The organism is Epibacterium ulvae, from assembly GCF_900102795.1.
GTDB classification, from domain to species: domain Bacteria; phylum Pseudomonadota; class Alphaproteobacteria; order Rhodobacterales; family Rhodobacteraceae; genus Epibacterium; species Epibacterium ulvae.
On the sequence record NZ_FMWG01000005.1, the window covers coordinates 171748 to 287090 of the forward strand.

Sequence of the window (115343 nt, forward strand, 5' to 3'; positions counted from 1 at the left end):
GACACGCAAGCGCGCGGATCTGGATCTGGGGTTTTCTGCCAATTCCTGATCGTCAGGACCAACGGCCTTGCGCGTCACAAGATCAAATTGCGAAGGAACCTCTTCGATCTCAGGGGCATAGCGATTGGCACGGCCCGTTTTATTGGCACGATGCTGAAAGAACCGCTTGACCATACGGTCTTCGATGGAGTGGAACGTCACAACCGCCAACAGACCACCAGGCTTCAGTGCCCGCTCAGCGGCCAAAAGCCCCTCAAACAGCTCTTCGTATTCCGCATTCACAGCGATACGGAGCGCTTGAAAACTGCGCGTCGCAGGATGAGATTGACCCGGTTTGGAGCGGGGCAGACAACCTTCGATAATCTGCGCAAGCCGGAGCGTTGTGGTGATTGGTTCTTCGGTGCGCGCCTTCACAATTGCCTTTGCGATACGGCGGCTTGCGCGTTCTTCTCCGAAAGTGAAAAGAATATCTGCAAGCTGAACCTCATCAAGTGTTGCAACAAGATCTGCGGCTGATGGCCCGGATTGCGACATTCGCATATCCAAAGGGCCTTCTTTCATGAAAGAAAAGCCACGCTCTGCCAGGTCAAGCTGCATCGAGGACACACCAAGATCCAGCACAACACCGTCCAAGTCACTGGCGTATTCATCCATGCGCGAGAACACACCCGCCTGCAGGATCAGACGCTCCCCGTATTCTCCCACCCAAGGAGCGGCGAGTTCAAATGCAAGAGGGTCACGATCCACACCCACCACCTGCGCAGCACCAGCTTCCAGCAAACCGCGTGTATATCCCCCTGCCCCAAATGTGCCATCCAACCAATGACCGGCCACGGGAGAGACCGCCTTTAACAGCGGACGCAAGAGAACTGGAATATGGGGCGCTTCTGCACCAGTTGTGGTCATGACTTAGGCGCCTCCGACGCCATCAAGGAATTCCATCGGGTCAAAGTCATCGGGCAGTTCTTCCATCCACTTCTCGGATTGAGCAAGCTCTTCTTCCTCATAAGTTTCAGGCTTCCAGATCTGGAACGTATCACCCGCGGCAATAAAGAACGCTTCTTTCTCGAGATCGATCTTGCTGCGCAATTTGGCCGGCAACACAAGGCGGCCTGTTTCATCAACGCTGGTCGGAAAGGACTGACCGTGGAACATCCGCTGTAACATTTTACGCTGTACAGATCCACGCGGCAACGCGTCGATCTTATCGTCCACCTCGTTGATGGCATCCATCGTATAGCATTCAAGGAACTTACGGCGCTGATCGCCATAGACAATTACAAGTTCAGGATTGCCACCCGGGTCACAGCTGGGATCAGAGGCTTCAAGCACACGACGAAAGGAGGCCGGAATTGATACCCGCCCCTTGGCATCCACCTTGTGGTGGCTTTCACCTCTGAACCTGCGACCCAAACGACCGCTCCCTCTTCGCGTCCCTCGCGAAATCGACCCCCCGAAAGTAAAAGGGGCGGGTTGATCTGCTGCCACTGATCAACCCGCCTCCAACTTCCCGCTGAGCGGGTGTCCGACTGCGCGCGCCATCTGGGGGGATGTCTGCTCGCTCGCGCGCCGGATCTCTTGGTCGATGAAAGCGAAGGCCTGTATGAAACCTGCTTCTTTATTTTTTGGTCGGGGTCGTTGTAGCGCCCCAGCTCTCCGTCTCATCTGATGTGAAAGGGATACTATGGGAATTGATGGGCTTGCAATAGTTTTCTTGAGATGCAGAGGGGATTTTATGGTCTCCGCCATATCGATTCTGTCGAATAACTACCGGTGATTCAGGAAAACCACCATATATAGAAAAATACACACCTCACAACACCACATAATGGCATTTTGGATTCGATGAGAAATTTCCCATCTTTTCCCGCGATTCTTCGGTATGACGATTCAAAGAATAGAGTGTTCACTCTCTGTTCTTTGAATCTCATAGTTCTTTCCCAAAGCGCCTCGCCTGCAAGTGATTCGTTTTGGGTTTTTCACCAAATTTTCCCTTAAATTCCCACAGCGCCCATGATTTCCCATGAGTTGCGCCAGAAAATCCCAAAACGGCCCACCACAAGGGCGAGCCGTTAAAATTCACAACCTTCAAATCAGATGAAAGGGCAGCCCCAGCCCGTTAGGCCATACCACCCTCAACCAGGCCTCTGGCAATCTGCGCATAGGCCTGCGCCATTGCTCCTTCACCTGCCGCTATGGGAGTTCCGCTGTCACCAGCCAGACGGGTCTCCAGATCGATTGGCAAAGACCCCAACAAAGGAACGCCGAGCTTTTCCGCTTCTGCTGCGACACCACCATGCCCAAAGATGTGATGCTCGCTGCCGCAGCTGGGACAGGTAAAGAAGGACATGTTTTCGATAAGGCCCAAAACCGGGGTTTTAAGGGATTTAAACATATCCAGTGCTTTGCGCGCGTCCAACAGCGCAACATCCTGCGGCGTGCTGACAACAATTGCGCCGCTCAACTCTGATTTTGTGCAAAGCGTCAACTGCACATCCCCAGTTCCGGGGGGCAGATCAACCAGCAGAACGTCAAGCTCTCCCCAATTCACCTGACCAATCATCTGCTGCAAGGCCCCCATCAACATAGGGCCACGCCAGACCACGGCTTTATCTTCTTCGACCATAAAGCCGATCGACATCAATGTGACACCATGGGAATGTAGGGGTTCAATGATCTTGCCGTCGGGGCTCGCCGGACGCCCACTGGCCCCCATCATGCGCGGCTGACTTGGACCGTAGATATCTGCATCCAACAAACCAACCTTCCGGCCTTCTTTTGCCAAAGCAACCGCGAGATTGGAGCTTACCGTGGATTTGCCAACGCCCCCCTTGCCAGAGCCGATCGCCAGAATGCGCTTTACACCGCTTGGCTTCATCGGGGCGGCCTGAGGTTTGGGATGCCCTCCCACCTTGAGCGATGGCGGCGGCTTTGAAGCAGACTCATTATGCGCTGTCAGCGCGACATTGACGCTGGTCACCCCCGGCAGCTGCGCAATGCGTTCTTGTGCAGCGAGTCGTAAAGGTTCCATCTGTCGAGCCACTTCAGGGGTCGGTGCTTCGATGACAAAACTCACACGTCCGTCTTCCACACGCAAAGCGCGGATTAAATCATTGGAAATCAGCGAGCCCTGCCCCGGAAAAGGCAAATCGGCCAATGCTGCGCGAATCTTATCTTGAATATTGTCCACACTGCTCTCCTACGTTTCCGCATGTATATTGCGCAGACCTACAAGACCCAAGGCGCGAGTTTCAATTTGCTGTCACAAATGTCCCATTTTCTGCACATAAATTAAGCAAATCCCTATGCCAACAAGCGACTTAAGAATTTACACGCCTTATCAGCACACCACACCCATGCAAGAGTCGCATAGCGGATTTGCCAAAAGGCCGGATTGTGCGCCTGCAGCAAATGCTTATTCTGATTTACAAGAAATAAACGATTTGAAGCGATGTTAGAAGATAAGACCTGATGGCAAACGTAGCGCATATCTCTGTAGAAGCTCCTAAGCTTGGCCTTCGCAAGCTTTTCGTTGAGCTCCAGAAGCGCTTCAAAACCCATCATGTTTATCGGGCGACCCATAACGCCCTTCGAGAGCTGAGCGATCGTGAATTGGCGGATTTAGGCCTAAACCGATCAATGGTTAAACGCGCTGCACTTGAAGCAGCTTATGGAAGAAATATTTGAGACAGAGCAGGTTCCACCTCCTCCCTTTAGGAACCTGATCTTAAGCGGCAGCATCCTCCTCCTCCCTGATGCTGTCGCACCTAATACGGCCACATGGCCAGACATACACCGGGGCTTCCTCCTCCCTATGCCTTGGTGTCAATAAGAACGGTGGCGCTCTCCTCCTCCCTAGCGCCGCCGTTTTTTTATTCAGTGCTTTCCTGCACACACACAAACCTGCTTCCATAATAAAAAACGAGAGCGGCTAAGCGCTCCCGTTCATAGATCCCTGATTATATTCCCCTTTAAAAGGGCACATCATCGCTGGCTGACCCATCCGATTTTACGAACCGTGCCACGACCTTTTTTAGGCCTGCCTTCTCAAAATCCACTTCCAGCTTATCGCCTTCGATTCCGACAATCGCGCCGTATCCGAATTTCTGGTGGAACACGCGCTCTCCCAATGTGTAGACCGAAACAGCCTGCATATCGATGATGCTACTCTTGCTCTCTTTCGGCTGGCCCATGCCGCGTTGGCCTGCGCGGGCCTGCATACGCTTCCATCCTGGAGAATTGTAACCGTCCGCCTGTGCAACCCGATCATCAATGGTGGACCGGACAGGCGCAGCGGCTGCACCATATCCACCGCCATACAAACCCGGCGGCGTCAAGACTTCCACGTGTTCTTCTGGCAGCTCATCCACGAAGCGTGATGGCAATTGCGACTGCCATTGCCCAAAGACGCGGCGATTGCCCGCAAAGGAAATTGTACAGATACGTTCCGCCCGCGTGATCCCCACATAAGCGAGGCGGCGCTCCTCTTCCAAACCTTTGAGGCCACTTTCGTCCATTGACCGCTGTGAGGGGAACAGACCGTCCTCCCACCCCGGTAAAAACACAGCAGGAAATTCCAATCCCTTAGCCGCGTGAAGCGTCATAATCGACACTTTCTGTTCGCTGTCTTGCTTGTCGTTGTCCATGACAAGGCTAACATGTTCCAAAAACCCTTGCAGGTTTTCGAAATTCTCCAACGCCTTCACCAATTCCTTGAGGTTTTCAAGGCGGCCCGGCGCTTCGGGGGTTTTATCATTCTGCCACATGGTCGTGTAGCCGCTCTCATCAAGCACCAGTTCGGCAAGCTCCATATGAGAGACATCTTCATCGCCCACCAAGCGCCCCCAACGCTGCAGGTTTTCCACAAGCAAGCGCAGCTGGCCACCGCCCTTGCCCTTAATGCGACCTTCTTCAACGGCAAGACGTGCCCCCTCCACCAAGGGAACGCCACGTTCGCGGGCAAGCGCCTGAATGGTTTGCTGCGCCTTGTCTCCAAGTCCACGTTTGGGAGTGTTCACAATACGTTCAAAAGCCAGATCATCATCCGGGCTTACGACCATACGGAAGTAGGCCATCGCATCACGGATTTCCAAACGCTCGTAAAAGCGCGGCCCGCCAATCACGCGATAGGGCAAGCCAATAGTCAAAAAGCGGTCTTCGAATGCGCGCATCTGGTGGGAGGCCCGCACAAGGATTGCCATATCGTTTAGATTGACTGGCTCCAGATGACGCGTGCCACGCTGCAATGCCTCGATCTCTTCCCCCGTCCAGCGGGCTTCTTCGTCGCCATCCCAATGACCAATCAGGCGCACCTTTTCACCACCTTCAGATGCCGTCCAAAGCTCTTTACCCAAACGATCGGAATTGCCACGGATCACATTAGACGCCGCTGCCAGAATATGTTCGGTTGAGCGATAATTCTGTTCCAGACGGACGACCATTGCGCCGGGGAAATCCGCTTCAAACCGCAGGATATTTCCAACTTCGGCCCCACGCCATCCATAGATCGATTGGTCATCATCGCCCACGCAGCAGATATTTTGATGGCCGCCCGCCAAGAGGCGTAGCCAGAGGTATTGAGCGACGTTGGTATCTTGGTATTCGTCCACCATGATATAGCGGAACCAGCGTTGATATTGCTGCAAGATATCTGCATGTGTTTTGAAGATCGTTACCATATGCAGCAGCAGATCGCCAAAGTCGACCGCGTTCAGTTCTAGCAGGCGTTGCTGATACATCGTATAAAATTCAATGCCGCGATTGTTATAAGCTGCGGCCTCACCGGCGGACAAACGATCAGGTGTCAGGGCGCGGTTTTTCCAATCATCGATGATCCCAGCCAGCATACGCGCGGGCCAGCGCTTGTCGTCAATACCTTCTGCCTTGATCAATTGCTTCAAAAGGCGAATCTGATCATCTGTATCCAGAATTGTAAAATTCGATTTGAGACCAACAAGTTCAGCATGACGGCGCAGCAGTTTTACGCAGACCGAATGGAAGGTGCCAAGCCACGGCATGCCTTCAATAGAATGCCCCAGCAATCCACCGACGCGTTCTTTCATTTCGCGCGCTGCTTTATTCGTAAACGTCACTGCCAGCACTTCATTTGAACGTGCGCGTCCCGTGGTCAAAAGATGCGCAATACGCGCTGTAAGCGCTTTCGTCTTGCCTGTGCCGGCGCCTGCCAGCATCAGGACAGGCCCATCCAGACATTCAACGGCCTCCCGCTGTGCCGGATTCAATCCGTCCAAATAGGGCATTGGGCGTGCAGCCATTGCACGCGAAGACAGGGAAGCGCCTTCAAAGGCATCAAATTCATCGGTCATGCTCATGGGTATAGGTTACGAGAGTTTACGCGCAAGGGAAAGAGTTTGTTCACCCTTTGTATTGCAAAGAAAGCTCTAAGAACGGGCAGAGACAGCCCCGCGTTATCGATATTGAAAACTTGCCAAACGTCTCTTTCTTCTGGATCACTAGTATTATGGATTTACATTCAGCCTATCCCGCAATTTCAGATCTCAGAGCGCGCGCACGCCGCCGCATTCCCAAATTTGTCTGGGAGTATCTGGACAGCGCCACCGGCAACGAAGCCACAAAAGCACGCAATCGCACCGCGCTGGATCGCATCGGGTTCTCGCCCTCGATTTTGCATGGCCCTTTGACCTTTAACCTGCAAAAAGAATTTCTTGGGCAAACTTATCCGTTACCTATTGGCATCGCACCTGTTGGCATGTCCGGTCTGATCTGGCCAGGTGCCGAGCAAAGCCTCGCCCAGTTTGCAGCCCAAGAAAACCTGCCCTATTGTCTTTCAACTGTCGCAGCGCAATCCCCCGAGGATTTGGCACCCGATATTGGTGAACAGGCGTGGTTTCAGCTCTATCCGCCGAAAGACCCCGACATTCGAAAAGACCTGCTCGCCCGCGCGCGCATGGCAGGGTTTAAGACGCTTGTGCTTACCGTCGATGTGCCTGTCGCCTCGCGCCGGGAACGTCAGCTGCGCTCTGGACTGACGCAACCGCCCCGATTGACCCCGCGCCTTTTGACGCAAATCGCCCAGCGCCCAGTCTGGGCCCTTGGCATGGCGCGTATTGGACTGCCAAAGATGCGCACACTTGCAAAATACACTGAAGGCCCGATGACCGCACGATCCTCCACTGCACATATCGGGTATCTGCTGCGCACCTCTCCCGATTGGGACTATGTCAAATGGCTGCGTGATCATTGGCGCGGCCCCCTTGTGGTGAAAGGCGTATCACGCGGCAAGGATGCGCAACGTCTGGAACACCTGGGTGTTGACGCACTTTGGGTGTCAAATCATGCAGGACGGCAGTTTGATGCAGGGCCCGCAACTATAGATGCCCTCCCTGAAGTCCGCGCTGCCTGTGATTTGCCACTCATCTTTGACAGCGGAGTTGAAGGTGGTCTCGACATTTTGCGGGCGCTGTCACGCGGCGCAGACTTTATTATGTTGGGACGTGCCTTTCATTATGCCCTCGCCGCACTAGGGCACGCAGGGCCAGCGCATCTCATCGACATCTTAAAACAGGATCTCTGCGCAAATATGGGGCAATTGGGGGTGGAAAACCTTACAGACACAGCGTTATTGAAACCGATCATGCTCGACACTTGAATGACGCCACTTCAAAACTGCTCCAGACGCTGTGTAGATCCCACAATAGAGGCGAGCAAGCCGTGCGTCATTCTACCCTATAGGTAAAGGACCATCTGAACACTTCAAAGTGATTCGGGGCCACGTTTCCGATACTTGCGCCGCAGTGCAGCAATAGTTGCAAAATCTTTCGCAGCGATCTCGCAACAATGTTTCGATACACTTCTCCCAATTTTGGTACAAATCCCTTTTTTCTAGACTGATACCGTTATCAGCCCCCTATTGATCACAATTTCATCTGTACCCTGAGCACCCTTGTCCCTAACACTTCCGCCCAAACTATTTGAACCGGGGGAAGAAATGACCGATTTCAAAAAGATCCTAATCGCAAATCGCGGTGAGATCGCCATTCGCATCATGCGGGCAGCTAACGAGATGGGTAAAACCACGGTGGCAGTCTACGCGGAAGAGGACAAGCTGGGCTTGCATCGCTTCAAAGCGGATGAAGCATATCGTATCGGCGAAGGCCTTGGACCCGTTGCCGCCTATCTTTCAATCGATGAAATTATTCGCGTCGCCAAAGAATGCGGTGCGGATGCCATTCATCCCGGTTATGGCCTGCTTTCTGAAAACCCCGACTTTGTGGATGCCTGCGCCCGCAATGGTATCACGTTCATCGGTCCCAAAGCGGAAACGATGCGCGCCTTGGGCGACAAGGCTTCTGCCCGTAAAGTTGCGGTTGCGGCTGGCGTGCCGGTTATCCCGGCCACCGAGGTTCTGGGCGACGACATGGACGCCATTCGCACCGAAGCCAAAGAGATTGGCTATCCTTTGATGCTCAAAGCATCTTGGGGTGGTGGCGGACGTGGTATGCGCCCCATTCACGGCGAAGACGAGCTGGAAGAAAAGGTTCTTGAAGGACGCCGTGAAGCTGAAGCCGCGTTTGGCAATGGCGAAGGGTATCTGGAAAAGATGATCACCCGCGCGCGTCACGTTGAGGTTCAGATCCTTGGCGACAAAAACGGTGAAATCTATCACCTGTTTGAACGCGATTGTTCTGTTCAGCGCCGGAACCAAAAAGTTGTCGAACGTGCACCAGCACCTTATTTGACCGAAGAACAACGCGCAGAAATCTGTGATCTGGGCCGCAAAATCTGTGCTCATGTGAACTATGAATGCGCGGGCACCGTTGAATTCCTGATGGATATGAACACCGAAAAGTTCTATTTCATCGAGGTGAACCCACGCGTGCAGGTGGAACATACCGTCACCGAAGAAGTAACCGGCATTGATATTGTGCAGGCGCAAATCCTGATCGCCGAAGGCAAATCCATTGCTGAAGCGACTGGAAAGGCCTCTCAGGACGATATTTTCCTGAATGGTCATGCCCTTCAGACCCGCGTGACCACAGAAGACCCGCTAAACAACTTCATCCCTGATTATGGTCGTATCACAGCCTATCGCGCCGCAACCGGCATGGGTATTCGTCTGGATGGCGGCACAGCCTATGCAGGTGGTGTGATCACGCGCTACTATGACAGCTTGCTGACCAAGGTAACCGCCAAAGCGCAAACCCCTGAAAAAGCCATCGCCCGTATGGACCGCGCGCTGCGCGAATTCCGGGTGCGCGGTGTTAGCACCAACATTGCTTTTGTTGAAAACCTGCTTAAGCATCCAACTTTCTTGTCGAATGAATACACCACCAAATTCATCGACGAGACGCCTGAGCTGTTCAATTTCAAATCGCGTCGCGACCGTGGCACCAAGGTTTTGAACTATATCGCGGACATCACGGTCAACGGGCATCCCGAAACCGAAGGCCGCGCAAAACTTGGCGCGGACATCAAAGCACCGCGTGCACCCAAACTGGACGCAGGCAACACGCCTTATGGCACACGCAATCTGCTGGAGCAGAAAGGTGCGCAGGCTGTAGCGGATTGGATGAAAGCCCAGCGCCAGCTGCTGCTTACCGATACAACCATGCGTGATGGCCACCAGTCTTTGCTGGCGACCCGCATGCGTTCGATCGACATGATCAAAGTGGCACCTGCATATGCACAGAACCTCAGCCAGCTGTTCTCGGTTGAATGTTGGGGCGGTGCCACCTTCGATGTGGCGTACCGGTTCTTGCAAGAATGCCCCTGGCAGCGCTTGCGCAACCTGCGCGAAGCCATGCCAAATGTTATGACACAGATGCTGCTGCGCGCGTCTAACGGTGTCGGGTATACCAACTACCCTGACAATGTAGTTCAAGCCTTTGTGGCACAAGCGGCGAAAACCGGCGTGGATGTGTTCCGTGTGTTTGACAGCCTCAACTGGGTTGAAAACATGCGCGTAGCCATGGACGCAGTGGTTGAAAGCGGTAAAGTCTGCGAAGGCACCATCTGCTACACTGGCGATTTACTTGATCCTGAGCGATCCAAATACGACCTGAAGTATTATGTGGGCATGGCCAAAGAACTGGAAGCCGCTGGCGCCCATGTTCTGGGTCTCAAAGATATGGCTGGCCTGCTGAAACCAGCTTCGGCACGTATTCTTGTGAAGGCGCTGAAAGAAGAAACCGGCCTGCCTATTCATTTCCACACACATGACACCTCTGGCATTGCGGGGGCGACCATTCTTGCAGCGGCAGATGCAGGGGTAGATGCAGTGGATGCGGCAATGGACGCATTTTCTGGCGGCACATCGCAGCCTTGCCTTGGCTCCATCGTGGAAGGCTTGCGCAATACTGATCGCGACACGGGTCTGGACATTGGCAAGATTCGCGAAATCTCGGGCTATTGGGAGCAAGTGCGTGCGCAGTATGCAGCCTTTGAAAGCGGCCTTGCCGCGCCAGCATCGGAAGTTTACCTGCACGAAATGCCAGGTGGCCAGTTCACCAATCTGAAAGCACAGGCACGCAGCCTTGGTCTGGAAGAAAAATGGTCAGACGTTGCGCAGACTTATGCGGATGTGAACCAGATGTTTGGTGACATCGTCAAAGTGACCCCTTCCTCCAAAGTTGTGGGTGACATGGCTCTGATGATGGTATCACAAGGCTTGAGCCGTGAAGAGGTTGAAGACGCCGACACGGATGTAGCCTTCCCGGATTCGGTTGTTGATATGATGCGTGGCAACTTGGGCCAGCCTCCCGGAGGTTTTCCAGATGCGCTGGTGAAAAAGGTGCTAAAAGGCGAAGCCCCAAACACGGAGCGTCCTGGCGCCCATTTGGAAGCTGTCGATCTAGAACAGGTCCGCGCTGAACTGTCCAAGGAGCTGGAAGGCTTTAAGGTCGATGATGAAGACCTGAACGGGTATCTGATGTATCCAAAGGTATTCCTTGATTACATGGGACGTCACCGCCAATATGGCCCAGTGCGGACCCTGCCGACCAAAACGTTCTTCTATGGCATGCAGCCCGGTGAACAGATTGCCGCGGAAATCGATCCCGGTAAGAAACTGGAAATCCGCTTGCAGGCAGTCGGTGAGACCAATGAAGATGGCGACGTCAAAGTCTTCTTTGAACTTAACGGTCAGCCCCGCGTTATTCGTGTGGCCAACCGCAAGGTTAAAGCGACAACTGCGAAACGTCCCAAGGCTGAAGTTGGCAATGCAAACCACATCGGCGCACCAATGCCGGGTGTCGTGGCAACCGTGGCTGTAACCGCTGGACAGCATGTGAAAGAAGGCGATCTTCTTCTCACGATTGAAGCCATGAAAATGGAAACGGGGATCCATGCAGAGCGAGACGCGACTGTGAAAGCAGTACATGTCAGCGCGGGCGGCCAGATCGATGCCAAGGATCTTTTGATCGAGCTTGAGTGATCAACACACGTCCCCAATAAAACAAAGGCCGTGCAGAATGCTGCGCGGCCTTTTCTGTTTGACATTTGTTCACTACAGTTTGCGAAACCTAGTAGCGCAGGATCTACCACATGCTTTCTATCACCTCGTTTTACGCCGGATTGACCGCTCTATTGTTTGTTGTGCTTTCAATCAAAGTCATCAAACTGCGTGGTCGTGCCAAGGTCTATATGGGCAACGGCCAGCCCGGCGAGCACGAGCCCCTTGAACGCAGCGTACGTGTCCAAGGCAATTGCGCTGAATATGCCCCTTTGGGGCTCATTCTTCTGGCCCTGGTCGAACTGCAACCCACCCCCGGTTTTGTTGTTCACATACTTGGCGCACTGCTGTTTCTAGGTCGTATCGCACATGCCGTAGGAATGGGCAGTACGCCCCAGATTGCTCAACTGCGCGTTGGGGGGATGGTGATGACATTTTTGATGATATCGCTATGTGGTCTTGGGTTAATTGCGCATGCGGTGTTGTGAGCATTCAACACAAGCGGCCAGTGCGACCTAGCAAACCGCAGAGAGCATTTATCTGAAACACCAAGATAAAGTCAGCAGAAACAATCAACATCTTACGAAAAGAAAATCACATCTTTTCTGTATTTCGGGCTTGCGGGTGTCACCTGCTTCGCCTAAAAGCGCTCTCACTGAATGGTAGCGCGGGCGTAGCTCAGGGGTAGAGCATAACCTTGCCAAGGTTAGGGTCGGGCGTTCGAATCGCCTCGCCCGCTCCATTTGGAAACAACAAGCCGTCCTTAGGGGCGGCTTTTGTGTTTATAAGGGTAAGCGTCAAGCCTTGATTGGAATCGCAAGGCTCTGTAGGAACAGAGGGCGAACAGGAAAGACCCCAAATGGCGAGGCAGGATGCTCACTTCGGTTGAACTTTGTGCAGGCGCTGGCGGTCAGGCATTAGGTCTGGAACGTGCGGGGTTTGAACACACCGCCCTTGTCGATATCGATAAGCATTGCTGTGCCACCCTGCGCCACAATCGCCCGAATTGGAACGTTCTGGAAGAAGACGTTCGCGATTTCAAAGAGGTTGCGGAGAGCTATAAAGGGGTTGATCTCCTTGCAGGCGGCCTCCCCTGCCCGCCCTTTTCGGTGGCAGGCAAACAGCTGGGCGAAAAAGACGAGCGCAATCTGTTTGATGATGCACTGCAAATCGTGGATGCAACACGCCCTCGCGCTGTCATGATCGAAAACGTGCGCGGATTTCTGGATGCGGTTTTTCTGGACTATCGCGAAAAGCTGAAAAAGCAGCTGTCAAAGCTTGGATATGAAACGGACTGGCGGCTGCTCAACGCGTCTGATTTTGGGGTGCCTCAACTGCGCCCACGGGTTGTTATCATCGCATTGCGCAAAGAATTCACCGGGCAATTTGCTTGGCCTGATCCGCTGCCTCATAATCCACAGACTGTTGGTGAAACGCTTATTGATCTGATGAAAGAGCGCGGATGGAAAGGTGCAGAAGCCTGGAAGGAACAAGCCAGCGAAATCGCTCCGACGATCGTAGGGGGATCCAAGAAACACGGTGGGCCTGACCTTGGGCCAACACGGGCACGTCGCGCTTGGGCCGCGCTTGGCGTTGAAGGGCGCACGATTGCCTATGAAGCCCCTGATCCTTTTCACGAAGGCATGCCGCGCCTGACCGTGCCCATGGTCGCACGCATTCAAGGCTTTCCGGATGAGTGGCATTTTACCGGTGCCAAAACCAATGCTTATCGGCAGGTTGGAAATGCATTTCCGCCCCCCGTGGCTGCAGCTGTCGCGCGACAATTGCGCGCAGCAATTGCCAAACCCAACCTGCATGCCGTGACCGCGTGAAGCAAAATATTCCCTTTAGTCTGATTGCCCCTGGCCACGTGGATTTTGATCTTCTGGCGCAAATTGGTTCGGATTTAACAGCGCGCGCCGGTGGCACAATAGGGCTGGAAGACACCTTCCCCGTGATGCTGCGCCAGTGCATTGATGATGTCATCATGACTCCCAAAACCGGTCGCCGCAGCTACGAAGAATTGGAAAAAACCGAAAAGACCTATATTGGCACGCGGGTTGAAATCGAGCTGATCGCGCTATTAGGCCTGCCAAGAGCAGGTCATCTGGACACCCAAGTCTGCGGCGTGGACGTTGATATCAAAAACACAATGGGCAGCAATTGGATGATCCCAACCGAAGCCGTGGATAAACCCTGCATCCTTGTGGCCGCAGATGAAGCGCGGGCACGCTGCTATCTTGGTATCGTCGTTGCCCGCCCCGACTATTTAAGCGCGGGGCAGAACAAGGATGCAAAACGTTCGATTTCTGCCGAAGGGTTTGCCCATATTCACTGGTTGCTTTGCGATCACCCCTATCCTGCAAATTTTTGGCGCACACAGCCGGAGATCACTGTTACAAAGATTTTCTCGGGAAAATCGGGCAATGCGCGTATGGCAGAGCTGTTCCGCTGCGTGCAAGGACAGATCATCGAGCGGGATGTGGTCGAGGCCGTCGCGCAACAGAAAGACTTTATGCGACGCATTCGTTCTGACAAAGGCAGAGGCACCCGCGATATTCTGGAGCGCGAAGGCATTGTGCTGCTATCCGGGCAATATGACGGCCAACTTATCCGCGCTCTGAATTTACCGCCCTGCCCCCAAAGCGCCTTTATTTCTTTTGCGCCAAACACACCGCAGCTGATACGGCTTGCACGGCAGGCTGGCTTTCCTGATCTGCCAGACCTTATGCAAGCCACATCAATGATTTAAATCGAAAAATAACTTTGCGATCCTGGTATTTTTCTATTGCAGGCCTTTCAGGCTTGGCCTAAAAGCGCCCTCACCGAATGGTAGCGCGGGCGTAGCTCAGGGGTAGAGCATAACCTTGCCAAGGTTAGGGTCGGGCGTTCGAATCGCCTCGCCCGCTCCATTTGGTAAACCTTGAAGGCTGAAAAACTCTCTAAAAATTCATCTTCGTTCGACATCACTTTAATGATATGTCGTGACTTGGTGCGCCGTTCAAACCCGGACCTACTGGCTTTCATTGCTGAAAGATCCATCTTACATATTGCGCGCCCCTGATGAGATAAATTTTACAGAATTACAGCTAGCGCACCGCACTTTTTGCTTGCAGGCGTGAAGACCTTCGCCTAAAAGCGCCCTCACCGAATGGTAGCGCGGGCGTAGCTCAGGGGTAGAGCATAACCTTGCCAAGGTTAGGGTCGGGCGTTCGAATCGCCTCGCCCGCTCCATTTGGAAACAACAAGCCGTTCTTAGGGGCGGCTTTTGTGTCTCTGGGCAAATGCACTAAGATCCAGACGGACCCTATTGCAATTTGCGCCTCTCAAAGCCCCTTGCGACCTCTCTTCAAAGCTTGCACGCTCCTGATAAACAAATGAAGGAGTTTCTGATGGCCCCTGTGGTTTACCCTACCACCAACCTGACAGCGACAGAGCAACTGGTTTTTGAACGTGGTGAAGGAATCTATATCTTTGACAACAAGGGAAAACGCTACATCGAAGGGCTCGCCGGGCTTTGGTGTACGTCGCTAGGATATAGCAATCAGGAGGTGATTGATGCAATTACAGAGCAGTTAAACACCCTTCCCTTTTCCCATACCTTTGGCGGTAAAACACATCAGCCGATCATGGATCTGGCCGAAAAAATACGTGAGATCGTACCAGTGGAAGATGCCTATGTGTTTTTCGGGAACTCAGGCTCTGATGCAAATGACAGTCATTACAAAATGCTGCGCTATTATTTCAACGCCATCGGGAAACCTGAAAAACGCAAGATCATCACGCGCGAACGAGGCTATCACGGCGTCACAGTGGCGGCAGGGTCTTTAACCTCTCTGCCTGCAAATCTGGCCCATTTTGATGCCCCGCTTGAGGCGTTGAGTATTCTTCGCACAGCTTCTCCGCATTACTATACAGGGCGTCGGGGAAACGAGACTGAGGAACAGTTTGTCGATCGCATATTGGAAGAATTAGAGACGCAAATTCAGCAGGAAGGCCCTGAAACAATCGCTGCGATGATCATCGAACCGATTACAGGGGCGTCAGGTGTTATTGTTCCACCAAATGGCTATTACGAAAAGCTGCAAGCAATCCTGCGCAAACATGACATCCTGATCTGGGCAGATGAGGTGATTTGTGGCTTTGGACGGACCGGCAATGATTTCGGCTGCACCACGATGGGTATTCAGCCAGATCTGATGACATTCGCCAAACAGTTGAGCTCTGCTTACTTTCCAATTTCGGCAGCAGTCATTCCCGGCTGGATGTATGAAGCGATGATAGAGCCTTCAAACCAGGTGGGCGTATTTGGCCACGGGTTCACCTATTCTGGCCACCCTGCAGCCTGTGCTGCAGCTTTGAAGACGCTCGAAATCTATGAACGTGACAATATGTTTGCTCATGCTGCAGAGGTTGGTGCACACCTGCAGCAAAGGCTGCGTGAGACCTTTGAAAGTCATCCACTGGTCGGGGAAGTGCGCGGGCGCGGTTTGATTGCCGCTCTTGAACTTGTGTCGAACAAAACCACAGGTGCAAGCTTTGACAAAGGCATTGCAGGCGCAACCGCGCAGCGTGCATGTGAAAAGCATGGCGTTATCTTGCGCGCCGTCGCTGGGAATGCGCTCGCCTTTTGTCCGCCACTGATCATAACAACCAAGCAGGTGGACGATATGGTTGCAGCGGTCTCTGTCGCCCTAGACGAAACCTATGGCATCTTAAGAGAACAAAATCTGATTCATATTGGCTAAAATCACAAACACGCGAGAGCGGGTATTGGTATTGTTTTTTGCTACTTCACGTTTTCATCAGTAAAAAATTATCCTCTTGCGCCTAAAATATGATCCGTAACGAGTGCGATGTTCGAACTAACCAGCCGAGCGCCTGGGTTGTCCAGTGTGCTCGGTTTGGCGATATGTTCGCACCCGATGTTCGCTCTGGATCATACGAATGAGGAACTCTGCGACGAAGGGTTGAGCCACCCCCTGCAAAACGCCTATAAGCGCAGCGCAGGACAGGAAGGATCTGAGGCCCATGCGAACAGCGACCATCACACGTGCGACAGCTGAGACAGATATCACCGTCGAAATTAATCTCGATGGCAGCGGCACATATGACATAAAGACCGGTGTCGGTTTTTTTGATCACATGTTGGATCAACTGGCACGCCACTCTCTGATTGATATGAAAATCCGTGCAAAAGGCGATTATCACATTGATGATCACCACACCGTCGAAGACACTGGCATCGCCCTTGGTCAGGCACTTGCGCAGGCTCTGGGTGACAAAAAAGGCATCAATCGTTACGGCGAATGCCACCTGCCCATGGATGATGCACAGGTGCGCTGTGCACTGGATCTGTCTGCCCGTCCGTTTCTTGTCTGGTCACTGGATCTGCCCACACAAAAAATCGGCACTTTTGATACTGAACTGGTGCGTGAGTTCTTTCAGGCCTTTGCAACACATGGCGGCATTACCCTGCACATCGATCAGCTGCACGGATTTAACAGCCATCACATTGTTGAAGCCGCATTCAAAGCCGTCGCGCGCGCGCTGCGCGTGGCTGTAGAAACAGACCCACGCAAAGCCGATGCGATCCCATCTACCAAAGGTGCACTGTAATGCTGACCGCCATCATTGACTACGAAAGCGGCAATCTGCACTCCGCTGAAAAAGCCTTCCAAAGGATGGCGCGTGAAGTTGATGCAGGTGAGGTTGTGGTCACATCTGATGCAGATGTGGTGGCCAAGGCAGATAGGCTGGTCTTGCCCGGCGACGGGGCCTTTCCGGCCTGTGCTGCGGAGTTGCGCGGCCACAAGGGTATTTATGACGCGCTGGTCGAAGCTGTCGAAGTCAAAGGGCGCCCTTTTCTTGGCATTTGCGTTGGTATGCAACTGATGGCCAGTAAAGGCCTAGAATACACTGAAACCGCAGGGTTGGATTGGATCGAAGGGGATGTGGTCAAGATCGCGCCTAAAGATCCCAGCCTCAAGGTGCCGCATATGGGCTGGAATGATCTTGTGATCACCTCAGATCACCCAGTCTTTGACGGCGTTACATCAGGCGATCACTGCTACTTCGTGCATTCTTACCATTTTCGAGTTGCAAAACCGGACGAACGGCTTGCCCATGTGGATTATGCAGGTGATGTCACTGCAATCATCGGTCGCGATACGATGCTGGGCATGCAATTCCACCCGGAAAAAAGTCAGGACGTTGGCCTGCGCATGCTGGGCAACTTCCTAAAATGGGCCCCTTGATCAGACAAAGCCAATATACATCAGGCCTTGCGTTTAGGCCTGATATCCGTGCTGAACTCCGCGCAGTTTGACAGGCGATACCCTAAAAATTTTCGAAACGCACGGGCAAACGGCTCTGGGAAACCATAGGCAAAGCGACCAGAAACTGCTTCTACGCGGGCACCTGTTTCTAAATCTTGTTGTGCAAAACCCAATGGCTATCGCCTGAGATAGCCCATTGGAGTTTCACCAACTGTCGACATAAAAGCCTCGCCCAACGGGTTGACCACAGATTGCGCGCCAAATTCCTGTGTCACAACTTCGGCCTGCATCAGATTGAGCAAAGCCTCCTCATCTGAGCCTGAAGAGATATCGTAGGAAATGCGGTAAGGAAACGCTCTTCACCGCGGAATTGTGAAGGATTTTCAGAACCAGCTTCTGGACAGATCGTTGACAATCCGGCACATCCAACAAACTGCGTTTGTGCCGGAATTTCAACTTGTTTGTACGCTTAGAAAAATTTGATCATGTCGAAGGCCAGCACCGCTATTGCAGTCTGGGCCTCAGCCAGACCCTGTTTGGGGAATGGTGTGTCGAACGCAGCAACGGCCCCTTAGGTGAAACCGGGGGCAGTATCAGACGATGGTATTTCACATCATATGGCGAAGCCTTGATGTTGTTGGAAAACAGTCGCGATCGACAATTGCGGCGTGGCTTTGTCCCCATTCCTGTACAACTTGGCCTGTTCTAATCCCACGTAGACCACCAAAACCGTTGTATTAGATCGCCAAGCGGTGCAAAAGGCCAACGACAGTTTCACGACAGGACCAAGACGATGATCCTCTACCCAGCGATTGACCTAAAAGATGGACAGGCCGTGCGCCTTTTGCACGGCGATATGGACAAAACAACTGTCTTTAATGACAATCCTGCCGCGCAAGCGCTGGAGTTTGTTGAGGCCGGATGTGACTGGTTGCATCTTGTCGATCTCAACGGTGCCTTTGCCGGAGAGCCGGTCAATGCAGCGCCAGTCGAAGAAATCCTTGCCCAGTGTAAAGTCCCTGCCCAACTGGGGGGCGGCATCCGCGATATGAGCACAATCGAACGTTGGCTGGACAAAGGCCTCGCACGTGTCATTCTGGGCACTGTAGCGGTTGAAAATCCTGATCTCGTTAAAGACGCCGCACGCAACTTTCCCGGCAAAGTTGCTGTAGGGATTGATGCCCGCAACGGTAAAGTCGCCACCAAAGGCTGGGCAGAAGAAACAGATGTCTTGGTCACAGACCTCGCCAAATCCTTCGAAGATGCAGGTGTCGCAGCGATTATCTATACCGATATTTTGCGCGATGGGGCTATGAAAGGGCCAAATGTGCAAGCAACGGCAGATCTCGCCCGTGCGGTCTCTATTCCGGTGATCGCCTCTGGTGGCGTCTCGTCGCTGGCAGATTTGGAAGCGCTCAAATCCTGTGGAGCTCCTTTGAATGGTGCGATCTCAGGGCGGGCACTTTATGATGGCGCGATTGATCTGAAAGAGGCCCTTGAAGTTCTGAAAACCTAAAATAGGTTCCAAAGTCCTCAGTGGCTGTTGCAAACTGGGGTGTGCCAAACACTGAATAAAGTAGTCGCCTTTTGCGTCCTTACGGTCATTTGATCAAAAGGCGACTGTAAAAGAAGTTGTATGCTATATAACTTTAATAGTCCCATTTTTGATATTCTGCATCGCGAGATTTCATCATCTCGTAGAGCCAGACCATGCGATCAAGATACCAACTCTTCCCTAAATAGGCCAAAGCTACACCTAAGACGGCGCCCCAGATAGAATAATAAATGATGGCCCAAGTCGCTATCATCACCCCAGTAAACGAGATGGTGTTCAGGATCTTATATAGGGGAGTATCATGGATAACTGGGATTTCGACGATATCCCGGTTGAGGTAAACTCGTTCCCCCAAGACAGCCTTGGATGCCCAGTTTTTTGTTGATTTTGGCCGGTTAAATACGATCGGATTCAAAAACACCCACAGCAAGGCTGCGCCTGCCGGGATCAAACACCACCAACCGATCCAAAGACGGCTCCAGAACGCAAAGACAATGAGCGGCAGCACAGAATACCGCGTCCACACACTCCACGGGTTCGCGTGTTTCATCCAATTGTCGTCTGTTAAATTAAATACGCGGGCGATACGTCGTTCTAATGTCATAGATGCAAGCCAATCATTTATCGGCTTTCAGATAAGTTTAGCTTTGACGTAAAACAAGGCTGAGCCAGAACTGGAATCGACCAACGGCCTCTTGTGGCCTGTCGATCACATGCCGTTAAGTTCTTAGGCGCACACAACATTAGCCCATCTAAAGTGAAGCGCACCTAAGAACTGGACTGGCTCTGTTCCAAAGCGAGACATCTTAATTGTTGCGTTCAAAATGTCGGCTTGCATCTTATAGCAAAGATAGCCTGTTAGGGGGGCCTGCAGTTCGGGCCACACCCCATATTTTCTATCGGCCGTCTTACTCAGCAGCAGCAGCTGTCAGCTTGCCCAATGCGCCTGTCATTTTAGCGACAAATGGTGCATCTGCAGCGATATCCAGACCGCTGAACATCTCAGCTGGATCTTCATAGGTCAACCAAACCTGCCCATCGTCATCTTTGTAAGCGAGCACTTTCAAAGGCAGAAACAGGCCTGCACGTAGGTCAGATTGCATCGCGGGTGTGCCCAGCTTGGGGTTTCCAAACACCAAAAGCTGTGAATCGTTGAGCTCTAGATCAACCTTTGCCGCTCCACCTGCGTGATCTACGCGCGCAAAAACGGTTGCGCCAGCTTTAGCCAAAGCCGCTTCAAGGGCATCAAGCGAGGCTGAAACAGATTTCTGGCTGGGAACTTTGATCAGTTCGGCGGCGGCGGGGATTGCACTGGTCAAGGCAATAACTCCTGCTAATAGTAGTGACTTCATTTTAACTCCTCTAAAATAAGAATTCTGTGGTCAATTCACATAAGACCAAACCGGCTGGCCAATCACTTTTTCGACATACCTATTTTATTCGATAGCCACAAAGACCCTATGCGACATTTTGCCCATCTGTGCGACAACCCGGCACGGAGCCGTCCTACCGCAAATTATGTTTAACTGAGAGCATTCAAGCAGAGGAGTTTTACGATGTCCCAGTTTTATAAAACACATTTGCCTTCTCAAGCAGGTGTATTTCAAATCCATCAATCCAACGACTTTTTAGACTGTTACGCGTGTCAGTCTGATCTATCTCTTATCAAGGCTGCGTCGCTGGCTATGCATGTACCAGCGTGGACGCAATCTCTTTTGCAGTTACGTAACATGCTTGTTGCGCCATTGGGCCTGAAGAATACTCAAGATTTCGCGGAGCAACAGTCAGAGGCCTCGTCATCTCTACAATTCCCCATCACATACCAGACTGAAACAGAATTGCAGTATGGCTATGATGATCGCCATCTCAACTTCCGCATTACAGTTTTAAAGGAGGAAGGTCAGATTTTCCTATCCACCTGGGTACACACACATAATTTTTTTGGGAAAGCTTACCTCGCAACGATCATGCCTTTTCATACGGCAATCATGCGCGCAGCTATCCGCCGTGTCGCAAAAGGCGAATAGGACTTTTCTCATCCGTTGTTTCGCGCCATAACAGCGCCATGTTAAAGACCCGTATCATACCCTGCCTTGACGTTGCTGATGGCCGCGTGGTCAAGGGCGTAAACTTCGTTGGCCTGCGCGACGCAGGCGATCCAGTTGAATCCGCCAAAGCTTATGATGCTGCTGGCGCGGATGAAATTTGTTTCCTCGACATCCACGCAACGCATGAAAACCGCGGCACAATGTTCGATATGGTTCGCCGAACCGCAGAACAGTGTTTCGTGCCCCTGACAGTGGGCGGCGGTGTTCGCAGCAAAGAAGATGTACGTGCTTTGTTACTTGCAGGGGCTGACAAGGTTTCGTTCAATTCTGCAGCTGTGGCAAACCCCGATGTGATTGCTGAAAGCGCAGATCAATTCGGCAGCCAATGCATTATCTGTGCGATTGACGCAAAAACCGTTTCTCCCGGCAAATGGGAAATCTTCACCCATGGCGGCCGAAAGGGGACCGGCATCGACGCGGTGGAGTTTGCCAAAACTGTGGTGGCAAAAGGTGCCGGGGAAATTCTGCTGACATCAATGGATCGCGACGGCACAAAATCAGGATTTAACCTGCCACTGACACGCGCAATTTCAGATGCCGTTGATGTGCCCGTTATCGCATCTGGTGGCGTGGGCAATCTGGATCATTTAGTCGAAGGTGTGACCGAAGGCCGTGCAAATGCTGTTTTGGCTGCGTCCATTTTCCACTTTGGCGAATATACAATTCAAGAAGCCAAAGAGCATATGATCGCCAAAGGCATCCCGATGCGTCTTACCTAAAGGACAACCAGCTATGAGTGTATTAGACGAATTGACCCGCACAATCGCTGAACGCGCATCAGCTGACCCGTCCAGCAGCTGGACCGCAAAACTGTTGTCCAAAGGTCCAGAAAAATGCGCGGAGAAGTTTGGCGAAGAAGCTGTAGAAGCCATCATTGAAGCGGTCAAAGGCAACCGCGAAGGCGTGATTTCTGAAAGTGCTGACGTGATGTTCCACCTGCTCGTCATGCTTCAATCACAAGGGATTGCGTTTGAAGACGTGCTCAACGAGCTTGCGCAACGTCAAGGGATCAGCGGCATCGACGAAAAAGCCGCGCGCCCTGCAAGCTAACCTTTGATTTCAGGCAGAGTTTTCTCGCCGTATAGCCGTGGGAATTCGATCTTGGGGCAGCGGTCCTGTATCACCCGCATGCCTTGTGCTTCTGCCAGATCCGCAGCCTCCGCATTGAAAATGCCAAGCTGCATCCAAACGGTTTGCAAACCTGGAAGAGCTTCAATTGCGTCTTCAACAACTGAAAGCACGTGATCACTGCGGCGAAAGATATCAATCATGTCAACGGTATGCTGGATGTCAGACAGGTGAGCGACAACGGGTTCGCCAAACATCATCCGACCCGGATGCCCGGGGTTAACTCCGATAATCTTATAGCCACGTGCGCGTAGATAAGCGCCGACATAATGGCTTGGCCGTTCTGGTTTGGGAGATGCGCCGATCACAGCGATCGTGCGTGTCTCTTTGAATATGTCATCAAGAATTTTATCAACTGAGCTCATAATTGCATCTCTGATTGCGCGGTGCATTTGCGACTACAGTTTAAAGAAAAAAGCGCCCAGTCAATGCTGGGCGCGAAGTGCGGAACGAGGGACAGTGAAGAGATCTGCAAGGTTCCGTTTTGCAGTCTCTATATATAATCTGATGTCTTAAGCGGAATTTTAAAGAGGGACTCGCACTTTTGTTACCAAGGTGTGAAACCTTTATAGGATAGGCAATTAGGGGCGAATAACCTCGGGCCAATTGTCATCGGCAAGTTCTTGTAGCGCAGTGCGGTTTTTAAGCCAGAGATCTTTCACCGCAGGACTAAACAGCAAATACAATTGTCCATCAACAATCTCCCAGTGCTGTGGGTTGCCGTCCATCAAATTGCCCTGTGACATCGCATAAGCACAATAGCCACCGTATTTGGGCGCGAAAGCGCGTGGGTTTGCTTCAAACATTTGCTGGTTTTCAGCCGATGAAAAGCGCCAAACCACGCCTTTCCACATAACAGTATATGCATCCTGCCCAAGAAGCGGCGCATCTTCATAAAAGAACGAAACTGGGTCGAAACCCGAAATAGCGACACCTTGCTGAACTGAATAGACAGGCATTTCATCTGCCTGCGCCCAAACAGGTGCACCCATAGTCGACGTCGCGAGTCCGAGGCAAAAAGCAATTATGGAGTTACGCATAACACGGCGTCCCTAGTTCAATCGGATGAGGTGTCTAGCTTGCGCGATTTTTGCTACGTTTCAATACGGTTAACGCACATGTGATGCCTTTGTGACAGCTGTATTAGTCGAAAATATCTTCGATGACATCGATCGCTTCTTTGAAGAGAGAAGACAGCACAGATTTACGTTTTTTCTTTTTAACCTTCTTCATTGCTTTCTTGCTTTTGCCGACCTCCCTTTTCACGCCACCTTCAAGATGGGAGACTGGAGTTTTCTGCATCTTTACAGGACGCGACGGCTGTGCTGCAAAAGGCGCACCGCAGTTAGAACACCGCAATGCCGCCACTGTGCCTTTAGACGGACTGTAGGCCGTCTGTGCACTGCAATAACAGCAGGTCAGGATCTTTGTGTGTTTGAGTGCGATACGCCTATCCTCCGGATGAATTTAACGTGCTATAGAAGCATATAGAGCAATTGCTGCTGCATTTGAGACGTTGAGCGATCCAAACCCGCCAGCTGCATCTATTTTAACCAGTTGATCCACAGTTTCTTTGGTTTTTTGACGCAAGCCGGGGCCTTCAGCACCCAGGACCAAAGCCACGGGACGATCTTTGCGTGTCTCCAGGGCCTGTTCAATCGTCGCTTCCGCCTCGCCATCAAGGCCAAGCACAATGAACCCCATTTGTTGAAGCTCGACAATTGTATCTGCAAGATTGCGCACGCGCAGATAGGGTTGCCGTTCCAAAGCGCCACTTGCCGTTTTGGCGAGAGCACCTGTTTCCGGGGCGGAATTATGACGTGTGCCAATCACCGCACTGGCTCCCAGTACTTCCGCCGACCGCAAAATAGCCCCCACGTTATGCGGATCAGTTACACGATCCAACAGCAGCACACGCGGCACCTCTCGACCGATGCAGTTTTCCGCCAGTCCACCCCAATTTAGTGGCTTAACCTCAAGCGCAGCCCCCTGATGCACGGAGTTAGGATCAAGAGGTGCATTGAATTTTCTCGGATCAACAACCTCAGGCGCGATCCCAGCTTCAGCTATCGCATCAGCCAGCTTGTTCTCGGCATTCAAAGTCACAATCAACCGCAGCTTTGTACGTGCTGGATTCATGAGAGCATCGCGCACAGCATGCAAACCAAAAAGCCATACAGTTTCGGCATTTGCGACCTTTTTGGCCTGTTCTTTTTCGACGACCCATTTGGGTTTTTTGGACATTTCCTGCTCCAGACAAAAGTTTTTGGCCCAATTGCAAAATTCTGGTGATTTTGCTGTTGACGCCAATTCATGTCGCTAGTAATCACGCCTCCACGTTAGGTGCAACACTCACCTGACAGTGGGCGACAGGCCGCAAGGTGTGGCAGGGGACTGTAACTCCCTCGCGGAGACGCACGCCTGGTTCGATTCCAGGGTCGCCCACCATCTTTACATTTTTAAAATTTTAAAAAGTAAAGATGGTGGATTTATACAGATTTTATCCACAACCTAAAAACTCACAGAAGATGCGATAAATTATTGTTTTATAAATAAAATTTATAAAGCTACATTATTCTATGTGTGTTTTTGATTTTTTTACCCACGCGACAAGCTCAGAGATTTCATGGGGTGCTGCTTCTGCCTCACCGCCTGCAAATTCTTGAAAAGCATCAAAATTTAGTCGATTCACCCCAGAAATAACGGGAATATCCAACGCAAGTGCCTCGGCAATGACCTCGCGCATACCGCGCCCATCTGCTTCATGTTTTCCAAACTTGTTAACCAAAAGCACATCCGGCGTAGTCTTTGCTATCAGACTATTTTGCACGTGTGCCACGGCCTGCTCCAAGGCTTCTGGATTTAACCGACACCCGCGAGATTGCCGCCCCAAGGACTGAGAAATCCGAATAGTCTGCCCATCTGGAAGAACCCTGACATCCATATCACACAGCTCAGTATCACCGCACTCGATATTGGTCTGAACGATACCAGCGGTTCGAAGGCCCGCATCAGCCAATGCCTCTGCCAGCGCGCTCAGCAAACGGTCCGTCGCACCACGTTCAGATGTCATGATATAGGCTAAATTCATCTTGATCTCGACCTTCTGCACAGGCGGCACTTGCGCCATCGCTTACACATAAGATTGAAGAGATGGGGGCGCAATACAACGCCCCCAATTACCTTTTCTCAAAGGCCAAGCGCCCTGCGACGCCCTTCAGCAAAGCCCTGCACAATACGATCTGCGCCAAAAGCGAGAATTGCCATCGCAGCACCAGCAGATAGGCCCAAGCCCACATCTGCCTGATTGAGCGCAAGATAGATCGACTGCCCCAACCCAGTGGTGCCGATCAAAGCAGCAATCACCAGCATCGCAAACGCATATAAGATGGTCTGATTTAGCCCGAGCAAGATCGTTGGTGCCGCATAAGGCGCGCGGATATGGAACAGCATTTGCCATTTCGTCGCTCCAGATGCGATTGCGCCTTCGATCATCTCATCCGGGGTTTCTACCAACCCTTGCCGTGTATAGCGGATCATCGGGACGATCGCATATGCGATGATAGCTAAAAAGGCAGAGAATTCTCCGATCTGAAACACCATAAGAATAGGAATCAGAAAGACGAAAAGCGGGATCGTCTGCAACATGTCACAAATTGGGCGCACCACTTTCCAGACCATCGGAAATACAGCGCTTAGCAAACCAATCAGGCCTCCAATCAGCGCACATGCAAAGACCGAAACACCGGACAGATAGAGTGACAAAAGCGCGCGCTCCCAGAGGCCCGCAAGCAGAATGCTAGCCAACAGGGCCACGATGAGAATAGCAAGTTTTCTGCCTCCTGCTGACCATGCGAGGCCTCCAGCCGCGACCAAAGCAAAGGGCCATGGCAGCTGTGACACCCCTGTTTCAAGAATCCCAAACAGAATCAAAACAACCAAGCCAGCCAGCACGCGTCCAGAAGCCATCAACCCAACAGCCAGAAGCGCGGCAAGGCCAAAAAGCCCGAGGCTCATTTGTGGCGTCCACATGAACCCCCAGGTGAATGGTAACACCGCTTGATCCAAGCCGATCCGCAAAGGCAGCAGCACATAGAACAAGGCGTTGTTCTTGAATGAGGTCAACCATTCTGCATTTGCTGTTGTGAAAGCTGTTAGCCCCGCGTCCACCTGTTTTGTGACAGGTTCCAGCATTGCATAGTCGGCTGTGTTGCCCAGTTTCCCCAAGGTCGCAACACCAATCACGGCCCCCAAAACCACCAAGCCCCATGAAATTCGACGATCAAACTGTGGCTTGCGCTCCTGCGCGAGCATTCCGCTCATACGGTCGATTAGGATTGCGAAAATCACAATCACCATGCCAGCCATGAGGCTTTGGCCAAACCAGCCTTTGCGCATCGTCAACAGAACTTCCCAGCCAATGTCGTTGAAGCCCCCGATTACGGCTGCGATAATCACCATCGACAAAGCCGCCATAAGACATTGGTTCACCCCAACCATGATCTGCGTCATGGCTGCAGGAAGCTCTACCTGAAACAACTGCTGGCGGCGTGTTCCACCTGCCATGATGGCGGCCTCTTTGATTTCCGGTTCTATGCGTTGAAGGCCAAGCAAAACATTGCGCGCCATGGGAGGCGCTGCATAGATCGCTGATGCAACAAGCCCGACGACAGGACCAAATCCGAACAGCACAAGAAGTGGCGTCAAATAGGCAAAGGTTGGCACGGTCTGCATAACATCGAGCACCATTTGAACCGGCTCACGCAGACGTGGGATTTCATTGGCCAAAATCCCGATCCCTGCGCCGATTAAAAGCGCGAGAGGCACTGAAACCGCCACAAGTGCAAGGGTGTTCATCCCCTGCTCCCAATAACCGGAGACCAACACGAGGGCCATGCCGATAGCCGCCATCAGCAACATCGGCCAGCCCCCCGTCCGCCAGCCAAGCGCCAACACAATCCCAAGGAGCAAGGGCCAGGGGGCCGCATTCAAACCAATCTTGGCCCAATCCATCGGATAGGACATAAAATCAGAAAACAGCCGGGCAAAAGGTTTCACCACTGCAAGGAAACCGCCGACCACACTGCCAACCCAATCGGTCAGGGGCAGCACCCATGTGGCCGGATAGGTGCTCAGCCAGGGAGCTGCCCCTTCCAGCAAAAGGCACAACGCGCCGACGATCACCGCCAGCGCTGCCGCTTTTGTTCCTGTTGTCATCGATGCAATCATGAATGCTCCACCTGCAGGGCTGCAGCCAATTCAGCAGGATTGACCACGCCGACAACAGCGCCATCTTCACCATGCACGGGAACAGGTTCATAAAGCGACATACAGCGGGCCAAGGCTTCATCAATCGTCATATCCGTGCGCAAGCCGGGATCGTCGGCCCCATACACCAAACCCGGTCCGGTCTGCATCATGCTGTGCAGTTTGGCATGTTGCCCCTTGGCAACGTCTTTTGAGAATTCGCGCACATAGTCATCAACGGGATTTAGCACGATTTCAGATGGTGTGCCGATCTGCACAACCTTGCCATCCCGCATAATTGCAATCCGGTCAGCCAGTTTCAGGGCTTCATTGATGTCATGTGTAATAAACACAATGGTCGTTTTCAGCTTTTCCTGAATTTGTAAAAATTCATCCTGAAGCTGTCGGCGGATCAAAGGATCAAGGGCTGAAAAGGGTTCATCCAAGAACCAGACAGAGCAATCTGCCACCAGAGAGCGCGCAATACCAACACGCTGACGCTGACCACCAGAGAGCTCACGCGGGAAATAGTCTTCGCGCCCTTTCAGGCCCACCAGCTCAATCACTTCACGCGCTTTTGCAAGGCGCTCTGATTTACGCATGCCCTGTACACGCAGAGGATAAGCCACGTTATCAACCACAGTCATATGTGGGAACAGGCCGAAATGCTGGAACACCATCCCCAGCTTATTGCGGCGTAACTCGATAAGGCGCTTTTCACTGGCCGAGACAATGTTTTCGTCATCAATCAGGATCTTACCATGCGTGGCATGAAGAAGATGAGAAATACAGCGGATCAGCGTTGATTTGCCAGAGCCAGACAGGCCCATAATGACAAACAGCTCACCCTCTTTGACTTGAAAATTTGCGTCCTGCACAGCTGGAATATGGCCAGAGGCGCGCAGGGCAGCTGCAGCTTCGTCCGCTGTTTCATGTTGATCCAGCGCCGCTTTTAAAGCTTGGTCTGGATCGGGGCCAAAAACCTGCCAGACATTCTGGCAGGTAATTGCATTCTTTTTTTCAGAACTCACGTGACAGGCTCACTTGGTCGCCGCATCAACAACTGGGCGCCATTTGGCTTCGTTCTCAGCCATCCATGCTGCCACAACCTCTTCGACCTTTCCGCCATCCACATCAACAGCGCCCATCATTGGCTGTTGGTCTTCAACTGCCAATGTGTAGTTGGTCAAAATTTCCGCCGCTGCAGGCCAGGTTTCCGCAAGACCAGACCAGCCTGCTTTAAAAATACGGGATGGTGAGAAATCACAATCATTTACCGCATTGGGATTTGGCCCCCAGGATGCATCGTTAAAGCAGGCATCTTCGCCCGCTGGGAGGTCCACGAATTGAACGTCATACGCAGACATTGCCCAATGCGGTTGCCAAAATGTGACCAGCAGAGGCGTTTTGCGCTCAGAGGCTGCTTTCAGTTCAACAATCAAAGCCGCTTCTGAACCCGCAGGAACGGCCTTAAACGGCAATTCCAATCCCGTCATGCGATCCGCACCCGGCGTGCCCCAATCAGCGGGGTAGTCAACCAAACGACCTGCAGGCAGGGTTTCGGCGGTCGCAAACAGCGGCGCGCAAGCTTTCAACGCTTCCCACGCTGGCAAACCGGGGCACAGCTCTGCCACATGCGCAGGATAGGCGATGCCTTCCTTGGCATCCAGCTCAAGCCCGCCCAGTTCAACGACAGTGCCTTCTGAGACCTTTTTGGCGTATTCATCAGAAACGTTTGAAGACCAAATCTCTAGCGTTGCATGGATGTCACCATCTGCAAGGGGCTGAAACTGGTTCATCATGCCAGCAGCAACAAATTCGACTTGATATCCAGCCTCTTTGAGCATGTTGGCTGCGATATGCGTCGTGATATGCTGGCCAGTCCATTCATTCACCGCAAGTTTGATCGGCTTATCGACAGCGCCCAGATCAGCAGCAGCTGCGACACTGGCAAAAGAAAGCGCGCCCATTGTGGCGGCAAGGGTCTTAAGCATCATCATAAAATTCCCCGTTTATATGTTACACGGACTACACGCAGTCCGGTAAATTGTTCTGTGGCAAGCCTGCGACAGATTGATGGCTCCTTATCGGGCATAAAACGACGCTTTGTCGAGGAATTGCGGCGCTTTCGTTAGAAAAATAAAATATTTCTTAAATGGTGAGACAATTTCTTATGTTGCCGTATCAAAAATTGCTCAATAATTCAGGCGCAAAATATCATACGCTGTTTGCACCCAGATCATCCGCTCAAATTTTCTCTGCGACCATAAAAACCGGATCATAAGTAAGCGGCAGTCCAGATTGACAGGCAAATCGTGTTTTATAAGTCTGGTCAAATGTCGCCAGCTTGCGACGGCTCCATGGGGCCTGGGCGCGACCATTCACACCGGTGTCGCGCAGATGGCGTAAAATATCACGCGTCGTTGGAAAATAGAGATCGTGCGGCGACTGCTCTATCCTTCGCATAACCATAGAAGCGGGTAGCACATGCTTTAACTGATCTGCGTTTGTATAGCTGGGTGCAAAAGATTTTGAGCCAAGTGCACGCAGCTGCGTAAATTGCTGTTCACCAAATGTGGACAACACCAACAGCCCCCCCGGTGCGAGGTGATCTGCCAAATGATTTAGCAAGCCGGGAATATCCTCAACCCATTGCAGAGTCGAACCTGAGAGAATTAAGTCCAAGTCCTTGGGTATCAACACCGTCTCTACAGGGCCTGCCTGAAACTGAAGATTCACCTGTGTCTCAGAAACTTTGGCCCGCACTATAGTTTCCGCATCTGCCACAAGATCATTCAACCACATGTTTGTGACACGGTATTGCGCCAAAAACGCCTCGGTAAGATGGCCGGTTCCACAGCCAAATTCAAAGACGCGCGGAAACAGGCGCGGCGCGCCAACGACTTGTGTGAGGCAATCTATCAATTGCGCCGCGCCTGCAGCCTGCGCGCGTGCAGCACCGTGGTAAGTCGCAAGACCGCGACGAAAGCTGTTTTCAACACGGGTCTGAAAAGGGGTTTGTTCCGTCACCTCCACAGCCCATCCCAGCGATCAAAGGAGGCAAAGGGCACATGAGGTGCAGCAACAAAAGCCTGAGGCTGCCCATCCCACGCCCGTTCCAAATTTGCCCTTGGAAAGATCTTGTCGTTGCTGGCAATCCAGATACGATCAAATCCCGGATCTGGCGCAGCCCCGCGCGCCGCAACCGCATCAAGTTCTGCACGGCGGGTCTCTAGGTCAATGGATGTGCGCGCTTGTCGCGCTCCAAAGCTATTAGACAAAAACGCCTGATAGCTTTCCACGCTCAACCCATCCCTTGTGGCTTTAAAAATGCGCGGTGGAATGCCTTTGCGTAAACTTACAGGATCCAAGCTACCGCACAGCGCAATTTGACGGGTGAACTTATGCGCATCTTGCCCCTTTTCAGCCCACCAATGGCCATATGCGGCGACGCCGAAAGACCATGCAATCAGCGTTGTCTCACGATAGTGAGACAAGTCGGGTAGGTTCAGATTTACTGTGCGATAGTCATCCACAAACAGAACATCATGGGTCACAGGCATAGCAGCAAGAACGCCATCTCCAACGGCCCAGCCGCCAAAAAATACGATAAGATCTGATGACAAACCTTGCGTTAACCACCGCATCTGCACCGGTCAAAGCTCCTGTGCGAGAAGGAGCATGCCGGCAGTTATCTGGCTCAGCTCATCCTCAGATGTGATATAAGGCGGCATCGTGTAAATATTTTTACCAAAAGGACGTAAAAACACGCCCAGATCGCGCGTCCGCGCGTGAGCAGCATCCGCAGACACCTGATGCGTCATCTCAATCACGCCAATTGCCCCTAAAACACGCACGTCAGCCACATTTGCAAAGTTGCGAGCAGGTGCTAACTCCTGCTCCATTTGCTTGGAAAGCGCCTGTACACGCGCTGCCCAGTCCTGTCCCGTTAAAAGATCCAGTGCGGCCTTGGCTGCCACACAGGCCAGAGGGTTGGCCATATAAGTCGGCCCATGCATGAAGATACCGGGAGTGCCACCGCCGATCCCCTCTGCAACGCGATCATTGGTCAGTGTCGTCGCAAAAGAGATATGCCCCCCCGTCAACCCTTTGCCGAGACAAATAATATCAGGCTCAATTGTGGTCAGGTCTGTTGCAAAAAGCGCGCCGGTTCGCCCAAAGCCTGTCGCGATCTCATCAAAGATCAACAAGATACCAAGTTCATCACAGAGGTGACGCACCTGATTTAGATATTCGGGATGATAGAAATACATTCCACCCGTTCCCTGCACCACGGGTTCCAGAATGAAAGCAGCTATTTTATCGCGCCCCGCCTCTAAGACCTCACGCAGCTCTGCCAAGCCATTTTCGCTGGAGACATCACTCCAGTCTTGCCCATAGCGGATCGGTGGGCGCGACACGAAATGCTGCACACTCAGCGCGCCCTGAAAAAGATGGTGCATTCCGGTGTCGGGGTCACACACGCTCATGGCTTTCCAGGTGTCGCCATGATAGCCTGAACGGATCGTCGCAAATTCACTGCGACCTGCAAAACCCATTGCATGCTGATATTGCACCGCCATCTTCATCGCGACCTCAACAGAGACCGAGCCAGAATCGCAGTAAAAGATACGTGTCAGACTTTCAGGGGTGATTTCCAGCAACTTTCGACCAAGATCAATGGCGGGATCATGGGTCAGCCCGCCAAACATCACATGCGGAAGCCGGTCCAGCTGCTCATGGATAGCAGCCGTAATTTCAGCGTTCCGATGTCCATGCATCATGCACCACCAAGATGACATGCCGTCAATCAGACGTGTGTCGTCATCCAGCGTGATATGAACACCTTCTGCCTCCTTGACGACAAAGGTCGGTCCCGGTTTTGTGACGTTGGTATAAGGATGCCAGAGATGTTTCTGATCAAATTCTAGCGGGCTCAGCTCGTTGGTCATGCCATCGCCTTTTGAATGGTCTCTAGGTCGATGTGTGCTTTAAAGGCTGCACCCAAGACCTCAGGCGTTAGCGGATCAAGACGCGGCAAACAGCCAAGGTGAGCGACATTGCCAAAGGCGCAAATTGTCTCTTCGACCTGAGGTTCAGACGTACCAATAAAAGCCACGCCCACAACACGGCAGCCTGCTTCTGCAAGAGCTTTGAGAGACAACAGACTATGGTTGATCGTGCCAAGCTCGGTCCGGGCGCAGAGCACGATCGGCGCGCCCCAGGCTGCAAAAAGATCCAGATAAAGTGTCTTTCGATTGAGCGGCACCATAAGGCCGCCTGCCCCTTCAACAATCAATGGGCCGTCGACACTGGGCAACTGCAGGTGCTTGCAATCTATTTCAACGCCTTCGGCCTCGGCCGACAGATGAGGAGAGGCGGGCAACGTCAATCTATATGCCTCTTTCAAGACAGGTTGCCCTGTAAGGCGGGTGATACAGGTGCTGTCCGTTTCATCTGCGAGACCGGATTGAACAGGCTTCCAATAACTGGCCCCCAGCGCCAGTGTCAGCCCAGCAGAAAAGACAGTTTTGCCAATGTCTGTATCAGTCCCAGCTACAACAAGAGCGGTCATGTTCGCTGCTCCATCTCATAAGCCAGGTCGGTAAACATCTGTGTTATCACATCTTGTGAGACGTTGGGCGTTATAGACAACCGCAAACGCGCGGTTCCTCTTGGCACGGTTGGCGGCCGTATGGGACGTATATCGTACCCGCGCTCTTGCATCTTAGCAGCGACGGCAAGTGCTGATTTGTCTTCGCCAAGGACTACCGGCAAGATTTGGGTCTCATAGGATTTTAACCCACAAAGCCGCGCGGCTTCGGTCTGTGCATGCTGTACCGTTTCATACGCGCGGCGTTGCAAACCGGGGGTGTCCTTTAGCAACCGGAGTACGGCCCGCACTAAGGCTGCATTCAGAGGCGAAGGGGCTGTCGCGTAAATAAAGGCACGCGCCTTGTTCACCAGCATATCGATCAAAAGGCGATGACCACAGATAAGTGCCCCTGAAACGCCGAGCGCTTTGCCACAGGTATGCAGACTCAACACATGGGACTGAGCTGCAATCTGATGTGCTACTCCACGTCCATTGGGGCCAAACACGCCCGTGGCATGAGCTTCATCGATAATAAGGCAGGCCTCATGATGAAGCGCTAAAGCATTCAAATGACCAAGAGGTGCTATGTCTCCATCCATAGAGTAGACCGCCTCGACTGCAATCCAGATCTGACCAGTTCCACCCTCGGCTCGCCATTGCGCGATCTGAGCCGCAGCATCATTCGCATCATTATGGGCAAAGCTGCGCACATCCGCGCGCCCCAAGCGCATCCCATCATGCGTACTGGCGTGGATCAGTGCGTCATACAGCACCAGATCCCCTTGCAACGGCAGGGTTGAAAACAGAGCAAGGTTTGCATTGAAACCACCGCCCATAAACAATGCCGCATCAGTCCCAAAGAACGCAGCAGCTTCATTTTCGAGCGCGACATGTTCATCTGCATTACCGCGCAACAACCGAGAGCCGCCCGCACCAACTGGCACGCCGCGCGCAATTGCTGAGGCTGCCGCCTCGCGCAATGCATCACTTTCGGCAAGACCCAGATAGTCATTTGACGCAAAATCATAGCCAGCGCGTGGCATTAGACTGCGGTATCGGCCCCGCGTGTGCAAAGCCGATAGTATTTTATCCTGCCGCGCAAAGAGTTCTGTCATTAGCGACTGCCGTCACAACCCACGGCCATGGCCTGAATGCCCAGGCGATCAAACAGGGCCTGATCGCTGTCTTCTTCTGGATTGTCAGCTGTTAACAGCGTATCTCCAACAAAGATCGAATTTGCCCCCGCAAAGAAACACATCGCCTGCAACTCATCTGTCATATCCGTGCGACCTGCCGACAAACGCACATGAGATTTGGGCATGAGAATCCGGGCAAGCGCAATCGTGCGGACGAATTCGATCGGGTCCAGCTTTGCAACGTCCGCAAGCGGTGTATCGGGGATCGGGATCAGCATGTTTACCGGCACGGAGTCTGGATGCGCCTCAAGTGTTGCAAGCGCCAGCAGCATATCGATGCGGTCCATCTGCTGCTCACCCATACCGACGATCCCGCCTGCACAGACTTTGATCCCCGCTTCGCGCACACGATTTAGCGTGTCGATACGATCCGCAAAGGTCCGCGTGGTGATGATTTCTTTATAATAACGTTCTGAGGTATCGATGTTGTGGTTGTAATAGTCCAACCCTGCGTCCCGCAACCGGAACACCTGATCCTCTTCCAGCATGCCCAATGTCATGCAGGTTTCCATACCCAATTCTTTAACGCCATGGATCATCGCTTCAAGTGCGTCCATGTCGCGCTCTTTAGGCGAGCGCCAAGCAGCCCCCATGCAATAGCGGGTTGCGCCACCTGCCTTGGCCTTGCGCGCCTCCGCGATAACGCGTTCCACCTCAATCAATTTGGCTGCCGAGAGCTTTGCTCCATTGCGCGCGGACTGAGAACAATACGCACAGTCTTCTGGGCACCCCCCTGTCTTGATAGACAAGAGTTTTGATTTTTGAACCTGATTGGGGTCAAAGTGCTGCCGGTGCACTGATTGCGCCTGAAAGAGAAGATCCATGAAGGGCTGGTTGTACAACGCGTCGGCTTCTTCGCGTGTCCAGTCGGTGCGGATGGGGGCTGCGTCCAGCATGCGATCTCCTGCGGTTATTTTATCTATAAAAAAGGCGCACCTCTACGGCGCGACGGGACGTGTTATAGATAAATCCTCATCTTCCACGCAAGACATTAAACAAAATCCACGCAGATAATTCATCACTTCAATTTACTTATTGACTCTCCCCCACCTAAAGATGTGATAGGATATCGCAAATACCCTGCCCTCCCGGCCTTCTTCAGACGGCCGCTTTGAAAAAAGGACGCGTTCGAATGATTTTATGCTCTGGGGAAGCTTTGATCGATATGCTGCCGGGACAGACTGCTGACGGCGCACTGGCACATGTGCCCCATTGCGGCGGAGCCGTTTTCAACACAGCCATAGGGCTTGGGCGCCTAGGCGCACCAGTCAGCTTCTTTTCAGCTATCTCAACGGATGGTTTTGGAGATATGCTACGGCAAGCACTGGAAGCCTCAGACGTGGATACATCTCTTGTGGTGCGCCCGGATCGGCTGACGACGCTGGCTATGGTCCATCTTAAGGATGGGCATGCAAATTATAGCTTTTACGATGAAAACAGCGCTGGCGCGATGCTGACTTCAGAAGATCTGCCCCCACTCCTGCCACATTTAGATGCATTGTTTTTCGGGGGCATTAGCTTGTGCAACGCGCCCGCTGCAGACAGCTACCTAGCGTTCGCAGAACGGGTCAAAGGGCAGGCACCAATTATGATCGACCCGAATGTGCGCCCCGGCTTTGCAAAAGACGAAACGGCCTATCGCAATCGTCTCACACGGTTTTTAGGCGTCGCGCAAATCGTCAAGCTTTCGGACGAAGATTTGAACTGGTTCGTGCCCGGCAACATCCCTCTAGAGGATAAAGCAAATCGTATTTTAGAACATGGTCCCAGCCTATTGCTGCTGACCAAAGGCAGCGAGGGTGCGGTCGCTTTTCAAAGGAACGGAGACACCATTCCTGTCGCGGCGCAAAAGGCTGATGTCATTGACACAGTTGGTGCAGGCGACACGTTCAATTCAGGCTTTCTGACTGCTCTATATGAACGCAGCCTGATCCCATCCGCCGCCAAAGGTGCGCTATCAGGCACGGATATGACAGACTGCCTTTCGTTTGCAGCACAAGTTGCTGCAATCACAGTGTCACGCAAAGGAGCAAATCCGCCCTGGCGCTCCGAATTGCCAAACTAATCTTCCTCAGTTCCTCTCACACTAGGTTGTAACATCGTATGAAACGTTCTCAAATCAATGAAATCCTGCACGAAGGTCATGCCTTCATGAAGCAATTTGGGGTCATCCTCCCCCCCTTTTCAAGCTGGAGCCCCGAGCAAATGCGCGGAGACGAAGCCAAACTGATCCGCGACCGCGGTCTGGGATGGGACATAACCGACTATGGCCAAGGCAAATTTGACGAATTGGGCCTCTTTCTCTTTACCACACGCAACGGCGCCGTCGAAGATCTGAGCACAGGGCGCGGTATGCTTTACGCGGAAAAGATCATGATCACCCGTGAAAACCAACTGTCGCCCATGCACCGTCATAACCTCAAAGCTGAGGACATCATCAACCGTGGCGGCGGCGATCTGATCATTGAATTGTTTGCCCCAGATGCGAAGGGCAATATTGATCGCAGTTCAGATGTAACAGTCCCCTCTGATGGCATACTGCGTACCTTGCCCGCAGGTGGCAAACTCTGCCTCAAACCCGGCGAAAGCGTTACGCTGATGCCTGGGATCTGGCATGCCTTCTGGGCCGAAAAAGGCGATTGTCTGATTGGAGAGGTCTCAACCGTAAATGATGATCGCACCGACAATGTGTTTGAAATGAAAATTGGACGTTTCGCGAAGGTCGAAGAAGACGTAGCGCCCGACCATTTGCTCGTGTCTGACTACTAATTACTTGTATGTAAAATAAAAAGCCCGGCTGATTTCAGCCGGGCTTTTTTGTATTCACATTGCCTTAGGCAAGTAGCAAATCGTCTTCATCTGCGTCGTCAGGTGTTTCTTCTTCTGGAAGCTCCACCAATGGCACGCCGGCGATGTATTCCACATCGTATTGGCCTGCTTTATCGTTATCACCACCTTCAGGGATGTATTTAAGGTCATCCACAGCCCCCGAGCCGACAAGATTTACGTCAAATGCACTGACGCCTGCCACGTTGATATCAAGGGTGAACAGGCTATTGTCGCCAGTCGCTGGAATATCAAGTGACTGCAGTAAATCGCCGTCTGCGTTGAACAGATCAACAGATCCACCAGCTTCTTCAACATCCAGAATGTTGAGGCTAACCACTTCGGATGGCACTTCAAAATCAAAACTGATCGTTCCACCGCCTGCGTTGTCATCAGGATCGGAGCTGTCATTGTCTTCAGAGATGATCACCGCGTTGCCCTGATCGGAGAAGGACAGATCCGTGTCGCCGCCAGTTGGTGCATTGGTATCAAAGATCATCGCATCGTTTTCACTGTCGTCAGCATCACCATTGCGTTGTGCAGATACTGTAACACCTTGGAATTGATCAGCAACCACATCCCCGGCAGAGGCATCATCGAAATCAACCATAACCGTATTTGGATCATGTGGTTCAGTCACCACCGCATCCTGTGTTGCAGTAACTTCGATGTTGTCCAAAGTGATTTGCTCATTTGAAGCAGAGATTTTTGACACGAAACGGAATTCGACCTCACCGGAGACATCATCCAAGATCCCCCCCTGATAGGTGAGCGACGTGTCATCCTGCACGATTTCATTTCCAGTCCGGTCTCCAACGAGAGCCGTGCCATCAGCGTTCACTTCAAACTTATCGAGTGTCGTCCAGCTGCCGTCATCAAGACGGACCTGCAGCAACAACTTGTCGCCATAAGCTCCGCCATTTTCAAACAAGCTTGGATCATTTACACGCGCATCAAAACTGATTTCGACATCGCCTTCAGCTTCAACCGGAGCAAGCCGTAGAACACCATCATTGTGGCCATCGGTGACCAGCTCACCATCACGAACATCCCAACGTCCGTCACGCACAATGGCGTCGCTTTGGGCTGGGTCGTTGATATCTTCAAAATCTTCAGACAACAAAACTGTTTCGACCGGCTGCGCAGGCACGCCGTCTACTTCTTGCGTTGCCGTCACAGAGACGTTGTCGACCTTAATAACCTCGTTGTTTGCGCTGATATCTGAAACGATACGGAACTGCGCCGTATCTGACACATCATCCAGCACGCCGCCCGAATAGGTCACGGTTGCGCCTGAAGTGTCAAAAGATTGTCCGGTTTCAGACCCGACTAACGCTGTGCCCGCATCATTGACTTGATATTCATCCAGCAGGACCCATTCACCATTGTCCAAACGCACCTCGATGCGAAGGCTGTCCGCATACTGCCCTGAATTTTCGAAAACATAGGTATTGTGTGTGGTCAGATCGAGTGTCAAAGACACCGGCCCCTCGGTGGCAACCTCGTTAAATGTCAGCGTGCCATCATTGGCCCCATTGGTAACCAGCTTGTCATATGCAGCCACCCAGCCATCGTTACTTTCAACGATCGAGCTGTCTGAAGGTGTGTAGATATCATCGAAATCGTCAAACAAGACTTCGGTCGATACAAAAACTGGATCCGCATCAGGCGTGTCACCGGTCGTAAGAACCTGACCATTACCGCCATCACTGTCAACCACGACAGCAAAGCTATCGAGATCCAGATCAGAAAGCGACAGTGGGCCATCATCTGAGAACAATGTAAAGTTGGCCTGAGGCACTTCACCTTGCGTAGAGCCATCAACAGTTCCGAACTGAACGCCAATGTCGTAATCTTGCGCAACCTGTGCACCGTTTGACAGTGAATTTACACTGTCCGCCGCAGCCTGAACGGATGTCACTGGAGAGAAGATTGAACCCGTGTTGGGTTCTGGTGAGAAGTTCAGCGACCCCAGAGTGCTATCATCTGACAGGTCGAAGAAGACCCCATCAAAATCGAGCGGCTTTGCAGTCGGATCGGCGGGACGGACAACGACGAACAAATTACCATTGTCGGTCTCCTTGATGAACACCTCAGCAACCGGGTCACATCCCACGGTTACGACAACGGAATTACCTGTATCTGCATTATCGGTCATAACTGTCTCCACAAAATCTAGCAGCTCCGCGAATAAACATAAATTTAACAATACATTCTGCTAAAAATCTTGAGAGGCACACAAATCAGAAACAATGCCTACACCCTCCCCCTATTGCACCTCAATTGCAGAACATTCTTCAAATTTTGTGCAAACAATCCCTTCCTTTTCCCTTCTTTGTTTCGCCACACCCGATCCTTTTGGGCATGATTCGAACACATTTTCTCCGCTCCTCCACACATTAGGACAGCGGCACTCGCCTCGCCCTAATCAAAAGGCGTGCGTAAATTTTCCCTTGTAAATCACGCTGGCGTAGTATTGTGTCTCCAGCGATGGTTCCCAATCGCCCAAGGCTGATGGGAATAATAGGGAATACGGTGAGGTGTAGCCATCAGGCGCCAACCCCGTAGCTGCCCCCGCAACTGTAAGCGGTGAGCGACTCCAATTGATATCCACTGGGATCTTCCCGGGAAGGATGGAGAAAGCTTCGACCCGCGAGTCAGGAGACCTGCCATCGCTATACGGACTGACTTGGGCGGGGTGTCCAAGCGGGATGTGCGGCCATTTGGGGTAGCCCCAATATAGCCGTAACACCTGTTCCAATGCCCCTCCTTATGAAGGAGGTGGCGATGCGCCAGAAACAGAACTTTGCGATTTTACGAAATCGCTGCATTACAGAGATGAGCAGTGTGATGCTTGTCGCCGCTGCAATCGCGGTATCAGGTTTGCTTTGGGTCGCAATTTGGGTTGTGATTTGATGCAGCCTATATTGGAAATACGCAATCTAGCACTGGGCTACCCAGATCTGACGCTGTTTCGCCAACTCTCGTTAGACCTTCATCCGGGCACAAATCTTGCCGTACTGGGCGCCAATGGATCTGGCAAAAGCACCTTTGTAAAATTACTACTAGGGCTGACCGACCCTTTGGCCGGGCGCCTGTCATGGCCCGGCGGACGTCCTCGCGAAATTGGATACCTTGCACAAATGACGGAATTTGACCGCAGGTTCCCCATGCGCGTGCGCGACCTCGCCGCCATGGGTGCATGGCGGGGCTTTGGTTTATGGTCTGGGCTCAACCGGGCAGGTCGATTAAAAGTCGAGGCCGCGCTTGACGAAGCAGGTGTCGCTGACATTGCAGACCGCCCCTTACACACCCTCTCTGGAGGTCAGCTACAACGCACTCTCTTTGCCCGCGTCATTTTACAGGACGCGCCGGTGATCTTGCTGGATGAGCCCTTCACCGCAGTTGACCAGACAACCGAGGCGCATCTGCTATCAATTATCGACCGCTGGCGCAGCGAAGGGCGTGCCATAGTGCTGGTGGTACATGATCTTTCATCCGTTCTGGATCATTGCAGCCATGCTTTGCTACTGGGCGGCGGTTTAGCAAGCTACGGCACAGTAGACGATGTCGTCATACCTAGGCGTCTTGTTGCCCAAAAATACATGTCAGAAAGCCAAGCCGCGTGGATGTTTCGCAGCGGCCACGCCCAGACCCCTACCGGAGCAACACATGTTTGATATTCTTAACGAAATGTGGGGCTACGCGTTCATGCGCCGCGCATTCATTGCAACCACAGTCTTGTCCGCCTCTGTCACACCAGTTGGGGCTTTTCTCGTCTTACGCCGCCTCTCTCTCGCAGGAGAGGCCATGGCACATGCGATAACGCCGGGCATCGTCATTGGTTTTGTCACCGCGGGACTATCTGTCATTTCACTGCTGGTCGGTGGTCTCATCGCTGGAGTAGGTGTCGCCATTCTAACGGCATTGCTGGCCCGAAAGACGATCTTACGCAGCGATGCGAGCCTTGCCTCGCTCTATCTGATCGCTTTGGCTGCAGGAATTTTCATATTGTCCGCCGCAGGATCTGCTGTCCCTCTTAAAAGCTTTCTGTTTGGGTCGATCTTAGGAATTGACGACGCATCCATGCTTTTGGTTGGCTGCGTCGCAACCGTTACCCTAGTGCTGTTTGCCATACTGTTGCGCCCTTTAATTGTCAGCACATGTGATCCTGTTTTCTTTGAAGCCCAGACAGCGCGCCCCTGGCTCATTGAACAGGGCTTTATGCTGCTCTTGGTTTTAAATCTTTTGGCAGCCTTCAAAACGCTTGGCACATTAATGGCCGTGGGGCTGATGATCTTACCCGCAACGGCTGCACGTTACTGGGCCAAGACCATTACACAGCAGCTGTTGCTTGGCTTTGTCTTTACCCTTCTTAGCTGTTGGACTGGGCTCACACTGTCATACGTCTTTCCCGACACCCCATCTGGGCCTGCCATTGTTCTGGTCGCAGGTGGTTTATTCATCTTTTCCGCAGCCTTCGGCCCAATGGGATTTGCTCTAAGACTGCGCAGATCCGCGGTTAAATCACCCCCTTCCCTCTCATCAAATCAAGTGAAAGAAAGACCTCAACAATGACTCCAAAACTCACCCCTGCCCTGCTGACCAGCGCCCTTCTGGGACTGTCTGCCTTTCCAGCTTCCGCGCATGACATGAAAATTGTCGCGAGTTTCTCAATCCTGGGTGACATGGTCCAAGAAGTTGTTGGCGATTTAGCAAAAGTACAAACCATCGTCGGCCCTGATGCAGACGCACATGTCTATCAACCCTCTGTGGCAGATGCACGCGCGGTGGCTGAAGCGGATATTATCTTTGTGAACGGTCTTGGCTTTGAAACCTGGTCTGACACGCTCATCGCGGAAGCTGGTACCAAGGCTTCCGTCAACGTAGCGACAACCGGCATCACTCCGGTTCTGGTTGAGGGCGAAACAGATCCACATGCCTGGAACTCATTGCTCAACGGCGTGACCTATGTGCAAAACATCACCCAAGTGATGATCTCCAACATGCCAGACCATGCAGAAGAACTGCAGACCAATGCGGACAGCTACATCGCAAAGCTTGAAGCACTAGATGCAGAAACGCGCACCGCGCTGGGTCAACTGCCCGCAGGGCACCGCACAGTCGTCACCGCACATGATGCCTTTGGATATCTTGCTGACGCCTATGACCTGACTTTCCTCGCACCGGTTGGCATTGATACCGAAGCAGAACCTTCAGCCCGTGATCTTGCTGTGTTGATAGACCAGCTGAAATCTCAGGGGGCTGCCGCGCTATTTGTAGAGAACATTACAAGCCCCGCCCTGGTCTCTCAAATCGCAGAGGAAACCGGCATCAAGATCGGCGGTCGCCTGTTCTCAGACGCGCTTTCGGAACGTGGTGGCCCTGCAACAAGCTATCTGGCCATGTTCCAGCACAATCTAGACACTCTTATTACAGCTTTGAACAAGAGCCACTCAGGCTCTTAATTCCGATAGGCAATGTCTGATTGGTTCTTAACGCGCCAATCAGACATCAAATCACACAAGTTTTCGACATAGAATTAACCAACTCATTGCAAAACATGTCGCTCAACATTGAGCGGCATAATTTAACCATTCAAAAGCAATGAAAAGTGGTACCACCTCCCCGGCTCGAACGGGGGACCTCCTGATCCACAATCAGGCGCTCTAACCTACTGAGCTAAGGCGGCACTGGGGGCGATTTACCGGAGCACCGGACGAAGCGCAAGAGCAGAATAGACAAGTTTTTGCTCGAAGCCAAAAAATTTTTATTTTTTCGAACTCACAGAAAACCATACGCGTTTCCTCCTGCCTGTGCTGCTGCTATCTTGTAATCCAGCGCGCAGCAGGCTAGCAGCGGCGCAGCTTTCTTGCGACAGCGGAGACAGAGATGAGCATCAATACTGAACGTGATCTTGAAGCAAACCTGCAGATTGGCCCAACGGACCATGGCATGGTGCGTCTGTTCATTGACGCAGGTGAGATTGAAATCCCAATGGACTTTGATCCAGAAGAGGCCGAAGAAATCGCGGATGAAATTCGCGCGGCAGCTCAAGCGGCGCGGGGCGTCGCACGCTAAGCAAAAAATCAGCTGCTGCGCCCTATCTGCTCATCCTCAAGACGCGCAAGGCGCAGCGCCGCATCCGTGGCAAATTTTTGCGTCAGCTTTTTGCGCCGGGCAGGCGCAAGCTTTGCCTCAGGTGCCATCGTGACAATCTCACCACCATATGCATCAGCCAGCAAAAGACCTGTATCTGCCGGAAGTATCTCTGTTGGGAAATCAAGGTCAACAGCCCAGAAAAAACGGTCACACCACTCCAGATAGCCCTGCCACTTTTGGTCGCCGGTAAAATCAGCCCGGCAGGATTTGCATTCGATCACCCATAGCTGCCCTTTGGGGCCAAGCGCCATAACATCAACACGTAACCCACGTGTCGGAGTGAATTCTTTGAGCGTGGCGAATCCTAAGCTGAAAAGGCAGCGCGACACGCCACGTGCCAGCAATTGCCCTGGCTGGAGGAGATGTTGATCTTGCATATGAGCATTGTGAACATTTATGGAACATCTGCAAGTCTCTTGGCGTGACACCCCAAGGCCTGCAACCTTACTTTCGCCCCCTTGCAGATCCGAGTCGACGCAATAATCTACCTACCTAATGGCCGTTCCCGACCGCGCGTAACTGCGCTTAGAACACTACGATCTTCGTCAAGAGACTACCCGATTTGATCTGTTTCTCGCACTCGAAACGAACTGGGACAGCCATTTCAATGCGTTGCGCAACACAATTCAGCCAAGCATCGCAGCCTGCCCCCTTGTCAGCCCATCAGCAAAGCCTTAGGTAAGCCCTCGGCGGGTTCTGCCCTTCACGTGATTAGCAGCATTCCAGTGGCCTTAAGCAATTCCGAGGGAGCTGGCTCTGTTTGGGTCCTGGCCTGATTATCTGGCACCCACCTGTACATACAGGTCCTCGGGAATCAAAGCAGCACGGTTGCCTGGTGGTCCCGCCGCCTCCAGAAAACAAAAAACCGCCCCGAATGGAGCGGCTTACGTATTGAGCTTTATAAGCTGTTAGCGCATGGCCCTACGACGCTGTGCATCTTGCCGCCCTTTCGTGGACTGCCGAACCTGCACAGGCTGCAGTTTTACAAACCCAAGTGACAATGCAAGGCGCATTGCTATATCCGCAGCTTCCTGTTTCAGCTTATCAAACATGGGATCCTCCAAAATTCCGAATTCTACTGTAACACGGAGATCAAAGGCGTCCAGTGCTTCTACAATAACATAGGAAAAAATCCGCTCTTATCGCTGCATGAATTTTACGCACGAACACCGAGCACAAAACACGCAGCGTTAACATCAAAAAGCGCAGGCCAAAGCCCGCGCCCTTGCTTGTGCAACACTTCACCTGCGATATTTAAAATGCGTCGGGGCAAGCTTCGCGAGCAATATGGTCCAGAACAGCATTGACAAACTTTGCCTCTTTCCCATCAGGAAAGAACGCCTTTGCCACATCGACAAATTCCACGATAACGACCTTGGGTGGGGTTTTTCCCAGCACAAATTCAGCGCCAGCCGCCCGGAAAAGCGCCCGCAGTGTGGGGTCAATTCGGGCGATAGGCCATTTTGCAACCAGCGCCCGATCCGTCATTTGGTCAATCTTCGCTTGCTGGTTCACCGCCTCGCGGACGACAGAGCGAAACAGCTTAGGCTCACCTTCCGCCATTTCATCCTCTTCATAGACAGCCCCAAATCGGTGATCCTCAAATTCGACAATGACTTTGTCAAAGGTCAGGTCGCTTTGCTCCATCTGGAACAGAGCCTGCACAGCAAAAAGCCGCGCAGCGGATCGCATCTTATGTTTGTCAGTGCCAGTCTTGGCACTCTTGGGGCTATCTGAAGGTGTCATGCAGTGCTGGGTCCGTTATCTGTGGCGGCCAGTTTGATGGCCTCTGAGGGGGCCTTAAAGCCAACCCCCTTCGTCTGGTCGCCCCACTTACGCGTCAGCGCAATCAGATGCAAGGCCGCAGCGGCCGCCCCGGCACCTTTGTTTTGCTCAGCCGGATCTGCACGCACCTCAGCCTGCGCACGATTTTCAACTGTCAAAATCCCATTACCGATACAAAGCCCCTGCAGGCCCAGCAGCTGAATCGCACGACTGCTGTCGTTGCACACAGTATCATAATGGGTGGTTTCCCCCCGGATCACACAACCAAGCGCAACATAACCATCAAAGTTTGAGCCGCGATCAGAGATCGCGATTGCAGTTGGTATCTCCAACGCGCCGGGGACTTCAATCACCTCATAGGTTGCACCCGCTGCCTCGATTTCAGCCGCTGCGCCTGCAATCATATTGTCGGCAATATCTTTGTAATACGGCGAGACAACAATCAGCAGCTTTGCCGGAGCCGCTAATTCAGGGCGGGGCAAGATATAGTGGGTTTCAGTTCCGGCCATATTACGCGTCCTTCATAATCGGGTGGGTGCCAGTAATCTCAAGACCAAAAGCATCTAAACCAAGATAAGTCGTTTCAGGAGAATCCGTCAGTAGGATCAGCTGATTAAGCCCCAGTTTTGCAAGAATTTGCGCACCAAGCCCGGTTTGCTTGATCGTGCGCGGCCCTTCGTCTCCTGCTGCAAACAAAGCCGAATGCGGCATTCTAAGCAGACAAACAAGCCCACGCCCCTCTTGCCCGATGATTTCCATGGCTTTCGCCAGCTCACCTGCAGGTTTGGGGCCGAGGCCCAACAAATCTGACGCTTCATGCAGCGCGTGTGTCCGCACCATCACTGGTGCGTCTGTCGAGATATCACCTTTGATCAACACCACATGTTCAATACCGTGAGTCTGATCCGTAAAAATTCGCATATCCCAATCACCACCATAGGCCGAAACAACTGCCTCGCGCTTGGTTTCGGTGATCAAATTGTCATTGCGTGAGCGATAAGCAATCAAATCACTGATTGTGCCGATTTTAAGCCCATGCTTTGCACCAAAAGCCACAAGCTCTGGAAGCCGCGCCATTGTTCCATCTTCCTGCATGATCTCGCAAATCACGCCAGAAGGATTTAGGCCAGCCAGCTTTGAAATATCAACAGCCGCCTCTGTGTGCCCCGCACGGACCAATACACCGCCGCTTTTTGCGCGAAGGGGAAAGATATGACCAGGCGTTGCGATATCTGCGCTCGTCTTGTCAGGGTCAATTGCGGCCGCCACGGTCAGTGCACGGTCGCCTGCGGAGATCCCCGTAGATACGCCTTCTCGGGCTTCGATCGAGACGGTAAACGCAGTTTCGTGCCGCGAAGAATTGTTCACCGCCATCATCGGCAGCTCAAGCGCGTCAACACGTTCTGGCGTCATCGGCAAGCAAATCAAACCCCGCCCGTAAGTCGCCATAAAGTTGATCGCGTCTGCATCCGCAAATTCGGCAGGGATCACCAGATCACCTTCATTCTCGCGATCCTCATGATCCACAAGGATAAACATGCGACCTTGGCGAGCCTCTTCAATGATCTCTTCAATAGGGCTGATCGCCGCCCTGAGGCCTTGCTCGACCGGCCCTGGGGTTTCAAAGCTCATGTGATTAACTCTCCCTATGCAAGAAAAGAATACTTCAAAGTATTTCGTTTATTTTAGCCGATTTCCTCGTGGCCCGGCAACGTATAGAAAAGGCATAGTCAGAAAATGTAACCTGCCTCTACAACGCTAGGCCTTATTGGAAAGCCACGCGCCTTTCGGCATGTGGCACGCGTTCTTAGGCGATATTTTCATACAACTTACAAAGTATCCTGCAAACGCGCGACATACCGCGCCAAAGTATCGATCTCCAGATTGACCGGATCACCGACAGAGACCTCCCCCCAAGTCGTCACGTCTTTTGTGTGCGGGATAAAATTGATGCCGAATTTCTGGCCCTCAACTTCATTGACTGTCAAAGAGGTTCCATTCAGGGCAACGGATCCCTTTGGGGCGATAAAACGCGCAAGCTCTTTGGGCGCTTCAAGCGTCACGCGTGTGCTGTCGCCTTCGTCGCGAATTTCAACAACAGTCGCCACCCCGTCGACGTGACCAGATACGATGTGCCCGCCCAGTTCGTCCCCAACCTTCAACGCGCGTTCCAGATTCACGCGTTTTCCAACCTGCCAGCCGTCATGTCCCAAGTTGGTTTTTGAAAGTGTCTCGGCAGAGATCTGTACATCGTACCAATCAGGTCCAAGATCCACCACAGTCAGACAAACCCCATCCGAAGCAATGGAGGCCCCCATATCGATCCCTTGGGTGTCATACGCCGTTTTGATCCGCGCCCGCAAATCACCCTGCTGCTCCAATTCGGTGATCACACCAACGTCTGTGATAATGCCAGTGAACATAAAAAATCCTCGCAGGCGCGCCGCTTTGTCGGCGCATGTTTTCATCTGCTCTAAGGCCTAGCGAGCCTTTTGCAATCAGGCAAGAGGCGCAAAGCCTTAGTTTTGCCGTAGTGGTTGCCTAAAACTTTCGTTAACGACTTCTGCAACCTTCTTTGCTACCGTGATGCCTCATGATGGAAAACTCTAGTTCACAACCTCGGCGGTTTTTGTTCCTACAAGGCCCGCATGGCCCGTTTTTTGCAAGATTAGGGCGGATGCTAAAACGCGCAGGGTGTGAGGTCTGGCGCATCGGCTTTAACGCAGGTGATGCCGCCTTCTGGAGAGATCGGGTCAGCTATCTGCCCTTTAATGGAACGCCCGATTCCTGGCCTGCACACATCTCCTCTCTACTTGATGAAAAATGCATCACTGATTTGGTGCTTTATGGCGATACACGTCCCATCCATGCCTCGGCGATCGCAGCTGCAAAGACGCGCGGTATTACCGTTCATGTCTTTGAAGAAGGTTATATTCGCCCATTTTGGATCACATATGAACGTGATGGCGCAAATGGGCACTCTCGCTTAATGCAGCTTTCCCTACCTGAAATGCAGGATGCATTGGCCACATCAGATATGGAAACCGCACTGCCCCCCGCACATTGGGGAGATATGCGGCACCATATCTTTTACGGCGCGCTCTATCACTGGTTTGTGATGTTCCTAAATCAGCGCTACCCGAATTTTCGCCCCCACCGCACCATTTCAGTTGCAAAAGAATTCCGGCTTTATATCCGCCGCCTGATTTTGATGCCGCTTCAGGCGGTTGAACGCCGCATCGCAACTTGGCGGGTCCGCAACGGAGGGTTCCCCTATCATCTGGCTCTCCTCCAGCTAGAGCATGACAGCTCATTTCAAAAACACTCCCCGTTCGAAACAATGACAGAATTTCTGGAATTGGTACTCGGGGAATTTGAAAAAGGGGCACCCGGCCATCATCACCTGGTAATCAAAGCCCACCCTTTAGAGGACGGGCGGGTGCCTGTGCGCAAAACCGTAAAAGAGATCGCTAAAAAGCTAGGTATCACTGATCGTGTACACTATGTGCGTGGTGGTAAGTTGGCCCAGCTATTAGACGAAGCGCGCACGGCCGTGACCGTGAATTCAACGGCTGGTCAACAGGCGCTGTGGCGCGGTGTACCCCTGCGTATTTTTGGCAGTGCAGTTTATGACAAGCCTGAATTTATTTCTCGTCAGCCTTTGGCGGAATTTTTTGCCAACCCGACGCGCCCCAATGCACAAGCCTATCGGGATTACAGACGGTTCTTGCTAGAAACATCACAGCTTCCCGGTGGCTTCTATTCCCGTCATGGCCGACGCCAATTACTGCGTCAGATTGTTGATCTGATGCTTGTAAAAGACTCACCCTATGCCACATTTCAGCAAGGCACAGCGGCACCAAGGCAACAGTTACGCGTCGTGAACAACGGCTAATCCCCTCAAAGTCTAGTTTTTTTTGCAACTGTGCAGTAGAGTTTGACTAAAATCGAGCAAAACAAATAAGGTCGAGGAGACCGAGCAGTGAAATTTACAGCCTTTGGATGGGCCCGCTCTGTTGCCCTATGCACTGCCATTGCAACACTTGCTTCCTGTGGCTTACCGCAGGTTGGGCCCAATAAACGACAAATCTTTGCAGGCTCTGTGCAGCGCGAAGGAGATGCCTTTATCGTATCCGTGAATGATCGCGTGACACGTGCGACTGGTGTTGTCCCGGCATTGGGTTTTTCGGAAAGTTTCATCAACGCAAATCAAATCACTTCAGATGTAATCCGGCCCGGTGATGTTCTTGGCCTCACAATCTGGGAAAACGTTGATGATGGGCTGTTTGCCGCCGAAGCACAGCGCTCAACCCTTTTAGAAGAAGTACAAGTTGATAGTGCGGGATATATCTTTGTCCCCTATGCGGGACGGGTGCGTGCCTCTGGGAATACCCCAGATCAATTGCGACGCACCATTACAAAAGATCTAGAAGGCCAGACACCTGATCCGCAGGTACAAGTCCGACGCCTGGCGGGGGATGGATCAACCGTTAGCCTAAACGGTGCGGTAACCGGGCAAGGTATCTACCCAATCGAACGCCCGACACGCACACTTTCAGCTATGCTGGCCCGCGCGGGTGGAGTCGCCATCGAACCCGACATTGCCCAGATCAGCGTTATTCGTGGTGATCAACAAGGCACGATCTGGCTGCAAGATATCTATGATCACCCACAGCTTGATATTGCGCTGCGTGGGGGCGACAAAATTCTAGTCGAAGCGGACACACGCTCTTTTACAGCCCTTGGTGCGACCAGCGCACAGGCCCGCGTTCCATTTGAAAGCCGTGACCTGTCAGCATTGGAAGCCATCGCACAGGTTGGAGGTCTCATCTCCACACTGTCAGATCCGACAGGTGTATTTGTCCTGCGCAACGAACCGGCAGAAATCGCCAATCAGGTGCTAGGGCGTGACGACCTCGTCGGAGCCCAACGTCTGGTCTATGTCCTCGATCTGACGCAACCCAATGGATTGTTTCAGGCCCGTGACTTTGTCATCCGCAACAGTGATACGCTTTATGTAACCGAAGCGCCCTACGCGCAGTGGAGCAAAGCGATTTCGCTTCTTGTGACGCCGGTTGGCTCACTTTCATCGGTAACTTCATCACTAGGCGGCTAAGCTCTGTGAGCCTCCCTTTTACCTCTGAAACAGCCGTAGCCTCTGCGTCTCGGCTGTTTTGTTATAATAAAAACATGTTCACCCACCGGCGCATCCTTAGCCGCGTAGGATATGAGCTACATCTGGGAACCCCTGAAAAGGACGATTTTGTCGGCCTATGGCACAGTGACGACAAAGGGCTGAAATCTGCACAAGATCGCAACGCTCGCAGCTTATATATCCAAGAACCTTTTCTAAATTCCATTCCTGCAACACATGCACAGGTTCCAGCGCTTGGTCTATTACTCGACAAAAGCGGGTTTCCTTTTGATCCCCGTCACCCCAGCGGTCTAGAGCAGCTCCTGGCGACGTCCCCCCTAGATGACAGCCAGATGATGCGAGAGGCGCGCAACGCTATCGGCCGCCTGCAGGATCTACACCTCAGTCAGCACAGTACTTTCTCTCCAGACGTTCCCGCGCCTGACCCCGGATACGTCTTGGTTGTCGATCAACCTCTCAGTGATGCCTCAGTCACAGCCTCCGTCCCCATCCCCGGTGGCGAAGCCGCACGGTTTCGCGAAATGCTCGTCTTTGCGCAAGAAGAACATCCCGGCGCGCGGATTATAATCACCCCTGCCCAAAACCAAACCGGCAACACGACTGGGTATTTCAGCGCCAGTGATGCACAGGGCCGTGTAAGCATGCTGGATCAACAAATCTCCCCCTGGCATCTTTTAGATGGGGCAATCGCGGTATACACCATATCATCCCAACTGGGATTTGAAGCGATCCTTGCCGGGCATCGCCCTCGTGTATTTGGGCAACCTTTCTATGCAGGCTGGGGGCTCACCCAAGATGAATCCCCTGTCGCACGTCGTCAACGTAAACTTACCCGCGCACAGTTGTTTGCGGCGTCCATGATGATCTATCCCCAATGGTATGATCCCTTTCGTGATGAGCTGTGCACGTTAGATCGCGCAATCGACATTCTGGAGGCACAGGTCCGGGCGTGGCGCCAAGACCGTGCAGGTTGGGCCGCCTCAGGAATGCGAAAATGGAAACGCAAACCGCTACAAAGCTTTTTCGGCGCGTATCAGCCCGTCAGTTTCACGGAAAGCCCTACAAAAGCAAAGGCGAGCGGCAAAAATTGGATGATCTGGGCGAGCAAGGCGACTAAAGAAACCAAAGGGGCACATCGGGTTGAAGATGGGTTTATCCGATCAAAGGGGCTCGGTGCAGAGCTTAACCCGCCTATGTCCCTCGTCGTGGACCGGCAGGGGATCTATTATGATCCCACGCAAACCAGCGATCTGGAAGATTATATTCACGCGCGCGCCGAAATGACGGCAGACCAGACACAACGTGCAGAGCGATTGGTGCGTCAACTGCTGCATCATTCCGTCTCAAAATATAATCTTGGCGGCGATCTCCCTCCTCTTCCCGAAGGTCATCGCATCTTGGTGCCGGGACAAGTCGAAGACGATGCCTCCATACGAAAAGGAGCCGGGAAGACACGTAGCAATCTGGACCTGTTGCGCCGCGTCCGCGCTGAAAATCCAGATGCGGTTGTGATTTACAAACCTCACCCGGATGTCGAGGCAGGCCTGCGCTCTGGGGCACTCACACTGCCAGAAGATCTTGCCGATGTCATCGCCCATCGCGCAGACCCAATGGCGCTGCTGGACCAGGTGCAGGAAGTCTGGACGATGACATCCCTGCTGGGATTTGAGGCGCTGTTGCGAGGGGCAAAAGTAACCACCTTGGGAGCACCGTTTTATGCGGGATGGGGCCTCACCACAGACCTGGCACAGGTTCCAACCACTCGGCGTGCACGTCCCGGCCTTCTTGGCCTCGCCCATGCTGCATTGATCGACTATCCGCGGTATTTTGATCCCAAAACAGGCTTACCCTGCCCGGTTGAAGTCGTGGTGGAGCGATTGATTTCTGGTGATATCAAGCCGCCAAGCCTGCGCCTACAAGGCCTTTCAAAGCTGCAAGGGATGTTCGCAGCCTACGCCCATCTATGGCGGCGCTAAGCGGCTTAGATCTGTCGCCGCGCCCATCGATGCATTATATCTGCCCCAATTTGCGTTGTTTCAATCAATTTAAACCGTGGCGCTTCCTCTAGGCGACCAACCCCCAATGCACCAATAGATGGCAGCCCTTCAGCCCCAATGCCAAGGCCGGCAGTAAACCCGATCAGCTCATCGACCAGATCAAAGGCCAAAAGGGACGCTGCAAGTGCAGAACCACCTTCACAGAATATACGCGTCAGCCCTGCCGCGCCCAATTGGCGTAATACATCCGCCGGGTCAAGCTGCACACCGTGCAAGGCACAGGGCAATAACTTAGCTCCGATCCCCTCCCAGGCCCGGACACGTTCAGGATCGACGCCCGCGCCATGACACAACCAAAGCGGCACATCCCGCGTTGTCCGCGCCAATTGGCTAAGCAAAGGTAAATCTAGATGACGCGATGTGACAATACGAACAGGCTGGCGATCTATTCCTAGGTCACGCACCGTCAAAGAGGGATCATCTGCCCGTGCGGTTCCAGCGCCAACTAAAACAGCATCGTGATTAGATCGCATAACATGCACCTTGCGGCGCGCTTCAGGCCCAGTAATCCACTTGCTTTTACCAGATCCTGTCGCGATACGCCCATCAAATGAGCTGGCAAGTTTGAGGGTCACAAAGGGGCGTCCCTGCTCAGTCCGTAAAAAGAAACCCGCGTGATCCCGTGCAGCCTCATCTGCCAGAACACCCGTCTCGACCTCAATCCCAGCATCGCGTAGCATTTGAAACCCGCGACCAGAAACGCGCGGATCACAATCCGAAATAGCCGCCACAACACGCGCCACACCCGCCGCTATCAAAGCTTGGGTGCAGGGCGGTGTCTTTCCAGTATGAGAACACGGCTCTAGCGAAACGTAGACAGTTGCGCCGCGCGCAAGCTCCCCCGCTTGCGCAAGCGCCTGCGGTTCTGCGTGTGGTCGTCCACCGGGTTGCGTCCAGCCTCGCCCAATGATGCGCCCATCTCGCACAATCACACATCCCACAGCTGGATTAGGCCAGCAATTGCCCATCCCACGCCGCCCCAGCGAGAGCGCAAGAGACATAAAACGAGTATCAGACTGTGTCACACTATTGGCTTTCGCAATCGCCCGGTTGGCTCTTAGTCCTGGTCAGGTGCGCTATCCGGGCGGAGTTCATGAACAAATTCTTCAAAGTCATCCGCCGCCTGAAAATTCTTATAGACACTGGCAAAACGAACGTACGCGACCGTATCAATTCTCGCCAGCGCTTCCATAACAATTTCACCAATCTTTTTCGATGGGATATCCGTTTCTCCCATGCTTTCAAGACGGCGCACAATGCCTGAAATCATTTGATCGATGCGCTCCGGTTCAACTGGACGTTTCTGCATCGAAATACGGATTGAGCGTTCCAGCTTGTCGCGATCAAAATCTTCACGGCGGCCATTGGTTTTCACCACGACCAGATCACGGAGCTGTACACGTTCATATGTGGTAAAGCGCCCACTACAGGCCGGACAGAACCGGCGGCGGCGGATTGAAACATGATCTTCGGCAGGGCGCGAGTCTTTGACCTGTGTGTCGATATTTCCGCAGAATGGGCAACGCATGTCTCGTCTCTCCTAACCCATGTGAAGATCTGCCTTGTGTATAAAAATACAAAGCTTCCTACAACTATAGGGGAGCCGCTATAGTTTGGGTAGAGGAGAATACGATCCGCAAAACCTTGAGCTACAGTCTAGCTGCAACCGGGATATTTCTGTCACGCCAGATGCACAACCACTCTGCGTTTATGTGCTGCATCTCGGTGCTCAAAAAGATAAACCCCCTGCCACGTTCCAAGCAACGGCGCACCTGCAGAAACCGGAATGGATAGGCTGACTGGCATCATAGCGGCCTTGATATGTGCAGGCATATCATCTGGCCCCTCATAGGTATGGCGAAGGTAAGCCATTTGCGGATCATCTGTGCGTGGCACCAGTCTAGAGAAAAACGCCCAAAGGTCTTCCTGCACATCCGGGTCTGCGTTTTCTTGGATCAACAACGAACAGGACGTGTGCTGCACAAAGACGGTCAGGATCCCCTCCTCGACCACCTGTTGTGCAACCCAAGTGCTCAACGCAGGGGTAAATTCGTAGAGCCCCTGACCATTGGTTGCGATTTCAAGCGTTTGCACGTTTTTTCACCTCATTCAGAAACGCAAGCGCGGCGTCCGGCCACAGGTTGCAAAAGCATTGCTGACGCGTCTTTCGCTTCCAACATCCAGAATACCGGAATAGCCGGACTTTGATTTCAGCGGCGGCACACCATCTGCGTCTGGATCTAACGAGAATACGACAGCATCACGGGATCCGGTGACCTGACTATGTTGAATCTCAGACGCAACGTAGACCTTGGTGTTCCAGGGGACGCGATGACGACGCAGATAATCACCAACCGCACACCAGTATTCTTCTCGATTAGGATCGCCATGGCGCTCGATCACTTCAATCAAAGTATCACTCAGAGGGATGACATGATAACTGTTGATCGCGCGAAACACAGGTTCGCCCGCAGGCGCAACACCAGTGGTTGCAACAACAGCTGCCAAACAAAAAGCGGAGAGTCGGGTGGTGTGAGTAAAATGTTTCATGATCAATAGTTGGGTTCACCACGGAGAACATCAAGATACGTGCTGTCAGTAATATATTCGCAGGAAGACAATCAAATCCATGTGAAACACATTCTTTATCAATCAACGCGACGCACCTAGAAATGACAACTCTTTGGCAGGCACAAAAAAAGAGCCCAAAGGCCCTATGTGCATCTGATCAGATAATCGGCACGCCATTCTAGCTGCACCGCTTCTGATCACAGGTTTATCAAGCAGATTTGTAGACACCCGGAAACGGAATAATCTCTGCTGTATGCCCAGATCCCAAAGCCTGTTCTAAGATCGCAAGAACATCAGCATCTGGTGCTTCGCCGCCAGCCGGGCTGAATATGCCACGAGCGCGTTCACGTAGCATGTCACGTGTCTCTTCGCGGTCCATCATCGACAAGACCTCGCGCTCTTCTCGCAGGCAGGTGATCATAAAATCGTTTGCTTTTACCAGATTGTTCAGCTCTGCAACCTTACGATCCAGTTCACCGAATGCGTCATCCAAAGAATAATGAGCCATTTTAGCCATCCCCTTAACCTACGTTAACATGAGATTAAAGCTACTGAGGCATGCCATTGTATGCAACACCATGCCTTAGGTTCGAAAGAAGGGGCACAGGTCACAAAAGTATAGGTCGCAAGTATGTCAAAACGCATCCCGTGCACAATATCACCCTGACGGAAATACTGTTACCCAAAGCTATGCAAATCGCGAAAACTTAAGTGAATCGCCTAGCGAAAAATACTGTCACCCTGTTCATCGATCAACTTCTTAGCCTTTAACAAAGAAACCTCGTCTGCCGTCTCTTTCGCTTGAAAGTTATCCGCTCTGATCATCATATGCGACTTCAGCTCGCCGTTGATTTCTTTTTCAACGCGCGCACCCACACAGTATCCCTGACCGGATTTTTGCGGTTCAACAAAGATCTGAAAGCCTTCATAGGTTTCGGCAGTTGGCTCAGACTTGGCCTTTGCCCCACCACCAAAGAGTTTCGAAAATAAAGACATGTTTTCATCCCATATCACGCGTTGGGTGTCAGGCAGACCCAGCACTGCTTTTTAGTTTGCCCAGAAGACGTAGCGTGTCGCAGTCTAGGCTTCCACAAAAATGCGCAGGCCCTGTGATCTATTTCCACACGCGCTCTTCCTGAGAGTAATACTGCCCACTGCCTTCTTTTGCGGTGAACAATGGCTGCAGCCAATCCTGCGTCTCAACACTGCCCACATCACATTCCAATGTCGCAAGGGTCCGATCGTTTTGAGAGACAACCACACCACCCAAAAGCATTAGTTCTCCTCCCTGCTCTAAACGGTCGACATTCGCGTATACTTTGTAACGCACCGCTCCGTTGACGAATGTCATATCTTCCCAAATGTAACGACTAACACCCGGCCATGGTGTCATCTCAACCTCGGTCACGGGGCGCGCCAAGCGCAGATCAGCGCGTTTATCGGTGTGGCCAAAAGCATAGGTGGCATAACTTCCCAACAGACAAGTCTCCAGATAACGAGACCCGTCGTTGAAAGTACATGAGACCAATTGCGTCGCACCATTTGGACATGCAAGCGCACCACTCGCCGTACAAGCGATAAGAGCTGAAATACAAAATAGCCGCATCTGGCACCTCTCATGAAAAAGGCGCCCACAATCTGTGGACGCCTGATTTTTTTAATAAGGTCAGTTTATTGATCCAAGAAGCTGCGCAGCTTACGCGAACGGCTTGGATGTTTCAGTTTTCGCAGCGCCTTTGCTTCAATCTGACGGATCCGCTCACGGGTCACGCTAAACTGTTGGCCCACTTCTTCCAGCGTGTGGTCCGTGTTCATACCGATGCCAAACCGCATCCGCAGAACACGTTCTTCGCGCGGTGTAAGCGAAGCCAGAACGCGGGTGGTGGTTTCCTTGAGGTTTTCTTGAATAGCACTGTCCAAAGGCAGCACCGCATTCTTGTCCTCAATGAAATCGCCCAGTTGCGAATCTTCCTCGTCACCAATCGGTGTCTCAAGTGAAATCGGCTCTTTGGCGATTTTCATCACCTTACGCACCTTTTCCAGAGGCATCTGCAGCTTGGCTGCCAATTCCTCAGGCGTCGGCTCACGACCAATCTCATGCAACATCTGGCGACCGGTCCGTACCAGTTTATTGATCGTTTCGATCATATGAACCGGAATACGGATGGTGCGGGCCTGATCCGCAATCGAACGCGTGATTGCCTGACGAATCCACCATGTTGCATAGGTTGAGAACTTATACCCACGGCGATATTCAAACTTATCAACCGCCTTCATCAGGCCAATGTTGCCTTCCTGAATCAGATCAAGGAACTGCAGGCCACGGTTGGTGTATTTCTTGGCAATAGAGATCACCAGACGCAGGTTGGCTTCCACCATTTCCTTTTTCGCCTGACGGGCTTCTTTCTCACCTTTTTGAACTTGTTGTACAATGCGGCGGAATTCCGAGATATCTAGACCGACATATTGGCCAACCTGCGCCATATCACCGCGCAGCTCTTCAACCTTGTCAGTTGAGCGCTCAATGAACATCTGCCAGCCACGGCCCGGCTTCATTGCCATATCAGACAACCAATTGGGATCCAGTTCGCGTCCCCGATAGGCCTCAACAAACTCACGACGGTTGATGCGGGCCTGATCCGCAAGTTTCACAATTGAGCTGTCGATCGACATGATACGACGGTTAATACCGTAAAGCTGATCAATCAGAGCTTCGATCCGGTTGTTGTGCAGGTGCAGATCATTCACCAGCAAAACAATTTCAGCGCGCAGGGCCTGATAGCGCGCTTCATCAGCATCAGTAAACGATCCGTCCTCGTTCAGTGTCGCAGAGATTCGACTGTCCTGCATTTCACTGAGCTGTGCGTAATCAGATGAAATACGTTCAAGATCGCTCAGCACCTTCTCTTTCAGCGCAGCTTCCATCGCCGCCAGAGACATATTGGCCTGTTCGTCGTCGTCCTCATCGTCATCGTTGTTCAGGATTGGATTGCCATCAGCATCCAGCTCGGGGCTTTTCTCTGCCTTTGGCTGCGCACCTTCAGCTGGAGCGACACCTGCAATCACAGGCTCTTCGACTTCTCCGTCTTCATCCATCTGATTGCCAAATGTGGCTTCCAGATCGATAACATCCCGCAGCAGAATGTCTTCGGACAGAAGTTCGTCATGCCAGATAGTGATCGCCTGAAAGGTAAGCGGGCTTTCGCACAGCCCTGCAATCATCGTATTGCGACCCGCCTCGATACGCTTCGCAATCGCAATCTCGCCTTCGCGCGACAGCAGCTCAACCGAGCCCATCTCGCGCAGATACATGCGAACCGGGTCATCCGTGCGGTCCAGCTTTTCAGTCTGCGCACCAGCAACGGCAACCTCACGGTTGCTTTCCGTGGTGACCAGTTCCGTTGAACCTTTGTTCTCTTCTTCCTCGGCTTCCTCGTCCTCAATGATGTTGATGCCCATTTCAGACAGCATCGACATCACGTCTTCGATTTGCTCCGAGCTGACCTGATCCGGCGGCAGAACCTGATTAAGTTGATCGTAGGTGATGTAGCCCTTCTCGCGGGCCTCCGCGATCATCTTTTTGACATTCGCCTGGCTCATATCAAGTGAGATTTCGGCGTCCTGGTCGTCAGGTTTGCGGTCGTCGGTGTCTTTGGCGGCCATTCAATGCTCCTTACGCAGGGCTACGACTGATTCGATTTCTCGAATCATTAGCGTGATCTTTTGATTCGTCACCCCGTTTACCCAATTTTCTTTCGTAGTTCCTTAGCAAAAAGACCACAAAGCGGCGGTCAATCCTTTGAAGGGCTGATTCGATCCAAGAGTGCGTTAAAAGAGTCGCGCTCATCCCGGTTCATCCGCACCCCATTGTCCGCAATGTCATATTGCGCACGATCTTCACTTTCACTGCGCACAGCCTGATTGCGCGCCTCTGCAGCTTGTCCCAAACGCCATGTCACAGCTTCATCTTCAAGACTGCGAATATCTTCGGCAGCTTCTGCAAGCTCCACATCTAATCCTTTCGCCGCCTCAAGTTTGGCAAATTCTTCCGCCAACACAAGGCGCGCGGTTTCCACATCTCCCGGATTACGCACCCCTGCACTAATAGCGACATGGCGAAGCCTCATCAGGTTTTCAAGGGTACCGGGCCCCAAAGCATATTCGATTTCATCGTGCAGCCGTTCGGGCGCATCAACCCCGATCCGTAACACGACGTCGCGCAGCACCCCGTGCTCCATATCCGCACAGGTGAGACGATCCAGATTGCTTTCATATTCGGTGATGACATCCGGCGTTGAGATGACTGTCGCCAACACAACGCTTTCCCGCATGCGCACAACAGCCCCTTCATCGGCTGCCGCAACCAGCGAGGCACGGGTGGTCGAAACCGGAGACGCAACGACAGATTTGCCCCGCCAGGGCGCACGCGTCCCATCACGAAAGCCATTGGCCTTTCGCTCAAACCCTTTTGAAGCCGTGGGCCGATTGCCGCGAAACAATTGCCATCGCAGTTCTTTCACGTCATCGCCGTAGTGTTTACGAATAGAAGGGTCTCTGATCAGTTTGATCTTTTCACGCAAAGATTTGTCCAGTGCGGCCTTGCGTTCTGGACTGTCAAAAACCTTGCCTTCAGTCTCTCGCTGCCACAGCAACTTAACCATGGGCATCGCGCGATCCAGAACTACCTGCACAGCCCCTGCCCCTTCAGCCCGCAACAGATCATCCGGGTCTTTGCCATCCGGCATAATCGCAAACCGCAAAGATTTACCGGCCTCCAAAAGCGGCAACGCCATATCAATCAGACGCATCGCTGCACGCAGACCAGCCGTATCCCCATCCAGCGCAATAATCGGTTCAGGTGACATGCGCCACAGCATCTGCAGCTGATTTTCGGTAATCGCAGTTCCCAAAGGCGCAACGGATGAGGCAAAGCCGCCTTCGACCAGTGCGATCACATCCATATAGCCTTCAGCAACCACCAATGGGCTGCCCCGCCCCGCAGCCGAACGTGCGGGGCCGTGATTGTAAAGACTGCGGCCCTTATCAAACAACTCCGTTTCCGGCGAGTTCAGATATTTCGCCATATCATTGGGATCCATCGCACGACCGCCAAAGGCAATTGCACGGCCGCGCGCATCCCGAATGGGAAACATAATCCGGTTGCGGAACGTGTCATACGGCTTACCACCTTTGTTGGACGGTTTGGCAAGACCCGCTCCAAGAATGAGATCTTCAGCCATGCCTTTGCTTCGCAACGCATCCCAGAGGTTTTGCCAGCCATCTGGCGCAAATCCAATCTCCCAACGATCCAATGCTTGCGGTGTCAGGCCCCGCCGATCAAGATAGGAACGTGCCTCCTGCGCTGCACCCGTTTTCAGTTGCAGGCGGAAAAACTGCACTGCCTGTTCCATCACCTCCGCCAGTAATGTGCGGCGGTCTTGTTTTTCCTGCGCACGCGGATCACGTTTTGGCATTTCCAGGCCAGCCTCACCGGCGAGAATTTCGACCGCTTCCATAAAGCCGACATTTTCAGTTTCGGTGACAAACTTCAGCGCATCCCCTTTGGCCTGGCAGCCAAAACAATAATAGAATCCTTTGCGATCATCGACATGAAATGAGGCAGTTTTTTCATGATGAAACGGACAGGGCGCCCAAAGATCACCCTTAGCCATGTTGGACTTTCGCTGATCCCACATGACTTTTTTACCCACCACATCAGACAAGCTGATGCGAGTCCGCAATTCATCTAAAAACCCCGGTGGCAGCGACATATCAGCCGTTCTGCAGTTGTTTTTGCAATTCCTGGATCTGATCCCAGCTGCTTAGACATTGTTCTTCAAAGGCCGCGCCCAAATCGACGTTTTTCAGATCTCTCCGCTTTAGCGCATAGACATGCGCGGACAGCTGTGGAATTGCCTTGCTATAGGCCTCTGGCCATGCCGGTTCACTGCCCAGAATATGGGTTTCAACATCTTCGATCTTAACCCGCTCCAAACGCGCGCCCTGCACCGCGGACATAACCTGCCCCTGATACTTGCAGCTGTCTTCCTTGCTGTCTTGTGCTGAGACCGGTGCAACGGCAAAAAAGGTTAAAATAGCCGCTGCCGCAGGGCATACGGCAGAACGAGTGATGCGAACCATGGAGACGCTCCGGGAATCAGTTGGCGATTTGGGTAGAATATCTCTCTCTTCATCCCGTCGCCATGGCTGTTTTAGAAACAGCTAGCAGATCTCAGCCGAAAGGGCGCGCCACACGGACACGCCCTTTCGCGGTGTAATTCGTTTTTATAGACCTTTTGCACGGTAGCTGCTTGCAACCTTGTCGATCGAAACAAGATATGCAGCTGTGCGCAAATCGCTCACATCATCACGCCCATGCCAAACCTCTCGCATGGACTGATACGCAATACGCATTGTGTCATCCAGACCGGACCGCACCAGCTCAAGCTCGCCCGCGCCGCGCAGATATTTCTCTTTAAAACTGCCATCCAGCGTCCAAGAATTCCCCATCGCCGCAGACAGTTTTTCAAGTTCATCCACCACCAGCTGGTGACGGCTTTCTTCTTGGCGGCGCTGCATACGGCCAAACCGAATATGGCTGAGGTTTTTGACCCATTCGAAATAAGATACTGTCACACCACCTGCGTTTGCATACATGTCTGGGATAATGACACAGCCTTTTTCACGCAGCACCTGATCCGCGCCTGCCGTGACAGGCCCATTTGCCGCCTCAATAATCAAGGGGGCTTTGATCTTATCCGCATTATTAAGATTAATGACCCCTTCCAGAGCCGCAGGGATCAGGATATCGCAATCCTGCTCCAGCACCAAAGCGCCATTTTCAACATATTCGGCATTTGGGAACCCTTTGACGCCCCCATGTGACATGATCCAATTGCGAATCTCATCAACGTCCAACCCCTGCTCATTAACAAGAGCCCCATCTCGTTCGATGACCCCCGTGACAATTGAGCCGTCTTCTTCGCACAGGAATTTGGCCGCGTGATAGCCCACGTTACCAAGGCCTTGTACAATAACCCGCTTGCCATCCAAGCTGCCGGTCAATCCCGCCGCTGCGATATCTTCGGGATGCCGGAAGAACTCTTGCAACGCATATTGCACACCGCGCCCTGTGGCCTCTACCCGGCCAGCGATACCGCCAGCGTTCAAAGGCTTGCCCGTCACACAGGCGCGTCCGTTGATGTCGGTGGTGTTCATACGCTGATACTGATCTGCGATCCAAGCCATCTCACGTTCGCCAGTACCCATATCCGGCGCGGGCACGTTCTGACTGGGGTTGATCAGATCACGCTTTGCCAGCTCATAGGCAAAACGGCGCGTGATCTGCTCCAATTCATGTTCATCATATTCGCGCGGATCGATACACAATCCACCTTTTGAGCCCCCAAACGGTGCTTCAACCAAAGCACATTTATATGTCATCAACGCGGCAAGCGCTTCAACTTCGTCTTGGTTAACGCCCAGCGCGTAACGAATACCACCCTTAACAGGCTCCATATGTTCGGAGTGAACAGAGCGATATCCGGTAAAGGTGCGCATCTCGCCGCGCAAACGAACACCAAACCGCACGGTGTAGGTAGCGTTACAAACGCGGATCTTTTCTTCAAGTCCAGGCGGCAAATCCATCAAGGCAACTGCCCTGTTGAACATCAGATCCACACTTTCTCTAAAACTTGGCTCTTGCTGGCGGGTCATAAAAATACCTCCCTCCGTCCAACATCAATTTGCACCCAGAATGGGACAGCGATCGTAACCAGAGAGTTAACGCCATCACCTTCTTCAGGCACGTGGTATCAAAATAGATACATTTTTTCTTTTCGATTCGTAGCACGCCCTGAAATTGAAACCTGATCACGAACAGGACACACCCCTCGCGATTAATAAGCATTGTTGACAAAAGCCACAAAATCAATGTGCGACAGGCTCAATTTAGCCCCAATCTCGCCACCTTCCTAAAGCATATATGAACACTCAAATTCGTATTGCCGACCCGTCGGCTGCTGTAAGGTAAGGCATTTTGCGATGACCACGCTCGACCAGACAAAGACCACTCAAGCCCTGCGACATAGGGCATCTCCGCTCGCAATGCTGAGCGCCTTTCGCAAGCAAGAAGACGGTGTTCTCGCGAAACCTTTCATCGTGTTCACATTACTCATGTTGATGGTTGGAGGTCTGGGCGTCGATCTCATGCGATATGAGCGTGACAGAACACATATTCAATACACGCTTGACCGTGCCGTTCTGGCCGCAGCCGACCTTGATCAGCCGCTTGCACCTGAAGCCGTTGTGGAGGACTACTTCAACAAAGCGGGACTCGCACAGTATTATACGCCCCCCGAAACTGACGTTGGTGTCGGATACAAAATTGTCGACGGCACGATCCAAACGCCGTTCATAGCGCAATATCTGAATTTGATTGGGGATAGTAATCTCACTCTCAATGCGCGTTCACGCGCTGAAGAGAGCATTGACGACATCGAGATTTCGGTCATTCTCGACGTTTCCGGCTCGATGAACTCCCGCTCTCGGCTACCTCGCCTAAAAGACGCTGCAAAAGAATTTGTCGACACGCTCTCGGTTCAGACCGAAAGCGGTAAAATGTCGATGTCTATCATTCCGTATGCCACCCAAGTTTCTATCCCAGACGCTCTTTATGAAGAACTCGACGTGCTGTCGCCTCAAGAAGAAATTCGGCGCAAACATGGGGAAACAGTCGCCGCCGCCCCCTACTCCAACTGCATCAATTTTGATGGCAGCCCCGCACCAATAACACGCACACTTCCTGATGGCAGCGTCAGCACGGTGACGGGATACACAGATTTCAGTGTATCCCAACTGTCGGCAGCTTTACCCTTGCAAGGTACAATGCACTTTTCGCCATGGTCCAGCGGAGACCGCAGAGGTGACTCAACACGATTGATTGACCGCCCCGTATGCGAAGATTCCGACAGCCGTGAAATTCTTTTGATGGAAGAAGATCCTACGACACTGAAAAACTACATTGACGCGCTCACAGCATGGGGCAACACCTCGCTTGATCTTGGTATGAAATGGGGTACCGCGCTCTTGGATCCGTCCATGCGCACGACTATTCAAGCATTGACCACCGGGACAGATCCCGAGATTGATCCTGTCTTCGCTGGACGTCCTGCGAACTACAACGACAGCAACACGCTGAAAATTGTTGTTCTGATGACAGATGGGCAAAACACGACCCAATATGCCATTCGCGATTCCTTTCGTGCTGAGTTTTCAAACGTTTGGTACAATCCGAGCGCCGGTGTCTACTCAACCTATGATGAAGCCAATGATCGCTACTATTGGCATGGCGGCTTTAACAGGTTTGAGGACCATGCATACGGCAATGGAGAATATCGCCCTTGCCGTTTCTGCAGCCCCCAAAGTGAACCCGGCGATGCAGAACAGCTGACATATGCTGATCTTTGGGCAGACACCGGGATGCGCTTTGTGACTGATCGTCTTTTTGATGATTGGCTGTCACGTTCCACGGCTCGCTCACGCTACCTCAACAAGCCGCTCCTAAGCACAGGACGAAGCACCAAAGACGCGCGCACCCGCGCCATCTGCGATGCTGCCAAAGCACAAGGAATCACCGTCTACACCATCGGATTTGAGGCTCCAAGCTCAGGTCAGGCGGTGTTGAAAGACTGTGCAAGCTCTCCTGCGCATTATCAGGACGTAAACGGGTTGGAAATTTCAGAAGCCTTCCGTTCGATTGCAAACTCAATCCGCACCTTGAGGCTGACCCAATGATCCAGATTGCTTTCCTGCAAAAGCTAAAAGCCTTTGGCCGCGATGAAGACGGCAATATCACCGTCGAATTTGTCATCCTTTTTCCGCTACTGATGCTCATTCTTGTCATGACCATCGAACTTGGGTTGATTTTGGTCCGTGGCATGATGCTTGAGCGCGCTCTAGATCTTACCGTCCGCGAACTGCGTCTCACGACAGGCGTGACACGACAACATGATGAAATTCGTGATGCGATCTGTTCAAGGGCAACCTTTGTAAACGACTGTGATACTGAAATGCGTGTTGAAATGATCCGAGTGGACCCCTTCGACTTCCCTGCGATCAATCATATCCCCGATTGCATCGACAACGCCGAGAGTGTCTCACCGGTTCGCACATTCCAAAATGGCCAATCAAATGAGCTGATGTTTATTCGGGCCTGCATGAAATTTGATCCGTTATTCCCAACTCTGGCGCTTGGTGAAGCTTTATCGAAAGATGAGAGCGGCCGTGTCAAATTGTTCACCGCTTCCGCGTTTGTTCAGGAGCCGAGATAAGCCATGTTTAGATTTATCACTCAAAAGATCAAAACGCTTAGATCCAAAGACGACGGAAACGTCACAGTTGAATTCGTCATCTACGCACCACTGCTCTTCTTTATCTTTATGATGGTCTATACGTTCTACGATGCATTCCGTCAGGAAAGCATCAACTTAAAAGCGGCCTACACGGTCTCGGACCTCCTGTCGCGTGAAACCCGCGAAGTCAATGACGACTACATCGACAGTATGTTTGGAATTGCCAACCTGATGGTGCGACAGAACTCCAACCTTTCAATGCGGATCACCTTGGTTCGCTATGATGAGGCGAGCGATCAGTTTTATATCGACTGGTCCCGTCAACGCGGCAACGCATATCTTGAACGCACGGATGGCAACACGGGTGAGTTCACCGACATCAACGAGGTTCGCGAACGGTTACCCAATATGCCGGATCAGGAACGCGTCATTCTTGTTGAAACGATTGCGGATATCGTGCCTCCGTTCAACATTGGCGTCGGACAGGTCGATATCACCAATTTTGTGTTCTCGCGCCCCCGCTTTGCGCCAATCGTGCGCTTTGAAGGGATCGAAATCCCGGGTGTACCTCATGATGATGCAACTGTCTTTGACAGCTGAAACGACACAGGCTCCGCCAAACCCAGATCCTTGACCTGATCCGGGTTTTACATATCCCGTTTGGCAAGCAAAGCAGCCAGAATCTCTGACATCGCCTTGGATTGCGCCCCAGGCGTCACACCACCAATTCCCACACGGCGTCCCATCCGCCACCATAGCCCCGGATGCCAGCTGCGCGCCTGTGCCGCGCTCAGCCGTAAGACAAACCCATTAGACGGTTTAAACGCAAGAAAACCGCGGTCCATCGCTTCGATCTGATCCAAACGTGCGATTTCGGTTCCATCAGTACTGCGCAGCCCCTCAATCGTCAGTTCGATTTCATTCTGGGTTGCCTGCCACATCCGCATAGCCAACGCCAAAGCGCCGGCACCCGTGGCCACAAGAAACACGGTCCACCCAGCAGTTGGGCTGCCTGCTGCCACAACATAAAGCGCAAAGACGCCAATAAATCCTAGCATCCCCACACCGGCAAGACGACGTGGAGCCGAGGCTCCAACCCGAGCCAATACCTCATCTGCCATTTGCAGTCTCCCTTTTCGGCCTTCCCCACTCCTTACCCTGAATTGTCCCGAGTATACAGAGCCCACTCAATCTCTGCGCGGATCTGCACAGCAAACGTGATTTTGCGTTGAATTGATCTGATGCTTGACCTCGATAAGCTTACCCCGATCAACCCAGCGCAAGGCTCCCACCATGTCATTCAGACCCATCTTGGAAACCCGCACAGCACAGCCAACGCTAGAAGGGGCGGGCGTCAAACTTCATCGTGCTTTTGGATTTCAGGATCCAACTGAGCTGGACCCTTTTCTGCTGTTTGATGATTTTCGCAACGAACACCCCAAAGATTTTGAAAAAGGCTTCCCCTGGCATCCTCACCGCGGCATTGAAACCATCACTTACGTTCTGTCTGGAACAGTGGATCATGGTGACTCCCTTGGCAACAACGGCACATTAGGCGCAGGGGATGTGCAATGGATGACGGCGGGATCTGGCATTCTCCATCAGGAAATGCCTCATGGCAACGCCAGCGGCCAAATGCATGGTTTTCAACTGTGGGGCAACCTGCCCAGCGCGCAAAAAATGTGTGCACCGCGCTATCAGGACGTGCGCGGCACAGATATACCAGAGGTGATTGATGATGATGGGACCCGCGTGAAAATCATTGTTGGCCAGTTTTGGGGACAGGTAGGACCTGTCGAAGGGATCGCTGCGGACCCACAGTATCTTGATATCTTTGTCCCCGCAGGGCGCAAGAAAACATTCAGGATCGATACCTACCGCCGGGCTTTTGCCTACATCTTTGAAGGAGCCGGTGCTTTTGTCGATGCCTCAGCTCCGCAAGGTGTACTTTTGGAGAAAGAGATAAAAGGGCAGGAACTGAACATTCGCGATATGTCTGGCGATCGGACTCTTGTTCGTTTTGGCACAGGTGATGAAATCACTGTACAGGCCGGGCCGGAAGGGTTGCGATTTTTGTTGATTTCAGGAGCACCGATCGATGAACCTGTCGCCTGGCATGGTCCAATTGTGATGAATACGCGAGAACAACTGCGCCAAGCGGTGAAAGATCTCAACAATGGGACCTTTATTAAGGCAGCACATTAGGAGGCGTGCCGCTATCCTGTGACCGCTTTTCGCACCATATCCCAGTAGGTCGCCTCGACCTCTTCAAGAGACAAACGCCCTCCACTTCGATACCAGGTGATCACCCCATTCAGCATAGCAATCACGGCAAGGGTGGTTATTTTACTATCACGCAGGGTAAAGATCCTCTGCGCGACACCAGCATCCAGAATACTTTGAAGCTCTCCCTCGTAACTCTTCCGAAGCGCTTCGATTTTGGCAAAGTTTTCAGGAGAGAGATTACGCAACTCCATGTAAGCAATAAAAACCGCATCTGGGCGCGCCATGTGGAACCGAATGTGAAATCGTGCAAATTCTTCGAGCAAACCGTCTGGTCGGCAAGGATCAAGAGTGGCTTTCTGCTCTTTCCAAGCGGCAAGCACATCCTGCATGTGCTTATTCATCAACGAAAACAACAGACTTTGCTTATCTGGAAGATAATTATACAAAGCCCCAACCTGAACGCCGACTTCCTTTGCAATCTGGCGCATCGAAACCGCTGCATATCCATGCCGCGCAAAAAGTTGCAACGCGACCTTTTGAATGCGTGGGCCGGTGATATCAGAATGCGAACCTTGCGTGCGTGCCATATACGCACATTAATTGATCAACTGATCAATTAAAACCCCCTCTTGCCTGAAACACCCGCTTTGTGCATCAAGGTGCTGAAACAGGTCGCAACAGTCAGGGTATCGTTCATGTCTCGTCCTCTTAGGGTCATTTGCACCGGTCTTTTTGCAGCTGGAGCACTAGCTGCCTGCTCAAATGTGCCGGAATTGGATGACCAAATCAGCCCTGCGCTGCGCGATGCCGATTTTCCAACCTTGCTACCCCTGGACACCGCTCTAAACGCGACGGGCCTGCCTAACGTCACTCCCGCTGCCGAAGGCAAAGCTGTTCAGGACGATCTTGCAGCCCGCGCAGCCCGCCTGCGTGCCCGTGCCGCGGCTTTAAACTCTGTTGAAAATTAAATCACAGCACGTTGATTGAACGCGGCGAGATCAGCAGCTGCATTGCGCAACGGGCACGAACCCGCTAAGGCGTGACAACGATCAACCGCAAAGGATCTCCGCAAATGACACAGCCGCTTCGACTTGGCATTGCTGGCTTGGGCACCGTTGGTATTGGTGTTGTGAAAATCATTCGCCGTCAGGCCGCCCTTTTGGAGGCCCGCACAGGTCGCACCGTAACAATCAGCGCTGTGTCTGCCCGTGATTCCAGCAAAGATCGTGGCGTCTCTCTGACGGATTACGCTTGGGAGACAGATCCCGTTGCCCTTGCAAAACGCGATGACGTGGATGTCTTTGTTGAGCTTATGGGCGGACATGAAGGGGCTGCAAAAGAGGCAACCGAAGCCGCACTTGCCACGGGAAAAGATGTTGTCACAGCCAATAAAGCGCTGCTGGCTATACATGGTCAGGCGCTGGCTGAACAAGCCGAAGCCGCAGGGCGAGTGATCCGCTTTGAAGCCGCCGTTGCAGGCGGCATTCCAGTGATTAAATCACTAACGGAAGGCCTTGCAGGCAACGACATCACACGCGTGATGGGCGTGATGAATGGCACCTGCAATTATATTCTGACCCAGATGGAAGCCACTGGTCAGGGCTATAATGCCCTGTTCGAAGAATGCGGACGCTTGGGGTATCTGGAAGCCAATCCAAATCTGGATGTTGGCGGCATCGACGCAGGCCACAAGTTGGCAATTTTGTCCTCTATCGCCTTTGGGACCAAGCCTGCCTTTAACAATGTCCACCTAGAGGGTATCCAGCGCATCACACTAGAAGACATCCGCGCAGCCGCAGATATGGGCTACCGCATCAAACTTTTGGGTGTAGCACAACGCACAGGCCGTGGGTTGGAACAGCGCATGACACCTTGCTTGGTGCCTGCGCAATCCCCCTTAGGACAGCTTGAAGGCGGCACCAACATGGTGGTCATCGAAGGTGACGCGGTTGAACAGGTGGTCCTGCGTGGCCCCGGTGCCGGTGAAGGCCCGACCGCCAGTGCTGTTCTTGGTGATATCTGCGATCTGGCGCGCGGCCTGCGGATTGCCACTTTTGGCCAAGCTGCAACCACGCTGCAAGAAGCTCCTGCAGCCCAAACAGCACTCCCGGCCCCTTTCTATCTGCGCATGGCATTGAAAGACAAACCCGGCGCGCTGGCAAAAGTTGCCGCCGTTCTTGGCGAAGCTGGCATATCGATTGACCGCATGCGCCAGTATGGCCACTCGGAGCCAAGCGCACCTGTGCTGATCGTAACGCATAAAACAAGCCGCGCCGCAATTGATCAGGCACTCGCTGAATTGCAAGCTACCGATGTGGTGACCGTCGAACCCGTCGCGCTGCGCATCGAAAACGTCTAACACAATTCAAGACGACGCCAATCGTAAGCCTAGAGTGCTCGTACCACTCTGGGCTTTTTTCGCATTTACAGTCCAAAGTTCCCGACACTGGATCTAAAGGTTAGTGTTAGCGATATAATCTTCAGCGATGCTTGTCGCCCTTGTGCCCTCTCGTTACCCTCGAAAAAGTGAAAGCTTGAGGAGGTGCCCCTATGTCTGGAACTGCAGAATTTCATGATCGTTTGTTGTCGCTTGGACTCGCCCGCGTGGCTGAGCAAGCCGCCCTTGCCTCTGCCTCTCTAATTGGCCGCGGGGATGAGAAAGCCGCAGATCAGGCTGCCGTTAACGCCATGCGCGAACAGCTCAACATGCTGGATATTGCAGGCGTTGTGGTAATCGGCGAAGGCGAACGCGATGAAGCGCCAATGCTGTTCATCGGCGAAGAAGTCGGAACCGGCAAAGGCCCCGGTGTCGACATCGCGTTGGACCCGCTTGAAGGCACGACACTCACTGCGAAAGACATGCCCAACGCGCTGACCGTCATCGCCATGGGGCCACGCGGCTCCATGCTGCATGCCCCTGATACTTATATGGACAAGCTTGCGATCGGCCCCGGCTTTGCCGAGGGTACAGTTACTTTAGATATGTCTCCTGCTGAACGCATCTCAGCCCTTGCCACTGCCAAAGGTTGCGCCCCCAGTGATATCAGCGTCTGCATTCTGGAACGTCCTCGCCATGACGCCATGATTACAGAAGTGCGTGAAACGGGTGCCTCGATCCATCTGATCACCGACGGTGATGTTGCAGGCGTCATGCATTGCGCTGAGGCTGAAACCACGGGCATTGACATGTATATGGGATCAGGCGGCGCTCCCGAAGGTGTGCTGGCGGCGGCCGCTCTCAAATGTATGGGCGGGCAAATTCAAGGACGTCTGCTGTTTCGCAACGCTGACGAGCGCAATCGCGCCGCGAAGGCAGGCATCACGGATTTGAACCGGGTCTACAGTCGCGATGACATGGTGACACAAGATGTGATTTTTGCTGCGACTGGCGTCACAGGCGGGTCTCTTCTCCCCCGTATTAAACGCGAACCCGGCTGGGTGGAAACCACAACGCTTCTGATGCGCTCCAAAACAGGCTCTGTACGCCGAATGTCCTATCGCACACCACTTGCTGCACACCAGTAAGACAGCATTTGCCCTGGGGGCTCTGTAAGCGTAAACCTACGCCAAACTCAGGACCGGCGACAAAGGACCGGTCTTTTCTACAGGCAGATGCGGCGCAAAGGAATACAGCATGAGCTTTCTTGGAGTAGAGCAATCTCTCACCGGGCGTCGCTGGATTGGCCCCACTGTGGATATCCAACGCGCCGCGGAAATGATGGAGCAACAAACCAATTTGCCCGCCGCTGTCTGCCAGGTTCTCGCCCGGCGCGGCGTGCCCGCGATGGAAGCCAAGGGGTTTCTGGAGCCGCGCCTGAAAGACCTGCTCCCAGATCCCCGCAAGATGAAAGACATGGAAAAAGCCGCTGCACGCTTCCTAGAGGCCGTAAATCGGCGCGAGCGCATTGCTGTCTTTGCGGACTATGATGTTGACGGTGGCAGCTCTGCGGCCTTGTTGCTGGTGTGGCTGCGCAATATGGGCCTGCAAGCCACACTTTATATCCCTGATCGCATCGACGAAGGTTACGGTCCAAATGTGCCCGCAATGCAGGCCCTCGCCCGCGACCATGATCTGATCATCTGCGTCGATTGCGGCACGCTCAGCCACGAACCAATTGCGGCTGCTAAAGGTGCAGATGTGGTGGTACTGGATCACCACCTTGGCGGGGAAACATTGCCAGAGTGCGTCGCCGTTGTGAACCCCAATCGACAGGACGAAGACGGCGATCTTGGCTATTTCTGTGCGGCGGGCGTCGTGTTTCTTATGCTGGTGGAAACAGGTCGCCAGATGCGCCTCGCAGGGCAAAAAGGTCCGGATTTAATGGCGCTGTTGGACCTGGTTGCTCTGGCAACTGTCGCCGATGTTGCCCCCTTGATAGAGGCAAATCGCGCCTTGGTACGTCAGGGACTTAAAGTTATGGCAGGGCGAAAACGTCACGGCCTTGTTGCCTTGGCGGATGTCTCACGTATGGACAGCACCCCCTCCAGCTATCATCTAGGCTTCCTTTTAGGTCCGCGCGTGAACGCAGGCGGACGTATCGGCAAAGCTGATCTTGGTGCACGCCTTCTTGCGACAGATAATCCACACGAAGCCGCCGCTATGGCCGAGCGCCTGGACCAATTAAACACAGAACGCCGTGATATCGAAAACGCAGTGCGCGCAGCAGCCATGGAACAGGCCGAGGCCCGCGGTTTTGATGCGCCTCTTGTCTGGGCCGCAGGGGAAGGTTGGCATCCCGGCGTCGTTGGCATTGTCGCTTCCCGCCTGAAAGAAGCCACGGGCCGACCCGCCGTTGTTATTGGATTGGACGGGAATGAAGGCAAAGGATCCGGCCGCTCTGTCAGCGGCATTGATCTGGGGGCCTCTATTCAAAAAACAGCAACCGAAGGGCTATTGCTCAAAGGGGGTGGGCATAAAATGGCTGCGGGCTTAACCGTTGCACGCGACCAGCTTGAACCCGCGATGGCGCGCCTATCCGATCTTCTGGCCAAACAAGGCGCAGGTGATCTTGGCCCTTCTGACTTGAAACTAGATGGCATGCTGATGCCCGGGGCCGCCCAAATTGATCTGATCGAACAAATCGAAAAAGCCGGACCGTTCGGAGCTGGTGCCCCTGCCCCGCGCTATGCCTTTCCCGATCTGCAGGTACGCTTTGCAAAACGCATCGGGGAAAGCCATCTGAAACTTTCGCTCAGCGATGGCATGGGCGGCGGGTTGGATGCCATTTGCTTTGGCGCCTTTGACACCGCTCTTGGTCCGCGCCTTTTGGAACATGGCGGAGCGCGTTTCCATTTCTCTGGTCGGCTTGAGATCAATACATGGGGAGGGCGCCAAAGCCCACAACTGCGCCTTGAAGATGCCGCCGAAGCCTAACCCCGTTCATCACCTTTGTTTTCAATGACTTGGGAGAAGAAAGTGAAGATAGATCAGAAAAATTCAAAATCTGTCACTTTTCCTCTTGCAGCCTCTCAGTGAAAGCCCTAGAACCCGCCTCACACACAGAGTGTCCCGTTCGTCTATCGGTTAGGACGCCAGGTTTTCAACCTGGAAAGAGGGGTTCGATTCCCCTACGGGATGCCATTTTCCAAACGGCATCAGAATTAAAGATTACAGCGCATTTTTCGTTGTGAAAACTTTATATTTGAAAACAAAAGCTTATCCTCTCGCATCCCAGATAAAAAAACACAGATAATCTTAAAAAACGTCTTGCACGCAGTAACGACACTAATTAAACAGCGTCACACACAGAGTGTCCCGTTCGTCTATCGGTTAGGACGCCAGGTTTTCAACCTGGAAAGAGGGGTTCGATTCCCCTACGGGATGCCATTTTTCAAACGGCATCAAATTGATTAAAGTGTAACTCTCCTTACGCTTGATATGCTCATCCCCAACACCTTGCTCTTTGTCGCATGTAAGCGCACAATCTCTGCAAATCAAACTTGTCGTAAGTAAACGCACCTACCTCGCGCGACTGTTTTGAAAGCAAAAAATCCACCCCATTAAATCAAATTATTTAAGTATTCTTTCAATTTAAGGCACAATAGCCTTTGTTGGTTGGAGGTGATATTCGTGAATTTTATGAAAATCTTGGGGGGCGCGGCACGCCAAAGTCAAAATATTGACCAACTTCAGAGTCCTCAAAAGCGCAGGCGCAAGCAAATGCAAAGCGCCCAACATGAGCAAACGCAACAACGTGGACGCCTCTCTGCCTTCAAAATGATGGATAAAGGCGCAAATGTTTGGGCTCTGGCCCAAAAGATGCGCAACAATTCGCTCGCTGGTCTCGCCTTTGATTTCGCCTCAGGTAAAGCTGTGAACAGCATTCTGAAGATGGGCAGCAGTCGACCTTCAGCCGCTGCGTTTAATCCCTATGCACAACAACAGCCCTCATCACGCCCAACGGCAAACCCCTTTGCTCAATACCAACCGCGCCCCCCGGCGCAACCCACATACGCGCCAGCGCCCCAATTCCAACAAAGGCCAACCGCCCAGCCCCACTTTGCGCAGCCCCCCCAACACGCGCACCCCCAGCGCCCAACAGTCAATCCATTTGGCCAATTTCAACAGCGCCCGACTGCACAACCAACACCTGCCCCGCCCCCACCTCAAATGCCAGCCTCAGGGCACAATAATAACAATCACGGCATAGGAAATATCGCAGCACGCCTGCAAGCAACGGAAGAGCGCATTCAAGCCCAGAATGCCGCCGCATGGAATGCCGTGCCCGGCACACAGGATATCTGGAACCAGATCAATGCGGGACGACAAAGCGCCCATCAACAGATGCAAGATATCGGAGACCGCTTAAATAACGCTCCGCAAGCTGCACGCCCGACACAAACGCAGCCCCCAAATCAACAGCAATATGCGCCCCAACCTTCTAGGCCCGCTGCTGCCAACACCGCGCCGCCTATTGGGAATATAGCCGCCCGCCTGCAAGCAACGGAGGAGCGCATTCAAGCGCAAAATGCCGCAGCTTGGAATGCCGTACCAGGAGCCCAAAACGTTTGGGATCAAATTGACGCAGCACAGCAAAATGCAAATCAGCAAATGCAGGACGTTTGGGCCATGCTAGGCGGTCGGCCCGGACCACAATCGCAAACCGCTTTTGCGCGCCCCTCCATGAGTCCTCCCCAAGCTGCTCAGCCCACAGCGCCTCCCCCACCTCCGGCACAACCTCAAGCCTCAAACATGTACAGCCAGCCTGCACAAAGCAGTGGCCCAAGCCAGCCGGTAAACATGTCGCAATTTAACCAGCTCTTCCCAGCATCACCAGCAAGCGACCCGCCACCGCCACCCTCAGGCAATATGGTCACTGGGATAAATCCAGACATTGAATATCGCCCTCAAAACCCCCCTCCATCCTTTGATGAATGGCAAGCCCAAACCGGACGGACTGACCAGTGGGCATGGGCAGACTACCAAGACTCAATTAAATAACTTTGCTGCCGAGGCTCAGGCTTCATAACCAGCAAATGACGCCTACGACCGGTGCGATAGCGAAGCGGAAGCGCTAGAGCATCTATCGTATTGGATTGCGACACGCGGCCAGTCTTTCTATCTGCCGAATGTGATCTCAATCCTATTACGACGTTTGTAGCGACGCTTATCGTATTCCGCTATTCTTTCAGATGCTTACAGCCTGAGTGATAGGTGCGCACCCCTTTTTCTTTCAATGTTTCTCTGAACCAGTGGGCGTCACAACCTCGTTTCCCACGTATTTAATCGATCTTTGAAGCTGACCGACAAACCGTAGGCGAGCACGTCAGAGATAAGCTTGGTGGTTGTAGCCCGACCACATAAAGCGATAGCCCGCGATATGATCGGGACTTTCCTTCGGGCGATGTCGCGGGTGGATAACAATGTGGCGGATTAGAGGCTAATAGCAGTATCCAGACATTTAGTGCCAGCTCCAGCTTGGCCAACGCCAATGTTTCAACTGATGCTTTCTACACCACCTTAAGCGCACTTTGAGTTTGGGAAGCGGATGTAACGCTTGCGATACAAAACATCCATTAAGCTATGCTGTGATCAATAGTTTTGCATCGGTAAATGGACAAAACTTGCGCTATTGACTCGTCAAATTCCTTTCGTCATTCTCTATATCAATACAAACGTGCTGAAATAAAGAACGTAAGCAAGGAGGTAATATGCTTAAAAAGGTAGTAAAGGCCGGTATTGTGATCACCGCCATGGCGGCAGCCCCCACATTAGCATCAGCTGAAAGCGCAACCGTGAAGCAGATCCAGGAACGCGGTACGTTGCTGTGTTCCGGTCATAACGGCAGCTATTTCGGGTTTGTCGAGGTGAATGACAAAAACGAATGGAAAGGCCTAGACATCGATCTCTGTCGGGCCCTCACGACTGCCATCCTGGGTGACCCTGAAAAGTCTCAGATTGTTCCACTCAGCTGGGCACAGCGGTTCCCAGCTCTGCAGTCTGGTGACGTGGACATTATCATTAAAGCAACGGGCTGGACCATGGGCCGAGATACCGAGCTGGGTCTACAGTTCTCTGTGCCATATTTCTTTGGTGGCACGCAGTTCATGGCACATGGTGACCTTGGCGTCACAAACGCGAAAGATCTGGAAGGCGGCACCATGTGTGTCGAAGCGGGCACCACGCTTGAACGTCTGGCCGCGAACTATATGCAAACCATTGGCACCAACGTAAGCATGGTAAGCTATGAAAAAGCGTCCGAGCTTCGGGCTGCTTATCTGGCAAACCGTTGTGATGCATTTGTCGGTTGGGGACCGAACCTAGCGGTTCTTCGCGCCACAGAAATCGAAAATCCAGATGCTCATGTTATTCTGGATGATAAACTTTCCTCTGAACCAATCGCTGCAGCGATGCGCCAAGGCGATGAAGACTTTGTTGATGTGGTGAACTGGATGCTGGCTGCACTGATGATTGCCGAAGAAGAAGGTATCACCAGCGCAAATGTTGAAGAGATGACCGCAAACCCACCAAATCCACGTGTCGCACGCCTGCTGGGTGTTGATCCCGGCATGGGGGAGCGCCTAGGCCTGCGGGATAGCTGGGCTGCTGAAATGATTGCAGCGATGGGCAACATGGAAGAGATCTACCATCGCAATCTTGGGGACAATAGCCCTTACAAATTGGATCGCGGCTTGAACAATCTTTGGAGCCACGGCGGCGTTCTTTACGCGCCAATTCTAGACTAATCTCCCTCAAAACATGGACTGCCTTCTATCGAAGAGGGCGGTCTTTTTTGTACCCAAAGGCACGAACATGCAAGTTGAAGAACTTAGAGCACGGGCCGCTCGACGAAAGTTTGCCATTCAAGCACTTTTAATCGTCGGTGTGATCGTCATCATCTGGAGCGCGATAGCAAGCGCTCGGATCAATCTGACTGCGCTTGGAATCACCAGCGGGTTTGGTTTTCTAGAACGTTCGACAGGTTGGTCTTATTCCTTTTCTCTAATCGAACGTGATATCAACGATACCTATACGAAAACGCTTTGGATAGGGTTTCAGAATTCTGTCTTTGTAGGCTTTATCTCAATTGTACTGTCTACAGTTCTTGGCTTTGCGATCGGCACTGCGCGGGATGCGTATAACCTATCTATCAAAGCCGCTGCGACAACATTTGTGCAGATTTTTCGAAACATCCCTCTGATCCTACAAGTGGTTTTTTGGTACGCAATTTTGATTCACATGCCGGGGCCACGACAAGCGATTTCAGTCGGAGAGCTTGCCTTTATCTCTAATCGTGGGGTCATGCTTCCGGGCTTGAACGTCACCTCTAGCATCGCAGTTGGCATGATTGCATTTAGTGTCTTGCTCTTTATTGCCCTGACAATATCTAAAGCGACCTTTGGAAAAAAACTGATCCTGTGGTTCTCTGGCTCAATCCTAGCGCTCATTTTAGCAGGTGTACTGTTCACACCTGAAGGCGAAAGCATCCTGTCAATTCCTACACTCAAAGGGCTTCGTTTTGTCGGAGGCATTACTGTATCCATAGAACTGGTCGCCATGATTGTCTCTATTGTTCTCTATGGCTCTGCCTATATCGCAGAAGTCGTTCGAGGTGGCCTGCAAGAGGTGCCCAAAGGATTGATTGAAGCTGGCCAAGCCATTGGCCTCCCTCAAAGAGCTATATGGTCTAGAATAAAAATGCCTATGGCGCTGCGCACCATTATCCCGCCGCTTGGGAACCAATGGATTTTTATCATGAAAGCAACAACGATAGGCGTGGCCATTGGCTTTTCTGATCTCTTCTACATCGTTTCAACATCGATCACCCAATCGGGGCAAACTCTGGAATTGATCGCGCTGTTGATGGGAGCCTTTCTAACAGTGAACTATCTCATCGCACAGCTGACGAATTGGCTGAATGCAAGCTTGAAACTGAAAGGACATTGATATGGCTGATGTTTCGTCTATAGCCCCAACAGGGTCTCGTATCGATTGGGCTAAGCTGCGTCGGCGGACCATTGCGACCCCCAAAGACACGGCAATCACGGTGTTTGTCGCAATCATTATGGGCTGGCTGGTTTGGCTGGCGCTGGACTGGGCAATCTTTAAAGCGGTTTGGTCAGCGGACAACGTAGACCAGTGCAGTAAAGACGGGGCCTGCTGGTCCGTTGTTCATGCACGCCATCGTTTAATTTTATTTGGCTTGTACCCTTATGATCTGCATTGGCGCTCCACCCTCGCCTGCGTCGTGATCATTTTGACAGTGGTCTTATCCTGCTTCCCGACGATCTGGAGTTTCAAGCGCCTCGGCACGCTCTGGATCACAGCGTTTTCAGCTTACTACCTTCTGATGGAAGGCAGCTTGCTGGGCATGGAACAAGTTACGACAGACCAATGGGGCGGTCTGGCTCTGACATTGTTCTTGTTTGCCAGTGTCGTTCTGCTTGGCATGCCTATGGGGCTTGGTCTCGCATTGATGCGCCGCTCATCTATGCCTGTGGTGCGCCTCTTTGCTTCGCTGATTATTGATTTCATCCGTTCACTGCCATTGCTCACCACCCTGTTCACAGCGGCGGTGGTTGTTCCGATCTTGCTGCCCGATTGGTTGCAGGGGGATAAAATCTGGCGGGTCATTATCGCCTTTGCTCTGTTTTTTGCCTGCTATCAGGCTGAGGTATTTCGGGGCGGTTTCCAAGCGATCCCGAAAGGACAATTTGAAGCTGGCAAAGCATTGGGATTAGGCTATTGGCAAATCCTTGGTCGCATCGTGCTGCCACAGGTTTTTCGCCATGCGTTGCCGTCTACTGTCAACATGGTGGTTGTCACCTTTAAAGAGACCGCAATTGTGATCATTATCGGGTTCTTTGATATTCTCGCCTCCGCTGGAGCAGCGTTTGGGACAGCGCTATGGGCCCCTTATTATATGGAGGTCTATGTCTTTGTCGCTCTCATCTACTGGAGCTTCATTTTCTCACTCGGTCAATATGGTGAGTACCTTAAACGCCGGATGACAGTTGCGGCCCGCTAATCTCTGGGACTGTACACACCAAAAAGGCGGGGCTGAAAAAACAGACCCGCCTCTATTTTTGCAAATTCCCCGATGGTCAAAGCTTATTGACGGGCACCTTCAAAACCATGTTGCCATCTTGATCTTCAGGAACTTCACCGCCACGCATGTTCACTTGCAAAGAAGGTAGGATCAACTTAGGCACCACCAATTGCGCGTCCCGTTCCGTGCGAAACTTAATAAATTCCTCGCGAGTTTTACCACCTCCAACGTGGACGTTGTGTTTCTTTTGCTCGGCCACTGTTGTTTCCCATGCAATAGCACGTCCACCCGGTCCATAGTCATGACACATGAAAAGACGCGTTTCACCTGGCAACGATAAGACTTTTTGGATCGAGTCATAAAGTTCGCCTGCATCGCCGCCGGGAAAATCAGCACGTGCAGAACCACCATCGGGCATAAACAGCGTATCCCCGACAAAGCCTGCATCCCCCATGACATGAACCATACAGGCCGGAGTATGCCCTGGCGTATGAAGCGCACGGCACTGCATCGCACCTACACAATAGGTATCACCATCTTGAAACAAAGCATCAAACTGTGAACCGTCGCGCTGAAATTCGGTCCCCTCGTTAAAGATTTTGCCGAAAGTGTCCTGAACAGTAATGACATGTCGGCCAATACCAATCTTACCGCCAATCCTCTCTTGAATATATGGTGCCCCAGACAAGTGATCCGCATGTACATGGGTCTCGATGATCCAGTCCAATTTTAGATCATTCTCCTGAACAAAAGCGATAATCTGATCAGCGCTTTCATAAGTTAACCGGCCTGCAGCCTGATCAAACTCCATCACCGGGTCAACAATGGCACAAGCCCGACCAGCAGGTTCCTGCACCACATAGCTGATGGTATTGGAGCTTTGGTCAAAAAACCCTGTCACTTTTGGCTGAATGCCGAGTTCAACGGTCGGGATCATCGTCGCCTCCTCTACGAGATCAGTCTAAGATAACCACTCCATTGGGCGTATCCAGTTCAAAGGACAAAGCTGGATCACCTTCGGAGATCTCTGCTAAATGGCTGATATTCAGAACGTCAAACGTCGCCTTCAACGCAGCGACATCAGGCGTGCTGATCTTGACCTTTTTCAGGCGAACACCAAGGTCTTGTTGCCCGGTGGAAGGATGTGGCCCCGGTGACCATTCAATAAACGCGGGCAATAACCCACCCAAAGGCAAGTGGCCATCTTCTGGAACCGTCAAACGCCAGCTCCTGTCTCCTCTCTGGAAGGGAACAACCTCACCCAGATCCATAGGCGAAGCTGCGATGACCCCATCCAGATCATCTGTATTCACAACCCAGCACAAGGCGTGTGGACGTTCTGAAAGCTTGCTTTGTGTTTCGGGGTCATCCAAGGTAAACCACCGCACGCGACCGGGATCACCTGCGTCAGGGTCGATCGCGATCAGTTCAAGAAAGCTTTCATTACCAGCCTGCATCACACAGTTGTGCGTGCTCATCGCATCGTGCTTGCCACCTTGTGGGATACATACACCCAGTATCGGGTTTAAGGCTTCAAGCCCCTGCTCCAACGAAGCCGACCCAATGGCAAAGTGATCAATTTGGTTTTTCATTGTTGTGCCTTATTAAGAGTGTTACGAACTTAAGTGTTGCATGGCCTGCGCCAGATCCGCCTTCAGGCTTTCTGGATCTTCCATGCCGATGTTAAACCGAATGAGATGCCCCTCTTCCTCCCATGCTGTGGCTGTCCGCACGGGCTCGACTGGCAAGACGAGGCTTTCATATCCTCCCCAGCTAACGCCGATCCCAAAGTGATGCAGAGCATTCACAAAAGCGCGCATTCTAATGGTATCACAGGGCTTCAGAATGACTGAAAAAAGGCTTGCGGCGCCGCTAAAATCACGTTTCCAATTGGCGTGTCCCGGACAGGTTTCAAAAGCGGGATGAAGGATTGTTTTTACTTCTGGTCGCTCTAAAAACCACTGCGCCATTTCACGGCCGACACGGTCGAAATACTCCATCCGCACTTTTAGGGTACGCAGCCCCCGCAACGCGAGCATGATCTCTTGCCCGCCGGTTTTATCACCAATCTGCATAATTGTCTGGCGAATGGCCATATGGTGTTTCAACGTCGTCGCAGTCACGCCAAGCATACAGTCGGAATGGCCGGATAGATATTTACTGCCAGAATAAACAACGACATCAACACCCAAAGACAAGGGTTGACAAAAGAGAGGTGTGCTCCACGTGTTATCAAGAATGGTGACAACACCTGCGGCTTTGGCCGCCATCGCAATAGCGGGGATATCCGGCACCTCAAACGTTCCTGACCCCGGTGCTTCAAACATAATCGCTACGGTGTTGGGGCGAATTAGATCCGTGATGCCCGACCCAATTAATGGGTCGAAATAGCTAATTTCAACTCCTTGTCTGGTCAACAAGCCATCACAGAATGTACGCGTATTGCCATAGACATGATCTGCAACCAGCACATGCGCACCCGGTTTCGTGAATGTCATTAACGAGGTTGTAATTGCCGCCACGCCGGAAGAGGTCAGCGTCACGGCATCTGCGCCCTCAAGTCTTGCAATGGCCTGTTCAAGCTTTGTCGTTGCTGAATTGCCGTAGCGACCATAATACAGGGTACCGCTTTCGTAACGTGCATCTCTTGCGGCCTCAAACGCGCCAAGCGTGTCAAATACCATTGTTGAACCAAGCTCGACTGGCATATTTACATGGCGCCCTTCAATCTTGTCAGGGCGTCCCGCCTGAACAAGAATGTCAGCGGTATTTATCAGATCCTGAGACACAAAAGATTCCCTAAATTTTGTTCGGAGACAGGATGACATCACTCAACTAATGTGTCAACATTTAGCATATATGTGCTATATATCGGAACAAAGTCGATGCAACAAAACAATTCCAAGCTTACATCAAATCACTGGGGCATCGGTCTCGTAGAGGTAGCAGACGGTAAAATTGTTTCAGTAAAAGGACATCCATCAGACCCCAACCCGTCTGAGATAAACAAAAACATCGCCTCTAGCCTGAATGGGAATGCACGTATCTCAAACCCAGCTGTAAGGGTTGGATGGCTAAACGGCACGGGCACGCGCGGACATGATGACTATGTAGAGATCAGTTGGGATCAAGCTTATGATCTCATCGCAGCTGAATTAACCCGCGTGCGGACAAACTATGGGAACGACAGCATCTTTGCTGGGTCTTATGGTTGGTCAAGCGCGGGCAGGTTTCACCATGCCCAGAGCCAGCTCAAACGGTTTTTAAATGCCCATGGTGGATTTGTTCGCTCAGAAGGCAATTATAGCTACAATGCGGCTTTGGTTCTGATGCCTCATATCGTGGGATCCTTTCGCGATCACGTGATGCAGGCCACACGATGGCCCGTGATCGCACAGCACAGCGACTTGGTTGTGATGTTTGGTGGTATGGCCACGCGTAACACACAGGTCAGCGATGGTGGCGTCGTAAAACATCGTATGATGGACAACATGAAAGCCTGCCGCGCCGCCGGTGTTAAATTTGTCAACTTCAGCCCATTGCAACGGGATGCTGATGATACTCTGGATGCTGAGTGGCTACCGCCCAAACCTGGTACTGACGTCGCAATTATGATGGGCCTTGCCCATACCCTTTTGGTGGAAGGTCTGCATGATCAGGCATTCTTAGACAAATACACAGTCGGATTTGAAAAAGTCGCAACCTACCTCCTTGGCAAGAGCGATGGCATTGCAAAATCAGCAAAATGGGCAGCTGAAATTTCTGGTGTATCTGCAGACCGCATTCGTTCTTTGGCGATAGACATGGCTTCGTCCCGCACGATAGTTACCTGCGCGGCCGGCGTGCAGAGAACGGATTACGGCGAACAGCCGCTTTGGATGACAGTAACGCTTGGTGCGATGTTGGGCCAAATTGGCCTGCCCGGTGGCGGATTTATGTGTTGCTACGGCGTAAACGCGAATATTGGCAACATTGAACGCCTCTTTCGCCCCGGTGCGTTATCGCAAGGTCGAAACCCTGTTAAAAACACCATTCCCGTCGCTATGATCGCTGAGATGTTGCTCAATCCGGGACGAGACTACAGCTATAACGGCCAAACACGAACTTTTCCTGACGCCAAAATGGTTTGGTGGGCGGGCGGAAATCCCTTTCATCACCACCAAGACCTCCTTCGCCTTCATAAGGCCTTCCAATCCCCTCAGACTATCATTGTGAACGAGTTAAATTGGACATCAACAGCGAGACATGCAGATATTGTACTACCTGTTGCGGCCCCCCAAGAACGCACGGATTTTGGCGTAGGCAAGTCTGACAATGGCCTTGTCCCCATGCCAGCACATACAGCGCCACCCGCCGCTGCAAAAATTGAATACAACATATACGCTGAACTCTCTCGGCGCCTCGGAAACGAAAACGCATTTACAGAAGGACGCAGTGAAACCGATTGGCTGGAAAAGCTCTGGCAAGAGACCCAGAGAGCGGCAAACGCACATAATATTCACCTACCTGACCTCGAAGAGTTCATGAGCGGAGATTTCATTTCTTTGCCAGACCCATCACCTCAGCAGGTGTTTCTATCCGACTTTCGCGCGGATCCCAACGCCAATCCCTTGCCGACACCCAGCGGTAAGATAGAGCTGTTCAGCCAAAGAATTTCTGACTTTGATCTACCTGATTGCCCCGGCCACCCGACCTGGTTCCCGATGCGCGACCTCGCCACAGGTCAAGATAAACAACACCCATTGTACCTGTTGTCAGGACAGCCCGAAACGCGTCTTCACTCTCAGCTCGACAATGGAGATTTCAGTACCAGCCGTAAAGTAAAGGGGCGCGAACCAGTTTTGATACATCCACAAGACGCGCGCGTGCGAGGAATAGCTGACGGCGACATTGTCGAACTGTTCAATGACCGAGGCCGTTGTCTGGCTGGCGCCGTCCTGACTGAAGAGATTGCACAAGGCTGCCTGTTTCTGTGGACCGGCGCTTGGTGGGACCCTGATTTTGATGCTGAACACATGCGTGACCGCCACGGCAACCCCAATGTTCTAACTCACGATTTGCGCACCTCAAGCCTGACACAAAGTTCTGCGGCCCATTCTGCGCTGGTGGACGTGGCTCCTTTCACACAACAGCCCCCAGAAATCCAAATTCATAAAAAACCATGTTTCAAATCCCTTTCTCGTTCTGATATTCAGAACAAAATTCAGAAAAAGGTAGAGCATGACTGACGCTCCAAAAACACCGAAAGTAGACTCCACTTTATCCAAAGGCCTGATGATTTTGGAAAACCTTGTGGCTGCGCGAACTGGAAAAGGCGTGACTGAACTTTCGCGTGAATTGGAGCTGACGAAATCAAATACCTTCCGACTTTTACAAACTCTGGTGACTCTTGGATATGTGAAACACCTGGAGAACAAGACCTATGCGGCGACGTTAAAAACCTGGCAAGTCGGGCGTGCCTCTGTGGAAAATCTGAATTTGAGAGAACTGGCCGCTCCTGAGATGGCCTATCTGAGCGAAGAAACGGGTGAAACAGTCTATCTTGCCGTTCTTGAAGGGTTGGAGGTTATCTACATCGACAAAATCGATAGTCGAAAGCCCATCCAATCCTGGAACCCTGTCGGTGGCAGTGCCCCTATTCACTGTGTTGGTACAGGAAAAGCTATTCTCGCCAAAAACTATGCACGCATGCGCGACAAGCTTGAAACCAATCTGGTTGGTTTCACAGCACGCACGATCACAGATATAAGAGACTATGACAAAGAGGTCCAAACAACTGTGGAGCAAGGCTACGCGTTTGATTCGGGCGAATTTCGTGACCGCATTTTGAGCTTCGGTGCCGAAATTACACTTCCGGATGGTGAGGCAATTGCAGCTTTGGGAATTTCTCTCCCCGATATCAATTTGCCAGCAGATGGCAATGATCGCTTGGGGCACTTAGTGCGACACGCCGCAGACAACGTGTCGCAAAAACTCAGACGGCTTTAATCTTTTTTCTCAGGGAACTCTACTGGGCCGCCTTTGTCCGCCCAGGTCGAAAACCCCTCTTTTAAATGAGCCGCTTCAAAGCCCATGTCCTTCAAGGTTGCGACGGTTAGCGCAGAACGCCAACCCGACGCACAGTGAAAGACATATTTCTTCTCTTCCTGTGCAAAGATATCTTTGTGGTATGGGCTATCCGGATCCACCCAAAATTCGATCATGCCCCGCGGCGCGTGAAAACTACCCGGAATATAACCACTGCGCTGGCGCTCGCGAATGTCACGAATATCAACAATGACCACATCCGGGTCATTCACCATTTCGATCAGATCCTTGGTTTCAATTTCTTCGATACGCCCGCGCGCATTAGCAACCATTTGAGCCGCAGTTGTCTTCATATTGAGTTTCCTCTCTTTACCTGAATGCCGATATACGGAACGGTCATTTCAAATGTTGACACAATCAACCTGAATGCGCAAGCTTATGGAAAGCACACAGAACGATTCCTGTGTCAGGAATAAAGGTGAACCTGAGAATGACGCAAATTTCGCTTTGGGACAGGTCCTCAATTGAAGAAGATATGACAGGGACTGCCACACAAGAAGCCAAAGTTGACGTAGCCGTCGTCGGTGGTGGTTTCACCGGGTTATCGACGGCGCTACACTGCGCGCAAAAAGGGCTATCCGTTCAGGTTATCGAAGCTGAAAAAATAGGCTTTGGTGGATCCGGCCGCAATGTCGGTCTGGTCAATGCATCGGTCTGGCTTCCCCCCGCTGACGTGCGCAAACAGCTGGGAGACAATTATGGCCCTCGGTTTTTGAAAGAATTCAGTGAAGCACCAGAATATGTATTTAACCTGATTGAACAGCATCAAATCCGTTGCGAAGTCACAAAGACAGGCACTGTTCACGCAGCACATTCTCCAACCGGATTACGCAGTTTACAGGAGCGCCATGCAGAATGGCAGCGCCTTGGTGCACCTGTTGACCTTTTAGATCGCGCAGAGGTCGCAAAACTGATTGGCTCTGACGTATTTTACGGCGGTCTTGTAGACCATCGCGCGGGAACCGTTAACCCCATGGGGTACTGCCGTGGGCTGGCCCGGGCGGCCATGGCGGCTGGTGCAAAGATTGTCACAGGAACGCGCGTGACCAAACTGGCGCGTGAGAATAACGAATGGATCCTTGAAACGCCCAACGGCCAAGTGATTGCAAAGCACGTCATATTAGGGACCAATGCTTACACAGATGAGCTGTGGCCCGACTTGAAAAAAGTCTTCACCATGATCCATTATTTTCAACTGGCCACAAACAGCTTGGGTCCAGAAGCTGATCATATTCTTCCCGGCCGTCAGGGTCTTTGGGACACAGGACAAATCATGTTTAGTGTCCGCCGTGATGCCTTCAATCGCATTGTTATCGGAAGCATGGGAAAGGTTATCGGCGCAACTGAAAAAGGGCTTTCTCATCGCTGGGCACAAAAGCAGATCAAGCGCCTCTTTCCGGCACTGGGTGACATCCAATTTGAAGAATCCTGGCATGGGCAAATTGCGATGACGCCAGATCATTTGCCGCGCATCTATGAACTGGCAGATAACATTTACACACCCATCGGTTACAACGGCCGTGGCATCACAACAGGTACAGTGTTTGGCAGAGCCATGGCAAATCTGCTTACCGGCGCAGACCGCACATCCTTGCCATTGCCGATCACAACATTAAAAACGGTGCCAACGGCGCCAATTTATTCCCGATTTTATGAAACTGCGTTCTATGCGAACCAAGTCTTCAAAAGCATCTGAGGTGATATGACAAAGACTGACATCCGTATCGGCGTAGACATCGGAGGTACCTTCACCGACGTCGCGCTGCAGCACCCGAACGGCCTTGCGACCTGCAAGGTTTTAACCAACTACAACCAACCCGAACAAGCCATCTTGGACGGTATCATCGAAGCCACAGAGCAAGCAGGACTTGAACTGGCTGATATTGATCAAGTGATCCACGGCACCACCTTAGTCACCAATGCATTGATTGAGCGCCGTGGCGCAAAGACTGCTTTCATTACCACTGAAGGCTTCCGCGATGTCATTGAAATGCGGTCAGAAAATCGGTTTGAACAATATGATCTCAATCTCGCGCTTCCCAAACCATTGGTCCCCCGGGAAGACCGCTTTACCCTAAAAGAACGTATGGGGCCCAATGGCGAGGTTCTGCTGGCACTTGATCTGGACGAAGTAGACACATTGATCAGCCGTATCCTGGATGGCGGCTATGAAGCCGTTGCCATTGGACTGATGCATTCCTATGCAAACGGTGCCCATGAGCGCGCTGTAGAAAAAGCACTGCGTGCGGCCTCTCCTGATTTGTCGATCTCAATTTCCTCGGTCATCTCTCCACAGATGCGTGAACTGCCACGATTTAACACTGTAATCGCAAATGCATATGTGCGGCCTCAAGTCGCCGATTACCTCAGTCGTCTGGTGCATCGCCTCCGCGAAACTGGCGTCAACGCACCAGTGTTTATGTTGCATTCCGGCGGCGGTCTAATCACTCTGGAAACCGCCTCAGAACAACCTGTGCGCTTGCTTGAATCCGGCCCTGCAGGTGGCGCAATCTTTGCCGCAGATTTTGCCCGCGCGCATGGTTTGGACAAAGTGCTGAGCTTTGACATGGGCGGCACAACAGCAAAGATCTGTTTGATCGAAAACGGTGCGCCTAAAACAGCAAACACATTTGAAGTGGCCCGCACATATCGCTTCAAGAAAGGGTCGGGCATGACCGTGTCCACGCCAGTTGTGGAGATGGTCGAAATCGGTGCGGGTGGTGGATCCATTGCGTCGATTGATGCGATGGGTCGTTTGCAGGTCGGTCCAAGGTCTGCTGCCTCAGAGCCTGGGCCAGCATGCTATGGGCGCGGCGGGACTGAACCAACGGTCACAGATGCAAACCTCCTGCTTGGCCGCTTGGACCCCGACAACTTTGCAGGTGGCGCGATCCCCTTGCATGTCGACTGCTCTGAAAGAGCCGCTGGCAAGCTTAGCCTTGAACCACAAGACGCGGCTTTTGGCATCACAGAAATGGTTGATGAAAACATGGCCAATGCGGCACGTGTTCATACGGTTGAAAATGGCCGCGACATCGAACATTTCACCATGATTGCCTTTGGAGGCGGCGCTCCATTGCACGCCTGTAGGCTTTGCGAAAAACTTGGCATTTCGGCCCTGATCATTCCCCCCGGAGCAGGTGTGGGATCTGCGATTGGCTTCTTAAAGGCTCCTTTCAGCTATGAATCGACACGTGGTCTTTTCCAACGCTTGGACAGCTTTGATCTAGAGGCCGTGAATGCGGCACTCGACAGTATGGAAAAAGAAGCGCGCGATTTTGTTGAGGACGGTGCGCGCGGAGCCCCCACTGAAACACGCCTGACAGCCTTGATGCGGTATTCTGGCCAAGGCTGGGAAATCCCAGTGCTTCTACCACATCGCGCATTTGCAGATCACGACATTCAGACGATACAAACAGCCTTTGAAGAGGCCTATCGCACGCTCTTTGGTCGAACAATCGAAGGGCTTCCTGTTGAAATCACCAATTGGCTGTTAACTGTTGCCACCGTCTTGCCGGATGCCGATGCGGTAGAACGCCATAGCAAAGGTTCAGACGCCAGTGTTTTGCGAGAGCGGACATTCTTTGATGCCGCACTGCGCAAGACGGTCACTGCGAAAGAAGTGGCACGTGGCGACATGACCCCAGGCAAAATGGTGTCCGGCCCGGCGATCATCGTCGAAAATGAGACAACAACAATTGTGACATCTGGCTATAGGGTCATAGGACAAGGCGACGGCAGCCTACTGCTTGTGAAAAAGGAGGCAAACGCATGAGACCTACAGCGATTGATTATCAAATCATGTGGAACCGCCTCATTGCGGTTGTTGAAGAACAAGCAACCACATTGATCCGCACTGCATTTTCAACCTCTGTCCGCGAGGCTGGCGATTTATCGGCCGGTCTGTTTGATCGCACAGGTCGCATGATTGCACAGGCCGTGACCGGGACACCGGGGCACGTAAATGCCATGGCGGAAAGCGTTACACATTTTGCCGCACAAATCGGACCTGAAAACACGTATGAGGGTGACGTTTTTATCACCAATGATCCGTGGCTTGGAACAGGGCATCTACACGACATCACCGTTGTAACACCAGTGTTTCGCAAGGCCAAACACATCGGCTATTTTGCCTGTACCGCACATGTGGTGGACATTGGTGGGCGTGGCTTTGGTCCGGATGGGAATGAAGTCTTTGAAGAAGGGCTCTTAATCCCGATCACAAAGTTTGCGGAACGCGGTAAGGTCCAGGATCTTCTCATCCAGATGGTGCGTGCAAATGTGCGCACACCAGATCAAACTGTTGGTGATATGTATTCATTGGCAGCCTGCAATGAGGCAGGGGATCGTCGGCTCCAATCCATGATGGATGAGTTTGATGTTGATGTTCTTGACGGCCTATCTGATTTCATCATCGAAAGCAGTCGCAAAGCCACACTTGAGGCAATTTCTAATGTACCGAATGGCGTATTTACCCATGGCATGCAGGTCGATGGCTACGATGCTCCAGTTCATATGCAGGTCACTTTAAGCATTCAGGGAAATACGCTGAAAGCCGATTTTGACGGCACCAGCGGTATGAGCCGTTTTGGCGTGAATTGCCCAGAGGTCTATACGCGCGCCTATGCATGCTATGCATTGAAATGCGCCATTGCCCCGCAAGTGCCAAATAACACGGGCTCGCTTGATCCATTTGAAATAACCGCACCAGAAGGCTGCATTCTTGCTGCAACACGCCCTGCCCCTGTTTCCGTTCGTCATGTTATGGGGCATTTGGTGCCTGATGTGGTGCTTGGAGCGTTGCACAAAATGATGCCCAATACAGTACCTGCTGAAGGCGCCAGTGCGCTCTGGAATATTCAGATTTCCGCACGCCCCTCGGATCCGTCGTCTGGTTTGCCAAATCGCGAAGTCTTGATGTTCAATTCAGGCGGCACTGGTGCGCGCCCAGCTTTGGATGGGTTGTCTGCAACGGCGTTCCCTTCGGGCGTGTCAACCATGAGCGTCGAAGCGACGGAACACGTCGGCCCGATCACTGTTTGGCGCAAAGACCTGCGCGAAGGCTCTGGCGGCGCAGGGGCCTTGCGGGGAGGTCTGGGGCAGACCATCGAAATCGAGCCCCGTGACGGATATGATCTTTACTTTAATGCGATGTTTGATCGCGTCGAGAACCCAGCGCGTGGCCGTGACGGTGGCCGAAACGGCGGGGCTGGCGGCGTACATCTATCTGATGGGACAAAGTTACGATCCAAAGGGCGCCAGTTGATCAAAAATGGACAGCGCCTGATCCTGAGCTTACCTGGCGGTGGTGGTTTTGGTGATCCCAAAAACCGTACACGGGACGCGATCGAAAATGACATTGCCGCAGGTTTTATCACACAGGATGAAGCACGCGAAATTTATGAATACGAAGGTTAGGAAATGAAGATGAGCGAACAACCTATTGCGTTGGTGACTGGCGCTGCTCAGGGAATTGGGCTGGCTTGCGCCAAATCGTTACTCGAAGAAGGCTACCAGCTTGTTCTAGCGGATATAAACGCCGAAGGTGTCGCCCAGGCCGCTAAAGATCTTGGAGCACTTGCAGGGCTAGCCTGCGACATGGGAGATCTTGATCAAGTCAACGCGATGATCGACACAATCGAAGCAGATTTTGGTCCCATCGCAGCACTTGTCAACAATGCGGGTATCGCGATGCCCGGCGACTTTTTGACCTATGAGTTGGACGCTTTCGACAAGGTTATGGATGTAAACCTGCGTGGTGTCTTTGTGGCCATGCAGCGTGTCGCAAACACGATGGTCGAAAAAGGCATCGCAGGTGCTATTGTGAACATGTCTTCCATCAACGCACAGGTCGCTATTCCATCCATTCCTGCCTATTGTGCCTCAAAAGGAGGCATTATGCAGTTGACCAAGGTTGCTGCCCTGTCCCTTGCCAAGCATAATATCCGCGTCAACGCAGTTGGCCCCGGCTCCATCGATACAGAGATGATGGCAGGTGTAAACGCCAACCCTGATGCAATGAAAATGGTTATGTCGCGCACCCCCCTTCAGCGCGTCGGCGAAGCCCGCGAGATTGGCGATGTTGTCGCATTCTTGTGCTCCAAGAAAGCCAGCTACATCACCGGTGAAACCATCTATGTAGATGGTGGTCGGCTTGGCATGAACTACACCTGTTAAGGGAAAGAGCCACACGATGAGTTACGCAGACGCATATGCTTCCTGGCAAAAGGATCCAGTCGCTTTTTGGAAAAAGGCTGGTGAAGGGATCGATTGGTTCACTCCAGCAGAGAAGATATTTGATCCCGATATGGGGGTTTATGGTCGCTGGTTTACAGGCGCGACCTGCAATACCTGTTATAATGCTGTGGACCGCCATGTCGATGCGGGTCATGGAGAACGTCTGGCGATCTCATATGACAGTCCGGTAACCGACACCAAAGCGACCTTTTCTTTTGCACAAGTGAAAGAAGAGGTCAGTGCACTTGCAGCGGTGATGCGCGATCAGGGCGTGGAAAAAGGTGATCGTGTCATCATCTACATGCCAATGGTCCCACAGGCCATTTTTGCAATGCTCGCCTGTGCCCGCTTGGGGGCTGTGCATTCTGTGGTCTTTGGTGGCTTTGCGCCCAAGGAACTGGCCACTCGTATCGACGACTCCGCTCCCAAATTGGTAATTTCGGCCTCATGCGGGATCGAGCCAAACCGCGTAATTGCATATAAGCCGCTTTTAGACGAAGCGATTGAGCTGTCATCAAGCAAACCAGACAGTTGCATCATTTTGCAGCGAGAGGCGCTGACATGTGATCTAAAGGCCGGGTATGATATCGATTATACACAGGCAGTGACAGCTGCAAAAGCTGACGCGCGCGGCACCGAATGTGTCCCGGTACTCGCAACAGATCCACTTTATATCTTGTATACATCAGGGACGACAGGTCAGCCCAAAGGCGTTGTACGTGACACTGGTGGGCACATGGTTGCAATGCAGTGGTCCATGCATGCCCATTATGGTGTGAAACCTGGTGAGGTCTTTTGGGCCGCCTCGGATGTGGGTTGGGTCGTGGGTCATAGCTATATCTGCTATGCACCCCTCATCGCAGGCTGTGGCACGGTGGTTTATGAAGGCAAACCCGTTGGCACCCCGGATGCTGGTGCCTTTTGGCGGGTGATCCAAGACAACAAGGTAACCGCACTGTTCACTGCACCAACCGCGTTTCGCGCAATAAAAAAGGAAGACCCCAAGGGAGAGTTGATTGATCAATATGATCTCAGCCATTTCCGCACGCTGTTCTTGGCCGGTGAACGGTCTGATCCAGCAACAATCGAATGGGCGCAAAAACATCTAAAACGCCCAGTCATCGATCATTGGTGGCAAACAGAAACCGGCTGGGCCATGTCAGGAAACCCTGTCGGCTTGGGCTCATTCCCTATTAAACTAGGTTCTCCCGGCAAACCAATGCCCGGCTATGATATTCACGTTCTGGATGATGACGGAAACCCGGTGCCCCCCGGCACCCTGGGCAACATTGTCTGTAAACTCCCCCTGCCACCTTCTGGGTTTCCAACGCTTTGGCAAGCGCCTGACCGGTTTCAGTCGAGTTACTTAGAAGAGTTTCCCGGCTATTATGCGACCTCTGACGCAGGGATCATCGATGAGGACGGCTATGTCTTCATCATGGCGAGGACCGATGACATCATCAATGTCGCAGGGCACCGGCTGTCTACCGGCGCAATGGAAGAAGTTCTGGGTGCACATCCTGACGTCGCAGAATCTGCGGTCATTGGTGTTGCGGATCCTTTGAAAGGCCAGATGCCATTGGGGTTTTACGTCGCCAACGACGGCGCAAACCGTGACCCAGACGAGCTAGAAAAAGAGCTTGTGCAATTGGTTCGTGCCAAAATCGGCGCGGTTGCAGCGTTTAAGACAGCCCTGCCTGTAAAACGCTTACCAAAAACAAGATCCGGGAAAGTCTTGCGCGGCACAATGCAAAAGATTGCAGATCAAAAGACTTTTAAAATACCCGCTGCCATCGACGATCCTGAAATTCTGTCTGAAATCAATGATGTACTAAAAGGAAAAGGCCTGCTGTGATGATTGAACGCAAACAAACTGGCACACGTATGTCAAAAATCGTGATCCACAACCAAGTGGCTTATTTGTCCGGTCAGGTCGGTGCTGGCGACACCGTTGCCGACCAAACCAAAGATTGCCTGTCTCGCGTTGATGCACTTCTGGAAGAGGCAGGTTCGGATCGCAAACATATCTTGCAAGCCATCATTTGGCTTTCCGATATGAATGACTTTGCAGAGATGAACGATATTTGGGATGCATGGGTTCCTGAAGGCCATGCGCCAGCCCGTGCCTGTGGTGAAGCGAAACTGGCACGCGATGTGCTAAAAGTGGAAATCATCGTCACCGCCGCAGTCAAAAGCAGCTGAGAGGACATCAGATGGCTGAAACACCTGCAGTTCAATTGAAGAACGTAGAAAAATACTATGGGACGTTCCACGCGCTGAAATCCATCAACCTTTCGGTTGGCAAGGGTGAGAAGATCGTCGTGTGCGGCCCTTCTGGATCCGGCAAATCAACGATGATCCGAACCATCAATCAGTTGGAAGAACACCAGTCTGGCGAGATCCTGATAAATGGCGCACCAATCAGCGCAAATGATCCTACGATTGATGATCTACGTCAGGATGTTGGCATGGTGTTTCAGCACTTTAATCTGTTTCCACATATGACAATTCTAGAGAATTGCACCCTCGCCCCAACTGTGGTGCGCAAAGTATCTCAGAAAGACGCTGAAAAAACCGCGATGGCCTATCTTGAAAAGGTGCAGATCGCCAATCAGGCTTTTAAATACCCCGGGCAATTATCTGGCGGCCAGCAACAGCGTGTTGCAATCGCACGCGCGCTCTGCATGAAGCCAGAAATTCTCTTGTTTGATGAACCAACTTCCGCACTGGATCCCGAAATGATCGGCGAAGTGCTGGATGTGATGGAGACCCTTGCAGAAGAAGGGATGACCATGGTCTGCGTGACTCATGAAATGGGATTTGCACGCAAAGTAGCGGATCGCGTGATCTTTATGGATGCGGGTGAGATCATCGAAGAAGACACACCAGACGCGTTCTTCACCAATCCCAAGAATGAGCGCACGCAAACCTTCTTAGAACAAGTCTTAACCCACTAGTAAGCGTGACTAAGTGCGAAACTTTTTACATACCATTGAAAAGATGGGGGAGTTTTAGCGCATATCCAGGTCAACAAGTGAAGCAGTTTTGCAGCCTTGTTCACAAATAGCACAGTCTACAATCAGCTAGGCCAGGAAAATTACCAAGGCACCCGCTTGCCTGCCCAGTCCAGAAATTGCCCGGTCTGTTGCGGTTCAAGATCTTTCATCACCTCGATAAGCTGGGCTGCGGCCACTGGCGCAGTCCGCTTCTCATACCCGGGGTAATCGGATGTAAACGCTGTTTGCACAGTTCCCGGATGCAAAGCGACGACACACGCATTCTTGTGCTTTCGCGCAATTTCAATCGCGGCACTGCGAACAATCTGGTTCGCCGCAGCCTTTGAGGCGCGGTAGGAATACCACCCACCAGATCGGTTATCGCTAATCGAACCGACACGCGCAGTTAAGACTGCAGTCACTGTGGGCCTGTCTGGCGTCAAAATTTTAGGAATATGGCGTAAAATCAAAGCAGGCCCGATTGCGTTTACTTTAAACATCTCAGCCATGACCTCTGCCTCAATCGCAAACAGCGATTTTTCTGGCGAGTGTTGGGACGGGGCAAGGATACCTGTGGCCACGAAGACAAGGTCAAACGTCCCCTCCAGCATTCCAAGGCATCGGTCGACTGTAGCGGGATCAGCTAAATCAAACCCATCTCGACTGCGAGAAAGCCCAACCACTTCCACGCCATTTACGCGCAAAGCTTCAGAGAGTGCGGATCCAATCCCGCCACTCTCGCCTAAGATCAGCGCACGTTTTGGCCAGAAAGACATCAAACACTCCGTTTTTACTACATAACTCTATTCTTGATGGTTGCTGGCGCGACCACCGCGGAGAGACACCCAAACGTAACGATAACAGTGAAGCAATTTATGCTGTTTTCAAGTGTCTCACCCGCGCTAATCCAGCAACAAGCGGCACGTTCCTTCAGCCTAAGCCCTGACTGAGTGGCGACCTACAATCTGGCGAATGTTTGAATTGTTCCGCGCTCACCTGCCTAGATCCCAATTTCAGAGCCACTAATTTGGGATTTTCTAATAAAATTTCTTGCACCGGAGGTCGCATTCCGAGCGCGTGATGGGGTCTATGGTGATAGCAAACGGCGCAGTTTCCCTATTGCCGGAACACATTCTCTGGCGAACGCCTATTGGGAATTGCATTGGTTCTTACCACTGCAACCTTATCAGTGCTTAATCCGATCATGGTACGTAAACTCAACAAAATGAAAACTGCTGGCACGATGCTGGCAGCAGTTGAGCAACAGAAACCAAAACACAATATAGCTCTCTTTATGGTCCAGACAGCAGAGAGACAGCCTGCCCCCATCACATATATTCCGGTGTGACGGGAGCATGAGGTGTTTATGGCGCAAACTGACGTTTTGTGCCCTCTTTAGCCCATACGCTCACTGGAAAAAGAGCCAGGGCTTGCTGGGAAAACGACCGTCTTATTACCATTTAGAAATGCACGATGGTGTGCATGCGCATGAATGGCGCGCGCCAGCACTTGGCTTTCCACATCACGTCCTAACGAGACGTAATCTGACGCAGATTGAGCATGAGTAATCCGGACAATATCCTGTTCGATAATCGGTCCTTCATCCAGATCTGCGGTGACATAATGCGAGGTCGCGCCAATCAGTTTCACGCCTTTCTCAAAAGCCTGCTTGTAAGGGTTGGCCCCTTTGAAAGAGGGCAAGAAAGAATGGTGAATATTGATGATCCGGCCTGACATCTTCTGGCACATTTCATCTGACAAAATCTGCATATAGCGTGCAAGAACGATCAATTCTGCACCTGTTTCCTCAACAACGCGCATAATGTCCGATTCGGCTTGTGGCTTATTCTCTTTGGTCACCTTAATTCGGTGAAATGGAATATCCTGATTCACGACAACCTTTTGATAATCCATATGATTTGAAATTACCGCAACAATCTCAATTGGCAAGGCACCGATACGCGCGCGGTAAAGCAAATCATTCAGACAGTGGCCAAAACGGCTGACCATGATGATAACTTTCATCTTTTCCTGTTCATCATGGAAAGAGAAATTCATATCAAACTGGGTGGCGACAGTTTCAAATCGCTCCTTCAATTGCGCAAGCGTGGTGCCGCCTTCAGAGCGAAAACTCACACGCATAAAAAACTGGCCCGTTTCGCTATCGTCGAACTGGGCGCTGTCAGTGATGTTACAGCCTTGTTCATTGAGATAGCCGGAAATAGCCGCGACTACTCCACGCGTAGAAGTGCACGTAACTGTCAGGCAAAACTTTTGCATAAGAACCTCGATTTAGGTACGCAGAGCACCGCTCTGCCAAAGACGATAGACCTAGCATACGCAACTAGTACGTATGCCAGCCACCTATCAGCCCGGTATCAGACCCTGATCGCAGTTGCCAGCCATCTCGAATCCAGTCAACCAATCAAATAGGCGACACGATATGCACACCTCAATTGCGTCAACAAACAAAGGTCAACCACAGCTTTTCAACGCGTGACGCAAATTAACGTGCTGCTGTCGTTCTTTAATTTTTGATTAATATATGTGCAAAAAATCGACAAATAAGCTCAATAATTGATCAAAATAAAAACACATCATCTGTCATCTTAACGTCATAACAACCCTTTAGGCGCTGCGACAAATGTCATTAGCAAATGGAGTTAGCAAAATGACTGATAATCGCGTTGATCTGTCTTGGGACGAATGGGACGAACTGAACGACCCTCGTTCGAATACCAGTGAATTTGATCAGGTTGTTGAAGCGGCTCTGTCACGTCGTGGTTTCCTGAGCGGTCTGGTCGCTTTTGGCTCCGGCGCTGCTGTTATGGGCACCGGAGCACTGCTGTCTTCTACAACCACTGCTGAAGCTGCAACGACTAAGCGTTTCGCATTCAAGCCTATTGAGATCGCGACAGACGCCAGCGTGCACGTCCCAGAGGGTTATAACTGGGAAATTCTGACTCGCTGGGGTGATCCTTTGTTCTCGGACGCGCCAGACTTCAGCCACGAAACCGGTGGTGATGCAGTTTCTGACCGTATCTTTGGTGAAAACACCGACGGAATGGAACTGTTCGAGGTTGGTGATAAACAGCTGATTGCTGTGAATCACGAATATGTAAACCCAAAGGTTAACCTGCCCAACAACGAAGATGGCAAAGCCACTTCTTCGGAAAACGTGCGCAAACTGCAAAACCTGCAGGGTGTGTCTGTGATGGAAGTGGAAGAGACCGGCGAAGGTTGGAAAGTTGTCGTTGATAGCCCTTACAACCGCCGTATCCACCACAACACTCCAATGCGCATTGCGGGCCCAGCCGCAGGCCACGATCTGCTGAAAACAGCTGCAGATCCAGAAGGTATCGAAGTTCTGGGCACCATGAACAACTGTGGTTCCGGTAAGACGCCTTGGGGCACATACCTGACCTGCGAAGAAAACTTCAACGGCTACTTCGGTTCCACCGATGCAAACTTTGAGCAAACTCCGGGTTTCAAACGCTATGGTATCAAAGGTGAAAGCCGCTACCAGTACGAACTGTTTGACGCGCGTTACGATCTGGCGAAAAACCCCAACGAGCCAAACCGTTTTGGCTATATCGTTGAAATCGACCCAACCGATCCAAACGCAAAACCCGTAAAACGCACTGCCCTGGGCCGCTTCAAGCACGAAAACGCTGAAGTTGTAATCGCAAAAGACGGCCGTGTGGTTGTCTTCTTGGGTGATGATGAGCGCGGCGAATACCTCTACCGCTTTGTATCCAAAGGTGTTTACCAGCCCGGCGGCGACACCGACAATCTCTTGGACGAAGGCACGCTCTATGTCGCTAAGTTCAACGAAGATGGCAAAGGTCAGTGGCTGCCGTTGACCCCAGAAACCACCGGCATGGATGAAGTGGAAATCTACATTCACACCCGGATGGCGGCATCTGCAGCTGGCGGCACCACCATGGACCGTCCTGAGTGGGTTGCTGCAAACCCAATCTCAGTACAAGCTTACTGTGCGCTGACCAACAACAAAAACCGCGGCGTAAAGCCAAATGCTGGTGGCGACGACACCTCTGTCAATGCGGTAAACCCACGCGAAACCAACAACTATGGCCAGATCGTGCGCTGGACACCTGCAGATGAAAACTACGCATCAGATGCCTTTGATTGGGATCTCTATGTGATGTGTGGCAATCCAAACGTCCATAACGACGAATACGCCGGCTCGTCCAACATTCATCCGGGCAACATGTTCAACTCACCCGATGGCATGGCCTTTGACACTGCAGGTCTTCTGTGGATCCAAACCGACGGTAACTTTAAGAACGAAGGCGATTTCGAAGGTCAAGGAAACAACCAGATGCTGGTTGGCGATCCAGAAACCGGTGAAATCGTACGCTTCATGACTGTTCCATACGGTGCCGAAGTTACCGGCTTGTGCTGGTCAGCTGATCGCCGCTCTATGTTTGTTGGCATCCAACATCCAAGCGCATCTTTCCCAGATGGTGAAGGCAAATTGGCACGTTCTGCAGTTGTTGTCGTAAAACGCGACGACAACGGCATCATTGGCTAAATAAAACACATGTAAGCAGCGGCGTCCTTCCACCAGAGGGCGCCGTTTTTCGTCATGTGACACATCAGGGCATGAGTGTAATTCTCCTTCTCTCGATGCATCACAAACGGCTCTTTATGCTCATCGCAGAGTAAGGCGCACTTGGAAGATACAGGCTGTCGGCGGTCTCAATCGCCACAAGCTGGGAAGCCATTCCATTGAGAGCAAAAATACACAAAAATACTTGATAAAAATACTTGGCTTTAATTGGCAACTCGTTTAGACGACGGCCTGTAATCATCTATTTCGGAGACCGCTATGTCTGTTGTGACATTAAAAAGCGGCTTCCTTGGTGCTATTGCAGCCAGCGCGGCTTTGTTCGTGCAAGCCCCCGATGCTCAAGCAGAAGCCTTGACCCTGACCGATATCGCCGGTCGCCAAGTTACTCTGTCAGAATTACCTGACAAAATCATCCTGGGCGAAAGCCGGATGATGTACGCTATCGCTCCACTGATCGACGGAAACCCGTTTAAAAAGATCGTCGGGTGGAAAGATGATCTGGTTCAGTTTGATCCTGACACGTTCCGCAAATATCAAGCTGCTTTCCCAGAAGACACCGCGCGTCAGATCAATTTTGGCAACCCATACGCAGGTGACTTCAGCATCGAAGCCGTGCTGGAGGCCGAAGCAGACGTTGTGCTGCTGGATGTGGGCAATCTGTTCAAAGCCGAAGAAACTGGCCTGATCGAAAAGCTGGACAAAGCGGGCGTGCAGGTGGTGTTTATTGACTATCGCCGTAATGCTACTGAAAATACCGTTCCATCGATGTTGATCTTGGGCCGTTTGTTTGGCGAAGAAAAACAAGCTGCTGAATTCATTGATTTCTACATTGCGCAGATGCGCAAGGTCACAAATATCGTTGATGGCATCCCCGCCGAAGATCGTCCGTTGGTGGTCGCGGAAAACGCCGCCGGCTGGCAGGAAGATTTCTGCTGCTGGTCTTGGGGGCCATATAACTATGGTCGTTTCATCGAACTGGCAGGCGGTGTGAACTTTGGCTCTACTCTCGCCAACGCCTATTCTGTCACCTTATCGATGGAAGGCGTGATTGCGGCAGACCCCGATGTTGTCATTGGTACTGGTGCCCGCTGGAACGAAGCGCGCCCCGAGGTGACTTCAGTTCTTTTGGGGTACGAAGGCGACGAAACTGAGAACACCGAGCGTCTGGTCGCTCTGTCACAACGCGACGGTTTCAAAGACATGCGAGCCGTGAACGAAGGTCGCTTCCACTCGATCTACCACCAGTTCTACAACTCGCCTTACCATTTTGTGGCGATCCAGCAGATCGCGAAATGGCTACACCCCGAAGATTTCGAAGACTTGGATCCCAATGCCACGTTGAACGAATTGCATGATAAATTCCTGCCGTTCGACAACTCAGGCCAGTTCTGGGCCAGCCTTCCCGTCACAAATTAATCTCCCACCTGCGGCCCGATTTGGGCCGCAGGGCTTTTCAGAGAACCTCATGACTGATTATTCCACCCACGCACCAGCTGTTGACGCCCTAACAGCGGGCTATAGAACACGGAGCCTGCGCCGAATGGCACTTGTCGGCGTTGCGGCTGTCCTGCTCGTGTGCATTGTTGTTATCGACGTCATTACTGGTCCAGCGGATCTCAGCTTTTGGCGCACGCTGCAGGTCATTCTTGACCCGTCAATCGCAACCCCAAAAGAAGGGGTTATCATCTGGGATTTGCGCTTGCCGGTTGCCTTGATGGCGGTCGCCGTCGGCGCGATGCTGGGCGTAGCCGGGGCTGAGATGCAGACCATTTTGAACAATCCCCTGGCAGATCCCTTCACATTGGGATTGTCATCAGCCGCCAGCTTTGGCGCAGCTTTGGCTATTGTGATGGGCTGGTCAGTCATTCCGGGTGTCGGCGCACTATTTGTCACGATGAATGCATTTGTTGTCGCGATGGCCACCTCGATGGCTCTGTTTGCCTTCACCCGCCTACGCGGGGTCTCGCCCGAAGCAATGATCCTTGTTGGTATCGCCATGTTGTTTACATTCAACGCATTACTGGCGTTCCTACAGTATGGTGCATCGGAAATTCAGCTGGCGCAATTGGTATTCTGGCAAATGGGTTCTTTGGCGCGTGCCACTTGGGAAAAGGTTGGCATCTGCCTGGCAGTTCTGGGACTGGTGCTGCCCTATTTCATCTATAAATCCTGGGCGCTGACTGCCCTGCGCATGGGCGAAGAAAAAGCGGCGGCACTTGGCGTGAACGTGTCCGCTCTGCGTTTGACGGTACTGGCAGGCGTTTCCTTACTGTCGGCGGTTGCTGTGTCTTTTGTAGGTGCGATTGCTTTTGTAGGTCTGGTGGGGCCACATATAGCGCGTATGATCGTGGGCGAAGATCAGCGTGGCTTTCTGCCTCTGTCGGCCCTTGCAGGCGCGTTGATCCTCTCTGGTACATCCATAGCCTCCAAAGCGATCACGCCGGGCATCGTCTACCCCATCGGTATGATCACCTCGCTGATCGGCATCCCGTTCTTCATCGTATTGATCCTTGGTCAACGTAAAAGGCACTGGCAATGAACGGTTTAACGGTCTCCAACCTGTCCTTTTCCTATGGATCGCGCGCCATCCTGCGTGATGTCACATTTGATGCCCTGCAACCCGGGCAGTTAACGGCCCTGATAGGCCCTAATGCTGCTGGGAAATCCACACTTTTCAAATCCATTGCAGGGCTTTTGAAACCCTCAACCGGTCAAATCACATTGGGGGGGCTTGATCTTGCAACTTTGTCCGCTCAGGCTCGACTGAAGCAGATCTGCTTCATGCCCCAGTTCTTTGCAGCCAATGCTGCGCTTACAGTGTTTGATGTGGTGATGATGGCGCAAAAACAGCTGCGTGGCTGGCGGGTCAACAGTGCAGATACGGCCGCCGTCGCACATGCGCTTAGCGCAGGTGGCATTGGCCATTTGGCTGAAGCCTATGTGAGTGAATTGTCTGGCGGGCAATCCCAGATGGTATCTGTGGTGCAGGCGCTTGTGCGCCAGTCTGATGTTTATTTATTTGACGAACCCACATCAGCCTTAGACCTGCGTCATCAGTTGGACGTCTTGGGGCGCATCCGGGCCGCAATACGCGACCGGGATGCCATCGGTATGGTGGCCCTACACGATCTCAACCTAGCCGCACGCTACGCGGATCACCTGATCCTGATCGGCAATGGTGTGATCCAAACCCAAGGCACACCAGAAGAGGTTTTAAACAGCCCGAAGATTGCTGAAGTTTACGACGTAGATGTCGAACTCTTGGTCGGGCCCCGAAAGGATTTGCTGGTTCATGCATACGCGTCGTAATTTTTTCCTATCCATGTCCGCGCTGGCGGGTGTTGGCACAGCCGCATGGGCCTGCCCCGCTCCGGTTGCCCAAGAGAACCAACACAGTATTCTGATGTTGAATGCCGCCTGTGGTGAAGACAATACACCCAATGTTTTTGAACCCGCGATACTGCGCGTCAACGTCGGGGACAGTGTAACCTTTGTCCCCACGGATGCGGGCCATAATTCAGCCTCCAAACGCGGCATGATCCCCGATGGGGCAGACCCTTGGAATGGAGCCGTAGACGAGAATCTAACCATCACGTTTACTGTGCCGGGCATCTATGGGCACATTTGCGTGCCGCATTATGAATGGGGCATGGTCGGATTAATTGTAGTGGGTGACGATCTCTCTAATCTAGCTTCGGTTAAAAAAGTCCGCCATCCCGGCCAGGCGCGGAAAACCTTCCGAGCCTTGTTAAAAACGCTTGAAACATAGATTTCAAACCTACACCAAGCGCACCGCATTAAAGGAATGTCTTCAATGCGGTGCGCAGTTAAGTAAGCTTCCCATGATACGCTTTACATGGAGCGCTACGCCGCGAACTAAGATGATGCGCTGACCTCGTTCGTCATCTCCATCAAGCTTATGTGCCCCCGCTCAATCGCGTAGACTTTGTCGACCACTTTCTGCGAATGCGTATAGTCAGACTCAGACACAAGAACCGTCAGGTTTTCTGACCGCAGGTCTGCGATGACCTCCATCAGGCGTGCGGCAAGCGCGGGTGCAACCCCTTCAAAGGGTTCATCAAGGATCAAAAGATCGGTTCCCGCAACCATCGCCCTTGCCAGCGCCACAAGTTTTTGCTGGCCTCCACTGAGCGTCATCGCTTTACGATCGGCAAATCGACCGATTTCTGGCATCAGATCATACACCCATTTGAGACGGGTCAAATCTGTAATCTTATTGGCCCATAGGGACACCATGATGTTTTCTTCCACCGTGAAATGTGGAACCAATCGGCGATCTTCAGGCAGATATCCGATCCCTTGTCCGGCACGCTCATGGATCTTTGCACTGTGCAACGCATGTTCGCCAAAATAAATGCTGCCTGCATCCACGGAAAGCGCCCCCATGATTGCACGGATCAATGTGGTCTTGCCTGCACCATTGCGGCCAATCAATCCACAGGTTGTGCCTGCCGCGATCTCAAGGCTCACTTGGTGGAGAATTGGCACCCGCTGAATGGAGAGATCTACGTCTTGGACTTTCAGCATTTTTAAACCTCCTGTACGCTTGCCGCAGTGGAAGCGGCATTCCCAGAGCGGTGAAACTCACTGCCAATGACAAACTCGCGGACCTCTTTGTTCTCGAGCACCTCTTCGGTCGGGCCATCTGCCAAAATGGTGCCTTCATAAAAAGCCACACACCGCGGAGAGAACCTTTCGATGATTTCCATGTCATGCTCGATAAAGAGCACAGCGGTTCTGGTCTCTTTCAACGCATCGATCAGCACTTTCATGAAGCCCATCTTTTCATCCGCGCTGACCCCACTTGTAGGTTCGTCCAGAAACAACAGATCTGGGTTGGCAACCGTCGCCATGGCGATATCGACAAGCTTACGTACCCCTTGCGCCAGCGTCTGGATTTCTTGTTCGGCGTGGTGATCAATCTTGAAGCGCCGCAAGAGTTCCATTGCTTGCTCTTTCAAGCTCTCGTTAATCGCGGGGCGAAACAGAACTGGCCGCGTTTGCTGTGCAACGGTCAAAGCGATCAGCATGTTTTCGATCACAGGCAATTCTGGGAACAGCTGTGGGATCTGAAAAGATCTACAAATCCCAAGACGTGTAATGTCACGCGTGGGCGTTCCGGTGATTTCCTCACCTTTGTAAAGGATCTCACCTGCGGTTGGCTTCAGATAGCCTGTGACCATATTCACAAAGGTTGTTTTGCCGGCCCCGTTCGACCCAATAACACCAAGAACCTCACCTGCTTCGATTTTTATATTTACATCTTTGGCGGCGTAAACTGCCCCAAACGTGCGCTCCAGATTGCGCGTCTCTAACAACACAGCCATATCAGTCCCCTACCGAGATCTTATCAGCACTGTCGTCTGATGGTTTCGTGGATTTTCGAGTGGTTAACAGCGACCATAGCCCTTTGGGCAGATAGAGTATGGTCAGCAGCATCACCGAGCCCAAGATCATCTGCCAAGTGTTCGGCGAAATCTCGACAGCATAAACTCGTAGAATTTCCAGTAGGAAAGTTCCGATCAAAGGCGCTGCTATGTTTCCTGTGCCGGACAAGATGGAGATGAAAACAAACTGGCCAGATGTGGTCCAATTGGTCATTTCAGGGTCGACATGTCCCAAGGCAAGCGCCCAGAGCACGCCACCAATTGAGGATACGACAGCGGCCAAAACATAGGTGATATGAACCGCATGATGCGCTGATGTGCCAAGATATTCAACGCGCACCTCATTTTCACGGATAGCTTCATTGATATAGCCAACAGGGCTTTTCAAGAAACGATTCAACAAGATAGCACAAACCACCACCACCAAAGCAGTAAAGGTATAAAGGGTAAGGCGGCCTGTCTCTCCCTCCGGCGCCCACCCCAGATATGTTGCGCTTGGCAGATTAAATCCATCTGTACTGCCCAGTTCCTCGGTACTGGACAAAAGCCCAAAAAGGATCATGGAAATCGCAAGTGTCAACATCGCAAAGAAGATCTCGCGGTAACGGCGCAGCAAAAACCCTGCAATACCTGCCACGATCAACGCAGCCAGAATGCCTGCAGCCAAGAGCAGGAACAGATCCGAGATCCCAAGGAACTTTGCCAGCATACCCGCCGCATATCCGCCTACGCAAAAATACAGCCCTTGTCCAAACGACACGAGCCCCGCCCGCATCTGAATCATAACGCCCAGCGCAACCAACCCTGTTCCCAAAGAGACCTGAACGTAATTCACAACCCATTTGGGCAAGACAAAGGCGATCAGGATCAGCAACGGCAAAGCCAGTAGCAATCCCGTCTCGGTACGGTCCATTTTGATGTTCATATTTTTCTACTTTCTGCGAGCGCAAAGAGACCATAAGGCTTCACGGCGAGAACAGCAGCCATGACGAGGTAGATCGAAAACAGTTCGGCTGGTGGATAGAGATGGACTGAGAGTGCCCGTGCAAATCCAACGATCAATGCACCCAGCATTGCACCGCCGATGGACCCCATGCCGCCGATCACGATGACCGCAAAAGACAACACGATGATTTCAGCACCAATGCCTGGCAGGACAGAAATTTCAGGAGCAGAAATGGCGCCTCCAAGCGCGCCGAGAATTGCACCAACCACAAAGGTCACGGTGAAAAACAGGGTCACATTAATCCCCAAAGCACCGCTGATTTCGCGATCCTCGATCACGACAAGCAATAGCTTACCAACGCGGGTTTTGTTCAAAACCAGAAACAGCGCTGCGCCAACAGCCAGTGCAACCGCCATAATGATAAATTTGTAGACCGTATACGGGATGTCCATCACATTGATGGTTCCAAAGTGAAAAGCAGGTTGCCACGCCACGTAAGATTCTGTTCCCCAGATCAACTTGGTTGCATCTTCAAGGATCAGGAAAATCGCATAGGTGACCAGCACCATCAGCACTTCATCACGGCCATACATGTATCGCAGTATTCCCCGTTCAACCAACAGCCCGGCGATGGCCCCAGCCAGAAGTGCTGCCAGAGGAATAAGCAGGAACGAATAGACAACTGCGCCCCCAGAATTCACAAAAAGCCCAATAGCCCAAGCCGAGGAATAAGCCCCGAGTGCATAAAAGCCCCCATGGGCGATGTTTAGAATTCTCATCACTCCGTAGATGAGAGTCAGGCCTACCGAAGACAAAAACAGCCATGCGGCAAAGCCCAGACCATCCACGGAAATCGCGACGGCGGTTTGCATGGTCAACTCCTTTAGTCGTAGTAAATTGGATGGCTTTTAACCAAAGCCACGATCCAAGAGAGGGCGCGAGTGCACGAAGGTCAGCACGCTCGGCTCTCATTGGTTTGGGGATGCGTGCCACCACGCACCCCTCAGTTTTTGGGACAGTTTATTCGCAGGTGGCGCCGTCAAACCCACCTTTGATCCACTCGCCAGACGTGACACCAACTGGTGGGTTCACACAACCCGCCGCATAGCTGCGTACGTTTTTGACGGACCCTTTGCCGGTTGAGGCATCAAATTCATAGGTTCCGTAAGCAATACCAGTAGCCGCCTGATGTCCATCGGACAAAGACATGGATACCTCACCGGATGCGGATTCAAATGTTAGACCGGCCAAAGCTGCGCGGATGGCATCGGGATCAGAAGACTGCGCTTTATCTGCGGCAGCCTTTAGCGCCATGATGGACTGGGCCATTTGGTAGGATGGGCTAACAGGCGCAACACCAAAGCGATCAAAGTAGGCTTGTTCAAACCAGTTTGCGAGCTCGGTATCAGGAGCATATGGACCGTTAAATCCACGCGCGCCGATAATTGTTCCGTTTGGAATTTGCGCACCAAGACGCGGGATTGCCGTATCAGAAGAGGTCAGCACCATTTGGCTGCGATCAAACAGGCCGCGACCGGCGCCCTGAATGATCATCGCTTCGAGATCACCACCCCAGAAACTGGAATGCACAACATCAACTTTTGCGCTTAGCAAAGCGGAAATCTCTGATCCGTATTGACCTGCAAAGATCTTGGGAAACTGCTCGCTATCGACTTCTACGCTTGATTTGAGGGCAGCAATGGTTTCAGAGAAATCTCTCCAGGAATCTTGTCCCCATGCATAGTTCTGGTTTATGCCGCCAATCGTTTTCAATTCAGGCGTGGTGTCCAGAACGTAGCGCGCAGCTCCAACATTATCCATTGTCGCGTGGCTCATGGAGCGGAACAGGTATTCTGGTTCGGTCACGATCTCTTCAAAGATCTGTGGTGTCCCGCAAATCGCAAAGACAGTAAGCTGCTTCAGCTTTTCCGCCTCAGGCGCAATCGCTTTACAGCTTCCCGATGAAGCGTATCCAACGACCGCGTCGACTTCATCCTTGTCAACCAGCTTTTGGTAATCAGCTACCTTCTGTTTTGAATTCTCGTCAATGACGACCTGTTCGATCATCGCGCCCCCAATACCCGCAGTATCATATGGGGCAGGCATTGTGCCTGCGTTGATGGCTTCGATCACCACTTCAGCAGCGTTTCGGCCCGGGATACCGAAAGGACCGGATGCGCCACCAGAAAGGAACGTCACAACGCCAATTTTGAACGTCGCATCATCCGCCTGTACAGCTGGTGCAAATGCGCTTGTACCAACAAGCGCAGACAGCGCGGCAGAGGCCATCAGTGAATATTTCGTCTTCATAGGTACATATCTCCCTACATGTGCAACTTTCGCTTTTATGGAAGTCGCTTCAATATCAGGCAGGGTATTCAAGCCTCTTCATCACGAAAACGGCGCTGGCAAACAGCGATGATCGGAAACCGCTCAAACTCGCAACGAACAAGAGCGCCTATCGCTCATCCGAACTTTCAATAGACAAATAAGGCCAATGTGCGGGAGGCATGTAGACTTTCCAATCTCCAAGCGAGGTTGTCGCTGGTGCGAATGTGGTATCGCGTCGGGTAATGCCAATTGCTTGCACCTGCATCAACTGATGAGAGACCGGATCCATAAAGGAGGTAAAACCGTCGGGATCTTCCGGAAGTTTAAGGTTCAGCGTCTCAAAGCTTTGCCTCAGTTTTTGTTTATCATCGACACCACCTGCGGTCTCGACCGCCTTTGCAATGGCAAGAATACCTGAATAGGCGCCTTCGGCGGCAAAACCGGGATAACGCCCTGCCCGTTCAAAGAATTCTTGAACAAAGGCCTTATTACCAGGCGTATCCGGCCAGTTCACATGATGACGCGCAGACAGGATGAGACCTTCGGGCATATCGGTCCCGAGAAAAGACAAGACGCCAAAATCAGCAGCACTGTCAAAATTGGCCAATTGTGTCTGATCCAACAATCCAAGCTGTTTCGCCTGTCGCACGAAGGCTACAAAATCGAGCCCCCATTGCGCGTTTACAATCAAATCTGCCTCATCCTGCAACAGATGACGGATGTAGACATTGTAATCAGTTTCGAACAGTTTTGGCCAATACTCTCCAACCACTTCAAACGCGACATCTTGCTGTTTCAAAAAAGATCTAAGGTCGCGCCAGATTTGATAGCCTAATTCATAGTCTGGACCCAAAAACCCAATTTTAAGGGGCCTTTCTTGGTCCACAAATGTATCCTTGATATAGCGTGCACCCGCCAGCATGGATTGTCTGGAGCCATTGTTCACGCGGAAATAATACGCATTGCGATCATGTGAGATAAGCGACGGGGAGGCATGACCCGTGCCAATAAAAAACATATCCGCGCGTGCCGCTTCAAGCGCAACCAAGCGCGCGATATCCGAGCTAACCACCCCACAGAGGAAATCAACACGATCCTCGTGAATAAACTGCCGGGTGATTTGCAACGACCGCAAAGAGCGTGAGCGAGTATCTCCGATCAGCACTTCAAATTGTGGCGTATCCTCTGATGCAGCGGTATTCAACTTATCCAAAGCCATTTGAATGGCCACAACACTGTCACGACCGTGAAGGCCTGCAGGCCCCGTTGTCGGATAGAGACAACCGATCTTAACAACCGGTGCAACCGCCTGGGCCAAAGCGGGCCGATACATAAAACACGCTAGTGCCAGGTAAACGAAAAACATCGCATGCAAATATAAAATCCGCATCATGAAAGGCCCAATCGCTGCATTTTGCGTTTCAAGGCATGGCGCGAGATACCCAGGCGTTCTGCGGCAAAGGCCTTGCGGCCTCCAGATTTCAGAAGCGCATCCTCAATCAAGCCGCGTTCAACATCATCCATCGCCTCAACGATGGTGACCGGAGTGCTGGTTTTTGGGTTTCGCACTTCGGTTGGCAACTGGGCTGCATTGATCACCCCACCCTGTTTTAAGATTGCCAAACGCTCTACCAGATTGCGCAGTTCGCGGACGTTACCTGGCCAATCATAATCTCTGAGCACGTCAAGCGCAGATTTATCAAAACTCAACAAACGCGCACTTCCGTTTTCTTTAATCGCTTGCGCAAAATAAAGCGCCAAAGTCTCGATATCCCCCTCGCGATCTCTCAGCGGCGGAATCTCGATCGGGATTTGATTGAGTCGGAAGTAAAGATCTTCGCGAAACACTTTTTGTGCGACAGCCTCTTCAAGTTTGGTGTTCGTGGCTGCGACAACACGAATGTCGGATTGGTATTCTCGCACACTGCCAACCGGACGGTAGGTCCGTGTCTCAAGAAAGCTCAAGAGCCGTGACTGGACTGACAAAGGCATCTCGCTAATCTCATTCAAGAAGAGCGTCCCGCCACTTGCGATTTCAACGAAACCGCGATGGCGTGTCACCGCACCTGGAATTGCACCTTTGTTGGCCCCAAAGAGCTCTGCTTCAATCTGGCGTTCTGGCAACGTTGCACAGTTAATTTCTACAAAAGGTGCGTCCTCTCCGAAAGATTTTATATGCAATTGCCGCGCAACCACCCCCTTGCCCACACCGGTTTCCCCAGTGAGCAAAATGTTGTTTGCTTTTGCTTCAACGACGCGATCAATTTTGCTGCGTAAGTTTCGAATGATCAAACTGTTGCCGATAAACGTCGTATCGCTGGTGTACCGCGTGTTCAAAGATTTGAGATCTGTCTCTTCTTGATGTTGGCGGTTTGTCTTGTGGAGCAGCTGGATCAGCTCATCCACATCAAAGGGTTTAGAGATGTAATCAATCGCACCCATTTTCATGGCTGTCACGGCATCCTTAGTGTCATCCAATGCCGACATCATGATCACTGGGATCTCACTATGGGCTTCCGCTAACCATTCAAGAACTTCAAGCCCAGACCGCCCGGGCATCCGCACATCCAACAAGACGATATCTGGGCTTTTATTGGCCACCAATTGGCATCCCGTGAACCCGTCATGAGCCTCAATACAATCAATATCTGCATGTTTGAGCGCAAAGGAAAGCGATTGGGTGAGTTTGATCTCATCATCAATGATAAGCACTTTCATCAACATCTCCCCCTTTCGCCTTGATGGTCATGAACCGGAAGCGAAACGGATATAGTTGTGCCAACACCTTGTTCGCTTTCAAACTCTATCTGCCCGCCATTGGCTTCGACCAGTTGTTTGGTGACCGAAAGGCCAAGACCAGATCCATCCTCGCGCGTGGTGTAAAATGGGCGCAAAATCTTAGAGAGCTCTTTCTGTGACATGCCCCTTCCATCATCCGCGACAATCAGAATTGCGTGGCCCTCGTCGCGATAGGCGCGCAGATTCACATGGCCGCCAACAGGTGTAGCCTGTAGTGCATTCAAGGTTAGATTTAGCAGAATTTGGCGTAGATGCGCTTCGTCCGCTTTTACACTCAGACTGCTGTCACCAACCACATTCACTGTAATACCTGCTGCATGGGCTGTTGATGCGATCAGTGTTTCAATCGATTTCAACATAGGCACCAGCAGCAACACCTGCAATTCAGGGAAGCGCGGGCGCGCGTAATCCAGAAGCTCTTGGATTTTCTGATCCACGCGTAAGATCTCGGACGAGATGGTTTCCAGCATAATCCTACGCTCGGAATTCGGTTCGCTCCGCTTCAACCCATGCACCGCAGTTGAAACCGTCGTCAAAGGATTGCGGATTTCATGAGCAATTCCCGCTGCCATATTCCCCAAAGCCGCGCGCCGTTCGACATCAACACGTGAATCTATAAGCGTGCTCAACTGATCACGCATACGGTTGTAAGATCGGGCCAGCATGCCCAGTTCTCCCGGCGCGTCTTCTGGAATTTCGACCGAAAAGTTGCCATTTGCAATCTCTCGCGCGCCCAAGCTGAGCGGCTTAAGATAACGCGTCAGTCGCTCAGACATCTGCAAGAACAGAAAAATAAGCCCGATAGCCGACAAAACCGCCGCGACAAGCAAGAGATAGCGGATATTTGTTTTGGGCGCTTGATAGATATCACGCCCCTGCACCATGCGGATTTTCCATCCAGGTATCATATGCCCGGATTGTGCGATCACCTTGCCAGGCGCGGCCTGTGTCCCAACCGTTGTTACATGAATACGATCAAAGACGACGACATGGGGTTCATAGGCGTTTATGTCTAACAAAGGCGAAGCGAGTTCCGTCAAGGACGCCAGACGGGCACGCAAGCCGATAAAACCAATTTTCTGCTGATCGACGAAAACTGGAATACGCATCGAATACCACCCTGGCAGTCCCTGCTCGGGCAACACTGGGCCCAAGATTTCAACGCCTTCGTAGAAGATCAGCGGAAGTATGTTGTGGTTAGATGGGCGTGTGTGCACATCTGTGCGGGGGATTGTTTGCAAAACATTGCCATCTAAATCCGCAAGTTCAATCGCGTAGATATCAGGGCTCTCGGTTTCAAGCAGTAGAAGATCTTCAAGGAGTTGAGAGATTTCGCCGTCTGCATCACCCGTAAAAAAAACGGTTGTGTCCGGTAAATTTGCTATATTTTTCAGCAAATTGATCTGCACTTCGACAAAGTTCACAACTTTCGCACTGGTCTCGTTCAGTTCGAAATCAAACCGATTGGTCGTAATATTATCGAGAAGATCCGCGCTGTAGCGATCATACAAGCCCGCAACCAATGCAAGTGGGATCAGCGCAGCGACCAAACTGCCCAGCAAATACCGGCGTACCACACTTAGTCTGTGCTCACTGCTCCAAAGTTTCACGCAAACCTCCTATGAGCAGGCTATTCAATTTGTGAGATACGAGAAATAGCCCTGATCCGGACGCATGAGCGGAAACCGCGCATTTTCCCTTTCAAAATGCGGTTCAACCAAGGAAATGGAATTCCATAGTGCTTAAATCACAAAATCAGCAAAAGCGCTTAGGCGATGTCCAAGGGTTTGGACAGCAGCAATTGCCTCTGTTTCTGCTTTTGGGGTGACATCACCATCATACATCACAATAGCGACGCCAGCGATTGTACGACCAAGGGATGTCGTAACTGCTGCTCCATATGAATGCATATGAGGCCGGGTACCCGCGATTTCATCTGAGTACCCGTTTTCGCGTACCTGTTGCAGCACTTTGAGAAGATCAGCGCGCGATTTCAGATTTGCCGAAGTCACCTGCGGCAAATCTTCTGGGTACAGTGTGCAAACATCATCATCCGAACACGCCGCCAACATTGCGCGCCCGCTGGCAGTGCAACAAGCAGGCAAAGTCATTCCAGGGCGATAAGTGACCCCAAGAGGTTGCGGATTGTTTCGCGCGGCAATGAAACAGACATCTGGACCATCCAGAACAGAGAGAGTTGCCCCATTTTGGCGAATGACGGGCAGTTGATCGCACAAATCATAAAAATGCGGCACGATATCATAAGTCGCTATTTTAGACCGCGCCAATCCCAAGATTTTCAACGACAATTGGTAGGTGTTTTGGTCGCTTTTCTCGACATAGCCCGCCTCAACCAGCGCGCCGCACAGAGTGTGGGCGGTGCTCATCGCTATCCCAAGGTGTTCAGAGATTTGGGTCAGACGCTGCGGCGTATCCTGCGATGCCAATAGCTCCAGAATTTTCATCCCGCGCGTCAAAGCGGGGGCTGCAGTTTTGGGAGAGGTCTGTGTCACAGGTTCAAAACTCCTGACCGATTTTCGATAGTTACAAATAAGCGAGCCACTACTCTCGCAAACTACGGGAGCTGAAAAGCAATGAACAGGGTTGCACGCGCGCGTTATTGACAGCCCGATATTAAAAATGTTCTGTATAAAGAATTAGATTCTATATATGGAATTTTTTGATGCATCTTGATGCAGATATGACCGATCCGTTAAACGCTTGGTGCCACTATCCCCAAGTCAAACCGGAACCGGCTCCCAAAGGACCACTGTCGGGCAAGACACTGGCAGTCAAAGATATCTTTCCTGTCGCTGGATATCCAAGCGGCTGGGGCCAGCCGACCCGGCTTACCAAAGCAGGCATTGAGCAAAAGACGCATATTGAGGTTCAAAAACTGATTGATGCCGGGGCGGCCTGCCTAGGCAAAAGCCAATGCGAAGAATTGTGTTATTCCTTAATGGGCATAAACAAGCACTACGGTGCGCCAATCAATACGCGCGCGCCCGAAAGGCTAACTGGGGGGTCGTCTTCCGGCTCGGCCGCTTTGGTTGCGGGCGGCGCAGTTGACATTGCAACCGCATCAGATACCGCTGGATCTGTTAGGGCGCCTGCATCTTTTTGTGGGTTGGTCGGCCTACGGCCCAGCCATGGAGTGTTGTCCCTAAAAGATACGATGCCGTTAGCGCCAAGTTTCGACGTTTTCGGTTGGTACGCCAAGGATATTCGAACTTACGCAACAGTCGCAGATATATTGTTAGCAAAGCAGAAGGCTTCAAAACCGCTATCACGCCTGATTTGCGTCGAAAATATTGCAGATCTCTTAGCGGGTGAGGCAGAGCGAAACGCCTTTGCCGAAGCCTCAAAAGCAGTCAAAGCTTATTTCACGGCCAATACGACACATTCTCTGCCAGATGGTTTCTTTGAGAATGCTGCCGAAGCTTTTAAAATCATTCAAGGATATGAAGCGGCGCAAGCGCTCGGACCTTGGGTTTTGGAAAACAAACCTGATCTTGAAACAGCCATACAGGAACGGTTTGATTTTGGAGCCAAGATTTCAACGACTGACGTTCAAAAAGCGACAACAAGAAGAGCAGACATCGGACACATTTTGGCGGATCTTCTAGGGTCTGATGGTGTATTGCTTTTACCAACGGTGCCCAGCTGTGCACCTTTGCGTTCCACCATTGCCCCAGAATTGAATAAGTTTCGCACCGCAATGTTACGACTTTTGTGCCTTTCTGGCTTGTCAAAAATGCCTCAGATCACGCTTCCACTTGGCCACGTCCATGGGGCCCCCTTTGGGATCAGCCTATTGGCCCCCATGGGGCATGATAGGGCTTTGATCACGACTGCACGCGAGATCTTAGATGCTGCAACCCATCCAAACCAAAATGCATGATCTGACCTATAGACATCAGCCCCACCAAGGATGCGCGCTTGCGAACAAGCTGATCTGCCTTATAAATTTTACAGACCTCGTGAGGATCCCCCTCGCTCTTCAAGCAAACAGGTAAAACTCAGATGGCCCCACACTCTCACGACCACTCACATTTGACGGAAACCGAAGCGCGTGTTCGCGCCTTAGAGAGCCTTTTGAGCGAGAAAGGGTATATCGACAGCGCAGCAGTTGATGAAATTGTTCAGACCTACGAAACAAAGATTGGCCCACAAAACGGGGCGCATGTGGTTGCAAAATCCTGGGTGGATGCCGACTTTCGCAAGTGGTTGGAAGAGGATTCAACTGCCGCGATCCATTCCCTCGGCTATACGTCGCGCCAGGGGGAACATATTGATGCGGTGTTTAATTCAGATGACACACATCATCTGGTCGTCTGCACACTGTGTTCCTGTTACCCGTGGTCCGTTCTGGGATTGCCCCCCACCTGGTATAAATCACCCCCCTTTCGATCACGCGCTGTGATTGACCCACGGGGGGTTTTGAATGATTTTGGCATCACCCTTCCCGAAACAACCAAGGTTGAAGTCCACGATTCCACCTCAGAGGTGCGCTATCTGGTCATCCCACAACGCCCTGCAGGCACAGAAGGCTGGAGCGAAAAGCAGCTCGCAAAGCTTGTGACACGCAATTCAATGATCGGCACCGGTTTTGCACGAACCGCGGAGGCATTGTCATGAATGGTGGCGCTGATCTTGGGGGGATGATGGGCTTTGGTCCGGTTGTCCAAGAAGAAAATGAGCCCCTGTTCCACGCCCCATGGGAAGCCCGGGTCTTGGGCATGGTGGTCGCACTTGGTGCCTGCGGCAAATGGAACCTTGATAT

General features: G+C 52.2%; 109 protein-coding genes, 7 tRNA genes, 1 pseudogene and 1 riboswitch (2 of these 118 only partly in view). Of the genes and pseudogenes, 59 read left to right on the plus strand and 58 right to left on the minus strand.

Annotated features, from left to right (window positions below):
• The 3 genes from rsmH to BLP79_RS09740 all read right to left on the minus strand — a co-directional run.
• Window positions 1–906: the 5' portion of a 16S rRNA (cytosine(1402)-N(4))-methyltransferase RsmH gene (rsmH, locus tag BLP79_RS09725; RefSeq protein ID WP_090218514.1), read on the minus strand. 81 nt of this gene lie to the left of the window's left edge; the window shows 906 of its 987 coding nt (coding positions 1–906); the start codon lies at window positions 904–906; the stop codon falls past the left edge of the window.
• A gap of 3 nt (window positions 907–909) precedes the next feature.
• The gene (gene mraZ, locus BLP79_RS09730) at window positions 910–1413 is read right to left on the minus strand and encodes a division/cell wall cluster transcriptional repressor MraZ (RefSeq protein ID WP_170830480.1); all 504 of its coding nucleotides are present in this window, start codon (window positions 1411–1413) and stop codon (window positions 910–912) included.
• 706 nt (window positions 1414–2119) lie between these two features.
• The gene (locus BLP79_RS09740) at window positions 2120–3190 is read right to left on the minus strand and encodes an Mrp/NBP35 family ATP-binding protein (RefSeq protein ID WP_090218518.1); all 1071 of its coding nucleotides are present in this window, start codon (window positions 3188–3190) and stop codon (window positions 2120–2122) included.
• A 281-nt stretch (window positions 3191–3471) separates the two neighbouring features.
• On the opposite strand from BLP79_RS09740, the gene BLP79_RS09745 reads away from it, so the two are divergent.
• A complete protein-coding gene (locus BLP79_RS09745; RefSeq protein WP_090218520.1) occupies window positions 3472–3687 on the plus strand; it encodes a DUF1127 domain-containing protein in 216 nt (71 codons plus the stop codon).
• 284 nt (window positions 3688–3971) lie between these two features.
• Here the strand turns inward: BLP79_RS09745 and BLP79_RS09750 are convergent, their stop codons facing one another.
• A complete protein-coding gene (locus BLP79_RS09750; RefSeq protein WP_090218521.1) occupies window positions 3972–6332 on the minus strand; it encodes an ATP-dependent helicase in 2361 nt (786 codons plus the stop codon).
• 149 nt (window positions 6333–6481) lie between these two features.
• On the opposite strand from BLP79_RS09750, the gene BLP79_RS09755 reads away from it, so the two are divergent.
• The 11 genes from BLP79_RS09755 to hisH all read left to right on the plus strand — a co-directional run bounded on the left by BLP79_RS09755 (window position 6482) and on the right by hisH (window position 17688).
• Window positions 6482–7630, plus strand: a complete 1149-nt coding sequence (locus BLP79_RS09755) for an alpha-hydroxy acid oxidase (protein ID WP_090218523.1) — start codon at window positions 6482–6484, stop codon at window positions 7628–7630.
• A gap of 339 nt (window positions 7631–7969) precedes the next feature.
• Entirely contained in the window at window positions 7970–11413 is a 3444-nt protein-coding gene (locus tag BLP79_RS09760) for a pyruvate carboxylase (protein ID WP_090218525.1), read from the plus strand.
• A gap of 110 nt (window positions 11414–11523) precedes the next feature.
• Window positions 11524–11919 (plus strand): MAPEG family protein, encoded by a 396-nt coding sequence (locus BLP79_RS09765; protein WP_090218526.1) that lies wholly within the window; start codon window positions 11524–11526, stop codon window positions 11917–11919.
• Window positions 11920–12098: 179 nt separating this feature from the next.
• Window positions 12099–12173, plus strand: a tRNA-Gly gene (locus BLP79_RS09770).
• A 130-nt stretch (window positions 12174–12303) separates the two neighbouring features.
• Window positions 12304–13263 carry a DNA cytosine methyltransferase gene (locus BLP79_RS09775; RefSeq protein WP_090218528.1) on the plus strand — a complete coding sequence of 320 codons (960 nt, stop codon included), beginning with the start codon at window positions 12304–12306 and terminating at the stop codon, window positions 13261–13263.
• Window positions 13260–14183, plus strand: coding sequence for a NaeI family type II restriction endonuclease (locus BLP79_RS09780; RefSeq protein WP_090218529.1), 924 nt, complete (start codon window positions 13260–13262; stop codon window positions 14181–14183). Before BLP79_RS09775 ends, BLP79_RS09780 begins: the two co-directional genes overlap by 4 nt.
• An 85-nt stretch (window positions 14184–14268) precedes the next feature.
• A tRNA-Gly gene (locus BLP79_RS09785) sits at window positions 14269–14343 on the plus strand.
• 247 nt (window positions 14344–14590) lie between these two features.
• A tRNA-Gly gene (locus tag BLP79_RS09790) sits at window positions 14591–14665 on the plus strand.
• Between the two features lie 158 nt (window positions 14666–14823).
• Window positions 14824–16179 carry an aminotransferase gene (locus tag BLP79_RS09795; RefSeq protein ID WP_090218531.1) on the plus strand — a complete coding sequence of 452 codons (1356 nt, stop codon included), beginning with the start codon at window positions 14824–14826 and terminating at the stop codon, window positions 16177–16179.
• Between the two features lie 283 nt (window positions 16180–16462).
• Complete coding sequence (gene hisB, locus BLP79_RS09800; RefSeq protein ID WP_090218533.1) at window positions 16463–17050, plus strand: imidazoleglycerol-phosphate dehydratase HisB; 588 nt, start codon at window positions 16463–16465, stop codon at window positions 17048–17050.
• Entirely contained in the window at window positions 17050–17688 is a 639-nt protein-coding gene (gene hisH, locus BLP79_RS09805) for an imidazole glycerol phosphate synthase subunit HisH (RefSeq protein ID WP_090218534.1), read from the plus strand. Before hisB ends, hisH begins: the two co-directional genes overlap by 1 nt.
• Window positions 17689–17885: 197 nt before the next feature.
• Here the strand turns inward: hisH and BLP79_RS20170 are convergent, their stop codons facing one another.
• Window positions 17886–18011: a hypothetical protein gene (locus BLP79_RS20170; protein WP_269799293.1), complete on the minus strand. Its 126-nt coding sequence runs from the start codon at window positions 18009–18011 to the stop codon at window positions 17886–17888.
• Between the two features lie 155 nt (window positions 18012–18166).
• Here BLP79_RS20170 and BLP79_RS09810 point away from each other — a divergent pair, with 155 nt between their 5' ends.
• Entirely contained in the window at window positions 18167–18418 is a 252-nt protein-coding gene (locus BLP79_RS09810; protein ID WP_090218536.1) for a WGR domain-containing protein, read from the plus strand.
• An 84-nt stretch (window positions 18419–18502) separates the two neighbouring features.
• On the plus strand, window positions 18503–19225 hold the full coding sequence (gene hisA, locus BLP79_RS09815) for a 1-(5-phosphoribosyl)-5-[(5-phosphoribosylamino)methylideneamino]imidazole-4-carboxamide isomerase (protein WP_090218537.1): 723 nt from the start codon (window positions 18503–18505) through the stop codon (window positions 19223–19225).
• Between the two features lie 133 nt (window positions 19226–19358).
• Here the strand turns inward: hisA and BLP79_RS09820 are convergent, their stop codons facing one another.
• Both BLP79_RS09820 and BLP79_RS09825 read right to left on the minus strand, forming a co-directional pair.
• A complete protein-coding gene (locus tag BLP79_RS09820) occupies window positions 19359–19868 on the minus strand; it encodes a DUF6653 family protein (protein WP_090218538.1) in 510 nt (169 codons plus the stop codon).
• 304 nt (window positions 19869–20172) lie between these two features.
• The gene (locus BLP79_RS09825; RefSeq protein WP_090218540.1) at window positions 20173–20616 is read right to left on the minus strand and encodes a DUF302 domain-containing protein; all 444 of its coding nucleotides are present in this window, start codon (window positions 20614–20616) and stop codon (window positions 20173–20175) included.
• Window positions 20617–20820: 204 nt separating this feature from the next.
• On the opposite strand from BLP79_RS09825, the gene BLP79_RS09830 reads away from it, so the two are divergent.
• The 3 genes from BLP79_RS09830 to BLP79_RS09840 are packed head-to-tail and all read left to right on the plus strand — an operon-like array spanning window position 20821 to window position 22422.
• Complete coding sequence (locus BLP79_RS09830; RefSeq protein WP_090218542.1) at window positions 20821–21291, plus strand: DUF2867 domain-containing protein; 471 nt, start codon at window positions 20821–20823, stop codon at window positions 21289–21291.
• Window positions 21292–21329: 38 nt separating this feature from the next.
• Entirely contained in the window at window positions 21330–22091 is a 762-nt protein-coding gene (hisF, locus tag BLP79_RS09835) for an imidazole glycerol phosphate synthase subunit HisF (RefSeq protein WP_090218543.1), read from the plus strand.
• Between the two features lie 13 nt (window positions 22092–22104).
• Entirely contained in the window at window positions 22105–22422 is a 318-nt protein-coding gene (locus BLP79_RS09840) for a phosphoribosyl-ATP diphosphatase (RefSeq protein ID WP_090218545.1), read from the plus strand.
• Here BLP79_RS09840 and BLP79_RS09845 read toward each other — a convergent pair.
• The 4 genes from BLP79_RS09845 to rlmB form a co-directional block, all read right to left on the minus strand.
• Entirely contained in the window at window positions 22419–22865 is a 447-nt protein-coding gene (locus tag BLP79_RS09845) for a CoA-binding protein (RefSeq protein WP_090218546.1), read from the minus strand. The two genes, BLP79_RS09840 and BLP79_RS09845, sit on opposite strands and share 4 nt — an antisense overlap.
• A 216-nt stretch (window positions 22866–23081) precedes the next feature.
• Entirely contained in the window at window positions 23082–23540 is a 459-nt protein-coding gene (locus BLP79_RS09850; protein ID WP_232716172.1) for a YHS domain-containing (seleno)protein, read from the minus strand.
• 103 nt (window positions 23541–23643) lie between these two features.
• The gene (locus tag BLP79_RS19500) at window positions 23644–23868 is read right to left on the minus strand and encodes a hypothetical protein (protein WP_139163190.1); all 225 of its coding nucleotides are present in this window, start codon (window positions 23866–23868) and stop codon (window positions 23644–23646) included.
• 99 nt (window positions 23869–23967) lie between these two features.
• Window positions 23968–24744, minus strand: a complete 777-nt coding sequence (rlmB, locus tag BLP79_RS09855) for a 23S rRNA (guanosine(2251)-2'-O)-methyltransferase RlmB (protein WP_090218765.1) — start codon at window positions 24742–24744, stop codon at window positions 23968–23970.
• A gap of 120 nt (window positions 24745–24864) precedes the next feature.
• On the opposite strand from rlmB, the gene BLP79_RS19695 reads away from it, so the two are divergent.
• A tRNA-Tyr gene (locus BLP79_RS19695) sits at window positions 24865–24948 on the plus strand.
• A 124-nt stretch (window positions 24949–25072) separates the two neighbouring features.
• Here the strand turns inward: BLP79_RS19695 and BLP79_RS09860 are convergent.
• From BLP79_RS09860 to bioB, 10 genes are all read right to left on the minus strand, one after another.
• Entirely contained in the window at window positions 25073–25591 is a 519-nt protein-coding gene (locus tag BLP79_RS09860) for a DUF2478 domain-containing protein (RefSeq protein WP_090218766.1), read from the minus strand.
• A 98-nt stretch (window positions 25592–25689) separates the two neighbouring features.
• On the minus strand, window positions 25690–27729 hold the full coding sequence (locus BLP79_RS09865; RefSeq protein ID WP_090218549.1) for an ABC transporter permease: 2040 nt from the start codon (window positions 27727–27729) through the stop codon (window positions 25690–25692).
• Window positions 27726–28778, minus strand: a complete 1053-nt coding sequence (locus BLP79_RS09870; protein ID WP_090218551.1) for a quaternary amine ABC transporter ATP-binding protein — start codon at window positions 28776–28778, stop codon at window positions 27726–27728. Before BLP79_RS09870 ends, BLP79_RS09865 begins: the two co-directional genes overlap by 4 nt.
• Window positions 28779–28787: 9 nt before the next feature.
• The gene (locus BLP79_RS09875; RefSeq protein ID WP_232716229.1) at window positions 28788–29744 is read right to left on the minus strand and encodes an ABC transporter substrate-binding protein; all 957 of its coding nucleotides are present in this window, start codon (window positions 29742–29744) and stop codon (window positions 28788–28790) included.
• Window positions 29745–29994: 250 nt separating this feature from the next.
• Window positions 29995–30777 (minus strand): methyltransferase domain-containing protein, encoded by a 783-nt coding sequence (locus tag BLP79_RS09880; RefSeq protein ID WP_232716170.1) that lies wholly within the window; start codon window positions 30775–30777, stop codon window positions 29995–29997.
• Complete coding sequence (locus BLP79_RS09885; RefSeq protein ID WP_232716168.1) at window positions 30774–31394, minus strand: pimeloyl-ACP methyl esterase BioG family protein; 621 nt, start codon at window positions 31392–31394, stop codon at window positions 30774–30776. The genes BLP79_RS09880 and BLP79_RS09885 overlap by 4 nt, the downstream gene beginning before the upstream one ends.
• Before the next feature lie 9 nt (window positions 31395–31403).
• A complete protein-coding gene (gene bioA, locus BLP79_RS09890; RefSeq protein WP_090218557.1) occupies window positions 31404–32699 on the minus strand; it encodes an adenosylmethionine--8-amino-7-oxononanoate transaminase in 1296 nt (431 codons plus the stop codon).
• On the minus strand, window positions 32696–33322 hold the full coding sequence (gene bioD, locus BLP79_RS09895) for a dethiobiotin synthase (protein ID WP_090218559.1): 627 nt from the start codon (window positions 33320–33322) through the stop codon (window positions 32696–32698). Before bioD ends, bioA begins: the two co-directional genes overlap by 4 nt.
• Window positions 33319–34458 carry an 8-amino-7-oxononanoate synthase gene (locus BLP79_RS09900; protein ID WP_090218560.1) on the minus strand — a complete coding sequence of 380 codons (1140 nt, stop codon included), beginning with the start codon at window positions 34456–34458 and terminating at the stop codon, window positions 33319–33321. The genes bioD and BLP79_RS09900 overlap by 4 nt, the downstream gene beginning before the upstream one ends.
• Window positions 34458–35435 carry a biotin synthase BioB gene (gene bioB / locus BLP79_RS09905; protein ID WP_090218562.1) on the minus strand — a complete coding sequence of 326 codons (978 nt, stop codon included), beginning with the start codon at window positions 35433–35435 and terminating at the stop codon, window positions 34458–34460. Before bioB ends, BLP79_RS09900 begins: the two co-directional genes overlap by 1 nt.
• A 236-nt stretch (window positions 35436–35671) precedes the next feature.
• On the opposite strand from bioB, the gene BLP79_RS09910 reads away from it, so the two are divergent.
• Complete coding sequence (locus tag BLP79_RS09910; RefSeq protein ID WP_090218564.1) at window positions 35672–36604, plus strand: carbohydrate kinase family protein; 933 nt, start codon at window positions 35672–35674, stop codon at window positions 36602–36604.
• A 38-nt stretch (window positions 36605–36642) separates the two neighbouring features.
• Entirely contained in the window at window positions 36643–37308 is a 666-nt protein-coding gene (locus BLP79_RS09915; protein ID WP_090218565.1) for a D-lyxose/D-mannose family sugar isomerase, read from the plus strand.
• Between the two features lie 64 nt (window positions 37309–37372).
• On the opposite strand, the gene BLP79_RS09920 is transcribed toward BLP79_RS09915, so the two are convergent.
• Window positions 37373–39523, minus strand: coding sequence for a hypothetical protein (locus BLP79_RS09920; protein ID WP_090218566.1), 2151 nt, complete (start codon window positions 39521–39523; stop codon window positions 37373–37375).
• 316 nt (window positions 39524–39839) lie between these two features.
• Window positions 39840–40053: riboswitch (cobalamin riboswitch) on the plus strand.
• A gap of 99 nt (window positions 40054–40152) precedes the next feature.
• On the opposite strand from BLP79_RS09920, the gene BLP79_RS20175 reads away from it, so the two are divergent.
• From BLP79_RS20175 to BLP79_RS09935, 4 genes are read left to right on the plus strand one after another with little or no spacing between them, the layout of a single operon-like run.
• Window positions 40153–40281, plus strand: a complete 129-nt coding sequence (locus tag BLP79_RS20175) for a hypothetical protein (RefSeq protein WP_269799292.1) — start codon at window positions 40153–40155, stop codon at window positions 40279–40281.
• A complete protein-coding gene (locus BLP79_RS09925) occupies window positions 40281–41045 on the plus strand; it encodes a metal ABC transporter ATP-binding protein (RefSeq protein WP_090218567.1) in 765 nt (254 codons plus the stop codon). The genes BLP79_RS20175 and BLP79_RS09925 overlap by 1 nt, the downstream gene beginning before the upstream one ends.
• Window positions 41038–41943: a metal ABC transporter permease gene (locus tag BLP79_RS09930; protein WP_211477630.1), complete on the plus strand. Its 906-nt coding sequence runs from the start codon at window positions 41038–41040 to the stop codon at window positions 41941–41943. Before BLP79_RS09925 ends, BLP79_RS09930 begins: the two co-directional genes overlap by 8 nt.
• Complete coding sequence (locus tag BLP79_RS09935; RefSeq protein WP_090218568.1) at window positions 41940–42833, plus strand: metal ABC transporter solute-binding protein, Zn/Mn family; 894 nt, start codon at window positions 41940–41942, stop codon at window positions 42831–42833. The genes BLP79_RS09930 and BLP79_RS09935 overlap by 4 nt, the downstream gene beginning before the upstream one ends.
• Before the next feature lie 147 nt (window positions 42834–42980).
• Here the strand turns inward: BLP79_RS09935 and BLP79_RS09940 are convergent.
• Window positions 42981–43057: transfer RNA gene (locus BLP79_RS09940), tRNA-His, on the minus strand.
• Window positions 43058–43257: 200 nt separating this feature from the next.
• Here BLP79_RS09940 and BLP79_RS09945 point away from each other — a divergent pair.
• A complete protein-coding gene (locus tag BLP79_RS09945; RefSeq protein WP_090218570.1) occupies window positions 43258–43446 on the plus strand; it encodes a DUF6324 family protein in 189 nt (62 codons plus the stop codon).
• A gap of 8 nt (window positions 43447–43454) precedes the next feature.
• On the opposite strand, the gene BLP79_RS09950 is transcribed toward BLP79_RS09945, so the two are convergent.
• The 6 genes from BLP79_RS09950 to BLP79_RS09970 form a co-directional block, all read right to left on the minus strand.
• On the minus strand, window positions 43455–43904 hold the full coding sequence (locus tag BLP79_RS09950) for an MmcB family DNA repair protein (RefSeq protein WP_090218572.1): 450 nt from the start codon (window positions 43902–43904) through the stop codon (window positions 43455–43457).
• A 531-nt stretch (window positions 43905–44435) separates the two neighbouring features.
• Window positions 44436–44579: a hypothetical protein gene (locus BLP79_RS19700; RefSeq protein ID WP_157843931.1), complete on the minus strand. Its 144-nt coding sequence runs from the start codon at window positions 44577–44579 to the stop codon at window positions 44436–44438.
• Window positions 44580–44781: 202 nt separating this feature from the next.
• Window positions 44782–45273, minus strand: a complete 492-nt coding sequence (gene nusB, locus BLP79_RS09955) for a transcription antitermination factor NusB (protein WP_090218573.1) — start codon at window positions 45271–45273, stop codon at window positions 44782–44784.
• Window positions 45270–45821, minus strand: a complete 552-nt coding sequence (locus BLP79_RS09960; RefSeq protein WP_090218575.1) for a 6,7-dimethyl-8-ribityllumazine synthase — start codon at window positions 45819–45821, stop codon at window positions 45270–45272. The genes nusB and BLP79_RS09960 overlap by 4 nt, the downstream gene beginning before the upstream one ends.
• Window position 45822: 1 nt before the next feature.
• The gene (gene ribB / locus BLP79_RS09965; RefSeq protein ID WP_090218577.1) at window positions 45823–46944 is read right to left on the minus strand and encodes a 3,4-dihydroxy-2-butanone-4-phosphate synthase; all 1122 of its coding nucleotides are present in this window, start codon (window positions 46942–46944) and stop codon (window positions 45823–45825) included.
• Window positions 46945–47141: 197 nt separating this feature from the next.
• Window positions 47142–47735 carry a riboflavin synthase gene (locus BLP79_RS09970; RefSeq protein WP_090218769.1) on the minus strand — a complete coding sequence of 198 codons (594 nt, stop codon included), beginning with the start codon at window positions 47733–47735 and terminating at the stop codon, window positions 47142–47144.
• A 173-nt stretch (window positions 47736–47908) separates the two neighbouring features.
• Between BLP79_RS09970 and BLP79_RS09975 the strand changes: the two genes are divergently transcribed.
• The 3 genes from BLP79_RS09975 to BLP79_RS09985 all read left to right on the plus strand — a co-directional run bounded on the left by BLP79_RS09975 (window position 47909) and on the right by BLP79_RS09985 (window position 52443).
• Complete coding sequence (locus BLP79_RS09975; protein WP_090218771.1) at window positions 47909–49207, plus strand: capsule biosynthesis protein; 1299 nt, start codon at window positions 47909–47911, stop codon at window positions 49205–49207.
• Window positions 49208–49294: 87 nt separating this feature from the next.
• Window positions 49295–50428 carry a polysaccharide biosynthesis/export family protein gene (locus BLP79_RS09980; protein ID WP_090218578.1) on the plus strand — a complete coding sequence of 378 codons (1134 nt, stop codon included), beginning with the start codon at window positions 49295–49297 and terminating at the stop codon, window positions 50426–50428.
• A gap of 5 nt (window positions 50429–50433) precedes the next feature.
• The gene (locus BLP79_RS09985) at window positions 50434–52443 is read left to right on the plus strand and encodes a capsular polysaccharide biosynthesis protein (RefSeq protein ID WP_408607914.1); all 2010 of its coding nucleotides are present in this window, start codon (window positions 50434–50436) and stop codon (window positions 52441–52443) included.
• 5 nt (window positions 52444–52448) lie between these two features.
• Here BLP79_RS09985 and ribD read toward each other — a convergent pair whose 3' ends face one another.
• The 11 genes from ribD to BLP79_RS10040 all read right to left on the minus strand — a co-directional run bounded on the left by ribD (window position 52449) and on the right by BLP79_RS10040 (window position 62811).
• Complete coding sequence (gene ribD, locus BLP79_RS09990; RefSeq protein ID WP_269799291.1) at window positions 52449–53549, minus strand: bifunctional diaminohydroxyphosphoribosylaminopyrimidine deaminase/5-amino-6-(5-phosphoribosylamino)uracil reductase RibD; 1101 nt, start codon at window positions 53547–53549, stop codon at window positions 52449–52451.
• A 32-nt stretch (window positions 53550–53581) separates the two neighbouring features.
• The gene (nrdR, locus tag BLP79_RS09995; protein ID WP_090218582.1) at window positions 53582–54052 is read right to left on the minus strand and encodes a transcriptional regulator NrdR; all 471 of its coding nucleotides are present in this window, start codon (window positions 54050–54052) and stop codon (window positions 53582–53584) included.
• A 152-nt stretch (window positions 54053–54204) separates the two neighbouring features.
• Entirely contained in the window at window positions 54205–54618 is a 414-nt protein-coding gene (locus BLP79_RS10000) for a secondary thiamine-phosphate synthase enzyme YjbQ (protein ID WP_090218584.1), read from the minus strand.
• 15 nt (window positions 54619–54633) lie between these two features.
• Window positions 54634–55074 (minus strand): hypothetical protein, encoded by a 441-nt coding sequence (locus BLP79_RS10005; RefSeq protein WP_090218585.1) that lies wholly within the window; start codon window positions 55072–55074, stop codon window positions 54634–54636.
• A gap of 229 nt (window positions 55075–55303) precedes the next feature.
• On the minus strand, window positions 55304–55603 hold the full coding sequence (locus BLP79_RS10010; protein ID WP_090218587.1) for a hypothetical protein: 300 nt from the start codon (window positions 55601–55603) through the stop codon (window positions 55304–55306).
• A 212-nt stretch (window positions 55604–55815) separates the two neighbouring features.
• Window positions 55816–56091 (minus strand): HlyU family transcriptional regulator, encoded by a 276-nt coding sequence (locus BLP79_RS10015; protein WP_090218773.1) that lies wholly within the window; start codon window positions 56089–56091, stop codon window positions 55816–55818.
• Window positions 56092–56209: 118 nt separating this feature from the next.
• Window positions 56210–56701 carry a hypothetical protein gene (locus BLP79_RS10020; protein WP_090218589.1) on the minus strand — a complete coding sequence of 164 codons (492 nt, stop codon included), beginning with the start codon at window positions 56699–56701 and terminating at the stop codon, window positions 56210–56212.
• A gap of 65 nt (window positions 56702–56766) precedes the next feature.
• A complete protein-coding gene (gene rpoD / locus BLP79_RS10025) occupies window positions 56767–58758 on the minus strand; it encodes an RNA polymerase sigma factor RpoD (protein ID WP_090218591.1) in 1992 nt (663 codons plus the stop codon).
• A 128-nt stretch (window positions 58759–58886) separates the two neighbouring features.
• Complete coding sequence (gene dnaG, locus BLP79_RS10030) at window positions 58887–60866, minus strand: DNA primase (protein WP_090218593.1); 1980 nt, start codon at window positions 60864–60866, stop codon at window positions 58887–58889.
• A gap of 1 nt (window position 60867) precedes the next feature.
• On the minus strand, window positions 60868–61236 hold the full coding sequence (locus tag BLP79_RS10035; RefSeq protein WP_090218595.1) for a hypothetical protein: 369 nt from the start codon (window positions 61234–61236) through the stop codon (window positions 60868–60870).
• 144 nt (window positions 61237–61380) lie between these two features.
• A complete protein-coding gene (locus BLP79_RS10040) occupies window positions 61381–62811 on the minus strand; it encodes a Glu/Leu/Phe/Val family dehydrogenase (RefSeq protein WP_090218597.1) in 1431 nt (476 codons plus the stop codon).
• 327 nt (window positions 62812–63138) lie between these two features.
• Here BLP79_RS10040 and BLP79_RS10045 point away from each other — a divergent pair, with 327 nt between their 5' ends.
• The 3 genes from BLP79_RS10045 to BLP79_RS10055 are packed head-to-tail and all read left to right on the plus strand — an operon-like array spanning window position 63139 to window position 66047.
• The gene (locus BLP79_RS10045; protein WP_170830481.1) at window positions 63139–64890 is read left to right on the plus strand and encodes a TadE/TadG family type IV pilus assembly protein; all 1752 of its coding nucleotides are present in this window, start codon (window positions 63139–63141) and stop codon (window positions 64888–64890) included.
• Window positions 64887–65426 (plus strand): TadE/TadG family type IV pilus assembly protein, encoded by a 540-nt coding sequence (locus BLP79_RS10050; protein WP_090218602.1) that lies wholly within the window; start codon window positions 64887–64889, stop codon window positions 65424–65426. Before BLP79_RS10045 ends, BLP79_RS10050 begins: the two co-directional genes overlap by 4 nt.
• Before the next feature lie 3 nt (window positions 65427–65429).
• Window positions 65430–66047: a TadE/TadG family type IV pilus assembly protein gene (locus BLP79_RS10055; protein WP_090218604.1), complete on the plus strand. Its 618-nt coding sequence runs from the start codon at window positions 65430–65432 to the stop codon at window positions 66045–66047.
• 47 nt (window positions 66048–66094) lie between these two features.
• On the opposite strand, the gene BLP79_RS10060 is transcribed toward BLP79_RS10055, so the two are convergent.
• The gene (locus BLP79_RS10060) at window positions 66095–66568 is read right to left on the minus strand and encodes a hypothetical protein (RefSeq protein WP_090218606.1); all 474 of its coding nucleotides are present in this window, start codon (window positions 66566–66568) and stop codon (window positions 66095–66097) included.
• Between the two features lie 172 nt (window positions 66569–66740).
• Between BLP79_RS10060 and BLP79_RS10065 the strand changes: the two genes are divergently transcribed.
• Window positions 66741–67652: a pirin family protein gene (locus tag BLP79_RS10065; protein WP_090218608.1), complete on the plus strand. Its 912-nt coding sequence runs from the start codon at window positions 66741–66743 to the stop codon at window positions 67650–67652.
• Window positions 67653–67663: 11 nt separating this feature from the next.
• Here the strand turns inward: BLP79_RS10065 and BLP79_RS10070 are convergent, their stop codons facing one another.
• On the minus strand, window positions 67664–68260 hold the full coding sequence (locus BLP79_RS10070) for a TetR/AcrR family transcriptional regulator (protein WP_090218609.1): 597 nt from the start codon (window positions 68258–68260) through the stop codon (window positions 67664–67666).
• 108 nt (window positions 68261–68368) lie between these two features.
• On the opposite strand from BLP79_RS10070, the gene BLP79_RS10075 reads away from it, so the two are divergent.
• The 7 genes from BLP79_RS10075 (at window position 68369) to BLP79_RS10105 (ending at window position 75114) form a co-directional block, all read left to right on the plus strand.
• Window positions 68369–68641 (plus strand): hypothetical protein, encoded by a 273-nt coding sequence (locus BLP79_RS10075; RefSeq protein ID WP_090218611.1) that lies wholly within the window; start codon window positions 68369–68371, stop codon window positions 68639–68641.
• A gap of 104 nt (window positions 68642–68745) precedes the next feature.
• The gene (locus tag BLP79_RS10080) at window positions 68746–70032 is read left to right on the plus strand and encodes a homoserine dehydrogenase (RefSeq protein WP_090218612.1); all 1287 of its coding nucleotides are present in this window, start codon (window positions 68746–68748) and stop codon (window positions 70030–70032) included.
• Between the two features lie 191 nt (window positions 70033–70223).
• Window positions 70224–71198, plus strand: coding sequence for a class II fructose-bisphosphatase (gene glpX / locus BLP79_RS10085; RefSeq protein WP_090218614.1), 975 nt, complete (start codon window positions 70224–70226; stop codon window positions 71196–71198).
• A 109-nt stretch (window positions 71199–71307) separates the two neighbouring features.
• Window positions 71308–73047 carry a single-stranded-DNA-specific exonuclease RecJ gene (recJ, locus tag BLP79_RS10090; protein ID WP_090218616.1) on the plus strand — a complete coding sequence of 580 codons (1740 nt, stop codon included), beginning with the start codon at window positions 71308–71310 and terminating at the stop codon, window positions 73045–73047.
• A 132-nt stretch (window positions 73048–73179) separates the two neighbouring features.
• Window positions 73180–73254 (plus strand) — tRNA-Glu (locus BLP79_RS10095).
• Window positions 73255–73425: 171 nt separating this feature from the next.
• Window positions 73426–73500 (plus strand) — tRNA-Glu (locus BLP79_RS10100).
• Between the two features lie 333 nt (window positions 73501–73833).
• Window positions 73834–75114 carry a hypothetical protein gene (locus BLP79_RS10105; RefSeq protein ID WP_090218618.1) on the plus strand — a complete coding sequence of 427 codons (1281 nt, stop codon included), beginning with the start codon at window positions 73834–73836 and terminating at the stop codon, window positions 75112–75114.
• A gap of 22 nt (window positions 75115–75136) precedes the next feature.
• Here BLP79_RS10105 and BLP79_RS20265 read toward each other — a convergent pair.
• A pseudogene (locus BLP79_RS20265) lies at window positions 75137–75389 on the minus strand (IS5/IS1182 family transposase); the annotation flags it as partial.
• A 435-nt stretch (window positions 75390–75824) separates the two neighbouring features.
• Here BLP79_RS20265 and BLP79_RS10110 point away from each other — a divergent pair.
• The 3 genes from BLP79_RS10110 to BLP79_RS10120 all read left to right on the plus strand — a co-directional run bounded on the left by BLP79_RS10110 (window position 75825) and on the right by BLP79_RS10120 (window position 79141).
• Window positions 75825–76859: an amino acid ABC transporter substrate-binding protein gene (locus BLP79_RS10110; protein WP_090218619.1), complete on the plus strand. Its 1035-nt coding sequence runs from the start codon at window positions 75825–75827 to the stop codon at window positions 76857–76859.
• Between the two features lie 67 nt (window positions 76860–76926).
• Window positions 76927–78060: an ABC transporter permease family protein gene (locus BLP79_RS10115; protein WP_090218621.1), complete on the plus strand. Its 1134-nt coding sequence runs from the start codon at window positions 76927–76929 to the stop codon at window positions 78058–78060.
• A 1-nt stretch (window position 78061) separates the two neighbouring features.
• A complete protein-coding gene (locus BLP79_RS10120; RefSeq protein ID WP_090218622.1) occupies window positions 78062–79141 on the plus strand; it encodes an amino acid ABC transporter permease in 1080 nt (359 codons plus the stop codon).
• A gap of 76 nt (window positions 79142–79217) precedes the next feature.
• On the opposite strand, the gene BLP79_RS10125 is transcribed toward BLP79_RS10120, so the two are convergent.
• Genes BLP79_RS10125 through metC form a run of 3 tightly spaced genes read right to left on the minus strand, consistent with a single transcriptional unit; the run spans window position 79218 to window position 81951 of the window.
• Window positions 79218–80099, minus strand: coding sequence for an MBL fold metallo-hydrolase (locus BLP79_RS10125; RefSeq protein WP_090218624.1), 882 nt, complete (start codon window positions 80097–80099; stop codon window positions 79218–79220).
• Between the two features lie 19 nt (window positions 80100–80118).
• Window positions 80119–80754, minus strand: coding sequence for a VOC family protein (locus BLP79_RS10130; protein WP_090218625.1), 636 nt, complete (start codon window positions 80752–80754; stop codon window positions 80119–80121).
• A 21-nt stretch (window positions 80755–80775) separates the two neighbouring features.
• Complete coding sequence (gene metC, locus BLP79_RS10135) at window positions 80776–81951, minus strand: cystathionine beta-lyase (protein ID WP_157843930.1); 1176 nt, start codon at window positions 81949–81951, stop codon at window positions 80776–80778.
• Window positions 81952–82047: 96 nt separating this feature from the next.
• On the opposite strand from metC, the gene BLP79_RS10140 reads away from it, so the two are divergent.
• Both BLP79_RS10140 and BLP79_RS10145 read left to right on the plus strand, forming a co-directional pair.
• Window positions 82048–84390, plus strand: a complete 2343-nt coding sequence (locus tag BLP79_RS10140; RefSeq protein WP_090218629.1) for a molybdopterin-dependent oxidoreductase — start codon at window positions 82048–82050, stop codon at window positions 84388–84390.
• Entirely contained in the window at window positions 84383–85150 is a 768-nt protein-coding gene (locus BLP79_RS10145; protein ID WP_090218631.1) for an IclR family transcriptional regulator, read from the plus strand. Before BLP79_RS10140 ends, BLP79_RS10145 begins: the two co-directional genes overlap by 8 nt.
• Here the strand turns inward: BLP79_RS10145 and BLP79_RS10150 are convergent.
• Window positions 85147–85542, minus strand: coding sequence for a rhodanese-like domain-containing protein (locus BLP79_RS10150; protein ID WP_090218633.1), 396 nt, complete (start codon window positions 85540–85542; stop codon window positions 85147–85149). The two genes, BLP79_RS10145 and BLP79_RS10150, sit on opposite strands and share 4 nt — an antisense overlap.
• Window positions 85543–85679: 137 nt before the next feature.
• On the opposite strand from BLP79_RS10150, the gene BLP79_RS10155 reads away from it, so the two are divergent.
• Genes BLP79_RS10155 through BLP79_RS10185 form a run of 7 tightly spaced genes read left to right on the plus strand, consistent with a single transcriptional unit; the run spans window position 85680 to window position 94443 of the window.
• A complete protein-coding gene (locus BLP79_RS10155) occupies window positions 85680–86945 on the plus strand; it encodes an NAD(P)/FAD-dependent oxidoreductase (RefSeq protein ID WP_090218634.1) in 1266 nt (421 codons plus the stop codon).
• 6 nt (window positions 86946–86951) lie between these two features.
• Window positions 86952–89024, plus strand: a complete 2073-nt coding sequence (locus BLP79_RS10160; RefSeq protein WP_090218636.1) for a hydantoinase/oxoprolinase family protein — start codon at window positions 86952–86954, stop codon at window positions 89022–89024.
• Window positions 89021–90667: a hydantoinase B/oxoprolinase family protein gene (locus BLP79_RS10165; RefSeq protein WP_090218638.1), complete on the plus strand. Its 1647-nt coding sequence runs from the start codon at window positions 89021–89023 to the stop codon at window positions 90665–90667. The genes BLP79_RS10160 and BLP79_RS10165 overlap by 4 nt, the downstream gene beginning before the upstream one ends.
• Window positions 90668–90676: 9 nt before the next feature.
• Window positions 90677–91426, plus strand: a complete 750-nt coding sequence (locus BLP79_RS10170; RefSeq protein WP_090218640.1) for an SDR family NAD(P)-dependent oxidoreductase — start codon at window positions 90677–90679, stop codon at window positions 91424–91426.
• A gap of 16 nt (window positions 91427–91442) precedes the next feature.
• Window positions 91443–93341 carry a propionyl-CoA synthetase gene (locus tag BLP79_RS10175; protein WP_090218642.1) on the plus strand — a complete coding sequence of 633 codons (1899 nt, stop codon included), beginning with the start codon at window positions 91443–91445 and terminating at the stop codon, window positions 93339–93341.
• Window positions 93341–93688, plus strand: coding sequence for a RidA family protein (locus tag BLP79_RS10180; RefSeq protein ID WP_090218644.1), 348 nt, complete (start codon window positions 93341–93343; stop codon window positions 93686–93688). Before BLP79_RS10175 ends, BLP79_RS10180 begins: the two co-directional genes overlap by 1 nt.
• A gap of 11 nt (window positions 93689–93699) precedes the next feature.
• A complete protein-coding gene (locus tag BLP79_RS10185; protein WP_090218646.1) occupies window positions 93700–94443 on the plus strand; it encodes an amino acid ABC transporter ATP-binding protein in 744 nt (247 codons plus the stop codon).
• 140 nt (window positions 94444–94583) lie between these two features.
• Here BLP79_RS10185 and BLP79_RS10190 read toward each other — a convergent pair whose 3' ends face one another.
• Window positions 94584–95258, minus strand: a complete 675-nt coding sequence (locus tag BLP79_RS10190) for an SDR family NAD(P)-dependent oxidoreductase (RefSeq protein WP_090218648.1) — start codon at window positions 95256–95258, stop codon at window positions 94584–94586.
• Between the two features lie 619 nt (window positions 95259–95877).
• Entirely contained in the window at window positions 95878–96762 is an 885-nt protein-coding gene (gene purU / locus BLP79_RS10195; protein WP_090218650.1) for a formyltetrahydrofolate deformylase, read from the minus strand.
• A gap of 391 nt (window positions 96763–97153) precedes the next feature.
• On the opposite strand from purU, the gene BLP79_RS10200 reads away from it, so the two are divergent.
• The 5 genes from BLP79_RS10200 to BLP79_RS10225 all read left to right on the plus strand — a co-directional run bounded on the left by BLP79_RS10200 (window position 97154) and on the right by BLP79_RS10225 (window position 102845).
• The gene (locus BLP79_RS10200) at window positions 97154–99037 is read left to right on the plus strand and encodes a PhoX family protein (RefSeq protein WP_090218651.1); all 1884 of its coding nucleotides are present in this window, start codon (window positions 97154–97156) and stop codon (window positions 99035–99037) included.
• A gap of 297 nt (window positions 99038–99334) precedes the next feature.
• Window positions 99335–100492, plus strand: coding sequence for an ABC transporter substrate-binding protein (locus BLP79_RS10210; RefSeq protein ID WP_090218655.1), 1158 nt, complete (start codon window positions 99335–99337; stop codon window positions 100490–100492).
• Window positions 100493–100541: 49 nt separating this feature from the next.
• Complete coding sequence (locus BLP79_RS10215; protein ID WP_090218657.1) at window positions 100542–101615, plus strand: FecCD family ABC transporter permease; 1074 nt, start codon at window positions 100542–100544, stop codon at window positions 101613–101615.
• Entirely contained in the window at window positions 101612–102385 is a 774-nt protein-coding gene (locus tag BLP79_RS10220; RefSeq protein WP_090218658.1) for an ABC transporter ATP-binding protein, read from the plus strand. The genes BLP79_RS10215 and BLP79_RS10220 overlap by 4 nt, the downstream gene beginning before the upstream one ends.
• On the plus strand, window positions 102369–102845 hold the full coding sequence (locus tag BLP79_RS10225) for a pseudoazurin (protein WP_232716166.1): 477 nt from the start codon (window positions 102369–102371) through the stop codon (window positions 102843–102845). The genes BLP79_RS10220 and BLP79_RS10225 overlap by 17 nt, the downstream gene beginning before the upstream one ends.
• 107 nt (window positions 102846–102952) lie before the next feature.
• Here BLP79_RS10225 and BLP79_RS10230 read toward each other — a convergent pair whose 3' ends face one another.
• The 9 genes from BLP79_RS10230 to BLP79_RS19830 form a co-directional block, all read right to left on the minus strand.
• Window positions 102953–103624: an ABC transporter ATP-binding protein gene (locus tag BLP79_RS10230; RefSeq protein WP_090218660.1), complete on the minus strand. Its 672-nt coding sequence runs from the start codon at window positions 103622–103624 to the stop codon at window positions 102953–102955.
• A 2-nt stretch (window positions 103625–103626) separates the two neighbouring features.
• A complete protein-coding gene (locus BLP79_RS10235) occupies window positions 103627–104424 on the minus strand; it encodes an ABC transporter ATP-binding protein (RefSeq protein ID WP_090218662.1) in 798 nt (265 codons plus the stop codon).
• A gap of 1 nt (window position 104425) precedes the next feature.
• A complete protein-coding gene (locus BLP79_RS10240; RefSeq protein WP_090218664.1) occupies window positions 104426–105409 on the minus strand; it encodes a branched-chain amino acid ABC transporter permease in 984 nt (327 codons plus the stop codon).
• Window positions 105406–106302 carry a branched-chain amino acid ABC transporter permease gene (locus BLP79_RS10245; RefSeq protein WP_090218666.1) on the minus strand — a complete coding sequence of 299 codons (897 nt, stop codon included), beginning with the start codon at window positions 106300–106302 and terminating at the stop codon, window positions 105406–105408. The genes BLP79_RS10240 and BLP79_RS10245 overlap by 4 nt, the downstream gene beginning before the upstream one ends.
• Before the next feature lie 148 nt (window positions 106303–106450).
• Window positions 106451–107740, minus strand: a complete 1290-nt coding sequence (locus tag BLP79_RS10250) for an ABC transporter substrate-binding protein (protein WP_090218669.1) — start codon at window positions 107738–107740, stop codon at window positions 106451–106453.
• Between the two features lie 148 nt (window positions 107741–107888).
• Window positions 107889–109094: an ABC transporter substrate-binding protein gene (locus BLP79_RS10255; protein ID WP_157843929.1), complete on the minus strand. Its 1206-nt coding sequence runs from the start codon at window positions 109092–109094 to the stop codon at window positions 107889–107891.
• A gap of 56 nt (window positions 109095–109150) precedes the next feature.
• Complete coding sequence (locus BLP79_RS10260) at window positions 109151–110479, minus strand: sigma-54-dependent transcriptional regulator (protein ID WP_170830482.1); 1329 nt, start codon at window positions 110477–110479, stop codon at window positions 109151–109153.
• Window positions 110479–112170 (minus strand): sensor histidine kinase, encoded by a 1692-nt coding sequence (locus tag BLP79_RS10265; protein ID WP_139163191.1) that lies wholly within the window; start codon window positions 112168–112170, stop codon window positions 110479–110481. Before BLP79_RS10265 ends, BLP79_RS10260 begins: the two co-directional genes overlap by 1 nt.
• 132 nt (window positions 112171–112302) lie before the next feature.
• Complete coding sequence (locus BLP79_RS19830; RefSeq protein ID WP_198511965.1) at window positions 112303–113073, minus strand: IclR family transcriptional regulator; 771 nt, start codon at window positions 113071–113073, stop codon at window positions 112303–112305.
• Window positions 113074–113243: 170 nt separating this feature from the next.
• Here BLP79_RS19830 and BLP79_RS10280 point away from each other — a divergent pair, with 170 nt between their 5' ends.
• From BLP79_RS10280 to nthB, 3 genes are all read left to right on the plus strand, one after another.
• On the plus strand, window positions 113244–114461 hold the full coding sequence (locus BLP79_RS10280) for an amidase (protein WP_090218677.1): 1218 nt from the start codon (window positions 113244–113246) through the stop codon (window positions 114459–114461).
• Window positions 114462–114583: 122 nt separating this feature from the next.
• Entirely contained in the window at window positions 114584–115198 is a 615-nt protein-coding gene (nthA, locus tag BLP79_RS10285) for a nitrile hydratase subunit alpha (protein ID WP_090218679.1), read from the plus strand.
• Window positions 115195–115343 carry the beginning of a nitrile hydratase subunit beta gene (gene nthB / locus BLP79_RS10290; RefSeq protein WP_090218681.1) on the plus strand. 514 nt of this gene lie beyond the right edge of the window, so 149 of the gene's 663 nt are visible here — the first part of the coding sequence; it begins with the start codon at window positions 115195–115197; its stop codon lies beyond the right edge, outside the window. The genes nthA and nthB overlap by 4 nt, the downstream gene beginning before the upstream one ends.

Coding starts and splice junctions, on each gene's coding strand:
- BLP79_RS09745 (WP_090218520.1), top strand. CDS start 3,472: ATGGCAAACGTAGCGCATATCTCTGTAGAAGCTCCTAAGCTTGGCCTT.
- BLP79_RS09750 (WP_090218521.1), bottom strand. CDS start 6,332: ATGAGCATGACCGATGAATTTGATGCCTTTGAAGGCGCTTCCCTGTCT.
- BLP79_RS09755 (WP_090218523.1), top strand. CDS start 6,482: ATGGATTTACATTCAGCCTATCCCGCAATTTCAGATCTCAGAGCGCGC.
- BLP79_RS09760 (WP_090218525.1), top strand. CDS start 7,970: ATGACCGATTTCAAAAAGATCCTAATCGCAAATCGCGGTGAGATCGCC.
- BLP79_RS09765 (WP_090218526.1), top strand. CDS start 11,524: ATGCTTTCTATCACCTCGTTTTACGCCGGATTGACCGCTCTATTGTTT.
- BLP79_RS09775 (WP_090218528.1), top strand. CDS start 12,304: ATGCTCACTTCGGTTGAACTTTGTGCAGGCGCTGGCGGTCAGGCATTA.
- BLP79_RS09795 (WP_090218531.1), top strand. CDS start 14,824: ATGGCCCCTGTGGTTTACCCTACCACCAACCTGACAGCGACAGAGCAA.
- hisB (WP_090218533.1), top strand. CDS start 16,463: ATGCGAACAGCGACCATCACACGTGCGACAGCTGAGACAGATATCACC.
- hisH (WP_090218534.1), top strand. CDS start 17,050: ATGCTGACCGCCATCATTGACTACGAAAGCGGCAATCTGCACTCCGCT.
- hisA (WP_090218537.1), top strand. CDS start 18,503: ATGATCCTCTACCCAGCGATTGACCTAAAAGATGGACAGGCCGTGCGC.
- BLP79_RS09820 (WP_090218538.1), bottom strand. CDS start 19,868: ATGACATTAGAACGACGTATCGCCCGCGTATTTAATTTAACAGACGAC.
- BLP79_RS09825 (WP_090218540.1), bottom strand. CDS start 20,616: ATGAAGTCACTACTATTAGCAGGAGTTATTGCCTTGACCAGTGCAATC.
- BLP79_RS09830 (WP_090218542.1), top strand. CDS start 20,821: ATGTCCCAGTTTTATAAAACACATTTGCCTTCTCAAGCAGGTGTATTT.
- hisF (WP_090218543.1), top strand. CDS start 21,330: ATGTTAAAGACCCGTATCATACCCTGCCTTGACGTTGCTGATGGCCGC.
- BLP79_RS09840 (WP_090218545.1), top strand. CDS start 22,105: ATGAGTGTATTAGACGAATTGACCCGCACAATCGCTGAACGCGCATCA.
- BLP79_RS09845 (WP_090218546.1), bottom strand. CDS start 22,865: ATGAGCTCAGTTGATAAAATTCTTGATGACATATTCAAAGAGACACGC.
- BLP79_RS09850 (WP_232716172.1), bottom strand. CDS start 23,540: ATGCGTAACTCCATAATTGCTTTTTGCCTCGGACTCGCGACGTCGACT.
- rlmB (WP_090218765.1), bottom strand. CDS start 24,744: ATGTCCAAAAAACCCAAATGGGTCGTCGAAAAAGAACAGGCCAAAAAG.
- BLP79_RS09860 (WP_090218766.1), bottom strand. CDS start 25,591: ATGAATTTAGCCTATATCATGACATCTGAACGTGGTGCGACGGACCGT.
- BLP79_RS09865 (WP_090218549.1), bottom strand. CDS start 27,729: ATGATTGCATCGATGACAACAGGAACAAAAGCGGCAGCGCTGGCGGTG.
- BLP79_RS09875 (WP_232716229.1), bottom strand. CDS start 29,744: ATGATGCTTAAGACCCTTGCCGCCACAATGGGCGCGCTTTCTTTTGCC.
- BLP79_RS09885 (WP_232716168.1), bottom strand. CDS start 31,394: ATGCGGTGGTTAACGCAAGGTTTGTCATCAGATCTTATCGTATTTTTT.
- bioA (WP_090218557.1), bottom strand. CDS start 32,699: ATGACCAACGAGCTGAGCCCGCTAGAATTTGATCAGAAACATCTCTGG.
- bioD (WP_090218559.1), bottom strand. CDS start 33,322: ATGACCGCTCTTGTTGTAGCTGGGACTGATACAGACATTGGCAAAACT.
- BLP79_RS09900 (WP_090218560.1), bottom strand. CDS start 34,458: ATGACAGAACTCTTTGCGCGGCAGGATAAAATACTATCGGCTTTGCAC.
- bioB (WP_090218562.1), bottom strand. CDS start 35,435: ATGCTGGACGCAGCCCCCATCCGCACCGACTGGACACGCGAAGAAGCC.
- BLP79_RS09910 (WP_090218564.1), top strand. CDS start 35,672: ATGATTTTATGCTCTGGGGAAGCTTTGATCGATATGCTGCCGGGACAG.
- BLP79_RS09915 (WP_090218565.1), top strand. CDS start 36,643: ATGAAACGTTCTCAAATCAATGAAATCCTGCACGAAGGTCATGCCTTC.
- BLP79_RS09920 (WP_090218566.1), bottom strand. CDS start 39,523: ATGACCGATAATGCAGATACAGGTAATTCCGTTGTCGTAACCGTGGGA.
- BLP79_RS20175 (WP_269799292.1), top strand. CDS start 40,153: ATGCGCCAGAAACAGAACTTTGCGATTTTACGAAATCGCTGCATTACA.
- BLP79_RS09925 (WP_090218567.1), top strand. CDS start 40,281: ATGCAGCCTATATTGGAAATACGCAATCTAGCACTGGGCTACCCAGAT.
- BLP79_RS09930 (WP_211477630.1), top strand. CDS start 41,038: ATGTTTGATATTCTTAACGAAATGTGGGGCTACGCGTTCATGCGCCGC.
- BLP79_RS09935 (WP_090218568.1), top strand. CDS start 41,940: ATGACTCCAAAACTCACCCCTGCCCTGCTGACCAGCGCCCTTCTGGGA.
- BLP79_RS09945 (WP_090218570.1), top strand. CDS start 43,258: ATGAGCATCAATACTGAACGTGATCTTGAAGCAAACCTGCAGATTGGC.
- BLP79_RS09950 (WP_090218572.1), bottom strand. CDS start 43,904: ATGCAAGATCAACATCTCCTCCAGCCAGGGCAATTGCTGGCACGTGGC.
- BLP79_RS19700 (WP_157843931.1), bottom strand. CDS start 44,579: ATGTTTGATAAGCTGAAACAGGAAGCTGCGGATATAGCAATGCGCCTT.
- nusB (WP_090218573.1), bottom strand. CDS start 45,273: ATGACACCTTCAGATAGCCCCAAGAGTGCCAAGACTGGCACTGACAAA.
- BLP79_RS09960 (WP_090218575.1), bottom strand. CDS start 45,821: ATGGCCGGAACTGAAACCCACTATATCTTGCCCCGCCCTGAATTAGCG.
- ribB (WP_090218577.1), bottom strand. CDS start 46,944: ATGAGCTTTGAAACCCCAGGGCCGGTCGAGCAAGGCCTCAGGGCGGCG.
- BLP79_RS09970 (WP_090218769.1), bottom strand. CDS start 47,735: ATGTTCACTGGCATTATCACAGACGTTGGTGTGATCACCGAATTGGAG.
- BLP79_RS09975 (WP_090218771.1), top strand. CDS start 47,909: ATGGAAAACTCTAGTTCACAACCTCGGCGGTTTTTGTTCCTACAAGGC.
- nrdR (WP_090218582.1), bottom strand. CDS start 54,052: ATGCGTTGCCCATTCTGCGGAAATATCGACACACAGGTCAAAGACTCG.
- BLP79_RS10005 (WP_090218585.1), bottom strand. CDS start 55,074: ATGAAACATTTTACTCACACCACCCGACTCTCCGCTTTTTGTTTGGCA.
- BLP79_RS10010 (WP_090218587.1), bottom strand. CDS start 55,603: ATGGCTCATTATTCTTTGGATGACGCATTCGGTGAACTGGATCGTAAG.
- BLP79_RS10015 (WP_090218773.1), bottom strand. CDS start 56,091: ATGTCTTTATTTTCGAAACTCTTTGGTGGTGGGGCAAAGGCCAAGTCT.
- BLP79_RS10020 (WP_090218589.1), bottom strand. CDS start 56,701: ATGCGGCTATTTTGTATTTCAGCTCTTATCGCTTGTACGGCGAGTGGT.
- rpoD (WP_090218591.1), bottom strand. CDS start 58,758: ATGGCCGCCAAAGACACCGACGACCGCAAACCTGACGACCAGGACGCC.
- dnaG (WP_090218593.1), bottom strand. CDS start 60,866: ATGTCGCTGCCACCGGGGTTTTTAGATGAATTGCGGACTCGCATCAGC.
- BLP79_RS10035 (WP_090218595.1), bottom strand. CDS start 61,236: ATGGTTCGCATCACTCGTTCTGCCGTATGCCCTGCGGCAGCGGCTATT.
- BLP79_RS10040 (WP_090218597.1), bottom strand. CDS start 62,811: ATGACCCGCCAGCAAGAGCCAAGTTTTAGAGAAAGTGTGGATCTGATG.
- BLP79_RS10045 (WP_170830481.1), top strand. CDS start 63,139: ATGACCACGCTCGACCAGACAAAGACCACTCAAGCCCTGCGACATAGG.
- BLP79_RS10050 (WP_090218602.1), top strand. CDS start 64,887: ATGATCCAGATTGCTTTCCTGCAAAAGCTAAAAGCCTTTGGCCGCGAT.
- BLP79_RS10055 (WP_090218604.1), top strand. CDS start 65,430: ATGTTTAGATTTATCACTCAAAAGATCAAAACGCTTAGATCCAAAGAC.
- BLP79_RS10060 (WP_090218606.1), bottom strand. CDS start 66,568: ATGGCAGATGAGGTATTGGCTCGGGTTGGAGCCTCGGCTCCACGTCGT.
- BLP79_RS10065 (WP_090218608.1), top strand. CDS start 66,741: ATGTCATTCAGACCCATCTTGGAAACCCGCACAGCACAGCCAACGCTA.
- BLP79_RS10070 (WP_090218609.1), bottom strand. CDS start 68,260: ATGGCACGCACGCAAGGTTCGCATTCTGATATCACCGGCCCACGCATT.
- BLP79_RS10075 (WP_090218611.1), top strand. CDS start 68,369: ATGTCTCGTCCTCTTAGGGTCATTTGCACCGGTCTTTTTGCAGCTGGA.
- BLP79_RS10080 (WP_090218612.1), top strand. CDS start 68,746: ATGACACAGCCGCTTCGACTTGGCATTGCTGGCTTGGGCACCGTTGGT.
- glpX (WP_090218614.1), top strand. CDS start 70,224: ATGTCTGGAACTGCAGAATTTCATGATCGTTTGTTGTCGCTTGGACTC.
- recJ (WP_090218616.1), top strand. CDS start 71,308: ATGAGCTTTCTTGGAGTAGAGCAATCTCTCACCGGGCGTCGCTGGATT.
- BLP79_RS10105 (WP_090218618.1), top strand. CDS start 73,834: ATGCAAAGCGCCCAACATGAGCAAACGCAACAACGTGGACGCCTCTCT.
- BLP79_RS10110 (WP_090218619.1), top strand. CDS start 75,825: ATGCTTAAAAAGGTAGTAAAGGCCGGTATTGTGATCACCGCCATGGCG.
- BLP79_RS10115 (WP_090218621.1), top strand. CDS start 76,927: ATGCAAGTTGAAGAACTTAGAGCACGGGCCGCTCGACGAAAGTTTGCC.
- BLP79_RS10120 (WP_090218622.1), top strand. CDS start 78,062: ATGGCTGATGTTTCGTCTATAGCCCCAACAGGGTCTCGTATCGATTGG.
- BLP79_RS10125 (WP_090218624.1), bottom strand. CDS start 80,099: ATGATCCCGACCGTTGAACTCGGCATTCAGCCAAAAGTGACAGGGTTT.
- BLP79_RS10130 (WP_090218625.1), bottom strand. CDS start 80,754: ATGAAAAACCAAATTGATCACTTTGCCATTGGGTCGGCTTCGTTGGAG.
- BLP79_RS10140 (WP_090218629.1), top strand. CDS start 82,048: ATGCAACAAAACAATTCCAAGCTTACATCAAATCACTGGGGCATCGGT.
- BLP79_RS10145 (WP_090218631.1), top strand. CDS start 84,383: ATGACTGACGCTCCAAAAACACCGAAAGTAGACTCCACTTTATCCAAA.
- BLP79_RS10150 (WP_090218633.1), bottom strand. CDS start 85,542: ATGAAGACAACTGCGGCTCAAATGGTTGCTAATGCGCGCGGGCGTATC.
- BLP79_RS10155 (WP_090218634.1), top strand. CDS start 85,680: ATGACGCAAATTTCGCTTTGGGACAGGTCCTCAATTGAAGAAGATATG.
- BLP79_RS10160 (WP_090218636.1), top strand. CDS start 86,952: ATGACAAAGACTGACATCCGTATCGGCGTAGACATCGGAGGTACCTTC.
- BLP79_RS10165 (WP_090218638.1), top strand. CDS start 89,021: ATGAGACCTACAGCGATTGATTATCAAATCATGTGGAACCGCCTCATT.
- BLP79_RS10170 (WP_090218640.1), top strand. CDS start 90,677: ATGAGCGAACAACCTATTGCGTTGGTGACTGGCGCTGCTCAGGGAATT.
- BLP79_RS10175 (WP_090218642.1), top strand. CDS start 91,443: ATGAGTTACGCAGACGCATATGCTTCCTGGCAAAAGGATCCAGTCGCT.
- BLP79_RS10180 (WP_090218644.1), top strand. CDS start 93,341: ATGATTGAACGCAAACAAACTGGCACACGTATGTCAAAAATCGTGATC.
- BLP79_RS10185 (WP_090218646.1), top strand. CDS start 93,700: ATGGCTGAAACACCTGCAGTTCAATTGAAGAACGTAGAAAAATACTAT.
- BLP79_RS10190 (WP_090218648.1), bottom strand. CDS start 95,258: ATGTCTTTCTGGCCAAAACGTGCGCTGATCTTAGGCGAGAGTGGCGGG.
- purU (WP_090218650.1), bottom strand. CDS start 96,762: ATGCAAAAGTTTTGCCTGACAGTTACGTGCACTTCTACGCGTGGAGTA.
- BLP79_RS10200 (WP_090218651.1), top strand. CDS start 97,154: ATGACTGATAATCGCGTTGATCTGTCTTGGGACGAATGGGACGAACTG.
- BLP79_RS10210 (WP_090218655.1), top strand. CDS start 99,335: ATGTCTGTTGTGACATTAAAAAGCGGCTTCCTTGGTGCTATTGCAGCC.
- BLP79_RS10215 (WP_090218657.1), top strand. CDS start 100,542: ATGACTGATTATTCCACCCACGCACCAGCTGTTGACGCCCTAACAGCG.
- BLP79_RS10220 (WP_090218658.1), top strand. CDS start 101,612: ATGAACGGTTTAACGGTCTCCAACCTGTCCTTTTCCTATGGATCGCGC.
- BLP79_RS10225 (WP_232716166.1), top strand. CDS start 102,369: ATGCATACGCGTCGTAATTTTTTCCTATCCATGTCCGCGCTGGCGGGT.
- BLP79_RS10230 (WP_090218660.1), bottom strand. CDS start 103,624: ATGCTGAAAGTCCAAGACGTAGATCTCTCCATTCAGCGGGTGCCAATT.
- BLP79_RS10235 (WP_090218662.1), bottom strand. CDS start 104,424: ATGGCTGTGTTGTTAGAGACGCGCAATCTGGAGCGCACGTTTGGGGCA.
- BLP79_RS10240 (WP_090218664.1), bottom strand. CDS start 105,409: ATGAACATCAAAATGGACCGTACCGAGACGGGATTGCTACTGGCTTTG.
- BLP79_RS10245 (WP_090218666.1), bottom strand. CDS start 106,302: ATGCAAACCGCCGTCGCGATTTCCGTGGATGGTCTGGGCTTTGCCGCA.
- BLP79_RS10250 (WP_090218669.1), bottom strand. CDS start 107,740: ATGAAGACGAAATATTCACTGATGGCCTCTGCCGCGCTGTCTGCGCTT.
- BLP79_RS10255 (WP_157843929.1), bottom strand. CDS start 109,094: ATGTATCGGCCCGCTTTGGCCCAGGCGGTTGCACCGGTTGTTAAGATC.
- BLP79_RS10260 (WP_170830482.1), bottom strand. CDS start 110,479: ATGAAAGTGCTTATCATTGATGATGAGATCAAACTCACCCAATCGCTT.
- BLP79_RS10280 (WP_090218677.1), top strand. CDS start 113,244: ATGCATCTTGATGCAGATATGACCGATCCGTTAAACGCTTGGTGCCAC.
- nthA (WP_090218679.1), top strand. CDS start 114,584: ATGGCCCCACACTCTCACGACCACTCACATTTGACGGAAACCGAAGCG.